This window comes from Tunturibacter empetritectus, assembly GCF_040358985.1.
Classification (GTDB): domain Bacteria; phylum Acidobacteriota; class Terriglobia; order Terriglobales; family Acidobacteriaceae; genus Edaphobacter; species Edaphobacter empetritectus.
In genome coordinates this window covers 629654-743868 of sequence record NZ_CP132932.1, presented here as the reverse complement: position 1 = coordinate 743868, position 114215 = coordinate 629654, and the positions used below count along the sequence as shown (strand labels likewise).

Below are 114215 nucleotides of genomic sequence, written 5' to 3'. Positions count from 1 at the left end.
TTGCAGATGAGAGCGGATGTGCTGCTAGAATCTAGGCACGAGCTTAATTTGCGCGGCGGATTTAGACGGTGAATTTAGACGTGGGTTTTACACGTAACTAAGGGAGATTTTTGAGATGGCTTATGTGATTGCGGAACCGTGCATCGGGACGAAGGATTCGGCTTGCGTGGATGCCTGCCCGGTGGACTGTATCCATCCGAAGAAGGATGAAAACGGGTATAGCGACGCGGTGCAGCTGTTTATCGATCCGGTGGAGTGCATTGATTGCGGCGCGTGCGTGCCGGTTTGCCCGGTGTCGGCGATCTATGCGGGGGATGACCTGCCGGAGAAGTGGGCGGAGTATCAGACGAAGAATGCGGCTCACTTCGGGCGGTAGATTCGTTTAGGGATTTCAAAAGAGACGCGTGGCCTATGAGGTGCGCGTCTCTTTTTGCGTACTGGCTCGTTTCCGCTGGCTCGGTTCAGTTGAGATCAGGTTGCCCGTTCATCTTGAGATGGTGTCGATGACGATGCCGTGCGAGCCGTTTCTTGCGTAGTCCTTTCCGGTGATGGTGACGTGCTCTCCGGCGTAGGGCATTAGTTTTGCGTTCTGTGATGCTGAGGGTGTTGCGCTGTCGATCGGCAGATAGATGGTTCCGTCGTCCTGCAGAATGACGAGAGGGGAGCCGTTTTTGGCGCAGGCTTTTGCGCAGGCTACTCCGATGGGTTTGCTGAGGCCTTTGGTAAATGCACATGCTGAGTCGATGACCCAGCCGGTGACTTTGACGGTTGAGCCAGGTTCTTCTGCCATTGCGATGAGGGAGACTGACATTGCTGCTGCGACAAAGAATCGTTGTGTTTTGTTCACGCTTATCCTCCAGAAGAGTTATTGGCGGGGAGAAGGGTTTGCTCGCCGAACGCAATCCTATACCAGAGGTGCCCGTTTTCGTCTTCTAATTCGCGGTGGATTAGTCTGGTTGGGATGATTGAGCGGCAGGGAGAGGCGATCGTGTTGCGTGTGTGGCCGTTTCAGGAGGCGGACCTGCTGGTGAGCCTGTTTACGCGGGAGCAGGGGCGGGTGAAGGGGGTGGCTCGTCATGCGATGCGGTCGCGGCGGCGGTTTGGCGGGGCGCTGGAGCCGATGACCTATGTGCGGGCGACGTATGCGGAGAGGCCGAAGCAGGAGCTGGTGCGGCTGGATGCGTTTGAGATTTTGAGTTCGCCGCTCTCGCGGCCGATTGACTATGCGCGGACGGCGGCGCTGCAGTTTGTGGCGGAGGTGGTGGAGGAGGCGCTGCCGGAGCAGGCTCCTGAGGATGCGGTGTTTCGGCTGGTGCTGGCGGTGCTCGACCAGATACAGGTGGGGAGGGTGTGGATGCCGGTGACTTACTTTTCGCTGTGGATGAGCCGGTTGATGGGGTGGATGCCGGAGCTGGGGCACTGCGTTGTTTGTGGCCTGGACCTGCGTGGAGGGACGGTTTGGTATTCGGGTACTAGTGACGGGGTGACTTGCGAGGATGATCGGCGGCCGGGGAGTGTGGGGCTGGCGGCGGCTTCGGTGGGGGAGGCGGTGCGGATGTTTCGCGGGACGGTGGGGGAGTTGGCAAAGGAGGATTGGCCCAAGGGGCGGGCGGCGGATCTGCGGAGGTTTGCGGTGGAGACGCTGGAGCGGCATCTGGAGCGGAGGCTGGTGAGTGCGAGGGCGCTGGGGAGAGCTTAGGGCGATAGAGGAGAGCGGTTCGCGCGCGGCGCGAATGCCCATATCTCAGAATCGAGATATGGCGCACCCGGCACCCGGCCTTTGATGAGCGTCAAGGTCTCGGAGATCAAGATGTAGCAGAGGCCGGCTAGTCAACCTTATGGTGGATGTTCAACGGCGGGCGGCGTTGGGTAGACTTGCCCTTCTTATGAGCACAACAAGGGTTTCGGTTTCGACTTCGTCTCGCCGTTCGCTTGAGGTGTCGCTGGCTGCGTTGATTGCTGTTGGCGTATTGCTGACGTTCTGGAGTCAGCAGCGTTATCCTGCGTTGTTGAAGAAGCTGCATGCGGGAACGGCGATCAAGGTGGCGGGACCGATCTCGTTCGATACGCTGTTGAAGGTGACGCCGACGATGCCGGCGCCGACCAGGGTTCTGCGGACGAGCGTGAACTGGCTCTATACGAATCGGTTTGGGATGTACTTTGCGCTGCCGTTTGGCGCTGCAATGATGACGCTGCTGGCGGGGGTTGGAGCGCCTAGACGATTTTCTTCGGCTGCGGGGAATGTGTTGTGTGGCGCGGTGGCCGGCGCTCCGATGGGAGTGTGTACGAACTGCGCGACGCCGGTGGCGCAGAGCTTGCTGGCGAGTGGGGCCAGTACTCGCCTGACCGTAGCTGCATTGATCAGTTCGCCGAGCTTCAATCCTGTTGTGGTGGCGATGGCGTTTGTCTTGTTTCCGCTGCCGCTGGCGGCGATACGTGTGCTGGTGCCGGCGTTGTTGCTGATTGGTCTGCCGCTGCTGGTTCGGGAGAACGAAGTGGTGGTGCGGAGTCTTGGTGTTTCGTTGGAGGCGGAGGGACTGGGTTCTCGGTTGGTTGCGCTTTGCCGAACGTACTTGCGGAATTTGCTGCGACTGACTGTGCTGACTTTGCCGTGGATGCTACTGGCTGCATTGTTTGGGGCGCTGGCTGCTGAGTTGATTCCAGTGTATGGGACGCATGTTCCGGTTTCGGTGGGCGGGGTTGTGCTGGTGGCGATTCTAGGTACGTTGTTGCCGGTTCCGATGGCGCTCGATGTGGCGTTGGCGTATGTGCTGTATCGTGCGTGTGTGCCGACGCCGTATGTGGCGGTGCTGCTATGCACTCTGGGGCCGGTAAGTGTTTATTCGCTGACTGCGCTGGGGAAGCAGTTGGACTGGCGGACGAGCCTGCGGCTTGGTGGAGCGGTGGCACTGCTGGGATATGTTGTTGGGTTTGTCATGATGCGGTTTCCGGTTCTCTGATTGGGTGCGAGGTTATCGTTAGCTGCGCGCGGCGAATGCCCAGCATCTAATCTTTCGTATAACCTGGACACTTTCTGGCGACAACAAGAGGCGAGAAATATTGAAGCAATCAGTGCATCATCTTGAAATTTTGACGCGTGGGCAAAGGCTTTATGAGGTTACGTCGGCTATTGGGGAATGGGTAAGGCAGCAGAGAATGCAGACTGGCCTTCTGACCATCTTCTGCAAACATACGTCAGCCTCGCTTTTGATCCAGGAGAATGCTGATCCTACTGTTCGCAGCGATATCGAAGCTTACTTCGATCGACTTGCGCCTGAGGGTGGGCCGTATAGGCATCACTCCGAAGGGTCAGACGATATGCCTGCGCATCTGAAGACGGCACTAACTCAGGTGCAGCTCTCGATACCGGTGATAAAGGGCGGGCTGGCGCTGGGAACCTGGCAGGGTATCTACCTTTTTGAGCATCGAGTCCGCCCTCATAGACGGGAGATTGTGTTGCACCTGATTGGGGAGTAGTCCGCTTCTCTTTCACATGATGATGCTGCGAAACCATCGGGTGACTGCTCTCTTACTGGGGTCCGGCGGACATGGCGTCGTTGAACTGGGTGAAGAAGGCGGTGTATTTTTCCGGGCCGTTTTGTTCGGCGAAGCGGAGGGGTTTGACTCGTTCGACGAGGATCTCGGTGGCGTCGGGTTGGGTTTTAAGGATTTCGATGGTCTCGTTGATGTAGTCGGCGAGGGGCATGGCGCGGGGGTCTGAGGCTTGATGGGCGCCCGAGAGTTCGGTCTGAACGTAGGGCGGGATGATTTCGATGACCTGAACGTTGGTGGATTTGAGTTGATAGCGCAGGGACTCGGTGTAGGAGTGAAGGGCGGCCTTGGTGGCGTTGTAGGTGGGCGCCATTGCCAGGGGAAGGAAGGCGAGGCCGGAGGTAACAGTGAGGACTGCGGCGTGGGGCTGCTTTTGGAGGTGAGGCAGCAGAGCGGCATTGAGGCGGATGGGGCCGAGGAGATTGGTGGTGATCATGGCCTCGGCGTCGGCGAGATCTTCTGGTTGGGCGAGGAGGTCCTCGGTGCGCGAGATGCCGGCGTTGTGGATGACGGCGTTGAGGGCGGGAAAGCCGGCGATGAGCTTGGCGGCGAAGGCGCGGATGCTGGCGGCGTCTTCGATGTCGAGGACCGCGGAGGAGATGCCGGGGTTGGCGGCGACGGTCTCGTCGAGGACTTGTTTGCGGCGGCCGGCGATGATGACGTGGTTGCCGAGCTTGTGGAAGGCTTCGGCGAGACCGCGGCCGATACCGGAGCCGCCGCCGGTGATGAGGATGGTATTTCCAGTGGTGATCATGGTGGTGATTTCTCCTAAGTTGATAGTAGGATCGGTTGTATATCTTGGAAAGTAGGCACCTAAAAAACCTATACTGACCTAAAAGAGAGTGATGAATTTATGGGCAAAAAAGGCATTGTGGCTCGGAGCGCGGGGAAGAAGGCGGCGAAGCATGTGTCTGAGAGGGCTGCGAAGAAGGTTGTTGCGAAGGGAAGGCCGAGGGATGTGGTGGAGAACGATCCGAAGGTCGAGGCGCTGGTTCGGGAGATTATTGCGCGGGTGGCGGATAAGTGGACCATGCTGGTGTTAGAGGTGCTGGAGGAGCATGGTGTTGTACGGTTTACCCGGCTGGGGGAGCGGGTGGGGGGCGTGAGCCAGAAGATGCTGACCAAGACGGTGCGGCAGATGGAGCGGGACGGGCTGGTGAGGCGGACGGTGCATCCGGTGATTCCGCCGCGGGTGGAGTATGAGTTGACGGCGCTGGGTTCGAGTCTGAGCGAGGCGTTTTGCGGGGTGTGGGTCTGGGCGGAGACGCATGGGGAGGAGATTGAGAGGGCGCGCGTTGCGTTTGAGAGAGATGCGGTGAAGAGGCGGGACTCTACGGAAGGGTAGATGCTGGTGGTAGCTGAGTTCTGGCATACTGCTGCGATGGCGAAGATGAGCGGTTTCGCGTCAGGGTTCGCGTTTGGGTGTGGTGCGGTGGGCCGGGTTGCGGAGGTTTGGGTGTGGACCTTTCTGTTTGCCCTGGGTGTGGCAGCGTGGGGGCGGGGCGTGATGGCGCGGGCGCAGGATGCGGATGTTACGACGCTGCATGTTTATGCGAATACGATCCAGATCCCGGTGCTGGTGCTGGGGGAGGATCGGAAGAAGACGGCAGCGATTGCGCCGAACAGGTTTCAGGTGGGCTTTGATGGAGGGCCGCCGTTTCGCGCCTCGCATGTTCGGCTGGAGGGCGATGATCCGATCTCGCTTGCGATTCTGCTGGACATGAGCGGGCAGGAGGCGGAGTTGTCGTCGAAGCTTGAGAACGCGATTGCGGAGCTTGCGCCGTTGTCTCTGCGTGCCCAGGATCATGTGTCGGTCTACGGGATGGATTGCGCGTTTACACGGTATGCAAATGACATGCCGGCGGATGCGACGCATTTGAGGAGGCTGGTGCATGAGGCGCTGCAGTCGTGGGTTGACCGGAGACACGCGAAGGACAGCTCGAAGTGCGAGGAGCAGGTGCAGCTTTGGGATGCGCTGGCTTTCGTTACCAACCAGCTGTCTACGCTCCCTGGCCGGCGGGTGATTCTTGCGGTGACAGATGGGAAGGACAAAGGAAGTAGAAATCGATGGAACGAGGTGAGGGTGTTTGCGCAGGGCAGCGCGGTTGCTGTATTTGGAATGACGTATGTGCCGTGGCTTGCAGTTGGCGCATCAGGGGTGGGCAACGCGCTGGAGGATCCGTTTGATGCGATCTGTGAGCTGAGTGGCGGGTTGGTGTTTTCGGCGAACAGAGGCGATGTTGAATCAAGGTTGAAGGGGTTTGTGGCGATGGTTCGCGGACGCTATATTGTGGAGTTTCCACGGCCGTACAACTCGACCCGAGGACAGCACCAGCTTATGGTGACTATCGATAAGAGCAGGGCGTTTATTCGGTCGACGGGGATTGCGGTTCCGCTGCAGGATGCAAAGGTGCTGAGCGATCCGACGACGGTGCGCCCGAATAGCACCTCGGCTCCGGAAGAGGGGACGCGTCATATTTTGACGCCGCAGTAGTAGGGGTTTTCCGGGTGAAGAGACGCGAAAAATCCCGCACTCTTTTCAAGGAGTGCGGGATTGAATTTGAGGGATGGCAGCGGTTATTTAGATATTATCTGGCCCTTATCTGGGAGGCGGCTGCTTTGACTCGTTTTTGGGTTGAGGAGGTTGAGGAGCGCGGGCGGCTGGATGGGTGATTGGCTCAGGCTGCTCGTGTGGTCCGGCTGGGCGTCCGTTGCGGAGGTTGTCGACCTGCTGCGGGCCGAGAGGGCGACCGGGATCGGTCTTCTGAATGGCTTGCCGCTGCTGGACGAAGGTCGGTTGCGCGGGTGGGGGCTCGCTCCGGTTGATGAGGGGACGCGGTTGATCCACGGAGCGTGGTTGCGGCTTGGGTTGTGCTGCCTGTACGGGAGGTTCGGGCCTCTGCTGGTTGATAGGCGCTGACTGCTGCGGCCTCTGTTGATTGATAGGCGCTTCCGGTTGTGGCCTTAGCTGATTGACCGGAGCTGTCGGTTGAGGCCGTGGCTGGTTGAACTGAGTTGGCGGCTGTACCGGTTGCGCAGGAGGTTCGGGCCTTGCCTGGTTGATGGGGGCTGTTGGTTGTGGGTGTGGCTGGTTGAACTGGGTTGCTGGTTGCGTGGGTTGTACCGGTTGCGTTGGAACGGGGTGCGCGGATGGGTTTGGAGTTGGGGTGGCTCGTTCTATGGGTGCCTGTCGTGAAACGGGTTGGGTTGCGGCCTGCTGGATAGGTTGTCGCTGGACGGGGGTAGGTGCGGGCTGCTGGATTGGCCGCTGGCCGTTGGGCAGAGGCTGGACTTTGACTGCCTGCTGTTGTTGCGGGCTAAGAGGACGGACGGGGAGAGCTTGCGCTCCGGGTACAGCCTGAGCGAGGCCGGCGTGGGTTTGGAGGACGGGCCGTGCGACGTTGACGGGGACGGCTCGGGCGGGTGCCGGGGCTACGATCGCGCGAGTGGGCGTGATCATGGGATGAGGCATGACCTGAGCCTGGGCGAGCTGCTTCTGGTCGACGTGAACGGCTGCTGAGGCTACCGGGCGTCCCGCGGCGAAGGAGCGTTGGGGGACGACGGTGGTGGCGACAGTGCGGTTGACGTAGGTGATGTTGTTGACGGTGGTGTTGTTGACGTAGATGTTAGTGGTCCGGTTGTTGTAGACGTTGCGGACCTCGGTGACGTTGCGGTTGTAGATGTTAGTTACATTGACGCGGTTCACGTAGCCGGGGCTGGCGTGATACCAGGGAACGTAGGTTTCGCGCGGGCCGAGGGGGAACCATGCGGTAAGGCCTGCTCCATTGCCTGCACCGAAGCCGGCGCTGATGGAGAAGCTGGGGCCGCCGACGAAGGCTACGAGGGCGGGAGAGTAGACGGGGCGGACGATGGTGGGTCCGGGAATCCATCCCCAGCGTCCGTTGAAGCTGGCCCAGCGGCCGTAGTGGAAGGGCGCGAATCCCCAGGGCTCGGCTTCAACCCAGGTCCAGCCCCAGGGGGCGATCCAAGCCCAGTGGCCGTTGTGGTATGGGGTCCATCCCGCGTCGACGTTGCGGGGATACCAGACCTGACCGTAGTCGGATTGGGACGACCACTCGCCGTACTCCTGGAGGTCGCTGTATCCGATCATGTCGGGGTTGACGTACTGCTGCTGGGCAGCGCGGTCGGCCATCTGGCGGCGGTCGCGATCCTGATCGAAGCGGTCGAGGTTGTCGCCTGATGCGAGCTCTACGTATTCGACGTAGATGGGGTTGGAGCCGGTGAGGCGGAGTGCCTGTCCGGGGTTGATGGCCTGAGAGAGATCGGGACCAGTCGCTTCGGCCTGTCCGGAGTTGACGGTGACGACGGTGGTGTCGTCCTGGGGGTAGCTATCGATGCGGACGTCGCCGGGCTGGAGGATGGTGATGGTGCCGTTGGGGGTGTCGATTTCGATGGTGGCGCCGTTTTGAAGGTTCCAGCTTCGGATATTGATGGAGCCCTGGGCGAGGCCGAGCTGGGCGACCTGGTCGGTCATGCTGGTGAGGGTGAGGTCGGCACCGAGGCCCATGCGGATGGCGAGGGCGTCGCTTTGGAGTTCGGCGAAGCTGGAGTTGTCGACGTAGACGCGATCGCCGTTGGTGAGGGGATAGTTTAACTCGGCCTGACTGAACTGATCGACGCCGGCGGGCTGGAGGGAGACGTTGCCTTGAAGGATGCTGAGGCGGGCGACGCGCTCGGGCGGGTCTGCGTCCTGCGAGTAGCTCTGAGCGTGCAGGGGGAGGGTGGTGAGGAGAGTGAGGACAAAGGAGGCGAAGATGCTCTTCTTATAGAAGCCCCTGATAGTCGTACGAGTGAGTGGGGTTTTCATGGTTGTTGCCTCGATACTCGGTTGTATGAACCCGGCTTTTTGTAGATGGTGGCGCCGATGGTTGGAATTGGGTTGTAAAGACACCCGGACATCATAGAGGGAAATGTTGGCGCAGGCATGAATCAGGCGAGGGAAGTTGCCTGGATTGCTACTGGGGAAGACGTTTGCGTTATGGCTGATGGTGCGGTCGGGAAGTGGCCGATTGCATTTAGAATCGAAGGATTACCGTTTTTTGAAGAGAGATGCATGACTGAGAGAGCTGGAAAGAAGCGCGCGCTTACGTTTCAGGAGCTGTTGTTTACCCTGCAGCGCTTTTGGGCGGATCGGGGTTGCGTGTTGCAGCAGCCTTACGATGTTGAGGTGGGTGCGGGGACGATGTCTCCCGATACGTTTCTGCGGGTGCTGGGGCCGAAGCCGGTGCGGATCGCTTATGCGCAGCCCTCCCGTAGACCAGCCGATGGGCGGTATGGGGAGAATCCGAATAGGCTGTTTCGGCATACGCAATTGCAGGTGATTCTGAAGCCGCCACCGGTGCGGATTCAGGAGATGTATCTCGAGTCGCTGGTGGCGATCGGGATCGATTTGAAAGAGCATGACATCAAGTTCGAAGAGGATAACTGGGAGTGGCCAGTGGGCGGCGCGTGGGGCGTGGGCTGGCAGGTGATGCTGGATGGGTTGGAGATTACGCAGTTCACTTACTTTCAGCAGTGCGGTGGGATGGATCTGGACCCGATCTGTGGGGAGATTACGTATGGGCTGGAGCGGATCGCGGGATTTTTGCAGGATGTGGATTCGATCTATGACATTGTGTGGGCGGTGGAGCCCGATACTGGCCGCGAGGTGACGTATGGGGAGATGCGGCTGGCCGAGGAGGAGCAGTTTTCGGCTTATAGCTTCGATTATGCGGATGTGGCTTCATTGTGGAAGCACCTGGAGTTGTATGAGGCGGAGTGCAAGGGGCTTTTGGAGAAGGCTGGATTTCGTGACGACTTCAAGGACTTCGCGAAGATGGATGAGCTAACGCTGAAGCGGTTTCCGGTTTTGGGGGCTTATGAGCTGGCGTTGAAGTGTTCGCATCTGTTCAATCTGTTGGATGCTCGCGGGGCGATCTCGGTGACAGAGCGCGTCGGCGTGATGGCGCGGATTCGGACGCTGGTGGTGGGAGTGGCGAAGGCTTATGCGGCGCAGGGTGAGGCGTTGGCGGCTCTGGTAAAAGAGGAAGCTGTGGCGGGTTGAGCAGTTTGCGATCCCACCCTTTGCGATGAGACTGCAAAGGATGGGGCACCCGAGCGTTTGGGTTGGTTGAGAGAGTGATTCAGATACGAGATGCGCCTTATGTGGCGGGATTTGAGTTGAGGACGATGGCTGATTTTTTGTTTGAGATTGGGTTGGAAGAGGTTCCGGCGCGGATGATTGCGGGAGCGCAGGCGGAGTTGGAGCAGCGCGTGGTGAAGATGCTGGAGCGTGAGCGGCTGGTGCGGTCAGGTGCGATGGCTAAGAGCTTTGCTACGCCGCGACGGCTGGCGGTGTGGGTGGAAGGCGTTGCGGAGCAGCAGGAGGATGTGGCTGAAGAGCTGGTGGGGCCATCGGTGAAGGTGGCTTATAAGGATGGGGTGGCGACTCCTGCAGCGGTGGCGTTTGCGAAGAAGGCTGGGGTGGAGGTCGCGGCGCTGAAGACGATTACGAACGCCAAGGGAGAGTATCTTGCGGCGACTGCGGTGAAAGCGGGGCGGAGTGCGGCGGAGGTGATTGCTGCGGAGATGCCGAAGGAGCTGGCAGGGATCTACTGGGCGAAGAATATGTATTGGCGTGCGGGGCGGCCGGAGCGGTTTGTGCGGCCGGTGCGGTGGATGGTGGCTATGCTGGGCGAGAAGATTGTGCCGGTGGAATTTGGCGGATATGTAGCTGGAAGTGTTACGTATGGGCATCGGGTGCTGTTTGGAGAACAAGAGATTTCGCTGAAGGCACCTGGTGATTATGAGGACGCGTTGCTGGGCGGCTTTGTGATTGCGGATGCTGAGGTGAGGCGGCAGAGGATTCGGAAGGCTTTGGATAAGGTGACTCGGGCTGGTGATCCTGAGGGGGTAGGGCTGCGGTGGCGTGAGGACCATGAGTTGGTCGATAAGCTGACGCACCTGACTGAGTGGCCTTCGGTGTTGCTGGGTAGGTTTGAGAAGGAGTACCTGGCGCTGCCGGAGGAGGTTCTGGTGACGGTGATGCGGGATCACCAGAACTACTTTGCGGTGGAGGATCGGGACGGGAAGCTTGCTCCGCATTTTCTGGCGGTGCTGAACACTGAGGCCGATGAGGCTGGGGTTGCGGTGATTCGGCATGGCAACGAGCGGGTGCTGAGGGCGCGGTTCAATGATGCACGGTTCTTTTGGGAGTTCGACCAGCGAGTGCCTCTGGTGGAGCGGGTAAAGCTGCTGGAGAATGTGACGTTCCAGAAGGATCTGGGGAGCTATGCGGCTAAGACGGAGCGGGTGCGCAAGTTAGTGTCCGAGCTAGCTGGATTGGCTGCTGCGCGTGGAGTTGCGGTGGACACTCTAGCTCTTGATACTGCGGCGTTGCTAGCGAAGACGGACCTGACAGCCGAACTCGTCAAGGAGTTTACGGAACTGCAGGGCGTGGTGGGCGGTCTATATGCGCGGGCTCAGAAGTTTCCTACAGTGGTGGGAGATGCGATCTATGACCAGTACAAGCCAGCTTCCGCTAAAGACAATATTCCTCGCTCGCTTGAAGGTTCTTTGTTAGGACTTGCTGATCGAATGGACACAATTGTTGGGATGTTTTCTCACGGACTCGAACCCACAGGTTCAAAAGATCCATTCGCATTAAGGCGTTCTGGAAATGCCGTTGTGCGAATCCTTTCTGAGTCGGGCCTTCCCTTGACGCTCGATCATTTGTTAGCAATAAGCAATGCATCTTTTGACGAGACAGCGAAACTCGAGCAATTTTTCAAGGAACGCATCGCGTTCTATCTTCGTGAGGTGCGAGGACATGCCTATGACGTAGTTGAAGCCGTGATGCTGCCCGGCCCAGAAGGACTGCGTGATGTAGTTGTCCGTGCGGAGGCGGTTACGGCTGTTCGCGGGTCGGGGGATTTTGTTGCGGTGTCTTCGGCTTTCAAGCGGATGAAGAACATTCTTACGCAGGCCAGAGAAAAGGGGATTGCGGCGGCGGGCGGTGTGGATGCTTCGCTGCTGAAGGAGCCTGCGGAGAAGGCGCTGGCGGAGAAGTCGGCGGAGTTGGCGGCGAAGGTGAAGGGGCTGCGGGCGGAGAAGAGCTACAAGGCGGCGTTGGAGGAGATTGCTACGCTGCGGCCGCAGGTGGATGCGTTCTTCGAGGCGGTGATGGTGATGGCGCCCGAGGAGGCAGTGCGGGCGAACCGGTTGGCGCTGCTCGAGAAGGTGCTCGGGGATTTCTCCGGGATCGCGGATTTTTCGGAGATCGTGATCGCGGGCTAGTGCGTGAGGAGCATGACGCAGAGCATAAAGAGAAATACCGCGAAGAGGGAGCCGAGCGGGACGAGAACACCTTCGCGGAGGCCACGCCAGCTGCTGCTGTCGAGCTGACCGTCTTCAGCGCGAATGTTGGATTGAAAGGTTGGGGCTATTTCTTTCGATTCGATGTAGTTCATCTTGATTTCCTGTGCGAAGGATCGCTGGCATCCGGCAAAGCGTTCAGGGGAGCGACTGCTTTTGTCCCTGCTTCTTATGAAGCGATGTTGGATGCGGGATGCGGAGAAGGCATTGTGAGTTGACCTTCTTCGCAGGCCATTACGTTGTTCGCCATCATGCATGACGAAAACTATTGACGGCAAGGGTAACGCGTAGGGGTGGTGCCTTGAATGACACTTCCTGGGGATGCGCTCAGAGCTGGAGTTGCACGAACTCGGAGCGTAGCCGGGGCAGGAAGAGGTCATTGTCCGGCATATCTCGGGAGGCGGGAAGCTCGCCTAGAGCCATAGCGGTCTCGTCGCAGGTGTTGCGGCGCCCGCAGTGTTGGCAGTCTTTCGACACTTTTTCACGGAAGATTTGGCGGTCGGCGACTTCGAAGTGGAAGTGGTCGAAGAAGCCGGGGATGCGGGTGAAGAGGCAGACGCACTGGATGCCGCGGGCGTTGGCCTGGCGCAGGAGTTCGTGGACGAGCTGGCCGCCGGCTCCGCAGCCCTTGATGTTAGGACGAACGACGATTGAGCGAATCTCGGCGAGGTGCGGGCCGTAGATGTGGAGGGCAGCACAACCGAGGAACTGGTGGGTGTGGGTTTCGACGATGGTGAAGGTGCGGATGTTGGCGCAGATCTCAGCGTAGGAGCGGGGAAGGAGGGTGCCGTCGTGGGAGAAGCTGTCGATCAGTTGATGGATGGCGCGGGCGTCTTGTATCTGCGCTTTGCGGGTTCGCAGAAAGATAGTTTTGGGGTCGCAGCGGAGGGTGGTGGTTGGTGGGAAGGGGACCGGGGAGGTCGGAGGTTCCAGTACAGGGGACAATGCCATAGGACACTGCGCTTTTCTCATTTGGATCGTGGGCCGGGGCCGGTTGGTGATTTCGGGTTGGAATTTGGACTTCTGACGGGAGCGCCGTTAGCTGCCGTAGTGGCGGCCTTCGCTTGAGGACTCCCATGCGATGGGGGCGAAGGTGCGCTGGAAGAAGGTGTTGTCGACGATGTAGCGCTCGCGGTTTTCGCCTTCGATGATCCAGTCGCCGGGATAGGCTTTGCGCTGGCCGGAGTCGGTGAGGATGAGGGTGGGGTGGAGGCACTGGGTGGCATTTACCAGGAGCGGTCTGCGGGTACGAAACGTGTTCATCTAGCTCTCCTGTCGGTTGTTGCTTCGGCCGACTTCTATATTTCAGCACTGCGTTCGTAAAGAAGGCATAAGGGATTTCGATGAAGTTCGTAAAGACTCTTCGTCTTTATTTTCTGCGTTTGCTGGTGCTTTCGGATGGCTCTAAAAGGCGGTCTGGAATCTTCGGCAGGGCTGAAGCGGATCTCGTGTTCAGGACGTCTGTTCTCAGTAGTCGAGAGGGGTTTTAGTGCTGGTCCATACGAAGCGAATCGCGACTCCGTTGCTGGTGGCTTTGTAGCCTATGCTGAAGATGCGCTTTTTCCAGCGAGGGGATTACCAGTGACGCTCTGTAGTACAAAGACGCAGAGGAGGCCGGAGCTGGATGCGCTGCGGGGGCTGTTCCTGGTGTGGATGACGTTCACGCACATGCCGACGCACTTCAGCGACTTTGTGAATCAGCCGGTTGGATTTGTGTCGTCGGCGGAGGGATTTGTGTTTCTTTCGGCGATGCTGGTGGGCACGGTGTATCTGCGAGACGCTTTAGAGGATGTGTCTGGGGTGATTGCGAGGCTTTGGCGACGAACGCTGAAGATCTACGGGTATCACCTGCTGATGCTGGCATTCGCGTTTACGATTGCGGCTTTATTTGCGGCTAAGACCCATCGGCCGGCGATCTACAACCTGATCAACTTTTACCTGGCTCATCCGAAGGTGGCGATCCTGGGCGGAGTGCTGCTGATCTACTGCCCTCCGCTGCTGGATATTCTGCCGATGTATGTGATCTTCATGTTTCTGACGCCGATTGCGCTGGCGGTGGGTGTGCGTTATGGGTGGAGATGGGTGCTGGGGGGGAGCGCGGCGCTGTGGGTTTGGGCGCAGTTTGGACTACGGGAGCTGATGCATGATTGGACGGTGCGGGTGACTCATCTGCAGATTCCTCTGCAGGAGACGGGCGCGTTCAACTTGTTTGCGTGGCAGGGGGTTTGGATTGCGGGGCTATGGCTGGGGGCCAAGAGCGCTGAGGGCGAGATGCCGCTGAAGCGGATTCCAGGATATGTCGTGGCGGGGTGCGGCGCGGTTTGCCTCTTCTTTCTTGGAGTGCGGCATCACTGGTTGGGACCTGTGTTGACGCAGGAGTCGCTGGGGATTGGGCTGGATAAGTGGCAGATCGGGCCGATGCGGGTGGTGAATCTGGCGGCGTTTCTAATCGTCTGTTACTGGATGCGGCGGTTTCTGGTGAAGCTGATTTCGGTTGAGCCGTTTCTGACGCTGGGAAAGGCTTCGCTGCAGGTGTTTTGCGCGCATGTGTTCTTTGTGTTCGTCGGACTGACGCTGTTGTATGAAGATACTCCGCAGCTGCATGGTGCTCGGGCCTATGGGGTGCTGTCGCTAACCTTTGCGGGGCTGATGCTGGTGGCGATGAGGGAGTCGCGATTGCGGAGAGAGGCGAGGGCTGCTGCGGCTGCTGCAAAGGCTGCGGGTCAAGGTGAGACGGCTGTGGCTGAGAGCGCTAGTTGACGCGCTGGAGGCGGTCGATGAGTTTCTGAGCGAGGGGTTCCCCGGACTCGGTCCAGAGGAGACGGCTGCTGATGCCACAGTTTTTTTCGACCGAGAGGGTGAAGGCCAAGAGCATCTCTACGTTTTGCTGGATGTGTTTGGTGGCGGCTGCGTCGAGCTGTTCGTCTTCGAGGGTCTCGGCGAGCCAGGGGGTATCGAGTCCGAAGTCGACGCGGATGTGGCCGTTCTGGTCGAAGCTGGCATCGTCGAATTTGGGGCCGAAGCCGAGTATACGGACGGTGGAGGGCTGAAGCTTCCAGAGGGGATCGAGAGCGGTGGACTGGTACTCGGGGTCGATGTCGGAGTCCGGGTCAATGTCTGGGTTGGGGTAGTTGGGATCGATCTCGGGGGACCAGAGCTTCCAGCGCATCTCGAACTCGTAGGCCATGTCGTCGTGGAGCTGCTCGGTGGCTTCGGCTACCGCGTTTTCGATGATGGAGCCGGAGGTGTCCTGATTTTCTTCGGCGCGGTCGTCGTTGACGTAGATGCGCTGGTAAGTGGGGGCTTCGGTGAAGCTGATGGGATAGACGCTGGCTGCCGCTACGCGCTTTTCTCCACTGATGAGCGCGAACTGGCGCATGACCGAGACCATGGTGGCGGGGAGGGTGTCGAAGCGGAAGTTGGGGAACCAGAGACTGAGGTAGAGCTGATCGGCCATTGGCTTAGTTTAGACCTTTGTCCTGCCGGACGGGCCCACTGCGCTAGGCCACCCCACAAACGAAGACCTGTTTGTGGGGGCCCCGGTTGGTGCGGGCGTTCGCACGCCTTTTTAGAGCTTCGCGTGGTCCTCCCGTTGGTCGGAGGAAGATGATGCCGACCAACGGGAGGACCTGCGCTGCTCGTCTTGTCAAGACCGGTATACGCGTCACGAAGTGACCGCTCCACGCGTAGTGGGCCCGTCCGGCGGGACACGTCGGGATGAGAAGATAGAAGATGAATGAACGTTTCGGTAGAACGGCTGCGGGTCTGGTTGCTGGCAGGTGCAGGCCTGCTGGTGATCGTGATCGCCTCTTTTCTGGGATATGCCCACTACCGGGCACACCGGTTTCTGACGAATCTGCCGAAGAAGCTGGGGGTGAACGTTCGACGGGAGACCAACGGGTTTACCTACTCTCAGTCGGTGCAAGGTCGGACGGTCTATACGATACATGCGGCGAAGGCGGTGGAACGCGCGGACGGCAAGGTGACGCTGCACGATGTGGGGATCGTGCTGTATGGGCGGAAGGAGGATCGCGCGGACAGAATCTACGGAAAAGAGTTTGAGTATGACCAGAAGAACGAGGTGATCCGAGCGGAGGGAGAGGTGCATATCGATCTGCAGGCACCGGAGACGGCGGATGCGAACGCGAAGATGGACTATGCGGCAGGGAAGGATCTGCATGGTTCGGAAGCGGCTGAGAAAAAGGATGTACGGCTGATCCATGTAACGACCAGCGGGCTGGTTTTTTTACAGAAGCTGGGTGTGGCGGCGACGGACAATGAGATTGAGTTCGAGTCGGGTGGGCTGACTGGCCATGCGGTCGGCGCGGACTACAACTCGGATACGGGAGTGGTGGTGCTGCACTCGGCAGTGAGGGTGAATGGACTGGAGCGCGACAGACCGGTGGTGTTGACGGCATCGCGGGCGGAACTGGACCGGCAGAACGAAAGAGCTGTGTTGACGCAGGCGAAGTATACAGCGGTGGGCGGCAAGGGAAATGCAGGGGAGACCGCGCAGGCGAGGAATGTTGTCGCGCATCTGCGGCCGGATGGAACGGTGGAGCGGATTGAGGCGGAGGGAGAGGTGACGCTCACGGATGGAACGGGCGGGATGGTGATGGCTCCGCGAGGCGAGATGATGTTGAGTGCGCAGAGTCAGCCGCAGTCGGCGGTGATGTCGGGTGGGGTGAAGTATTCGGTGGATGAACCGCTGCGGCAGGCCAAGGGAGAGGCGGGGCACGGACAGGCGGCGTTCGATAAGGCGGGCAGGCCGGAGCATGTGGTGATGACAGGCGCGGTGCATCTGAACGAGTGGGTTCGGACGGATGCGTCCAGTGACGCATGGGGTGAGCGTGAGTTGAACGCGAGGCAGATAGAGTTAGCGTTATTTGCAGGCGTCAATGGGAAGGCCGAGTTGCGGGATGCGAAGGCTACGGGTGACGCGCGGTTGAAGGTGATGAATCCGGCTGGCATCCATGGCGGGGGCGGTGGGCCGACCAGTAGCGCGTTGGCCGGGGATGTCTTGACGGCGCACTTTGTGCGTGTGGGGAGTGCAGACCATCTTGCGGAGGTGCATGGTGATGGGCACACGTCGATGCGTCGAGTGAATGGGAAGGGTGTCGTCGATACGAGTTCGGGTGATTCTCTGGTGGCGCACTTTCGGCCTGGGAGCGCGGGAGTGTCGCGCAGGGCAAGTGCTACTGGGAAGGGGCAGAGTGCTGATGAAGTTACAAACGCGATTGAACAAGGGCATGTGGTGATGACAGAGTTGCCGGTGAAGAAACCGGGAGATTCTGCGGCTCCGGTAGAGGAGAGAGTAACGGCGGAAAAGGCTATTTACGACGGGGAACTGGAACGGACGACGTTGACGGGCAATGTGCAGGTGAGCAATGGGACGAGCGTGTTGTGGGCGGATCGAGTAGTGGCGGAGCAGCAGACGGGCGATGCTGCGGCGGATGGTTCGGTGAAGGCGAGTTTCAGCCAGGTGGGGAGTGAGGCGGAGCCGGTGCACGTGCTGGCATCGCGTGCGGAGATGAAGCATGATTCGCAGGTGGCGAAGTTTTACGGGGCGGGATCGAATGGTAAGCCGGCGCGGTTGTGGCATGGTGCTTCGCAGGTGGACGCTCCGGTGATTGAGTTTGAACAGAAGCAGAAGCGGCTGCTGGCGCACGGTGAGGGACAGGGCGCGCCTGGTGCAGTGCATACTGTGTTGGTGAGTGCCGGGACTGGTGTCAAAGCGGATTCAGCCAAGGCCGATAACAAGACCGGTAAGCAGATGGGCGGCGGTAAGACCAGCGTGGTTCGCGTGGTTAGCCGGGATCTGGTTTATTCGGAGGAGGCGCGCAAGGCGGACTTTACGGGCGGGGTTCAGGTGGATAGCTCGGATGGAAGTATGCGGGGACAGCAGGCGGTGGTGTATCTGCAGGCAGCTCCGGCTAATGGCGTGAAGAAGGCTGATGGTGCGGCGGGTGGTGGGTTCATGGGTGGGAGTGTGGAGAGAGTTGTGGCGAGTGGCCGTATTGAGATGCAGCAGCCTGGCCGGCGCGCGAGCGGTGAGCAGCTTGTGTATACGGCGAGCGACGGCGTGTTTGTTTTGACCGGGACACCTGCTGCGTTGCCGAAGGTTGTGGACGATCAGCGGGGGACCGTGACAGGTACGTCTTTGCGATTCCACAGCGGGGATGAGAACGTCGTGGTTTCTAATGAAGGAGAGAGTAGCGCGGGGCAACGGGTGCGCACGGAGACGCGGGTGAAGAACAAGGAATGAAGACCTTATCGACGGAGGAGATCGGCAAGTCGTACGGCGGCCGCCAAGTGGTGAAGGGGGTCAGCCTCGAGATCGAACAGGGCGAGGTAGTTGGTCTGCTTGGGCCGAACGGCGCGGGGAAGACGACGAGTTTTTACATGATCGTTGGGCTGGTGCGTCCGGATTCGGGGCGCGTGCTTGCGGATGGGCACGACATCAGCCGGCTGCCGATGTATCTGCGGGCGAGGAACTATGGGATTAGTTATCTGCCGCAGGAGCCTTCAGTGTTTCGCAAGCTGACGGTGCAGGACAATATTCTGGCGGTGCTGGAGGCGCAGCAGTTGAGCTGGGAGAGCCGGCGGACGCGCACGGAGAAGCTGATTGAGCAGCTGAATCTGGGACATGTGCGCAAGACGCGGGGCTATGCCTTGAGCGGGGGAGAGCGCAGGAGGGTGGAGATTGCGCGGTGTCTTGCGATCGAGCCGGCGTTCATTTTGCTGGATGAGCCGTTTTCAGGTATCGATCCGATTGCGGTGCTGGATCTGCAAGAGATCATCTTCGGGTTGAAGAAGAGCGGGATTGGGGTGCTGATTACGGACCACAATGTGCGGGAGACATTGTCCGTGACCGATAGGGCCTACATCATTGCCGAAGGGAAGATTTTTAAGGCTGGAACGCCGGGCGAATTAGGGCGCGATCCCGAGGTGCGGCGGATCTATCTGGGCGAAAACTTCTCGATGGATTGAGGCGTCGCAACGTTACAACTTCTGTTGTAAGGCAGAGATGCTATCGGTGCAGGGTGCGCAGGCTTTGACAGCGTTAGACTTACAGCGAGATCAAGCAAGGCGTATAAACTGTGCTCAAGCCCGGGGATAGCGCTTTGGTTGAAATTAATTGCACAATGAGCACGAGACTTGCCAAACGGCGTCTCAACCGCAAAGTTAAAGTAATCAGGTCGTGAGGGAATAACGTGTTGCTGCAACCGAAGCTGAACTTGAAAGTCTCGCAACGACAGGTGTTGACCCCTGGTCTGGTGCAGATGGTCAGCGTGCTGGCGCTGAACAAGCTCGAGCTGAGAGAGATGATCAACACCGAGATGGTGGAGAATCCGGTGCTGGAGGAGTTGGAAGAGTCGGTTGCCACGCTGGATGAGAGAGCAGGGCTTGAAGGGGATCGGGAGCGCTCGGCGGAGGATGTGGCCGCGGAGAGCGAGCGGGTAGAAAAAGACCCGTTCGATGAGATCGACTTTGGCAGCTACTTCCAGGATTATCTTGACCCTGGTTTTCGGACTGCGTCAAACTTCGAGGAGTACGACAAGCCTTCGTTCGAGAACTTTCTTTCGCAGCCGAGCACATTGAGCGACCATCTCGCATGGCAGCTTGGTTCGCTGACTTTGAGCCCTGAGGTGCGTGCTGCCGCAGAGTTGGTGGTGGGAAACCTGAATGAGAATGGTTATCTGACGGCAACGGATGAGGAACTGGTGGAGGCTCTGATGCAGATGCAGGAGCCGGAACGTTCTGAGCCGATTCCATTTGATCGTGCGGCCAGAGGCAGATCGGCGAGGGTTTGGGACTTCCCGGAGACGAGGGGAGAGGACGACAGCTCCGGACAGGATGAGTCGCTGGATTTAGCGGCTGCGTCCGACGAGACCGTTGGAGTGTTTTTGGCGGCGGTCCGCGAGGCACGGAAGGTGGTTAATTTCCTCGATCCGGTAGGGGTCGGGTCGAGAGATTTGCGGGAGTGTCTGCTGATTCAGATATGCGCTCAGCAGGGTGAGGCGGCGATTGTGCTTCGACGCCAGCAGGCGCACGCGGCAGATAAGGCTGCGAGAAATGGTGCAGCTGGCGCCAGCGATGAAGACTATGGCGCGATCGAAGTGGTTGCGGCCTCGGATAGTCCAGGGCGTGAGGATATCTTCAGTATCGCGACGCACGTTGTGACAAACTGTCTGCCGCTGTTACAGAAAAAAGATATGCGCGAGCTGACACGGAGCTGCGGGCGGACGGCGGATGAGGTGAACGCGGCGGTGGAGTTTATCCGCACGTTGGATCCGCGGCCGGGACAGCGATATAACCACAGCGAAACGCGGCTGATTGAGCCGGATGTGGCGTTTGTGAAGCGCGATGATGTCTACGTCGTGTTGATGAACGAAGAGGATATGCCTACGCTTCGGTTGAACCAGGGCTATCGCAAGATGCTGCAGCAAAAGCAGACGGAGAAGGAAGTCAAAGAGTATGTGAAGGAGCGGTACAAGTCGGCGATTCAGCTGCTACGAAACATCGAGCAGAGGAAGAATACGATTGTGCGCACCTGTGAGGTGATCGTCAGGCGGCAGCAGGAGTTTCTCGAGCATGGGGTCAATGCTCTGAAGCCGATGATGATTAAAGAGGTTGCGGAGGAGATCGGGGTTCATCCTTCGACGGTTAGTCGCGCGGTGGCGAATAAGTATGTGCATACCTCACAGGGCGTGTTCGAGCTGCGCTTTTTCTTCTCTGAGGGCGTGAACGGGCCGGAGGGCGGGGATCTGCCACTGGTGCTGTTGAAGCGCAAGGTAAAGAAGCTGATTGAGGAAGAGGACGAGCGGAAGCCGTTGACGGACGATCAGCTGGCGGCTGAGTTGCAGCGGCAGGGGATTCAGGTGACCCGAAGGACGGTCGCGAAGTACCGGGAAGACATGCAGATTCCAAGCACGCACCAGCGTCGTGTACGCTGATCGTCTGCGAAAGATCCGAACCGATCGCGGGGACGAGGTGAACGTATGGACGTGGAGTACACCGGCAGACAGACGACTATTACAAAAAGGCTGAAGTCACAGGCAGAAGAAGGCGTGGAGGCGATTGCGAAGATCGTCGGCAACTCCGGCAGTGTGCATGTGATTTTGTCTACGGACAAGTATCGGCAGATCGCCGAGGTGACGGTGCAGACCAGGCATCAAAAGCTGGTGGCGCGGTGTGAGGCTACGGACATGATTGTTGCGTTGCACGATGCGCTGGCGAAGATTGAGCAACAGGCGATTCGGCATAAGAAGAGATTCGGGACGATCAAGCGGCATCCGAAGTCGGATTTGAAGGGAGCTGCGGCTGAGGTGGTGGCACCTGTTGCGCGGAAGACTGCGGTGGTGAAGGTGGCGACGAAGAACAGTGTTGGCCGTAAGGCAGTGCCGATGCTGGTGCACTCTTTTCCGTCGCACTCGCCGCTTGCAGAGCCACATGTGGTGCGCTCGAATGATTCGGTTGCGTTGCGGCCGATGTCGATCGAGGAGGCAGTGAAGGAGGCTGCGTTTCGCGACCGCGAGGTGTTTGTGTTTCGCGACCATGGCGGGCAGGCGATGGTGCTCTATCGTAAGCGTGACGGAAAGATGGAGCTGATTGAAGTTCCTTAGAGCAAGGTTGCTGGAGCAAGGTTCCTTAGCCTGGGGTGCTAGGATTTCTGCATGACGAGCAAGCGGGTCGCGAAGAGTTCCGTGAAGTCATCCACTGGAACACGCAGGAAAAAAGTCGCAGAGGCTGCGCTTCCGGAACACCGGGGCGAACTGGTTATTCTGACAGGGCTTTCGGGATCGGGGAAGTTGTCGGCGCTGAAGGCGTTTGAAGATCTGGGGTATTACTCGGTCGATAATCTGCCGCTAGAGCTGGTGCCGAGCTTTGCGGATCTTGTGCGACAGTCCGCGGAGATCGAGCGCGCTGCGCTGGTGGTCGATGTACGGGAGGGAATGCGACTGGATCAGTTCCCGTCGATTCTGAAAAAAGTATTAAAGATACTGCCTACGCGAGTCGTCTTTTTGGAGGCTAGTGAAGACGCGTTGATTCGGCGATTCTCCGAGACGCGGCGGCCTCATCCGATGGGAGGCAGCGATACCGTGGTGAAGTCGATTCGGGCGGAGCGCAAGCGGCTGGACCCGGTTCGCAATGTCGCCGACATCGTTTTGGATACGACAAAGTTCAACGTGCATGAACTTCGGGCGCATATCAACTCACAATTTGCACGCGAAGAGAGCGGACGCGCTCTGATGATCTCGTCGAACAGCTTCGGTTTCAAGAACGGCGTGCCTGCGGAGGCGGACCTGGTGTTTGACGTGCGGTTTTTGCCGAATCCTCACTTTGTGCCGGAGTTTCTGAAACTGACTGGCAAGCATCCCAAGGTCGCGAAGTATGTAATGCAGTTTCCGCAGACGAAGGAGTTTTTGGATAAGACCGCCGAGATGTTGAAGTTTCTTCTGCCCCACTACATCAAGGAAGGGAAGAGCTACCTGACGGTGGCGTTTGGATGCACCGGGGGGCAGCATCGGTCCGTCTTTATCGCGGAAGAGATGAAGAAGCGGCTGGCGGCTGAGGGGTATCGAGTGAAGACTGCTCATCGGGATATGCCAAAGTAGCTACTGCGCACGGCGGCACACAGAAGAATAGACGCGCAATAGAATAGTGAGATGCGCAATGCAATGGCGACAATCAGGAGAGTGACGGCTTGAGGCGCATCTGGCGATTGCTGCTGTATGTCCGGCCATACGCCCTTTACTCGGTGGCGTCAGTGGGATTGATGGCAGTCGTAGGCGCGATGGCGGCGTTTCGCGTGCTGCTGGTAAAGCCAATCTTCGACAATGTGTTGAGTCCGGATGCTTACACACACGATGTGCTGGTGTTCCCTCATGTGCCTCTTCTTGGAAGGCCGTTGAACCTGCACTTTCTGGTTCCGAGTCCACTGCATAATGCGTGGACAGTCGTGGCATATGCGCTGGTGGTCTCCGCACTGGTGAAGTCGGTGTGTGACTATGTGGGGACTTACCTGGTGAACTATGCGGGCTTCGGGATGATTACCGACCTGCGCAACGATCTGTACAACGCTGTGCTGCGACGTTCGGTGGGTTTTTTTCAGAAGCACACAACGGGCACTTTGTTATCTACCCTGATCAACGATATCGAGCGCGTGCAGACGGCGATGTCGAGCGTGCTGGGGGAGTTTCTGCAGCAGATCTTTACGCTGATCTTTATGATTGGCGTGGCGATTTTCTACGGTGGGAAGCTGGCCTGGGTACTGTTGTTGTTCGTTCCTGTGGTGATCTCTTCGGCACGGCGTATCGGGCGGCGGGTGCGGCAGACGACGCGCAAGGGGCAGGACAAGCTGGCAGAGATACAGAACATACTTCACGAGACGATTACGGGCAATCGTATCGTGAAGGCGTTCGGCATGGAGTTGTGGGAGATGAACCGCTTCCGGCGCGCGGCGAAGAGGCTGTTCAGCGCCAATCTGCGGTCAGTGAGTGTGCAGGCGATTAGTTCTCCCTTGATGGATGGGCTTGGTTCAGTTGCGATTGCACTGCTGTTGCTCCTTGGCCGCGACCGCATCAAGAGCGGCTCGATGACGATCGGGTCGTTTATCTCTTTCTTGATCGCGGTGTTTACGCTGTACGACCCGGTGCGGAAGTTTGCGTTGTTTTATAACAGCTTTCAGCAGGCGCTGGGGGCAAGTGAAGAGATCTTCAAGTTTATGGATGCGCAGGACGATGTGCAGGAGAAGAAGCGCGCGTTTGTGTTGAAGGAGTTTAAGGAGGAGATCCGGTTTGAAGATGTTGGCTTCGCTTATGAGAGCGAAGGAGAGGTGAAGCAGGTGCTGCAAGGGATCAACTTGAATGTGCGGCCGGGTGAGGTTATAGCGTTTGTTGGTCCGAGTGGAGCGGGCAAGTCCTCGCTGGTGAATCTGATTCCTCGTTTCTTCGATGTGAATGAAGGAAGGATTCTGTTGGATGGGCACGATCTGCGCGATGTGACGATCGCTTCGCTGCGACAGCAGATTGGGAAGGTGACGCAAGAGACGGTGCTGTTCAACGACACAGTGCGAAATAACATCGCTTACGGTCAACCGGATGTTCCGATGAGCAAGGTGGAAGAGGCGGCGCGGATGGCGCTGGCGCATGAGTTCATTCTCAACATGCCTGACGGGTACAACACGATGGTTGGCGAGAAGGGGACACGGCTGAGCGGGGGAGAACGCCAAAGACTCGCGATTGCGCGGGCAATTTTGAAGAATGCCCCGATCCTGATTTTGGATGAGGCGACTTCGGCTCTCGACATGGAGAGTGAACAGTATGTGCAGGCGGCATTGGCGAATCTGATGCAGGGGCGGACGGTGTTTGTGATTGCCCATCGCCTGTCAACGGTGCGACGGGCCTCTCGTATTGCGGTGATTGAAGGGGGACGGATTACAGAGATTGGCACGCATGATGAGCTGATGCAGCACTCGGGGACCTACCGGCGGCTTTATGACATGCAGTTTAGTGAGAATGATGCTGCGCCAGCCGGGAACGGTGAGGGTGTGCTGACGGTCGGGCTGGAGGGGATTGCGTGACAGATATCTATTCGATGACTGGGTACGCGAGTATGCGCGGTGCGGTGCGAGATAGCCTTGCCTTCACTTTGAGTATGAAGAGCGTGAACCATCGGTTTCTTGATCTTCATCTCCGGTTACCTTCTTTCTGTGATGGTCTCGAGGTGCAGATGCGAAGGATGTTGAAGGAGAGTCTGCGTCGGGGGCATATCGAGGTGACGCTGCAGATCGAGCGCAGGGCAAACGTTGAGATCCAGCTGAATGAGGGCTTGCTTGAGGCTTACGTGCAGGCGTTTCGCGAGGCTGCTGGGACGCATGGCGTGTCTGCGGAGCCGGACCTGAATGCGATGCTGCGCATACCGGGTGTGATGAGTACTGAGGGCGTTGCTGGTGCGGCGGAGATTGAGGGGCTTGACGCGGCGGTGCTCTCGCTGGTCGTTCCGCTGGTTGGGAAGCTCAATGAGGGGCGAGCTCAGGAGGGTGCTTCGCTGGCGGCTGAGCTGAAGGCTTCGATGCTGCGTCTGCAGGCTTTCGGGGAAGAGATGGCTGGGCTGAGGAACGGAGTGCGCGAGATGCAGTTCGAGCGGTTACGGAGTCGGCTGATGGAGCTGACGCAGGGCGTTCCTGTGAGCGAGGAGCGGCTGCTGGCTGAGGCTGCGGTGCTGGCGGAGAAGAGCGATATTGAGGAGGAGATCGTTCGGTTGCGGACGCATGTGGAGCGCTTTGTGGCGATGCTGGAGGAGGGCGGAGAGTTAGGCAAGCGTCTGGACTTTCTGCTTCAGGAGCTGAACCGCGAGGCGAATACGATGCTGTCGAAGACCAGTGGAGCAGCGGGCGAGAATAGCCTGCGGATTACGGAGCTGGGACTCGAGATGAAGGCCGAGATTGAGAAGGCGCGGGAGCAGGTTCAGAACTTGGAGTAGATATGGGAGTAATTCATGTGAGTTCGGTTGTTAGACTGGCAGAGACAAATTGATTGGGTGATTGAGGCGCATGGCGGGAATTCTTTTTATCATTTCGGCGCCGTCGGGTTCGGGGAAGTCGACGCTGGTGAGTCAGCTGCGGACGTTGGTGGAGGGGCTGGACTTTTCGATTTCGTATACGACGCGGGCGCCTCGGGGGTCGGAGACGGATGGGCGGGAGTATCACTTCACGACCCGGGAGGAGTTCGAGCGGATGATTGCGGCGGGAGACTTCCTGGAATGGGCAGAGGTCTTCGGCAACTACTACGGGACGGCGATGTCGGCGCTGGGGCATGCGAAGGATGCAGGGAAGGATCTGCTGCTCGACATCGATGTACAGGGTGCGGTGCAGGTGATGAAGAAGACGCCCGCTGCGGTGTCAATCTTCATCTTGCCGCCTAGCCCGCAGGTGCTGGAGATGCGGCTGCGAAACCGGAGCGAGGCCGAACATGTGACCTCTGAGAAGGTGATTCAGAGCCGGTTGGCGGAGGCTCGGACTGAGTTGAAGCAGATGTGGGACTACAAGTATGCGCTGGTGAATGATGTGCTTGACCAGGCTGTGGCAGAGCTGAGGGCGATTGTTTTGTGTGAGCGCGGCGAGCGCGATGGGGTGCAGGCGCTGGCTTCGAGTTGCAGGACCGATGCTGCTTCGCCTCGCTTACAGAAGGCATTGAGGACCTTTCACGGTTAGAGACGTGTTATCCACTACGAATTGTGTATGGGTTTTCATCGGGGTGAGTTATAACTTCTGCATCGGGGTGAAACGCATGACGATTGAGAATGCATTCCACAATAAGTACAGTCTGGTAAAAGGTGCGGCGCGTCGGGCGCGGCAGCTACAGTCTGGCGCCTCTCCTCTGATCGTGGCCAAGTCGATGAAGGCTTGTCGCGTGGCGCAGGATGAGATCAAACAGGGACACGTCAAATTTGTTCTGCCGGAGAAGGTCGTAGAACCTGTGCTCGACATTCCGGTGCACTAAATCTGACGGAGCAGACCGCGATACCATAGAGCCATGGCAGGAGAAGCAGAGCAGCTGCGGGCTTACGTGGACTATCTTCGCGACATGGGCGTCCATGACTTTTATCGTCGGGGCGAGCCGGTGTACGTCGAAGCTGTTGCGGTTCCTGTTCCTGCTGCGGTTGATGCTGTCTCCGTTGTCGAGGAGGTGGCTCAGGCGCGACCGCTGTTTGCGAAGACGACTTTGGTGGAGCAGCCAATTGTTCCTGTTGCCGTTCCGGTTCGACCTCAATTTCTGGAGCCTCCCATCGCGAAGCTTGTGAGTTTCGATGATCTAGTTCCCCTGCCTGCTGTGCGGGTGGATGCTGCGCATAAGGCTGACGCGCTGGTTGGAATCAAAACTGAGATTGGCGATTGCACTCGCTGCCCGCTGGCGTATGCGGGCAGGCGGACGATCGTGTTCGGCGATGGCGATGCCAATGCGCGGTTGATGTTTGTCGGCGAGGGGCCGGGGGCGGATGAGGACACCTCGGGGATCCCCTTTGTCGGCAAGGCTGGTCAACTGCTCAACAATATGATCCAGGCGATGGGCCTCAAGCGCGAGGAGGTTTACATCGCCAATATCGTGAAGTGCAGGCCGCCCGCTAACCGGGTTCCTGAGCCGGTGGAGGCGAATACCTGCGACCAGTTTCTGCTACAGCAGATCGATGTGGTGCAGCCCCAGGTGATCGTGGCGCTGGGGGCTACGGCGGCGATGTATCTGTTGGGAGTGAAGCAGTCCCTGAGCTCCTTGCGTGGCAAGTGGCATAGCTGCAGGGGAGCGAAGCTTGCGGTGACCTATCATCCGGCGTTTCTGCTGCGTGACCCGACGATGAAGGGCGAGGCGTGGAAGGATCTGCAGAGGGTGATGAAGGAGATGGGGTTGAAGTCTCCGACCAAGGCGTAGAGCTGTCAGTTTTCTTCCTCGATCTTGCTATATCTATCCCGGAACCCCCTCCTATTTCCGAGGCATAAGCCGCTTACGGTGGGGTGATGCGGACTGCGTTGGCGCGGCAGGAGCGGATGGGGCCGCAGGAGATTGGGTGCGCGGATTTGTCGAGGCAGACCTCGACGGCGGTGAGGTAGTTGTTGCCGCAGCTGATGGCGAGGCTGGCGGCAGGTATGGCCGGGTTCGCGGTCTGGAAGAGGTCGATGAGCTGAGCCGGGGTGAGCGAGATTTGATGGTCGAGCTGGGCGAGTGTGGGCGGGATGGTGACGGCCTGGAAGGCGGTGCGGGCGAGGGCGAAGAAGGCGTCGGGAGAGAGGCCGGAGCAGGTGCCGTGAGTGCGCCACTCGTGACGGAGGAGGCCGGCGTCGGGGTAGATGTCGCTATAGGCGGAGGGGACGCGCGGGCCGTAGTCCGTGGAGCAGTTCTGCGGATAGCCTCCGTTGGTGTTCTGAGGCCAGAGGCCGTGGAGGACGAAGGCGGGGCGCTGGGCGCACTCGGTTGCGTTGGGGTGCGAGTGGCAGAACTCGGGCGACCAGGAGAGATTGAGAAGGTAGTAGTCGAAGGGTTGCTGACTGGCGGCGGCTTGGTCTGAAGATTGGCTTGGGAGCGCGGTGGTGCCGGGGCGGGGTGCGGGCTCAGACGTGGGCTGCGGATGTGGCTCACAGGCGGCGAGGGGGAGAAGAAGGGCCAGTAGGACGGGAAGAGTGATCTTCTTCATGGTGGGAGAAGCATATCAAGATGGTGGAGTATCTAGTGCTGTGTCTGGAGAAGTTCGCAGCCTATTTCATCTGCTAAGCTGCCCACTTGCTTTACCTCAGTGGCGCAGAACCATGGCTACTACGTTTCCGTCGGAGTTGAAGGTTCCGCCTGTTGCTGTGTTTGCCTCGTGCAGCGGATCCTTGGGGGTGATGTAGGCGGCTGCATCCAGTGCTCCTGCGGCTGCGAAGCTTGCCTCGACAAAGTCCCGCTCCTTGTCCACCTCCGGGTCGATGTGATGGGTTACGCCGTTGTTTCTCTGGTCCTTCTCAAGACCGTTGTCGTGGGTCGACGAACCCACCCACACTGGAAGCCCGCCTGCGGTACGGCCCGTGTCCCACACACGCAGATGATGACGGACCATGGCGACGGTGATGGCGTCGCCGCGCGCATAGCTCATGTCCTGCGGGCGGCCGAAGAGAAAGAGCGTGCTCATCGGCACCTCGGTGTAGGCCTTCTTGGACAGAGTGGAGAGAAGGCCGTGCAGGACTGCCGCGTTGTTCGACTGGTCGACCTGCACCCAGCCTGCCGCGGTGAACGCCTTCTCCACGGCGTCCTTGGTTCCTACGATGCAGAAGTTCACCATGTCGCCGGGATTGCCTTGCTCGTCGCCTACGCGCTGCGGTACGCCGTCGAGCAGCGCCGGGGCGAGCAGCGCGGCGTCCTGCTGCATGGTCGCCTGGGAAGTTGGCTTGGCTGCTGTGATCTTCAGCGAGACCTGGTAGGTGCCCTGCGCGCCAACTTCCTTGGGCACGTTGGCGGCAAGGAACAGCTCGCCGTTGGCGGGTACGGTCTGCTCCAACTGGCCGCCGATGGCGAACGGGACCGCCGCATCGGAGCTGCCGATGCGCCCGATTAGAGCACCTGCGCTTGCACTGTCGAGGGGAAACTGCCGGAGCATATCCTTCCATCCTCGGGTAACTCCGGCAGGGGCCGAAGCGCGCGCATCCCACAGGGTGAGTTGCCCTGTGGCGCCATAGCTGACGGTCTCTCCTGCTGCGACGGCGAAGCCCGCATCGGTCCACTCTCCGCTTCCGGGAACGGCGACGCTGTAGCTAGCTTTGCGCGCCGAAGCCTGGGCCGAGGTTATCGCCGGGGGCAGGGCAATCGGCGTAACGGTTCCGGGCACGCTTGCTGCGGCCTTGGAAGCGGCATCCTGCCCGAACGCAACGATGCCACAGGCCAGCCACAGCGCGCACGATAGTTCAAAGGGAGAGCGCTTGATTTTCACGCCTCTATTTTAAGCACGGTCACGCTCGGTTGACATCACTCATTCGACGGGAAACATGCATTCGATCCGGAACTCCTGCGCGGTGATGTCCTGCGGCAGGCCGACGGTCGAGATCATCGAAAAATAAGAAAATCTCTCGTTCCCTCTGACGAAGGTGATCGGCAGGACCGGAGCTTGATCCCTGACGTCTTTGAGGGATCCGCTTAGTTCTCTCACTCCCGAATATTTTTTCAGGTCATCGAGGAGCTCCTTGGTTTTTTTGTCGGTGACGTGTCCAACCGCCTCGCGATAGACACGCTGTAAAAGCCCCGAGGCGACCACATTCCAGTCTTCGACGAACGGCCGCACTCCTTCGGGGTCGAAGAGGAGGTGGAGGAGGTTCCGCGGCTTCGGCCATTTGGATAGATCGACGAAGGAACCGAAGAAGCGCGGCGCGGCTTCGTTGGTCCTGAGGACGTTCCAATATCGATCCATCATGAGTGCGGGGTGAGGCTCGTTCTGCTTCAACATGCGATCGACGACATTGTTGACGACGGCCATCTCCGGAGTGTTCCATGCACTCTCGAGGTGGACGGGGGCGTATCCGGAGGCGAGCAGAAGGATGTTCTGTTCGCGAAGGGGAACGTCGAGCGTCCTGGCCAGACTCAGCAGCAACTCTCTGCTGGGAGTGCTGCGGCCTCTCTCCACAAAGCTGATGTGGCGTTGAGAGACTCCAGAGTCGAGGGAGAGATCGAACTGGCTCTTCCCACGCTGCTGCCGCCAGTAGCGAAGGAAGCTGCCTAGCTCGTGTTCGGTTTGCTGTGTCATTGTTTGAGATGTTAGGTGATGGGTTGAGCATGCACGAGGGTTAGAACTGGACGGGGCCTACCGATCCAACCCAGCTACGGACCTTGGTGGGATCGGCTTCGTCCATGTAGAAGAAGTGTGTCATGACGGGCTTCACGGTCGGCTTGGTGGAGTCGTCAGGCTTCATGGTTACGATGCCGCGGAAGATCTTCAGCGGGCCGCTGTCCCAGTATTCGGTGACGTCGTGATGCGCGGTGAAGCCTGTGTCGATGAAGGCGCGAAGGTTTTCGCGGATCTGCTCGCGTCCGTTCCACTCTGCGATACCGAGGCGGCAGGTTGCATCCTCGACGAAGCAGTCGAAGCCTTTGCCGAAGGTTTTGTCGTCAATCTCTTTCCAGAAATCGAGGAGCCACTGGGGCGGTGCGGTTTTTGTGATGGTCAGGGTGTTCATAGCATTCTCCGGGTTGATATTGATCTGCTGCTCTTTTACTTGCTTCTTCACTATCAATCGGCTCGAAGCCGCTCGCAATTACCTCTGAGGTAATCGAAGTTCTTCTGCTTCGGTAAGGGATCCACTTTGTGGGGAAGGAAGTTGCCTGATTTCAGGCGTTCGCGGGGATAAGAGAGTGTCGTGCGGGTGGAGAGGTTAAGCTGGAGAGATGCCGCAGTTTTGTGATGTTGCTTTGCCGGTGCCGTTGGACCAGGTGTTTACCTATTCGGTGAATGGGTCTATGTCTGGAAATGGGCCGGTGGTGGGGGCTCGGGTGCTGGTGCCGTTCAGTGGGCAGAGGCTGATGGGCGTGGTGGTTCGGGTGCATGAGGACGCCCCGGCGGAAGACTTCGAGATCAAGCCGGTGCAGCAGGTGTTGGATGAGGCCGCGCTGCTTCCAGCAGAGTTGATGAAGTTGGCGGCGTGGATTGCTTCGTACTATGTGGCTCCGCTGGGCGAGGTGCTGCGTGGGATGCTGCCGCTGGCGGCGGAGGTGAAGCGGCACTTCTCTTATCGCATCGCTGAGGCTGGGCGAAAGGTGCTGTATGAGGGGGCGATGAAAGGATCGTCGCGGCGATCGAAGCTGACGGTGGAGGAGCAGAATCGCGAGTACTCCGTGCTGAACTATCTGGAAGGGGGAGAGTCGGCGAAGATGTCAGCACTGCGGTCGGCGACTGGTGCAAATAAAGGGCTGCTGGAGGGGATGGTTCGGAAGAAGTGGCTGGTGCGCGAGGCGGGGGCGGAGGAGCGGGATGCGCGCCGGCTCGAGAAGGTGGCGGTGTTGGTGACGGAGGCTCGGCTGCCGAAGCTGAATGAAAATCAGACGGCGATACTGGCGGAACTTGCGGCGGTGGGCGGGCGGATGCGGGTGCGGGATCTGCGGATTAGTCTGACGCGCGCAGGAGTGCCGGAGTCTACGCTGGGGACGCTGGTGAAGCGCGGGCTGGTGGGCATTGAAGAGATTGCGGAGGAGTTTCATCTGGGCGGCGTGGGCGCGCAGGGAAAGAAGCATGCGCACGAACATGCCTTGAATGAAGCACAGATGGAGGCGCTGGGGACGATTGCGGCCGCGATGGAGAAGGGTGGGTTCAGGCCGCATCTGCTGTATGGAATTACGGGGAGCGGGAAGACCTCGGTTTATTTTGCTGCCATGCGCCGAGCTTTAGACGCGGGGAAGAGCGCGTTGCTGCTGGTGCCGGAGATTGGGTTGACGCCGGCGATGGCGGGGCAGATGGTAGCGGCGTTTGGCGGCGAGGTAGCGCTCTTACACTCTCAACTGACGCCGGATGAGCGGGCGGAGCAGTGGCACAGGATTCGGCGGGGCGAGGCGAGGATCGTGGTTGGGACACGGTCGGCGGTCTTTGCCCCGATGGTGGATCTGGGCCTGATCATCGTGGATGAGGAGCATGACTTGAGCTACAAGCAGGAGGAGACGCCGCGGTATCACGGGCGCGATGTGGCGGTGATGCGGGCGAAGTTCAACGAAGCGGTGGTAGTGCTGGGGTCGGCGACGCCATCGCTCGAAAGCTGGGCGAATGCGGAGAAGGGACGCTATGCGCTGGTGGAGATGCGCGCGCGGGTTGCGGACAGACCGCTGCCTCTGGTCGAGCTGGTAGATATGCGGGAGGAGTTTCGCGAGACGGGGCAGGAGCAGATCTTTTCGCGAAGGCTGATAGAGGAGACGCAAGCTACGCTCGATCGGGACTCGAAAGACGGAGGCGAGCAGGTGATTCTGCTACTGAATCGGCGGGGGTACTCGTCGACGGTGCTGTGCCGGAGCTGCGGGGAGAAGATTGAGTGCGAGAACTGTGCAGTGTCGATGACCTATCACAAACCGGTGAGTGGGAACGATGCGATTGCGCAGCCGGGGCAGAGGCTGGAGTGCCACTACTGCGGTTCGCGGCGGTCGGTGCCGTCAAAGTGCCCGAAGTGCGAGAGCGAGCATCTTTATTTTCTTGGAGTGGGTTCGCAGCAGGGGGAGGAGAGGTTGCAGGAGCTTTTTCCGACGGCGAGGATTGGGCGGATGGATCGCGATACCGTACGCGGGAGGAGTGACATGGAGCGGCTGTTGGCGAGGCTGCACGGGGGCGAGATCAATCTGCTGGTGGGGACGCAGATGATCGCCAAGGGGCATGACATTCATGGTGTGACGCTGGTCGGAGTAGTGGGGGCGGACTTTCAACTTGGGCTGCCGGACTTTCGTGCAGCGGAGCGGGTGTTTCAGCTGCTGACGCAGGTCTCGGGGAGGGCGGGGCGTGGGGATCTGATAGGCAAGGTGTTGGTGCAGACGTATCACCCCGATCACTATGCAATTCAGTTTGCAGCGAAGCATGACTATCCGGGGTTTGTGGCGAAGGAGATGCAGTATCGGAGGTGGATGCACTACCCGCCGTTTGCTGTGCTCGCGAATGTGGTGATTCAGAGCGAAAAGCTGGAGGAGGCTACGGGATGGGCCGGGACGCTGGGGCGATGGTTCCAGAAGGCCCGGCTGGATAAGGTGCGGGTGCTGGGGCCGGCGGCCGCTCCGATTGTGCGGCTGAAGCGGATCTATCGATACCACTTTGTCTTGAAGGCGGAGCGGCGGCAGGCGCTGGGAGAGACCTTGCGGGCGATGTTAGCCTATGCGGAGACGCAGGGGATTGCGCGCCGGAACCTGGTGGTCGACGTGGATGCGGTGCATCTGATGTGACGCATCGCTTCAGAAAAATTTTGGGGAGGTTATCGCAAACGAGCCCCGACTGCTGGTGCGCCGAGACTTAGATCGGATGCGTTAGTCGAGCAGATGAAGCTCTTTGCCAGGCTTGAAGCGGACTGCTTTGCCTGGGGCGATGGTGACCTCGGCGCCGGTCCTTGGGTTGCGACCGATTCCGGTTTTGCGCGGCTTGACGGTAAAGACACCAAATCCGCGGAGTTCAATGCGGTCTCCCGCGATGAGAGTCGCCTTCATGCTTTCGAAGATCGCATCGACAGCCGACTCTGCTTTTGTCCTTGGAAGGCCGGTTCTTTCTACCACCCTCTGTATGAGATCCTGCTTAATCATCTGGGCCGCCGTCCTTGGGCTGTATTTTTTAGAAAACTGGTGCTGACCTGGTAGTACGGTGATGGTAGAAACTCGGACTCCGATTGTCAACGATAGAACGCTACCGTAAGATGAAGAATCTAATGATGCAATGGGGCCTGGGAACTACCGCACCCAATTTACACCCTTCTGCGACAATTAGGGATATCTACCTTCTGCGAGAATGGAAGAAATTTCAAAAGCAGAGACCGAAGGGGCACCAGAGTGGCAATTAAAAGCGACCGTTGGATTCGCCAGCAGGCGAACGAACACGGAATGATCTCTCCATTCAGCGAAAAACAGGTTCGAGAGGGCGTTATTTCGTATGGACTTTCTTCGTATGGATACGATCTGCGGGTCTCCGACGAGTTCAAGATCTTTACCAACGTCAATAGCGCGATCATCGATCCGAAGGCGTTCGACGAACGCTCGTTTGTGACCGTACAGGCCGAGAGCGTGATCGTTCCGCCGAACTCGTTTGCGCTGGCGCGGTCGATCGAGTACTTCAAGATTCCACGCGATGTGCTGACGATCTGCGTCGGCAAATCGACCTATGCGCGCTGTGGAATCATCGTGAACGTGACGCCGTTTGAGCCGGAGTGGGAGGGCTATGTAACACTCGAGATCTCGAACACCACCCCGCTGCCCGCTCGGATATACGCGAACGAGGGCCTCTGCCAGATTTTGTTCTTCCAGTCCGATGAGGTGTGTGAGATCAGCTACGCGGATCGTAAAGGGAAGTATCAGAATCAGCAGGGAATCGTGCTGCCTAAGCTGTAGAACTGCGGATCACGATTTTTTCTGAAGCGCTGAAGTCGGCCTACTAAATGCACGATGCTGAGTAAAGGGGCTGCGCAGGCGATGAAGGATACCAAACACAAGAAGGCGAAGAAGGCCAAGGGATCGCTGCGCGTCGGCCTGGTGGCTGCCGACCCGCTGCGGATCCTGGGGTTGCAGACAATCTTTCCCGATGGCGGACCGGTGGAGGTGGTTCCCCTGTCGGTGCCAGGCGCGCTGGACGCCTCGGGGGTGTCGTTGATCCTGATCGATTCGGCATGTACGGATCACATCTTCGAGCTGCTGGCTACGTTTCGCAGGACGCGTCCGCGCTTTCGGCTGATCGTGCTCGGGCTGGAGGAGGATCACGATCACATCCAGCGCATCATCGGTGCCGGAGCCAAGGGCTATCTGGCCCATTCGGCGAAGGAGAGCGAGATCCGGATGGCGATCGATGTGGTGCAGGATGGGTCGGTATGGGCACCGCGGAAGGTGCTGGCGCGGTTGCTCGAGTCGACTTCAGCTGGAGCCGAGACGCCGGCTGGCCCGGCGAAGGCGCCGAAGTTCACCCAGAGAGAGCTGGAGGTCCTCCGCCTTCTGGCCGCGGGACACCCGAATCCGGCGATTGGAAGAGAGCTTGGCATCGATGTGGCTACGGTGAAGAAACACGTAGGGAATCTGATGCGGAAGGTTGGGGTCGATAACCGCATTGCCTTATCGGTTCAGGCCGTCAATCAGAAGATGTTTTTAGGGCGGTAACCCTGGCTTTTGTTGCAGAATATTGACGATTACGACGCAAGTTTTCCACACTCTGACCGGAAGTCTACTTCTGTCTTTAGTTGCTGGAGCTTTTTGCACCCAGATTTTGTTAACTACTAAGTTAACAAAATTCGCTCAAAGGTATACCCACCTTCGTACCGTTGTGAGCGAAGGTAATGTGGGGCAAAGTACTACTAAGCAACACAGACCTGGGAGAGGGGTTGTAGAGATAGCGTCGGAGTTCTACCGACATTATCTCTACAACCCCCATTTTTTTTGCGTGTGTGTAGCTCTCTCGGCGTATGCTGGTGCCGTCATGCTGACTTTTTGACGGGACAACTTGGACCGGTCTTTATCCATCTTATATATTGTTGGAAATAAGCAGTTTGTTGAGCCCCGTTGAAGATCAGAAAAATTCAGAACGAGAGTGAGAAGGAAAACGATGCTAAAAAAGATTTCAGTGGCTTTGTGTGGTTTGGCGATGATCGCCGGTTCTCTGTCTGCCCAGGCGGAGGGTGATAAGGCGAAGGTTGCGGAGCGTCTCAATGCCGCTAGCCAGGTGATTCGCGAGATTATGGCGACACCGGATAAGGCTATACCCGGCGGCATTCTTGCGGGTGCGCAGTGCGTGGTAGTGATCCCGAGCTACAAAAAGGGTGCCTTCGTTGTGGGCGCGCAGTATGGTCAGGGTGTTGCGACCTGTCGTACACCCAGCGGAAAGTGGAGTGCGCCGGTTTGCGTTCAGTTGGCTGGCGGAAGCTTTGGGTTCCAGATCGGTGGACAAGCAACTGACTTGGTATTGGTCGCGATGAACCAAGAGGGTCTGCAGGATATGCTGAAGAATAAGTTCAAACTTGGTGCGGATGCCGCTGCTGCTGCCGGCCCGGTTGGCCGCAACGCTCAGGCTGGAACGGACTGGAAGCTGAATGCGCAGTTCCTGAGCTACTCGCGTGCCAAAGGGCTCTTTGCGGGAATCAACCTGGATGGCACGGTGCTGTCGCAGAATCAGGACGACACTCGTGCGCTGTACGGAACGGACATTGGATTCGATCAGATCCTCGGCGGCAAGCAGGTCACGCCGGTTGAGGCTCGTCCGTTTGTGCGCACAGTGGCCAAGTACTTCGTGGTTGCCAAGAACCAGTAATGCATCTGTTGTTTGATTGTTCTTCGATTGCAGAGGGGCGGCTTATTCAGCCGCCCTTTCTGTTTTTCGAGCGGCGTGGGTTGGAATCGGTAGACTAGAGGCTTGAGCAAAGTTCCACAAAAAGAGGGAATTGACGCGCAGGTGAGCTTCCGTGAACGGGTGGAGTTTGCCGTGGTGTGGCTGGCGGTTCACGGAATGCGGTTGCTTCCGCGAGGACCGGCCAGGGCCGTTGGCGCGGGGATTGCGGCCATTGCCTATCACGTGTTGGGGCGACTGCGCGGAGTGGGTGTACGGAACCTGAAGCTTGCGTTTCCCGAGATGCCGGAGCCTGAACAGGAGAGGACTCTACGCTTGTTGTATCGGCGTCTTGGTTGGCTGCTGGCGGAGTTCTGCCTGATGCCGGGATACACGCAGGAGAGTGCCAGCTGGTTTATTCGCTACGAGGGATTGGAGAACTACCTGACGGCTCGTGAGCGCGGGAAGGGCGTGCTGGTTTTGACGGGCCACTTGGGGGCGTGGGAGCTGTCGAGTTTTTATCACTCGCTGATGGGCATGCCGATGGGGATGGTGATTCGGCGGCTGGATAACCCGCTTGTCGATGAGTTTGTAAATCGAGTTCGGTGCCTGCATGGAAATCGCGTCATTCACAAAGACGACTTTGCGCGAGGGTTGATTGCGTCGATGCGTGCGGGAGAGACGGTGGGGATTTTGATGGATACGAATATGACTCCGCCGCAGGGTGTGTTTGTGCCGTTCTTTGGCGTGCAGGCGTGTACGGCCTCGGGGATGGCGCGCATCGCCGGGAAGACGGGAGCCGCAGTGGTGCCGGGGTTTCTGCTGTGGGAGGAGAGCGAGCAGAAGTACGTGCTGCGCTTTGGCAAAGAACTTGAAGTGGCGCATATAGGCGATTCTGAAACTGATGCGGTTACAAATACAGCGGCCTTCACGGCAGCGATTGAGGCGATGATTCGGCAGTATCCTGATCAATGGCTGTGGATGCATCGGCGGTGGAAGACGCGGCCTCCGGGAGAAGAGGGGATCTACTGATGGCGAGGATCTACTGATGACAACGATGAGCAAGATCGCAGACTGGGTTGGTGTGAGCGCGCCGCTGCTGGAGGTTGAGATTACGGCGGTCTCGAGCATCGAGGATGCTGACGAGAGCTCGGTTGTGTTTGCGGTTGAAGCCGATGCGTTGGGCCGGGCGCTGCAATCGAAGGCTGGTGTGATCCTGGCGAGCAGGAAGTTGGAGTCGGCGGAGCTGCCGCCCTATCGGTCGCCGGATCCCAGGGTGTTGTGGGTGGCGGATGCGAAATATGCGTTTGCGCAGGTGGCGCGAAGGTTGAGCGTCAACGGAGTTCAGACAGGTGTGCATGCTTCGGCTGTGGTGGGGCAGGGCGTGGCGATTGGCGTAGGAACGGCGGTTGGGCCGGGTGCTGTGCTGGGCGATGGTGCGGTGATTGGAAGTGAATGCGAGATTGGTGCGCGCGTGACGATCTATGCGGGGACCGTGTTGGGGGATCGCGTGGTGGTACAGGCGGGTGCTGTGCTTGGATCTACCGGCTTTGGTTATGTGCGGAGCGCGGAGACGGGAGAGTATCTGATCTTTCCGCAGCAGGGGCGGCTGGTGGTGGAGGACGATGTCGAGATTGGCGCGAATACGACGATCGATCGTGGTGCGCTTGGGGAGACGAGGATCGGGCGCGGGACGAAGATCGACAACCTCGTGCATATCGGACATAACTGCGTGATTGGGAAGAACGTCATTATCGCGGCGCAGACGGGGATCTCGGGCTCGAGTGTAGTGGAGGATGGCGCGATTCTGGGTGGGCAGGTGGGGATTGGGGAGCATGCCACGGTAGGGGCCGGCGTGATTCTTGGCGGCGGAGCGGGGGTGCTGAGTGGGAAGAAGATGCGTGGGCCGGGCGAGGTGTTCTGGGGGCGCCCGGCGCGACCTTTGAAGGAGTATCTGCGGGATCTTGCGCGGTTGAAGCGGCGTTGAAGCTGTCCTGCCGGACGGGCCTCCTGCGCGGAGCGCGGCCACTTCGTGGCGTATATACCCCTTCGGTTGGCGCTCCCGTTGGTCGCGAAGGAAGATTGATTCCGACCAACGGGAGGACCACGCAAAGCTCTAAAAAGGCGTGCGAACGCCCGCTGCCCGCGCAGGGCGCCCGTCCGGAAGGACTAAAATCAGCAGAAGCGCGGTGAATAATGGCGACTGTAGTGGTTGGCGGACATACAAGAAACATTGGAAAGACCAGCGTGGTAGCAGGGCTGATCGAAGCGATGCCCGAGATGCATTGGACTGCCTTCAAGATCACGCAGTTCGGGCATGGAATGTGTTCAGCCAATGGTGAGCCCTGTGACTGCGAGACCGCCGAACACACAGTTGCAGTCAGTGAGGAGCGCCCGGGGGGAGATGCCACGACAGATTCGGGACGCTATCTGGCGGCGGGTGCGGTGCGGTCATTCTGGGTGAGGACTCGGGCAGGCGATCTGTCCGAGGCGATGCCGCGCATTCGTAAGGAGATGGAGCGCGCGGAGAATGTGGTGATCGAGTCGAACAGCATCCTGCGGTTTCTGCGGCCCGATCTTTATCTAAGCGTGCTCGATCCGGAGACGGCGGACTTCAAAGATTCTGCGAAGTACTTTCTGGATCGCGCCGATGCGGTGCTGGTGCCGGAAGGCGTACTCGGAAGGCCCGAGTGGAAGGGTGTTTCGCTGAAGCTGGTAGAGGGAACGCCGGTGCTGCCGATACTGCCGCCGGTCTATGTGACGGATGAGGTGGTGGAGTTTGTGAGAGAACGGCTGCGAGTGCGAGTGATTGTTTGAACTGATCTTGAAGAAGGTCTTTGAACAGGACAAAAAGAGCCGCAGCTTGGAGGGCCGCGGCTCTTTTGTTGGTTTCAGAGTACGAGCTATGCGATGAGACCGTTAAGGCCATTGGGGAAGAAGACTCCCTGATGGACCGTGTCGGTCGGTTTGGTGCCGGTGACGATTGCGAGGATCTGGGAGGTGGAGCGAGCCCAGCCCAGGGAGTTCTGATCGCAATCAACGATGGTTGAGGCAGTGATGTTCGCCGTGGAGGTGTTGAGCGCGACCTGGGTTGTGGAGACTCCGATGTCGTCTGCCGCTGAGCCTGTGAAGGTGACAAACGGAGTGGTGATCGGTTTGGTGGGATCCGGATTCGCCAGCGAAGAACGAGCTGCCGAGATCATCTGCGTCAGCGTGCTGAGCGGACCGGTTCCACCGCCGCCATCGAGACCGTTGATGGTAGTGCGGATGAGACCGGCGTGATAGGCCTCGACCGCGTGAATACCAACCGCTGCCGGGAGGATGTTGACCTTGTCGCTAATCAGAGGAGCCGCTCCATGATAGGCGGAGACTCCCACATCCTCGAAGATATAAGCGCCGATCAGGAAGTTGGCGTCGCTTGCGAAGGGGTCGAAGCTTGGACCGATCATCGCTGCCGCGGCAAGGGTGTTGAAAGAAGTGAACAGATCGATGTTGGGCATCGAGACGGCCTTGGTGCTGAGCGCGCTCTGGAGGAAGAGGACGTGCTTACCTTCTTCCGTTGCGGTCTCCGTGGCATAGGCCTGTACGTAGGATAGTGAGAATGGAACCTTGGCGAAGGTCGGGCTTAGCGCGACCGTGCCGCCGGTGGTGCCGTTGACGCTGATGGGAATCGGCGTCGACAGTTTGTCGATGGTTACTCCGTAGACCGCGAGGTTGTAGAACTGCGCCTCGAGATACTCCAGGTTGAGAGCGAAGTTGAGGATGTCCGAGTCGCCGATGGCAGCCGACTGGGCCTCTGCTTTTTTAGGGGTTGCGGCTGCTCCGAAGGCAAGAGCGGCCAGCGCGGCGCCTCCCTTGGTGAGCATCTTTCGCCGGGTGCTGACGATAATTTCATCGAGCTGCTGTGTCTCTAAAGTTGCCATGATGTCTCCGTCCTTAGGAAGCTGTTACTGAGATCGAGCCGTTGAGTCCATTGGGGAAGAAGCCGCCCTTGGAGAGGCCTGCTCCGCCCGCCGCGCCGTACACAATGTGCAGAACCTGATCGGTTGTGCGGTGGAAGGCGATGGCGTTGGTGGGATCGGCAGCGACGATGCTGCTGACGCTGAGGGCAGTCTCATTACCTCCGCCGAGTGTGGCGCGGAGAGCGGATACCTGGTTGGCAATGGTGGTGTAGGTCTGATTTCCGGCTGCGCCATCTACGGCAGTGATCAGAGTGCGAATCTCGGCGGCGTGGTAGGCTTCGACTGCCTGGATGCCGGCAGCAGCGTTCAGGATATTGTTGTTGGCCAGCAGAGGAGCAGCGCCACTGTAGGCCGTAACGCCGACGTCTTCAAAGACAAAGGCTCCGATAAGGAAGTCGTTATTGCCGTCGAAGGGATTGAAGGTGGGAGTCGCGGTGATCTTGGCTGCGACAGCCAGCGGACCGAAGAAGGTGAGGTCGAGGGCAGGGCGGGAAACTGGGGTCCCCTTGTTTCCGGTGATGGCTGCCTGGAGGAAGCGAACGTGATTTAGCTCATCCTGGGCGATCTCGGCCGCGTACTGGGCGAAGATCGGACTAGTCCATGGCACTGCCTTGATGCCGGGGGGAACGATCGTGGTGCCCGCCCCACTGAGTGCATCGGCGGTGGAGAGACCGGAGCCAGTCGCGGCATAGAGGTAGAACTCGGCCTCAAGATACTCCAGGTTGAGGGCGAAGTTCAGAATGTCATTGTCGGGGATGTCGAGCGGGGTTGGTGTCGGGGTTGGTGTAGTGGTTGGTGCTGGTGTGCTGTTGTTGCAACCGATCATCATTGCGCCGGCAGCGGCCGTCCCTGCTCCCGCCAAAAACTTCCGGCGGGATAGAGCCTTATCTACTAAATCATTAAGCTTTTTTTCCACGATGGACCTCTCCTGAGTGCCCGTTCCTAGCTGCACCTTCGTTGTGATGACGAAATGTGCCCTGAAACGGATTGCGGAGATAATAACATTCGCGGTTAGATTGATTGGACTGGAAGAATCATGATGTCATCAACAAGACATACTTCTTTCTGAATAAAGGGCTCGGCGTAGCGGACTCCGGCCAGCAAACCGTAGTGGCGCGCTGTGGCGAAAGTTCGCTCGCGGATCTCCTCTTCGGGGACGAAGAGGCCACTGCCTTCAGGCTGCGCGCCGTACTGCGAGTGGTAGGCCAGCAGAGACTGTAGGCGCTGCTCGGCAAACGGTGTGATGTCGACGACGAATGTGGGACGCACGTCGGCATAGAGGCTTGCATAGAGGATCTTGTACGGCCGATGTGGCGGGTGGAGTTCGCCGGGCGTTACGACCTTAGCGAGGCCGCTGACGAAGCAGGCCTCGTAGCCTAGCGTGGCTGTGGTGTAGTGGTCGGGATGGCGGCCCTGCCAGTAGGGAAGGATTACAACGCGGGGGCGCAGGCGGCGCAGGACGGCTGCCAGCTTGAGACGATTGACCAGGGTGTTCTCGACGTTGCCATCGGGAAGGTCGAGCGCCTCACGATGAGCGACGTTGAGGATGCGCGCGGCAGCGTTGGCCTCAGACTCGCGATCGGCGGCGGTGCCGCGGGTGCCGGACTCGCCCTGGGTGAGATCGAGGATCCCCGTCGTCCAGCCGCGGGCGTGCATGGCCATCAGAGTGCCGCCGCAGGTCTGTTCGACGTCGTCGCGATGGGCTGCAATGGCCAGGATGTCGAGTTGTGCGGGCGAGGACATAGGGCTCAGAAACAAAACTCAGAGCTCAGGCGCAGGACAGAGTCTTCCTTTGACCTGAACCCTGTGTCTGAGCCTGCATTAGTTGGCTGCGTCGGTCACGGCGTCCAGGTAGGCAACATCGAGCGCGGTGCCCTGAACGGTAATGTTGGCGTTGTTGATCTCGGAGCCGTCTGTTGTATTGAAGGCATGCACCTGCCCCCCGTAGGCGGTGTAAACCTTGTGGAAGCCCTGAACCCAGCAGAGGCCAGTCAAGTCGCCATAGTAATACTGGTTCTGGTTCGTGTTCGGGTAAGGGACGACGACGGGCGACGTTGCACTCTGCGTGACTGCAGGAACGATGGAGGCGCTGGCCGCGGTGGAACCCGACGGCAGAACCACGCGCGTGAGACAGTTGTAGTTCGCGCTCTGGTCGGTGGCCTGGCCGGCTGCGATCTGCTGGGCTGCACGGGCTGCGCGCTCTCCAGTGGCACAGAGCTGGGAGCCGATCCACAGAGTGTTGTCGTCAGCGAAGAGGATCTTGTTGTGAGAGCCGTCGGAGATGGAGACCGTGCTGGTGACGGCGTTGGTCGCGAGGCTGATGATGGACAGATTGCCGGCAAAGAGCCCGTCCGGCTGCCGCTGCTGACCGGCGACGTAAAGATTATTCCCATCAGAGACTGCCGTCGTGACCCCGCCTGGGACCGGGAGATTGGAGGAGAAGGCGTTGGGGTTCTGCTGTGCCGGCACAGTGCTGTTGGTGTAGCTGTTGACCTGAAGCGCGCCCGGCAGGAGGTAGGTGATGCTGGAAGTGGTTCCACCGCACTCAGCGCCGCAGTTGAGAACGTAGACCGTGTTGCCGTCAAGGGAGAAGTAGGCTCCGGCAGGCCGGTCGAAGGCGGTCGTGTTGCCTCCGACATTTACCGGGATAACGCAGTAGATGGGAAGGTTGAAGGGCTGGCAGTCCACCGCACCGATTGCGGCAATGGCAGCGGTCGAGGTGAGGTACTGATTGGCGTTCAGCTTGATGACGCGGTACACCGAGTTGGAGTTGCGGACCATCGCCAGGATGACCGTGTCGCCCTGGTTGACGACCACCCGGTAGACATTCGGCAGGTTGAGCTCGTAAGTCCCTCCGGTGATCTTGTCGATGATCCCAAGCAAGCCAGCGTTCTCCTGGGCGGCATACACGTGGCCGAAGGTCGGAGGAACAGCGATGCTCGTGGAGCCGGGGAAGCTGCCCGCATTACTGCTGGCGGACTCGGTGCCGTAGTTGATGATCTGAACGTCGCCCAGCGTATTCGAGTAGACGTAACCGGCGATCTCAGAGGGGAAGTTGAGAATGAGATTGGGATAGCCGGACGAGTATCCGCTGATGGAGAACGAGGGCTTCGTGTTCTCTACGTTGTTGCGCAGATCGCGCTTCGCATCGACGATCTGTAAGCTGCCGCTGGTGCCGCCGTTGGCCGTCACGCCAATCATCACGCGTTGGGCAAGCTTACTGGGTGGAATCGGGCGGTTGGCGAAGGGATACTGGGGGAATTTGTAGTAGTACGGGCCGCAGGCTGTGAGTCCCAGCGTGAAGGCGGCGATCAGCAGGCCGCAGAAGATCTGGGCACGGAGAGACTGGGTAAAGAGACTTCGATTCGTCAACGGTAACTAACTCCAACCTGAGCGCTGAGGCATAATCTGGCGGCCGCGGCTATCTGCCGAGTATAACAAAAGACGCGCCAGACCATGGTTTGGGAGCAATCCGCAAAGGCTTGCATTTTATTGGTTTGGAGCGGGTCCGCCGCGTGGCTTAAGATGGTAGGAACACATTGGAGACGGCTATGGCGGATGAGGTACGGAGTGCGGAGTTGGCGTCTGTTGCAGGCTATGCTGCGGCCGGCCGGTTGTTTGACGGCGCAACAGTACTGTGCGACGGAGCCATGGGCACGATGCTCTACGCGCGCGGCGTCTTCATCAACCGCTGTTACGACGAGCTGAACCTCTCGCAGCCGGACCTCGTGCGCGAGATCCACAACGAATACCTCCAGGCGGGGGCCGAGGTCGTCGAGACCAACACCTTTGGCGGCAACCGGTTTCGCCTGGGACAGCACGGGCTGCAGGATCAAGTGCGCGCGATCAACGTAGCTGGCGTCAAGCTGGCGCGGGAGTGCGTCAACCAGATCCGGGAGAAGCAGGCCTGCGAGGCGTTTGTGGCGGGCTCCATTGGCCCGCTGGGCGTAAGGCTGGAGCCGCTGGGCAAGGTTGGCCTCGAGGAGGCGCAGGATGCCTTTGCCGAGCAGATCCGTGCGATGGTCGAAGGCGGGCCTGGCGTGGGCGTAGACCTGCTGATTGTGGAGACGATGACCTCGCTGACCGAGGCGGAGCAGGCGATCCTGGCAGCGCGTCGCGTCGCTCCCGGCGTTCGCGTCGTGGTGATGATGACTGTCGATGAAGACGGCAACTGCCTGGATGGGGCCTCGGCCGAGACCGCCGCCATCAAACTGACCGAGTGGGGCGCCGATGCGGTGGGATGCAACTGCAGCGCAGGGCCGGCGACCGTATTGAGTGTAATTGAGCGCATCCGGCCCCTTACCACGCTGCCGCTGGCAGCAATGCCGAATGCGGGAATTCCACGGGCCTTCGAGGGGCGCACGATCTATCTCACCTCGCCTGAATACATGGCCAGCTTCACCCGCAAGCTGGTGAAGGCGGGCGCGAGCATCGTTGGCGGATGCTGCGGAACCACGCCAAGCTACACCCGGGCCATGAAGAGTTCGCTGCGTGCGCTCGACGCGATGGAGAGCGGCGTCGAGGTGATGCAGCGCGACGCAACCGGCAACGCCACCACCATCAAGGAGAGCAAAGTTGCGCCGCCACCGCTGGCCGAACGGTCGAAGATCGGCTCGATGGTAGCGGCGGGCGACTTTGTCACGATGGTCGAGATCGTGCCCCCAAAGGGCATTGACTGCAGCAAGGAGCTGGACGGAGCGATGCAGATGCACCGGCTGGGCGTCGATGCGATCAACGTGCCCGACTCGCCCCGGGCCAGCGCAAGGATGAGCGCGCAGAGCCTGTGCGTACAGATCCAGCAGCACGTCGGCATCGAGACGATTCTGCACTACACCTGCCGCGACCGCAATGTGCTGAGCATTCAGAGTGATCTGCTGGGCGCGTCCTCGATCGGGCTGAAGAATATTCTCTGCCTCACCGGCGATCCGCCGAAGCTGGGCAACTATCCTAATGCGACCGCGGTCTTCGATGTCGATGCAATCGGCCTGGTGAATGTAGTGAAGAACCTGAACTACGGACTCGACATCGGCAACAACTCGATTGGCGAGTCCACCGGCTTCTCCATCGCGGTAGCAGCGAACCCCGGCGTGCAGGATATGGATCAGGAGGTCCGCAGATTTGCTTTCAAGGTAGAGGCCGGTGCGGAGTACGCCATCACCCAGCCGGTCTTCGACCTGCGCGTACTCGAAGAGTTTCTGCGCAGAATCGAAAGCTTCCGCATCCCGGTAATCGCAGGCATCTGGCCGTTGACCAGCCTGCGCAACGCGGAGTTTATGAAGAACGATCTGCGCGTCAGCATGCCGGATGAGATCATGGCGCGGATGGCGAAGGCGTTAACGCCCGAGGCAGGCAGGCTCGAGGGCGTCAAGATCGCGCAGGAGATGCTCGCCGAGGCGAAGCCCATGGTGCAGGGCGTTCAGGTCAGTGCGCCCTTCGGACGATACGGCGTCGCAGCCGACGTGCTCGGTCTAGCCGCGGTTGAGGTTGCATAATGGCAAACTTTGAAGAGCAGTTAACAGCGTTGGAGAGTGTAGTCGAAAAGCTGGAGCGAGGAGACCTCTCGCTCGACGACTCGGTGCATCTGTTCGAGGAGGGCCTGAAGCTCTCGAACGCCTGCAAGAAGGAGCTGGAGGCCGCAGAGGGCAGAATCCAGGTGCTCGTCGAGCAGGGCAGAAATGCAATGCGGGTCATAGATCTGGATGAAGAGAAAGATGCTAAAGCAGTGTGAAGACGAGGAGTAGGATTTCCATATGAAACGAGATATCGACAAGCTGGCAGATCGGCTCGTGGAACGCGGAAGAGAGGGTATCGCCGCGGAGAAGAAGATGCTCGAATGGAAGATCGCGGAGGGGAAACAACAGCCCGCGAGTAAGACGAAAGCCAGTTAATTTGCCAACTGTGACGATTGTTGCCGGACCAAAAATAAACACGGTAAATTGTGTTTCTAAATGAAGCCGAGGTAGCCCTGCGGTTGAGAACTAAAAGTCTGAGGAGAAGGTTGGAGGGCAGGCATTGTCAGCCTAATCCTTCGAATTCTGCCTGAGAGACTAATCCGGGTGTCGTTGGTGATTTGCTTCTCAGCCATCTTGCCCAGTGAAACCCTGAGTAGCCAAAACCTGCACATAACGCCGCCATCGCCAAGCCCCATAGTGCGAATCGGTAGTGAACTTGAGTGTTGAGAAGGAGCCAGAATCCCAGGCACCAGCCCCAAACAGTGCCGATTCCGCCTGCAACACCTCCTGCATAGATGCGAAAGAGCGCAAAAGTCATTTGGCGTATGGCCTTTTGATGAACCCAGGCAACAACTGTGGCTGTGAAAAGAGACCCGATCAATCCGAACACGATATACCCTGTTCCGATCCCCTTCGGCAACTCCGGCAAGTGGATGCTTCGCGTTTGCGTTGCCTGCATCAGTATCCCACTTGCCACAAGCGCGAGACCGGCTCCAACTGTCCATACCACCGAACACGGCCCCAACGTTGCACACCATAGAGCAGCGCTTAGGCTGTACTTGCGCAGCGGGGGTGCTGTCGCGCACAGGACAAATACAAACGCCCCCATTGCGAGGAATGCAAAGAGCATCATCAGGATGAGCAAAGGAAGCATGGCGCGATTCTGACGTCCAGTCTTCTGCGTGTCAATCGAATTGCGTTTGTTTTGATAGCGACTCTACTGGTCGCGGCTGGTGACGAAGCCGGGGACCCACAGCAGGGCGCGCTTGGCTTCGGAGTGGGGTCTTGCTCGACATTCGGAAAACCTCTATGCTTGAATCGCGGCTTGCCGTACATTAGCGCAGGAGATAGTCGCAGGGTTCTCTTCGAACGATCTTAGCCATATAAGCTGGGAATGGAGGCAAACGAATTGGACCCCGCGTTGCTGCAGACTTTGCGCGCAGATCTCTACCGCTATCGTGGCAAAGCAGACAGGCGCTCCTTCCTCGCTGCCTATCTTCATGATCCGGGCTTTCGCTACACCTATTACCTTCGCAAGGTAGCCTTTTACCGTAAGAGAAGGCGGTCCCTTGCGATATTTGCCTATGCCTGGAACCGGATTCTGCTGAATCGTTACCGCTTCAAATACGGCTTTGACATCTCTCCGACGACAAGCATTGGCAGTGGATTCTATCTGGGCCACTTTGGTGGCGTTGTGATTAGTCCTGACGCGGTCCTGGGAGACAATATCAATATCGCGCCGGGCGTCACGATCGGCGCAGCCAGCCGGGGGCCGCGCACAGGAGCGCCTACGTTGGAAGACCGTGTCTGGGTAGGGACGAACGCGATCATCGTCGGCAATGTGACCATTGGACGCGAGGCGCTCATCGCGCCTGGAGCGTACGTCAACTTCGACGTTCCGCCGAATGCAGTTGTGTTAGGAAACCCGGGCAAGGTGGTGTCCGATAAGGGTTCAGGGGGCTACGTCAATCAAACGATGGATGAGTCAGGCGAGCCGATGCTTAGCGGTCGCGGCTGGTGACGAAGCCAGGAACCCACAGCAAGGCGCGCTTGGCTTCTGAGTCGGGCAGGTCGGCGATGGTGAGGCGGGCGGCTTCGGCATAGGCGCAGGCGGTGTCCATGGCGTAGTCGAGTGAGCCGTGGCGCTGCAGAATCTCAAGGATCTGCGGGTGGGAGACGCGGGCGAAGCTGCGGTCGGCGAGCACTGTTCGGATAGCCTCGCGGTCGGCCCCGGTGCCGCGCTCGAGCGCGTGAATGACGGCGAGTGTGGCTTTGCCTTCGCGCAGGTCCGAGGCGACGGGCTTGCCGAGGACATCTTCCGCGGCGGTCAGATCGAGGACGTCGTCGACGATCTGGAAGGCGAGGCCCAGGTTGCGGCCGTACTCCCCCAGCTGAGCCTCAAGCTCCTCCGGATCGCCGAAGCCGTGAGCCGGCGTAATCGCTGCGCCAAGCTGCATCGACACCTTGAAGAGGCAAGCCGTCTTACGGAAGATGAGGTCGAAGTACTCCTCTTCGTTGATCAGGTGACCGAGCTTTTCGATCTGAAGCAGCTCGCCCTCGACCATCTGCTGGGTCAGCGAGATCAGCAGCTCAAGAACACGAAAGTTCCGCTCCTCGAGCGCCGCCGAGAAGGACTGCATATAGAGCCAGTCGCCCGCGAGAACGCATTTCGCATTGCCCCAGGTGGTGTTCGAAGAGGGTCGCCCACGGCGTGTGTCGGCCTCGTCGATGATGTCGTCGTGAACTAGGGTCGCGGTGTGAAGCATCTCGACGACCGCGCCCAGCCGTATGCGGCTCTCGCTGGTGCAGCCCAGAGCCTTAGCCGAGAGCAGCAGCAGCAGCGGCCGAATACGCTTGCCACCACCCGCGATAAGGTACCGCGCAATGTCGGTGACAACCTCGACGTCGGAGGTGGATTGACGGGAGAACTCCTGCTCAATGGCGGCTAGATCGTCACGGAGGAGGTCGAACACCTCGGCTGCGGTCGCGATGGAGAGCGTGCTCACTTACTAGTCAGAGTATCAGGATGTGGATTTGGCTTCAGGTCCGGCTCGAAAAAGTAACTCAGAATTTTGATAGTGGCAACTCCACTGGCGAGACGCAGCGGCGAACCAGTCCTCGCCGCCCAGCGGATTCACATCCCAGGTTAGATTCCAAGTCAGTTGGAGCGGAAGTTGGTGAACTGCAGCTCGACGCCGATATCTTTGCCCTTCAACAGCGCCATCACCTCCTGCAGAACATCCCGGTCCTTGCTCACCACCCGCACGGTGTCGCCCTGAATGCTCGCCTGCGCCTTCTTCTTAGAGTCTTTGATCGCCGCAACGATGATCTTCGCCTTCTCCGACGGAATCCCCTGCACCAGCTTGATCTTCTGCCGTACGCTCGAGTTTGCTGCCGGCTCAATCTTCTCGAACTCCAGGTTCTTCAGCGACACGCCGCGCTTCACCAGCTTCTGCGACAGAATCTCCGTCACCGCCTGCAGCTTGTACTCATCCTGCGAGGCGAGCTGAATCGTGTCCGTCCCCTCAAGCTCGATCTTCGACTTCGAATCCTTGAGGTCGAACCGCGCATGAACCTCCTTCGAGGCCTGATCGATCGCGTTCTTCACTTCCTGAAGCTCTACCTTGCTCACTACGTCAAAGCTGTTATCGGATGCCATGGCTATATTCCTTCGTCTGTAACTTGGTCGCTATCTATTATGTCAGCGCTCGACAGTTTAGCGCGTCGTGGGAAAGAGATTTTTGAAGTTCGCCGTCGTCACCGCAGCCAACTCCTCTTGTGAGATGCCGCGAAGCTCCGCCAGGGCTGCCGCGGTATGGACGACCAGGGCAGGTTCGTTGCGCTGGCCACGCAGCGGGATCGGCGCAAGAAACGGCGCATCCGTCTCCACCAGAATCCGGTCCGCAAGAGCAGCAACAGCGGCATCGCGAATCCCCTGCGCCTTCGGGTAGGTCAGGTTCCCCGCAAAAGAGAGATGAAAACCCGCAGCAAGCGACCGTTCCGCCTGGTCGACCGTCCCCGAAAAGCAGTGCATGATCCCCCTTAGTCCATACGGTGCCCAATGCTCGCCGATCAGCGCCAGCACATCCTCCCAGGCATCAGCCCTGCCATACTTTTCCTTGGCCTGCGGAGTCGCCAGCTCGCTCGTCCGGCAGTGGATCAGGATCGGCTTGCGCAGCTCCGCCGCCACCCGCATCTGGGCGACAAAAGCCTCCTTCTGCGTGGCAATATCAGGATTATCAAAGTGGTAGTAGTCGAGCCCGATCTCCCCAACGGCGATACATCTCTCCTGCGCACCCAGGGCAGCCAGCTTGTCGAGCGCCTCCGAAGTAGCATGCGCCGCCTCCTGCGGATGAATCCCCGCGCTGGCATAAATCTGTGGATAGATCTGGGGATAGCCCTGCCAAAGCCCATCCCCCGCCTTCGAACTCGCAATCTCAAGCGCCTGATGCATCGTCGCCGGACCATCGCCGATGCCGATCGCAAGTATGGTATGGACCCCTGCAGCGTAGGCGCGCCGCAGCACCTCATCGCGCTCCGTCGGAGTCTCGTTGTAGAAGTCAAGGTGGGCGTGGGAGTCAATCAGAGCCATCTCTTTCAGGGTATCGCATACGTGCGATCCAACGAGACCGCCGGCACGCCGAAAGAGGCGGATGACGGGTATAGTTCGGACCGCGTAGTATGTCGGCATGGAAAATCTAACCCGGCGTGATCTTTGTGTCGCTCTCTCGGCCTTTGCGGCGATGGGCGGTGTCGTGGCGGAAGGCCAAGGCAACGCCTCTCGTGAAGCCCCAGCCAGCAGCACCGGCGCCGCAGAGCCAGTGCTGACCCACTCAGAGATCTTCGCCTTCGACAAGCTGCCCATCCACGCCTCGGCGAACGGCGGCCAAAGCCGTGCGGTCATCCAGGGGCGGCTGGCCACGGGCGAGTTCGTCGAGGTGCACGAAACCGCCCTGCCACCGGGCCAGATGCCGCACCCCCCGCATCGCCACACCCACTCCGAGTTCCTGCTCATCCGCGAAGGAAGACTCGAAGCCACCAGCGACGGCAAGACCGGCATCGTCGAACCCGGAGGCATCATCTTCACCGCGTCTGGCGTGCTGCACAGTCTGAAGAACGTCGGCGACGTGATGGCAAACTACTTCGTCGTCGCCATCGGCGTGCAGAAGGCGATCGTCTAGGTGGGAGACCTATCCAGCGACCAACGGGAGCATCACGCGAAGCGGTATACAGGTCACGAAGTGACCGCTCCACGCGTAGTGGGCCCGTCCGGCAGGACAGGTTCTGCGACTACTTCAGTCGAGAGCCAGCGCAATCTTGTCCTCAAACGCGTCTCTTCCGGGTACGCGCAAACTCGATCAGGCCGACGATACCGGTTCCGAACAGAGCTAGCGTCGAAGGCTCAGGCGTCGGCGCAGTCGTCTCCGGTGTAATCGTCAGCGTGTAATCGACCACGCCGCCCTTGGGTGGGAATGCATCCAGATCGAAGGTTCCGGTCAAAAAAGTAGGATTGGCGGCGTCCGGCAGGAAGAGCTGGGGTCCGAATAATCTTCCAGGATTCGACCCAAGACTCAAGCCCCCGTTAAACCGAAACGTCGGGAACGCAAGGCTTTCCACGCTGGTCACGCCATTCGTCGTGACGAGAGTAGAGAGGTAGAAGGCAGTCTCAGATCCCGGCAGGCAGGAGGGGCTGAAGGGGGGACAGGTCATCTCATTGCCTGGCGGCGAGGCTGGCAGAGAGAAGGTGATGTCGAGGCCGTTGCCGGTAAGGACAAAGTCGTCGATAGCGTCGGCGCGGGCGGTTAAGGGCTGAACGAAGGCAGAGGCAAGCAGAACAAGTGGGAAGACAAGCTTTCGCATGGGTACGAGCTTCCTTCTGTGGAGGTGGCCGAATTTACGCCACCAGCATGCGTCCGCACGAAGCAGGTGTCAAGCAGATTCGCAGGCAGCAAGTGAAAGGTCGTCGGCGACCAACGGGAGCGCCAAGCGAAGCGGTATACACGTCACGAAGTGACCGCGGCCCGCGCAGGGCGCCCGTCCGGCAGGACAGTCCTAGCACTTATTTCAGCCGAGAGCCCAACGCGATCTCTTCGCCAAACGTCGCCAGCACAGGCTTACCGTCTTCGCCATGCGAAGCAGCCAGCAGCATGCCGTGCGACTCCAGGCCGCGCATCTTGCGAGGAGCAAGGTTCGCAATCACAACAATCTTCTTACCAATCAGTTCCTCAGGCGCATACCACTCGGCGATGCCGGAGAGAATCTGGCGCTTCTCATAGCCAAGATCGACCTCAAGGCGGAGCAGCTTGTCGGCCTTGGGGATGCGCTCAGCCACGACGATCTGCGCAACGCGAAGATCGATCTTCACAAAGTCATCGATGGCGATCTGCGGCGTGTCGGGGATGTTGGAATGAGCCGCCGAGTTGGCGAAGATACCCGAGGCAGGCGCTTCGCTGTGCGAGGGCGTGCCGGTGCGCTCCGTGCTGATTGCGAGGCTGCCTGCCACGGTGGTGCCGGGCGCGACATCAGCAAAGCCCGACGTACGTGGGGGCGCACCGGGATGCGTGGGGTCGGTCGGGACGGGAGCGGTGTGCGTCGTCGTCTCATCGACGAAACGAGAGGGCGTGGGCTGTTCTGGCTTCGGTGCGTTCGGGTTTTCCATATCAATCATGATCTGCGCAAGTCCTTTGTCTGCTCGAGGAAAGATGGGGGCCAGCGGGCCAAGTTTTGTGCCAGGTTTCAGGCCGCCCCATTCAAGATTTTTCAGTTCGCCGTTAAGCGCAGCTTCTTCAATGTCGCCAAGCCCAAGCTGCGCCCACACCCGTGCTGTAGAGAAGGGAAGGACCGGATAAAGAAGCGCGGTGATGATTCGAATGGATTGAGCGGCAGTGTAAAGTATGCACTCAAGACGAACGATGTCATTTCGCAGATTATCCTCGAACTCTTTCTGCCTTGCTGCATCTGGGTAGGTTGTTGCGGACGACGTTTTGAGGTAGGTGGCTAGCTTCCACGGCTTTTGCTCAGTCATGAAAACGTCGACTTTTTGTATGAAGTCGGAAATCCGCTGAAGTTTCGATCCAAAAGCGTACTCATTTTCCGTCTGATAGAGACCCACCAGAGTATCCGCGTGTGCACGTAGATCAATGCTGTAAATGAACGCGAGTGTATCGTTTCCTTTAGTGAGAGGAGGGACCCGCGCAATACCACTCGGCGAACCTCCGATCTCCCCAGAGCTAAAGTTCTGAACTATTAGCCCGAGTGTGCGGCTGACTAAATTGCCGTAGCCGTTGGCGAGGTCCGCGTTGTAGCGGGTGATCATAGCGTCAAAGCTGAAGCTACCGTCGGCTCCGAACGGAATCTCCCGAAGGAGGAAGTAACGCAGAACGTCTGCACCAAAAAGATCTTGTTCCTTCTTCGTGCTGTCGGGAAACTGCTTCTTGTAGACTTCGGTGCCGAAGGCGTCAAGGATTGTCTCAGTGCGGACGACGTTGCCCTTCGACTTCGACATCTTGCTGTCGTCGAAGAGAAGCCAGCCGTTGGCGACGACGGACTTCGGCGTGGGAATTTCCGCAGCAAGCAGGAAGGCGGGCCAGTAAACGCAGTGGAAGCGTGTGATCTCCTTGCCTACGAGATGCAGGTCAGCAGGCCAGTAGCGGTTGAACTTCTCCTGCAGCGCCGGGTCGTCCGAGCCGTAGCCGATAGCCGTCATGTAGTTGGCCAGCGCATCGAGCCACACATAGATGACATGCTTCTCGTTGCCGGGCACAGGAATGCCCCACTTGAAGCTGGTGCGCGAGATGGAAAGATCTTTGAGCGCCCCGGGAACATAGGCCTTGCCGCTGGCCGACACCTCGAGAACTTCGCCGCGTTCCGTCGCCTCCGCGACGTTGCCACGTAGAAAACTGAGCACCTCGTTCCGGCTCGACTCGGGCTGAATTAGCAGACGCTTCTCAGGATCGTCGCTCTCGATCAGGTCGATGAGTGGGAGCTGATACTCCGAGAGCCGGAAGAAGTAGTTCTCTTCAGTGACAGTCTCGGTAGGCTTGCCGTCGGGGCCGATGGTGCCGGGAGGTCCATCAACGAACATCTCCTCGCCGATCGAGTACTGGCCGGTGTAGCTGCTGAGATAGATCTTGTCGCGGTCGAGCAGGAGCTGAAAGAGCTTCTGGACCGCTGAGATGTGGCGCGGCTCCGTGGTGCGGATGTAGTCGTCGTAGGTGATGCCCATCCGGTCCCACAGGGCGCGAAAGGAGGCCGACACCTCGTCGGCAAACTGCAGCGGCGGAATACCGGCTGCGGCGGCGGAGCGTTCCACCTTCTGGCCATGCTCGTCGGTCCCGGTCAGGAAGAAGGTGTCGTCGCCCAGCAGGCGGTGGCGACGCGCGATGACGTCGACCGCAATGGTCGAGTACGCATGGCCGATGTGCGGGCGTGCGTTGACATAGTAGATAGGGGTAGTGAGATAGAACTTTTGCTCGGGCATGGGCCAGAGCCCAGTTTAGCAGGGTAGCGACAGGCCTTTTACCGCGACGGAACGATCCGGGCAGCCACCCCAAAATAAATCTCAAAATGTTGGCGCATCTTTTGCCGCCCAAAAAGTGACTGCTAAAACACCACATCTACCACGCAAGCCACCACAGTTACACCAGCAAAAAACCACGATCAAAACGCGGTTTTCTGCCAAAACCCCTGCAAAAACGCCTCCCACCATGCCAAATAAAAAAGTGCAAAAGCTACCGGCTCAGATGCGTCTCATCCTCGGGAGGTGGCGGGACCTCCCCTGCGACCTCAACGACCGGCGCGGCAACCTCGGCCTCCGACTCCTGGGCGATCCGGGCCAGCTCGAGGTGCTGCTCCATCGCGCGCCGGGCCTGCGCAGGATGATGCGACCGGATGGCGCGATAGATCTCGCGGTGCATCTCGGAGGACTCCTTCAAATCAACCGCGTTCTGAATCGTTTTGCTGCGCCGCTCATAGAGATTGGCGATGATCGTCTCCATCACCGCGGCCAGGATGGGGTTGGCCGCAGCCCGCGCAATGGCGCGATGAAAGCGAACATCGTGAATCAGGTACTCATGAGGATCGTCAAGCGCGGCGTACATCTCGGCAACCTCTTCCGCAAGCTCCGTAATCTGCTCTTCGGTGGCGCGCTCCGCAGCGAGAGCGGCCAGATTTGACTCAATGACGGTGCGGGCTTCAAACATCTGCCCAGGAAGAAATCCATGCAGCGCACCGAGCACGGAGAAGGAGCTAGAGTCGAACGAGGGAGGACCGGACGCGACGAAGGTGCCGGCCCCGTGGCGGCTTTTGAGGACTCCCATGGCCGCAAGAAAACCAATGCCGGAGCGCAGACTGGAGCGGCTGATCTTGAGCTGGCGAGCGAGATCGCGTTCAGGCGGGAGGCGGTCACCGGGGCGCACCTCGCCCGAAATGATGAGCAGGCGAATGTGTTCGACGACCTGCATGGTGAGCTGGCTGTGGCTGGAGACCTCGTCGAACTGCTCTTTGACCTCTTTTTTCACGCTGAACAACACTCCTTTTGCGCCTGATTTGATGAAGGGTAACACGGTGGTGAGGCCTATGTTGGCGCCGGATCACCGAAGGCGCGCGGGCAGGCCACGCAGTGCGTGACTCAGCCTACGGTTGCGATGGGAAGACTGGGTTTAAGCTGTCTGCCGTCCGCCAAGACGTGGGACCAGGAGCTGAAAGATCATCAGGGCAGTAACGTAGGCGAGACCTGCCATCATGAAGATCAGCAAGGGGTGGAGCGAGAAGTAGTGAGAGACAAGCCAAGTGAAGCACGCGCCACCGAGGGCTCCAGTGGCCCCGCCTATGCCGACGACGGTGCTGACACCGGTTGAAGGGAACATATCGGTTGGGGTGGAGAAGAGGTTGGCGGACCAACCCTGATGCGCGGCGGTTGCCAGACAAAAGAGTCCAATTGCTGGCCACGCATTGCTGGGGAAGAGCGTGTGCATATGCGGGACAAGCATGATGGGAGTGACGCACAGGGCGCAGAGGAGAAGCGCGAACTTGCGTCCGGAGTTGACGCTGTGGCCGCGTTTCATCCGGAAGCCGGAGAGCCACCCCCCGGCGATGGAGCCGATGCTCGCGGCGGTGTAGATGACGATGAGGGGATACTTTACGTGGCTCAGGTTGAGGCCGTAGTTATCGTTGAGGAACTTGGGAAGATAAAAGAGATAGAACCACCAGATGGGGTCGGTCATTCCTTTGGCGATGCAGAAGGCCCAGAACCCGCGGTGGCGAAGGAGGATGGAATAGATGGAGCCGCCCTGGGTGACGGGAGCGAGGTTGGCCTGGGTCTGGGTCGTGCCACGGCGCAGCTTGTTATAGGGGAAGATGAGCCAGAGGATCGCCCAGATGAGCCCCATGGAACCGGTGCAGATAAAGGCTGCATGCCATCCCCAACGGGCGGCGACGGCAGCGATGAGGACTGGTGCGATGAAGGCGGAAGCGTTGGTGCCCGAGTTGAAAAGGCCGGTGGCAAGGGCGCGCTCCTCAGAGGGGAACCATTCCGTGACGGCTTTGATTGCGGCAGGGAAGTTACCGGCCTCCCCGAGGCCCAGGAAGACACGCGCCACACAAAAGCCAGCAACACTGGAGACGATGGAGTGACTCATTGAAGCGCATGCCCAGACCACGATGGCGACGGTGTAACCGACTTTGGTTCCTAGCTTATCGATGACTCGGCCGGCGAAGAGGAGACCGATGCCATAGGCAATCTGAAAGCAGATCAGGACGCGGCCGAAGTTCAGGTTGTAGGTGGTTTGATGGGCGGCGTCGAGGCCGGGAATCCAGCCCATGAAGTCGAGGTGGAGGAGGGGCTCGATGAGGGAGAAGACCGAGCGGTCCATGTAGTTGATGGTGGTAGCGAGGAAAAGAAGACCGCAGACGAGCCAGCGGATGTTGGATTTCTCCGGGGCGGCGGTGGTGAAGCCCGAATCAGGCAGGCTGGCAGTGTTGATCGACATTAGTTGCAACTCCAGCGTAAATGGAAGTCTGACGGGCCCCCGATTGCGGCCGATTCGGAGCAAAGGGTGTCGAGGTTGAGGATAGTCTGTGTTGGGCAGTAGGTGTCAAGCGGGATTCTGACGATGGGAAAAGATCATTTTTGATTACAAATCGCGATGTTTAGGGTTGGAAGGATGAATGCTCACAAACAAACGCGAACTTGGCTGGTGGGAGCTGAAGCCGGATTGGATCAGGGATGGGAGGAGCACGATATCATCGCTGACGTGGCTAAAGATTTCAGGATGAACGGGAGTGATATTGCGCAGATGATGGCTCGTATGCGGGCGGGGAACGTTCGTGCCCTGGCCCGGGCTGTATCTCTGGTGGAGGATGGTGGGGGATCGGAGTTGCTGGAGGCCTGCCGCGAGTTTGCTGGGGGATCGCTGCGGGTGGGCGTGACGGGGCCTCCCGGGGCAGGGAAGAGCACGCTGGTGGACCAGATGGTGAGGTGGCTGCGTCAGGAGGGGCAAAGTGTCGGGGTGGTCGCGGTCGATCCGTCGAGCCCCTATACGGGTGGAGCGCTGCTGGGAGACAGGATTCGGATGCAGGGCTTTGCCGGGGATGATGGCGTGTTTATTCGTAGTATGGCCTCGCGCGGAGCGATGGGTGGGGTGGCGCGCGCGGCTGCGAATGTTTGCTTGGTGATGGGGGCGGCAGGACGGAAGACGATTGTGATTGAGACGGTGGGTGTGGGGCAGGATGAGGTCGATGTGATCGGCCTGGCGGATGTTACGGTTCTAGTTCTGGTCCCGGGGATGGGGGATGAGGTGCAGAGTCTGAAGGCCGGCGTGATGGAGGTCGCGGATGTGTTTGTGGTGAACAAGAGCGACCGTGGCGGCGCGGAGCTGGTGGAGCAGGAGATTGTTGCGATGCAGGGCTTAGCGATGGGACGCGGCGAGTGGGTGCCTCCAGTTGTGCGGACGGTGGCGACAACAGGGGAGGGTGTTGAGGAGTTGATGGAGACGGTAAGACGATGTGCTGTGGAGAAGGGCGCGCGAAGAGTAAGGATCGAGGATGCTGCCGGGTCGAGGGTGCTCGACCGGAACGATTTGGGCGGCTTGCGGCTGGACCATCTGGGTGTTGCGGTGAAAAGTATTGCAGGGGCGCGTGGATTTTATGAGGCGCTGGGGCTGGTGGTAAGTCATGAAGAGACGGTAGAGCACGAACAGGTGAAGACGGCGATGTTGCCGCTGGGCGAAAGCCGGATTGAGTTGCTGGAGGCGACTGAGGCAGACTCCACGATTGGGAGATTTTTGGCGAAGCGGGGTGAAGGGCTGCACCATATCGCCGTGCATGTGGATGGGATTGATGGGATGTTTGCGCGGCTGATGAAGCAGGGTGTCAGGTTGGCGAGCGATGCGGTGAGGGTAGGGGCTGGCGGCCATCGGTATTTCTTTGTGCATCCCGCCAGCACCGGGGGGGTGCTGTTAGAGATTGTCGGAGATGCAATTGAGTCACATGAAGGTAGGGCATGATGCGGTTTTTGATGATTCATACGGCGGGTGCTGAGGGGAGTGTTGCGTTGGGGGATACCGAAGAGGCGCAGGCGGCCATAGCGACGGAGGTGTTGCCTGGAAGGAGTTCATCGGAGCGTCTGGTCCCGGCAGTGCGGCGGCTAATGACGGCTAAAAAATGGCGAATCAACGAGCTGACGGCTGTGGTTGTGGTGCATGGGCCGGGATCTTTTACTGGGGTGCGGGTGGGTGTGAGTGCGGCTAAGGGGCTGAGCGAGGCAGGAGCGGTGCCGCTGATTGCGGTGTCGCGGCTGGCGTTGCTGGCTGCTTCTGTCAATGGCGGGGAGCAGAGGGTACATGCGGTTCTGGATGCTGGTCGCGGGGAGTTTTACTATGGCGAGTATGTGGGGAGGAGATGCGTGCGGGAGGTTTTGATGGGTGCGCACGATGTGATGGTGGCGGCTTCGGGTTGTCTGGTGGTGGTGTGTGAGTTGAAGGTGGCGGAGGCTTTGGCCGAGTTACGCTGGAAGCTAGTGGATGAGCCATTGGCGGGGGATGCTCTGCCGTTTGCGGTGGAGAGGGTGGCGTTAGGGCGATTCGAGGATGCGGCTACGCTCGATGCAAATTATCTGAGGCGAATCGATATGGAGATATTTGCCAAGCCTGTTGCGCGAGCCGCACGATGAGCATTGCCGGTTGTCAGATTCGAGCGGGCAACAGAGGAGATCTGGCTGCTGTGATTCAGCTTGAAAAGGCCACTCCCGAGGCTCCGCATTGGGCGGAGATGGAGTACGGGGCGACTGTGAGTCCAGATGAGTCTCAAGCTGCAATGAAACGATGTCTGTTCATTGCGGAGGCAGAGTCGGGGCTACTGGGATTTGCTGTGGGAAAGGTTCTTGTTTCAGAGACTTTCATGCTGGCGGAGCTAGAGAGCGTGGCGGTAAGTGCGTCGGCGCGACGAGTGGGTGTCGGAAGAGCGCTGTGCGAGGCCGTCCTTGGCTGGTGCCGGGAGCATGGAGCTACTGTGATGGAACTTGAGGTGAGGGCTGGAGGGGTGGGGGCTGTTGCGCTTTATGAAGGGCTGGGATTTGCCGTCGTCGGGCAGCGCAGTGGCTATTATCGAGATCCGACGGAGGACGCCTTGCTGATGCGGTTGAGGTTAGCAGAAGACGAGTAATCCACATTGCGAGTGCCGATTCGGCTGTGATAGCGTGTCGGCCATCAGTGCGATGTTGTTTGTTGCTGGAGGTACTCTCACGTGCAAACTGGCAAGTTCACCGAGCTGCCCCATCCTGCGTCGTTCCCTTCCATTCAACAACTAATGCAAGAACATAGCCTTTACGATCGCAGGCTTGATACGCTGCGGTCCAAGTTATTTCTCACCGACTCGGAGCAGTTGGAGGAGGTAAGACTGAAGAAGCTGAAGCTGAGTTTGAAGGATGAGATGGAACGGCTTCGGCGTCTGGGAGCATCCTAAGGGTTTTGGCGCACGGTTCGTTGGGATTGAGGCGGTAAGCCAGAGTGGGGCTGCGCTCGGGTCTGAGGTGTGCGTGGCCTTATAATCGAGTCACTTATGGTTCGAGACGGTTTTTTCTATGCCTTAGGGCTTGGGGTTGTGGCGGCGGCGCTCTGGTATCTGAATATGCCGATTGCGCTAGTGGCGCTACCGGTGGTGCTGGCGATCTTCTTTTTGTGGTTTTTTCGAGATCCTAACCGGACAATTCCGCAGGCTCCAGGCCAGATTGTGTCTCCTGGCGACGGCGTCGTGACAGAAGCGGAGTGGATTGAGACGATTAGCGGGAGCCGGTTACGGCTCAGCATCTTTCTGAATGTCTTTGATGTGCATGTGAACCGGTCGCCGGTCGGCGGAGTCGTGAAGGTCTGCGAGTTTCGCAAGGGCGAATTTATGAATGCGATGAAGCCCGAGTCGGTGCTGAACAATGAGCAGACTCTGATCACAATCGATGCTGGTGGATACGAGGTCAGTTTCAAACAGATTGCAGGGCTGTTGGCGCGACGCATCGTTTGCAATCTGAAGGTCGGCGACCGGGTGGAGCGGGGACAGAGAATCGGACTTATTAAATTTGGATCGCGCGTTGATGTGCTGATGCCTGCTGCTGCGAATCTGAAGGTAAAGACGGGAGCTCGAGTGAAGGGCGGCTCGACCGTGCTGGCTGTGCTTCCCGAGCAATCACTAAATAACGCAACAGTGGTGGCTTGATGGAGGACGCGCAGATCGGGACCGATGGGAAGATGCGGCGTCAACCCAGCCGCGGGATGTATGTGCTGCCGTCGCTGTTTACAGCGGGCAATATGGCTGCTGGATACTACGCAATTACGCAGAGTATTCAGGGGTCGGTGGCAGACCAGAGTTACTTTGATCGAGCTGCGTTGGCGCTTGGGATTGCCGTTTTATTCGACGGGCTCGACGGCATCATTGCACGGATGACGAACACGACGAGCGACTTTGGGAAAGAGCTTGACTCGCTGGCGGATGTGATTACGTTTGGCGTGGCACCCAGTCTGCTGGCTTATATATGGGGTTTCCGTATGTTGCCTCTGATGGCGCATCCGGAGGCGCGGCAGCAGATAGTGCATATCGGAGTATTCGTCTGCTTTATCTTTTTGATCTGCGGTGCCAGCCGTTTAGCGAGATTTAACATCAGCATCAATCCTCAGCCTCGTAATCCTGGACGGCCGGGCAAGAAGTATTTTGTGGGCATGCCGATCCCAGCGGGTGCGGGCGTGATTAGCTCGGTGATTCACTTTCAACGCGGTTCGCCGATTGATAATCCGTGGATCTCCGTAGTTTGGCTATGTCTGCTGCTGTTCACAAGCTTTTTGATGGTGAGCAATTGGCGGTTCTGGAGCGCAAAGGAGATCACAGTTGGAGCGCGGCATCCTTACCGATTGTTCGCGCTTATTGCGGTGGTCGGTGCGTCGATTGTCCTGTTTCATCAATACATGCTAATCATTATCGCGATGGCCTACCTGGTGTCGGGCGTGGTGGCGAGGCTCGCTTATTCATGGGGCAGACGACGACGGCACTCCGCCGTGTAATGCGAGAATGTGCGAAGGGTAGATAAGAGAATATAGTCTGGCGGTGTGGGACTTAGATCGCGGCGACGTTTTAGGACATTATGGCGGAGCAAATATATCGAATCGGAATCGTCGGTGCATCTTCGCTTGCTGGTAAGGAGCTGAGCGAAGAGTTGGGCGAGTCGTTGCTGGGAGCATCGGACTTTGTGTTGCTTGACGAAGAAGAGGCCGTGGGCCAAGTAACTGCCGCGGGCGATGAGGTTGCATTCATACAGCGGCTCGAAGCTACTTCTTTCGAACGCATGGATTTTGTTTTTTTTGCTGGCGATGCAGCAGTAACAAAGAAGAATTGGCAGATGGCGCGGCGAGCCGGGGCGAGTATTGTTGACCTGACCTATGCGTTGGACGGCGAGAAAGATGTTCTGGTTCGAGCGCCGTGGGTAACTGAAGTGCTTGCAGACACAGCAGCGCTTGCAAGTCCGGAGCCGGATTTGAATACGCCTGCTCTGGTTGCGGCCCATCCCGGCGCTGTGATGCTTGCCCTGGTTGCTGGAAGATTGCACACGAAGCTGGCTTTGAAGAGCGTCGCTGCGACCGTGATGGAGCCTGCATCGGAGTATGGCCGTGCCGCTATGGATGAGTTACACCAGCAGACGGTCACACTCCTCTCGTTTCAGACGCTGCCGCGGGAACAGTATGATGCGCAGGTGGCATTCAATCTGTTGCCTTCGCTGGGTGAGGCTGCAAAGGTGAAGTTGAGTGCTACGGAAGAGCGTATTCGAAGACACTATGCGGGACTTGCTGATTCGCTGCTGCCTCAGCTGGCACTGCAGCTAGTTCAGGCACCGGTGTTTCACGGATATGTCGTTTCGATGCTGGTGGAGTTTTCGACAGAAGCGACAAAGGAAGAGATAGAGGCAGCGCTTGGCGGGGAACATATCGACGTAATCAGTGAGGAATCCGATCCGCCGAGCAATCTGAGTGCGGCGGGGCAGGAAGACATTATGGTGCGAGTGAGCGGAGACTCTGGTGAAGGCGAGCGGGGAAGACGCTTCTGGCTTTGGCTTTCTGCGGACAACCTGAAGCTAGCGGCGTTGAATGCGATTGCGTGTGGTGCGGAGTTGCGCAGGTTGCGCCCTCGCGGCAAGGTGCAGTAGGTTCGTTACGTCCACTTTTTTGAACGGCAAGTGAAGGGATTGGACTCAATGGCAGAGATCGGGATGCGCATCGGGATTGATCTTGGTGGGACAAAAATCGAGGCGCTCGCCATCGATGAGCACGGGATAGAGCTGGCTCGGCATCGTGTCGATACGCCTCGAGATGACTATGAGGCAACGATCAAAGCGATTGTTGCGCTGGTTCACCGGATGGAAGCAGAGACCGGAAAGACTGGTACGGTGGGAGCCGGAATTCCAGGGACTATCTCGAGAGTTACAGGGCTGGTCAAGAATGCTAATTCAACGTGGTTGAATGGCCGGCCATTCCATAGAGACTTGATCGCTACGCTGGGTCGCGAGGTGCGGGTCGCTAACGATGCAAATTGCCTTGCCGTGTCAGAGGCGACGGATGGTGCCGCTGCGGGGGTGCGCTTTGTGTATGGCGTGATTTTGGGGACTGGGTGCGGAGGCGGAGTTGCCCTGGAAGGATGCGTCCACGACGGTCCGAACGGAGTTGCAGGCGAATGGGGACACAACCCACTGCCGTGGCCGAAGCCGGAAGAATCTCCTGGACCGCTTTGTTACTGCGGGAAGAGAGGGTGCATGGAGATGTGGGTCTCGGGTACTGGGATCGCGCTGGACTATAAAAACGTTACCGGCAGAGCGCGGACTACGCGGGAGATCGTTGCCGACTTCGCTGCAGGCGATCCGGCAGCGGCAGAGACCGTGGAGCGGTTTGAGGATCGTCTGGCGCGCGGCTTGTCCAATGTGATCAACATACTGGATCCGGATGTCATCGTGGTGGGTGGGGGTGTATCGAGGATTGAGCATATCTACGCGGCATTACCTAAATTGCTGCCGAAATATGTGTTTGGGGGGGAGGCATCAACCCCCGTAGTGCAGGCAAAGTATGGAGATTCCAGCGGGGTTCGTGGCGCGGCATGGCTTTGGCCTAACAAACGAGTTTGAGAAGATGCAGATCAGCAGATGCTATGCGATACTTAAGGAAAGAGCCACTGACTCGGAGACTGAATTCAGCATGTGCCGGTTTCTCTGACGAAGAATTACCGGCGATTTGACTAGCACTGCTTGAGCAAGGCAAAGGCCGGGATGGCGGAACTGGCAGACGCAGCGGACTCAAAATCCGCCGAGGGCAACCTCGTGGGGGTTCGACCCCCCCTCCCGGCACCAACAAAACAAGAGACTTACCTCATCGTCGGTTCCAAGCCTGGAGTCGACTTTGTCTATTCTTTGTCCAAACCTGAAATCTCCCACTTCTACTCGCACAGATTGACCGGCATCACCTCGCAAAGTTCAGCAGAGCCCCTTCTTCCTCACATCCAGTGCGGTTGGACTCAGTCGAGTCAAGACCCTCCAAATCCACCGCCTCGCCTCCTCTTTCGAATCCCTTCGGCGGAGCCTGCTGATTCAAGAAAAAGCGTGAGTGCCTTCTGCCCCGGGCATTGGAGCGTAATCATCCGTTTCGTCAATTTGCAAAGCCCATTCCGAAGGATTTGACGGAATTCGAATGTCTCCATGATCCCCACTCGACTGGCTTCTTTGTCGAAGCTGACGCATGAGGGCGGGATGCCTAATGCGAGGAGACCTTGCCATGACCGTAGTGCCAATGTTTGAAAAGGCTATTGCGTACCAAGCAGGATGCCATCTATCTCTCCATGAGCGAGTGGAAGCTGAGGCGCGCCGGTCCGCGGGCAAAACGAGCGGCACGCCGACGCGGATGCGAAGCGTGGCCGTCGGATCGGGCGCAGTTGCTTTGCCGGAAGAGGCAATCGCCTGGCTGGCGCTCTCCGTGAGCTGGCCACAGCGGTAGAGGCTGTCGGCATCGACCGTCTTCGACCATGGATCGGAGTTCCAGGAAAAGTAGTCGATGCCCACGAGACGTAGCCCAGCTGATGGGCTACGCTCATCCACGACCTCTCGATTGATCTGCCTATGGCTTCTATTCTGCAACCTTCGATGAGTTGAATTGAGCGAAGTATCCCTGCAGTACGGCTGCTCTATTTCAGGTAAGCGCGCACCAGCTCAATCATGTCTTCGGCTAGTTCGTGAGGGGGAGCTGAACTTCTTTCAGGGGAAAGCAAATGATGCCGTATATGATCCTCAAGTACCTCGGCCATAAGACTGTTGATACCGCCACGGATGTTCGCAAGAAGCATGAGAACGTCCGCGCAATCATCCTCCTCGGTTAGCGAGCGTTCGATGGAGTCCACCTGTCCGCGGATGCGTTTTATACGAGCAACGAGCCTCTGTTTTTCTTTGTTGATGTGAGACATAATTTCCTTGTATATCCTAGGGGGGTATGGTAAACAATGAAAGACGAGAGCTTTCGTTCTCGCAGGAGAAACCGAACACCCTATGAGCATAAATTCCGCACAAGAGCCTCCAAGTACCCCGAGAGCTTTCCTGTGTTGCGATGAGCGCTCTGGAACCCGCCTCTAGCTTCCGCTACCGGCGAATTCTCACCGCTCATCCCAGCATACGACCTGAGATTTGAGCGCGTGAGACTGTGGCCCAAAAAGCCGACCTCACACCTCCCGAAACCGACGATCCGAAAGAGCGTTCTATGGCTGCGCTGCCGAGCGGCCATCGCCGGCTCTTGCTTGAATCGCGCAAGGAGGAATCATGAATAAGATCCAGAACAACAATATTGCTGTCCGCAGACCGGGCCCTCTCGTCCGTGTGTGGCGTTCCACCGGTGATCCCGGAATGCCCTTGATAGGGATCTGGATGCAGGCTGATACCGCAAAGCTGCGTTCAAGTCCCGCCGACCCATCAAGCGACGAAATGGGGGGATTACGCCTATGCGCGTGATGGAACCAGAGGATGCCGTGACTACTTCCGCAGCGGGAGTCGTGGTCCGAAGTGCGTGGCAGCGGCGCATTGTGACCTTCCTGATGGTCTTTGGGCCCGGCCTGATCGTCATGGAAGCGGACAATGACGCTGGGGCTGTTTCCACCTATATGCAGGCCGGTGGTCAGTACGGCCTGCATCTGCTTTGGCTGCTGGTCGTGCTGTTGCCCATCTGCTACTTCATTCAGGAGATGGTTGCCCGGCTAGGCATTGCGACAGGCAAGGGCCATGCCGCGATGATCTACGAGCGGTTTGGCAAGTGGTGGGGACGTTTCTCGCTGCTTGACCTGCTCGCAGTCAACTTCCTCACACTGATCACGGAGTTCGCCGCCATCTCGCTCGCTCTGAGCGCACTCGGCGTCAGTCCTTACATCTCTGTGCCTGTGTCAGCCGTTGGCTTGACTCTGATGGTTGTGACGGGAAGCTATCTGCGTTGGGAGCGGATCGTCGTAGGACTGTGCCTGATGGATTTGACCTGGTTCGTCCTTGCTTCCATAGTGCATCCGCATTGGGCGACTGTTGCCCACAACTCCATCGTACCAACGATGCCGACAGGAGGCATTACCAGCAGTCTTGTGTTCCTTGTAATAGCCATCGTTGGTACGACCATCGCGCCCTGGCAGCTCTTCTTCCAGCAGAGTTGTGTGGCCGAGAAGCGGCTCCGCTTCGCCGATCTGAAATGGGCACGGCTGGACACGCTCATTGGCGCAACCTTCACCGTCTGTGTTGCCGGCGCGATGATGTTGGTTGGGAACTACGGCTTTGAACACAAGGTTGTTTTCCAGGACCCGGCACAGCTCGCCCTGGCACTCGGCCCGATTGCAGGCAACTTCGTTCGCAATGGCGTTCTGCTATTGATGGTCAACGCTGCCGTGCTTGGAACGACGGCCATCTCGCTCGCCAGCGCTTGGGCCTATGGCGAGGTGAGGGGCTGGGAGCATTCGCTGCACAAGAAGCTCTGGGAAGCTCCCGGCTTCTATGCAACCTATATCACCTGTGTCGGAGCGGCAGCGGCCATTGTGCTGATTCCGCATGTGCCGCTGCAGTTGGTCATCATCAGTGTGCAGGTGTTCGCCGGCCTCATCCTGCCCTCCGCCATCATCTTCCTTCAACTTCTGCTCAATGACCGCGAACTGCTCGGCGACCGCTGGGTCAACCGGCCATGGAACAACTACATTAACTGGACGATCATCGTCGTTCTCTTTGCCCTGTCGCTGCTGCTCGCAGCCCAGGTAATGCTTCCGAATCTGTTTCAGTAGAGAGGTGAGTCATGGCAACGACGGGAGTATCCCCTGATAAGAATGGATTCCGCGTCATTCATCCGTTGGATGATGTCCCGGAACAGAAGTGTTCGACGGCTGGTCTTGGCAAGATTCGGATGACGCGGGCGGCGCGTCTCTCGCTCGGAATCCTGCGGGCCTACTTGATCCTGATGACGCTTATGCTCAGCTACCACGTCCTCGATCTCTCCGGTCTTCTGCACAAGATTCGTTAGGCGATTTCAACACTAATGGAGGAACAGGAACAATGGACGACCCAGTTTCGAGTGAGCCTCCGCATCGCCGGAGGCTGGCGGCAATCCCTCGCTGAGCACGACATCGCATGATGCTCTCCGCTCGCAGCAAGGGGTTCTCCGCCCACTGCGAGAGCTTCTTGAACAAGCTCCTAACAACTGAGTGCCTGCGTAACAGACAGACGCAAGCGAACGACTCACTGGCGAGCCGGACAGCGGCTCCGCCCAGAACACTCGACGTGTGCCCCAAAACGTCGCGGAGATTCCATCATGTCGACTTTCAGCAAACTGCTCGCCGCCCTCAAGGAACTGCAGAACTTTCCACAGCCATTCCGTCGCAATGCTCTGATCGTTTTCCTCTTCACGTTTGCGATCTCACCGCAGTTCCTCGCGGCACAAACTGGAGGCCGCATAGCGGGCGCTGTCAAAGATGCCACTGGCGCATTGATCCCAGAGGGCCAGGTCGTGCTTGTCAATACAGAAACCGGCGTAAAGCAGACCGCGGTGACCGGCAGCGATGGTGTGTTTACTTTTGCCGCAGTGCCCGTTGGACATTATGCGCTCGATGTGACTATGGACGGTTTCAACCCCTACCGTCAGACCGCCAATTTAAAGATCGACGTAAATACCGCCCTGACGATCGACGTGGTGCTGAAGGTCGCCGATAGCAGCCAAACCATCAACGTAATCGAGAATACCGCTGAGGTCCACACCACTGATACGCAGATCGGGCAGACCATCGAAAGTAAGCAGGTGGTCGATATTCCTCTCAATGGTCGAAGCTACACAGACCTGCTCGCGGTTCAGGCGGGTGTCTCTCCGATCACGACCAGCGGTGCCGGCAACACCATCTCCGGCGGCGGCTTCGGCACGGTGCCTGCCGCAGGCCAAGCCAACACGGGCCAGTTCTCGATTCATGGTCAGCGCGAGTCCGACAACGCCTACGACCTCAACGGCGCAAGCGTTCAGGAGACCATCGGCCAGCAGGCCGGGATCATTCCGAACCTAGACTCGATTGCGGAGTTCCGTATTCTGTCGAGCAACGTGGATGCCGAGTACGGCAGTTTCACCGGCGGTATCATCAACGTCGTCACCAAGTCCGGCACCAACAATTTTCACGGTAATCTCTTCGAGTTCTTCCGTAACACCCACCTGGACGCGCGGAACTACTTCTCTCCTGAGCGTGCAGCCTTCCATCAGAACCAGTATGGGGGCACCTTCGGTGGTCCCATACGCAAAGAGAAAATCTTCTTCTTCACCGATTACCAGGGGCAGCGCTACATTCAGGGAATCGAGACTGGGTTCGTCAGTGTGCCTTCAATGGCAAATCGAAATGGAGACTTCGGCTCGGCCTCGGCCTTCACCGGAACGGTGAACGGTCCGTACCTCGCGAAGATTCTCTCCCAGCGTCTCGGTCAGCAGGTGACTCAAGGCGAGTCCTTCGCCCAGGTATTTCCGAACGGAGTCATTCCTCGCAGCGCATGGGGCGCGGCGCCTACGCGCCTGCTTCAGTACATTCCGGAACCGAACGGCGGCGTGAACCAATTCTCCACCGGCGCTTATAAACGACGGATCAACGACGACAAGACGGCTGGGAGGGTGGACTTCAACTCATCGCGCTTCGGTACGTCTTCGATCTACTACTTCAACGACCGCTACAACCTCGATGACCCATACCCGAGCGGGCTGGGCGGTGCCACACTTCCCGGCAACGGCTTTGCTTACGACGCCGCATCCTTCGGTCTGGACCAGACGCTCGTCTTCAGCAACATCCATACATTTGGAGCGAAGACGGTCAATGAAGCCCGCTTCGGCATCACGTGCAGGTGCAGAACAATGGCGTCAATGCCACTAGCATCGACATGCCCAACTACGATGGCACCGGCTACAAGCTTAACCATAATCCGCGCAACGGCAGGCCCCATTTCAATATCACTGCTTTCACGCCGAATGCTCTAGGGGTGCAAGGCAACTCCAAACGGCGCATGTTTTTACGGCCCTGGCATCGACAACTACGATATGGTTCTTCACAAAGTGACCAGCTTTACTGAAGGCCGTTCGCTTGAGCTTTGGCTTGAAATAAGTCGATGATGCTGGAACGATGAGTTTGTCGCTTCACGAAGAGGTAAGATCGTTCTGCTTGCTAAACTACACGGACTATGTATCTTACTCGGATGAAGATGCGGCACTTTTGGTGCAAGCGGAATAAGGGGTTATGAAATACCTTAGGAAAACGATCCTGCTAGGGGTTCTAATATGCGAGTTTTTGATGAGCCCACTCATGGTGGCACAGGAGACCGGCAAGCTCAGTCCCGGCTCGACTCAGGACCAGGCAACCCCAACTGCTCCGCGTGGTGGGTCCGCGACAGCGGGTGTGTTTTCAGCGGTGAAAGATTCAGAGCTGCGCCCAATTACCGCTGGAGGGTTTGTTAAGGAAGGTCCAGTGATCTTCAAAGATATTGCGAAACAAGCTGGTCTGACAGTCTGGCATCATGTGATGGGCACGCCGGAAAAGAAGTACATCCTGGAAGCCCCCGGATCAGGGGTCGCCTTATTGGACTATGACAATGACGGCTGGCTCGATATCTACTTGGTGAATGGGTCTACTTATGATGCGTTGAAGGGTACCGCGGACCCGCCTCACGCAGCCCTGTTTCACAATAACCACGATGGCACATTTACCGACGTCTCCGCCAAGGCCGGAGTCACGAACGATCGTTGGGGGTATGGTGTTGCCGTTGGAGACTATGACAACGACGGCTGGCCGGATATTTATGTCTCCAACTTTGGCAAGAATCGGCTCTATCACAATAACCACGACGGAACCTTTACTGACGTAGCAGAGAAGGCTGGCGTCACTTTGGGAAACTGGTCTACAGGTGCCACCTTTGGAGACTATGACGGAGACGGCCGACTCGACCTCTTCGTTCCCGGGTATGTTCACTATGATGTAACCTATCCGCCCGATCCCGGCTCCGAAGCGGTCGGACTAGTCTACTGCCAGTTTCGCGGTGCCAATACCATGTGCGGCCCGCGCGGACTTCAGGGAGAGGCTGATCATCTCTTTCACAACAACGGGGATGGTACTTTTACCGACGTCAGTGAAAAAGCAGGGGTCTCGGATAAGGCGCATTACTACGGCTTCACCGCGGTGTTCGTCGATATCAACAACGACGGCAAGGTTGACCTGGTGGTTACGAACGATTCCTCGCCGAACTATCTCTACATGAACAACGGCGATGGAACCTTTGAAGATGCCAGCTATTACTCAGGTTTCGCGCTAAATCAGCAGGGACGGGACCAGGCTGGGATGGGGTTGGCAGTGGGCGACTATCTCAACAATGGATTGGTCGACCTTTACACCGGCACATTCTCCGATGACTATAAACCGCTCTTTAGAAATGGAGGGGATCAGGGGTTTACCGAGATCAGTCCAGAGATGGGCATTGCGGAGGTCACCTATCCTTTTCTCACCTGGGCAACCGAGTTTATCGATTATGACAACGACGGCTGGAAAGATATTTTTCTAGTTAATGGACATGTGTATCCTCAGGTGGACAAGTATGACTGGGGTACCTCCTACGCTCAGCGTCCCCTGCTATTCCATAACGTAGACAAGGGAAAAAGGTTTGAGGTAATGCCCGCGGTGATTGGAAGTGGCTTGGCGGAGGTGATCCCGGGAAGAGGAGCCGCCTTCGGGGACCTGTTCAACGACGGTAAGACCGATGTCGTCATTAACTCGATGGATCACGTCCCTTCGCTGATGCGGGATATTAGCCTCGATCATCATCATTGGGTTGGGTTGAAGCTCATTGGAGGTCCAAAGAGTCCTCGGGATGCTGTGGGTGCCACCGTCTATCTGACGGCGAACGGCTTTCGTCAGCGCGCGGATGTACTTAGCGGCGGTAGCTATGAGTCATCCAACGATCAGCGGCCTCACTTCGGGATCGGCGACGCAACCGTCGTAGATTCGGTTGAAATCCATTGGCCCAGTGGTTCGGTGGAACATATAACAATCCCGGCGGTCGACCGTTTTTTTACGATTCAGGAGGGAAAGGGTGTTGTGCCAGGTGTTCTTGATGAACCGGCAAGGGCGAAATCGGACGCAGAAATCAGAAGACAAAAGATGCATTAGGTGAGTAAAATTCCGATCAACCTCTCGTAGCCCTTTGATCAGTAATTTGCGAAAGAAGAGGTAGGGTTGACGCTGATGTTTTCCAAGTGGGCCAAAATGCAGGTGACGCGTGTCGTCAGCAATCGACGGAGCCTGGCTACCGTAAGGGTGGCGTACGTCAGTCTGGTTGGAGTGCTCTTCTTGGGAAGTGTCTTTGCATTTATACCTCGAATTCAAGCACACTCGGATCTAAGTCAGACACAACAGAAAGTCACCGACGAAGCTAAAGTTCGCAAAGAATATGCTGACAGGGTTAGCAAAACCTACAATTTTGCCTTTGGAAAAGGAAACATTTCAACGCCGGGAAATGCGGCAGTACAGGGAGACAACTTCCTGGAGCCAGACGCGTTTCCCACGGCCGACTACTGCGGCCACTGTCACAAAGAGGCGTATCACCAATGGCGACAGTCTCTGCATTCCAATTCATTTCGAACGCCCTTTTATCGCACCAGCGTCAATATTCTCATTAGAACCAAGGGAATTGAGTTCTCACGCCACTGCGATAGCTGCCACAATCCGATCGCAGTGCTAGGCGGAGGGCTGACGCAAAACTCGATCGTCGACCGCAAATTTGATCAGGATGGGTTGACCTGTACGACGTGTCACTCTGTGCAGAAGCTGCAATCCACGCTCGGCAATGGCGGCTACGTCATGGGAGTACCCGCTGTTCTGGTTGACGAAAAGGGAGACCGTATTCCGGGACTGGTGCCGGATTCAGAGATATTGGCTCACCTTGATCGGCATTCGAAGGCGGTGATGCAAACCTTCTATCGTACACCGGAGTTCTGCTCTGCTTGCCACAAGGCCAACTTGCCAAATCCATTAAACGATTACAAGTTTATTCGCGCATTCACTGCATATGATGAGTGGCAAAACTCGAAGTTCTCCCAGAGAAATCCTCTAACGTTTTATCAAGCTGATTTCACGACCTGTCAGGGCTGCCACATGAAGCGCGCGTCAAATGCTCTACCCGAGCCTGGAGCGAAAAACGGCACGTTCGCCTCTCACCGCTGGACCGCGGGCAATACCGCCGTCCCTTTCTACTATGGGTTTAGTGAACAGTTGGAGAAGACTGTCGAATTCCTAAAAACAGGCAACTACCTAAATGTCGATCTATTTGCGATTCGCAAGGCAAATGACGACAAGCTTATCGCGCCCCTGGGCTCGACCCCGTTCACTCTCGCTCCGGGTGATGCGGTGCAGGTGATGACCGTTATTCAAAACAAAAATATCGGCCACTCCCTGATCCCCGAAGTTCGCGACCTGTATGAGGCATGGGTAGAGTTTGTCGTCACCGACTCGAACGGGAAGGAGATCTATCACAGCGGCTTCATCAAACCAGATGGAATGCTCGACGAGCGGGCGCATAGCTTTACCAACCGTCCCGTCAACACGGACGGGGTGTTCGTCGACAATCATAAGGTATGGACCATTCACTCTGTTGCTTATGACAACACCGTTCAGGCAGGTAGGTCATCGCTCATTCGTTACGAGTTTCGCATTCCCCCCGAGGCGAAAGGTGCAGTAACAATAACTGCCAGGGTCAACTATCGACATCTCCGGCAGAGCTACCTCAATAATGTATTCGGGAAGGATCACGTTGCGTATCCAATCGTCGAACTAGCTTCGCGGACACGAACACTGAATCTCGGAGAGAATCCCGCAGGTTCACCTGACTCTCACGATAATGCTGACTGGATGCGCTGGAATAACCTCGGCATCGCCTATCTCGATCAGCTGCAGTACAGTGATGCGATCCAGGCCTTCTCTCAGGTGATCAAGTTGCGTCCTGATTATGCGGACGGCTACAGCAATATTGGGCTGACGAACATCGAATGGGAAAAATACGCCTCGGCTCGCGCAGGTCTTGAAAAAGCACTAGAGCTAAGTCCCAACAATGCGCGTGCGCTCTATTATCTTGCACTGGTAGAACGGCGAGCGGGACATTCTGATGCTGAAGTGGAAGATCTAAAAAAAGTCCTGGCGCAATATCCCCAATCGCGCGATGCTCGTCGCGAGCTTGGGATCTCATACTATCAACAACGCAGACCTGAAGAAGCGATGGAGCAGTTTGAAGAATTGCAAGCGATCGATCCAGACGACCTGACCGCGCACTACAACCTTGCACTGCTCTATCGTCGCGCCGGGATGAAGGATAAAGCCAAGGACCAATCTGCGAAGTTTGTCACGAAGAAGGTCGACCCCGGCGCTCCCACCTACTCCTTGGATTTTCTGCGCAAACATCCAGAGATTTCAATTGAAAGCGTGCCGTGGCACGTACATAAGGATGTAACGCATCCCGAAGTAGTGAGTGCTGGCGGAGAGCACTAGATCAAGCCGTGTGTCATCTTCTCAGCGTTCGGCATGCTCGACGACAACCTTCAGCGAGATACTTTCTCTGCCGAAAAGACTTACGTTAAGAGGAAACCTTGAACAGAAGAAGTTTAGTTGCACTTGTGTTTTTGGCAGCCGCTGGCTTATTCATTAGCCCTGTGCGATGCAGCGCGCAAACTCAATGTCCATGGCTAAATGCAGCGACGGCCGCCGGCGTTCTGGGCGGTGAAGTTCAGGCGAACGCAACCGCCCTCACGCCACAAGGTGATACCACCTGCGACTTCAAGCGCGCTCAGCAAGCCTCCGTCTTCGAGCTAAAGATCGCTGTGCACACGATGGCTCTACCATCAAAAGACTTCGCCGCGTATCTCGCGCAATGTTCCGGCACTCCAGTCCCTCTAAAGGCAATCGGCAATGAAGCATTTCAGTGTGTCCCGAGTAAGAAATCTGATAACGGAGCGGAACAGATCATCGGTCGAGTACGGGACCGGGCTTTCATCATTGACATCAGGAGTAGCTCTACCCGGCAGCCAACGTCGACTCAGAGCGGCTTAAGTGAAGAAGCGAGGAACGTCGCAGAACAAGTAGCGGGGGCGCTCTTCTAGATATGTTCCTTATCGCCCGCTCTCTTCGCAGGCACCTTGGGTTTTGCTTTGTTTGCTGCGTAGGGTTATCCATGCCCCCCTATGTGAAAGCCCAGCATGACCCCGGCTCCGGAGCATCCGCTTCAACTGATTCAGCCCAGTATAACCTGAGTCCAACGGAAGAAGTACAGCGCTTAATCTCTCGTGGACAGTTAAGCGAAGCCGAGACGCGCTTGAACTCTTTGGCAGCTCAACAGCCGGAGCCGGCGGGACTTGAGCGCATGCGCGGAATGATTCACTACCAGCGCAATAACTTCGCCGCGGCGAACTTAGCCTTCGAAAAAGCCATACTTCAGGATGGCAACGATCTGCTCGCGACACAGATGCGCGGTGTGACTTTATATCGTATGGGGCAGCCGGCCGCAGCGATTCCTTTCCTCGAACGAGCGAACAGTCCAATCGCTAGCGTGAATGCCGATGGAACGTATGTTTTGGCGGTCTGTTATCTCGACGTGCATCGATACGATGATGCGCGTCGCATCTTCGCCCAGCAGTACAAGATCTCAGCGGATTCAGCGGCATCTTACTTATTCATGGGACGCATGCTGCTTCGCCGGGACCACCCCGCCGAGTCCGAGCAAATGGCCCGCAAAGCGCTCCAAATTGAACCAGGATTACCTTTGGCTCATCTACTCCTGGGGCAGCTTGCCCTCTCCCGCTCGAACGCCGCAGCAGCCGTCGCCGAATTTGAAGCCGAACGGACAATCAATCCAATGAATGGAGAGGTATATGAGCGTCTGGGCGACGCTTACCTGCGAGCTCTGCGATACGAAGACGCGCAGCAGTCGTTGAACTGTGCGCTTCTACTTGAGCCAAATTCGACAGGACCTTATATTCTTCTCGGTCAAGTTTTGTTGAAGCGCGATGACGCCTTGACCGCGCTTAACTATCTATTGCGCGCAGAACGTATGGATTCCAGCAATCATCTCATCCACTTGCTGCTGGGGCAGGCTTTCCGCGCTCTGGGCCGCAAGGAAGACGCAACGCGCGAGTACAAGATGGCAGAGAGTATTCAAAACGCTGGCGAAAATCAAAAGTAATTTTGAGCGCTGCGCTTAATGACCAGCTAATGGCCGTACACTCCGCTATCTACTTAGTCGAATCGCGAACTGCACAACACGAGGATCTGTTGTAGTCGATGTGATGGTGCCGAATGCAGCAGAACCGAAGCTGCCATTGGGCTGTGAGAACTCCGGCGTGTTAGTCACGTTGAACATCTCGGCGCGGAACTCAAGGTCAGCTTTTTCAACCATCCGGGTTCGTTTGATAAGAGAGATATCAAGGTCGCGATACGCGGGCCCACGCACCGGGTTGCGAGATGCGGTGCCGATAGTGAACTGAGGAGCGGTCGCAAATGCCGCAGTGTTGAAGTAATGGGCGGGAGATCGCTGGTTGCCTGAGAGCTTAGGATTGCCGACGATGTTGGGGCGCTGAAGAGAAAAGCCGGCGAAAGAGTTGTTATTGGTAGCCTGCGTAACGGTGACCGGCATCCCTGATTGTAGCGACAGGATAGTATTCAAGCTCCAGCCTCCGAGCAGTGCATTACCCACACCTGTCGAGGCGAAGCGGTGGTTGCGTCCGGCCGGCAGATCGTAGATGCCGCTGAATGAGGTTACATTCGGCATATCGCCGCTCGAGGAGTCACGTTCCAGATAAGGGCGAAAGGTGTCCGCTGCGATAAGAGAGCTTGTGTTGGGTGAAGAGAGAACCGTAGAGGAGAAGACAGAAGACGCATCGTCAATGAGTTTGGAGTGAGTATAGGCAAAGAGGAAGGAGAGGCCGCGAGAGAGACGCTGTTCGGCCTTAACCTCAATCGCGTTGTAGTTGGTCGTTCCCGAGTTATGGCGGTAGGTGGCAACGTTTTGAAATCGAGGGTAAGGTTTGATGAGCTGCGCGGCGGCTATGTTCTTCGTGTTAAGAGAGCTTGATGGGGGAAGTTGGCCGAAGTAAGGATTTGTGACAGGGGTTAGGAGTGAAGGACCCTGCGCCAACTGATCGGCCGTGAGCTGATTTAGATTTGAGTCGGGTATACCGACATGAATAATGTTTGATCCAACATAGGCAACTTCAACGGATAGATTGTTGGTCACTGCGCGCTGCACAGCGAGGTTCCATTGCTGGACGTAGCCCGACCCGGCGGTACGATCGGCAGTGTACACGCTTTGGCCAAGACCGGCGTTAGGAGTGAGCGGAATGGGGGCCACGGAAGGTCCATGCGAGAGCGCAAAAGCAGCGTTTACGCTGTCCTGTGTCTTTTGTGTAACGCTCTGGATGAAAGGGAACTGAGGAACCGTGAATGGAGTTGTGATTCCGGATTGGTCAATAAATACGATTCCGAAGCCAGAGCGGATGACGGTCTTCTCGGTCGCGAGGTAGGTAAACCCGACACGTGGAGCGACATTGTCATAGTGGAGTTCTCTGGCGCTTCGCGAATTTCCATCAACGCCGACATAGTCAAGCTGTTGAGTCGCAAGATTGAAGATAGCTCCCTGATTGTTTTTTTCAGTAGAAGGATGATGAAGAGTCCAGCGCGCTCCAATATTGAGTGTGAGGCGGTTAGAGGCCTTCCAATCATCCTGTAAAAAAAATTCTTCAATATAGTCCCGAGGGCGAATTTTGGCCTGTTGAAGATCAATCTGGAAGGTATCAACCTGGCCGAGTAAAAAGCTGGCGATGGAGTTGCCGCTGTTTGTTACGCCTTGTTGATTGGTTCCAGTAGTGGTGAAGGCGAATGACCCCGTCGGGTTAGGCGGTGAGACGGTGTTGAGCTGATACCAGCGGAAGTCGATGCCGGCTTTAATAGCATGGGCGCCGCGAGTGTAGACAGCCGTGTCGACTACCTGCCATACCGCAGTTTGGAAGTTCGCGAAGGTGCTCGCAGAGGTACCAAGCTGCTGGAAGCCAGTGAAGGTAAACAACGGAAGGGCATTATTGAATGCTGCATTGGAGGGGATACCGGGAATGCCGAGCGCGGCTGATGCAGTGTCACTGAGGTCAGGACCGATGATGTTGTTGCTCCGACGAGTGTAGCCACCAGTGAGGTTGTTGACCAGCCGGGACGAAAAGATGTGGGTTTCGCTGGCAACGGCTTGCTGCCCTCGAACATTTGAAAGTCCTGGCACACCTCCCGTTCCGAGTGCTGCTCCACTGATCAAGCCACTCCCATCAGGCAAAGGGGTAACGGGCTGCTCGACTTCGTTGTAATACGTGTAGCGGCCAAAGGCGTGGTCGCGAGATCCGTAGGCTCCATCGACGCGAACGTCGAACTGATTCTGATGGTCCGCATCGTTTGCCGTACGGCTGTAGTTGTTGGCCGCATTTTTGTTGGTGGGGATTGGGAAGCGCGCAAGAAGAGCCTCCGCGGCGGGATCGAGCGGTATGTTGATTACGTCGCCAGGAAACTCCTGCCGAACGTTCTTTCCGTTGACAATGGTAGTCGTAGCTGGGTTGTAGATCTTCGAGACGCCAGTGAAGATACCTTTGCGCTCATTGTTGGTAGGAATTGTGGAGGTGAGCGTGCGGCCGATGAGCTGCTTCACTCCCTGATAGTCGCCAAAGAAAAAGAGGCGGTCGTGAAGAATGGGCGCCCCGAGTGTGGCACCGTAAAGGTTTCGACGATACTCAGGTTTGCGTCCCACAGGCGCGAAGTAGTTTCGAGCATTAAGATCTTCATTGCGGAGATATTCAAACAGACTGCCATGTATTTCGTTGGAGCCTGACCGCGTCGCAACATTCACCACGCCGCCGTTGAAGCGGCCAAACTCCGCAGGCACGTTGTTGGCTTCGATCGTGAACTCCGCAACGTCATCGAGAATAGGGAAGAACGCAACCTGGCCCGGCTCAGGCTGCAGAGCGGAGATGCCGTCGTAGATGTATTCATTGGTCCGCGGCCGGCCCCCATTGATGCGGGGAAGCAATGTGCCAGGGGGCAATGCGACGCCGGGTGCCAATGTCGTCAGTTGAATGAAATTTCTCGTATTGAGCGGAACTGCGGCAACAAAAGCGCCAGAGATATTGGTCTGAATGTTGCTGGTCTCCGCCTGTAGAAGAGCAGCATCGCTGTTGACTGTTACACTCTGTGGATCGCCTCCAGGACTCAGCGTCAGATCAAGGCTCACCGTCTGTCCGACAATGACAGTGACACCCTCGCGATTCAGACCCTTGAATCCGGGTGCTTTTACCTCCACGCGGTAAGAGCCCGGATTGAGGTGGATGAAAAGATAATCCCCTGAACTGGAAGTCGTCGTGGACCGATGCAGGTTTGTCGAAGACTCGACGAGTTCAACTGGCGCATTTGCGATCGCGGCGCCAGAGGGATCGAAGACGCGGCCCTTCAGATCAGCTGCGATTTGAGCGGAGGCTACTGCTCCATCGATTAGGACAAGAAGGAAAAGAGCACAAGAAAGACGATGAAGCTTCATGAAATCCGCTCCTGAGAACGCAGCTTTTGGGGTGCGTCCGGGGGCCTGAGGATTAGCGTGAACAGCCGAGCTGAGCCTGGTCTTCCCGCACGTGTTTTGCTCGAATATATTACGAAGTTAGTCGATTCAAATCGTATAGTCAAACGATTCGCCTGCATTGACAGGCGCCGGTTGCGTTTTACAAGGGATCGTCGAGGCGCTCAATCATCACGTCAGTCGACTTGATGAGAGCAGCCGCAAGATCTCCTTTTTTCAGCTGAAGCTCATTAACCGCGTTCGCCGTGATGATCGCAGTCAAGTGTGCGTCTCCTACAGAGAGGACAACCTCGGCGAGAAGACCTTCTACGTGGATGCTCACAACTTTGCCTGCAAGTTGATTTCTACCGCTGACCCGTCGATAGCGTTGACGGGATTCGGTCGCGGGCTTCATCTGGTCTTTGACCAAAAAAGGCTTCAAAGCAGCCTCTGACAGCCGATGATGCCCACCGGGCGTTTGAACGGTCTTTAGCTTTCCGCTCAAGATCCATTGTTTGATCGTCGGGTAGCTCACCCCTAGAATGCGGGATGCTTCTCGAGGCGTCAGCAACTGGCGTGTAGTCATGGCTTATAGTTTTAGCATTTTTCAGAGCTGGAGACACCCTCAATGGCATTCATCGGAGCGGCGTCATCGATTGAAGCATCGTAGGAATAAGCTCCGAAACCGTTGGATGAATGTGGACCGCGCGCGAGAGGGTTGTATACGGAGCGCCTGCGTACATCGTGCTCAAGATGCAATGAATAGCCTCGTCACCGCCAGTGCCCAAAATGGAAGCTCCCAGAATCTTCTTGCTCTCTGCGTCCACCAGCACCTTCATGAAACCCTGCGACTCTCCTTTTTCCACGGCCCGGCCAATCTTCGTCATCGGACGAGTTCCAATCAATGCCGCGCGCCTACTCGCTCGCACCTGCTTTTCAGTAAGGCCAACCTGCGCCAAGGGAGGGTCAATGTAAAGGGCACTCACAGGGATACGATCACTTACGCGGCGCGAGCCATTCTCGAGAAGATTATCCGCGACGATCTCAAAGTCGTTGTACGAGGTGTGAGTAAAAGCTCCTCTACCATTACAATCTCCAAGCGCCCAGATTCCCACAACAGAAGTTCGCAGTTGATCGTCTACTGTGATGTAGCCGCGTTCATCGGTCCGCACGCCAGCAGCTGATAATCCGAGATCGTCGGTATTTGGTTGCCTTCCAACCGCAAGAAGTATGCGCGACCCTACCACCTTAGGTTGGCCCTCAAGACAATCAAGCCCAACCGCTACTTCTTCGCCATCGTTTTCGAGCCGAATACAGTTCGCGTCAAGGCGAAGCTGAATCCCCTCGGACTCCAGGATCTCCTGAACGCCGGAAGAGATGTCTTCATCCTCACTGGGCACAAGCCGCGGCTTGCGCTCGACTACCGTTACCTCAGCGCCGAAGCGGCGATACATCTGCGCAAACTCCAACCCGACATAGCTCCCTCCAACGACGATAAGATGTTGCGGCAGTTCATCAAGGTCGAGGATGGTCGTGCTGGTTAGAAAGGGAACCTTGCCAATGCCGGGCATATCCGGCACTGCTGACCTTCCGCCCACGTTCAGAAAAATACTTTTAGCATGAAGCACTTCCTCGCCAACCCGAATCTCATTCGGAGACTCGAAGCGCGCTGTTCCTGTAAAGACAGTGCACCGCTCCATGCCTCGCAGCCAGCCTTCAACGCTCGTCCGTGACTTCATTACAATCGCATTCTTGCGAGCCAGGACTTTTTTCATATCCACGCGAACCGGCTCATCACGCACAACTCCGAAGTCGCCTCCTCTGCGTGCGATGTGCGCCGCATGGGCACTTGCGACCATAGCTTTGGTCGGTGTGCATCCAACATTAACGCAGGTACCCCCGAACAACTTGCGCTCGACGAAGGCGACCTTCCAGCCAGCTTGCGTAAGTCGGCCTGCCAGCGATGGTCCTGCCTGTCCGGCACCGATAATAATTGCGTCGAAGTCTTGTCTCATGCGAGTCTCATGACAACCACAACAGCAAGTATGATCGCAATTGCGTCCTCAAGCAAAGCAGCAGGAAGGCTTCTTCCAAAGATCTCAGAATTTAATGCGTACAGCATCACCCTGCTGAGCAGAGTTCATCGAATTTAGAGTCTAGAGACCAAGCTCCGTAAGCCCCGGGTGGTCGTCGGGGCGCCGGCCCAGAGGCCAATGAAAAAGACGCTCACTCTCCCTGATGGGCAGATCGTTGATGCAAGCGTAGCGATGATGCATCACTCCGTCTTTGTCGAACTCCCAGTTCTCGTTGCCGTAAGAGCGGTACCACTGCCTAGCTGCGTCATGCGACTCGTAAGCGAAACGGACTGCGATGCGGAAGCCCCCAAAGGTCCATAGCTCCTTGATGAGCCGATAATCCAGCTCTTTTTGCCACTTGCGCGTGAGAAACTGAACGATCTGCTCTCGTCCTCTGACGAACTCGGAGCGATTGCGCCATTTGCTGTCGACGGTATAGGCGAGGCAAACTTTTTCAGGATCGTGCGAGTTCCAGCCGTCCTCGGCCTTGCGAACTTTAAGGATTGCCGTCTCCTGCGTGAACGGAGGGACAAGTGTGACTGTCGATTCACTGCTCATGCTCATGCTCATGCTCCTTCAAGCTACGCTAATTTTTCGAGGGGTCGCGAAATAACACACTTAATTCCAATCAATTATCTCTTCTTCTCTAGAGGCTGGAAGTCGCGTGGATTGAAAACTTTCAATGGTCGATCAGTAGACTCGACCTGTGAGACGAGACTAGCAAGGGTGGACCCTTGGAAGTATGGAATATGAACGGTGTGCCTTCCAGGCTCCAACAGTATGAACTTCTTTAATGTGGTGATTTTATCTGCCGAAAACTGTTGATAGCCCACAGTCTTCTCGGAGATGTTGAAAGGGCAAACCCGTAATCACGCTGAGTCCGTGATGCATGATCCGCTGTAGAAGCCAATTCAAGCGAACGGGGAGGCTGTCGAGCCAATATCGCAGAGCGGAACTGATGTGTGTTCGGCTTGTAGTGACGAGAACCATGTAGCATCCACTGGCCCAGTCTCGAATATGTAACGTCAACTGGTAGTGAATCGTCGGAAGGATTTCACAGAGCCTACCCAGAGACAACGCATAATGTTCCTAGTGTACTGTAGTAAACTCGTTGCTGTTTGGACTCCATAATCCATGACCAAGAAAGACTTAATGAACAAGCCAATAGAACGTTTAAAGATTTACTTAGGTTTTGAATCTACAACGGGACTACTTTCGGCATCGTCATTTATTTTACTCACTGCAATCATATCTCTTCTATGGTCACATGCTGAGCTTCTGTGGAGTGACGAGTTTGGGATCCTGATGACCGATAGCGTGGGGTCCATATCCAGGATGCTTTATGTGCAACGGAACTACCCTATATGTCTGGATCCAGCCGTCTACCATTTGGTAGACCACGGGTTTATTTACTGGTTTGGCCCTTGTGCCATGGCTATCCGTATACCCTCTCTCATTGGCTATATTGTCATGCAAGTTTGCTTATTTATCTTTGTTCGTCGAGGGGTAAATGAAAGGGCTGCACTTTTCGCAATTGCGCTATCTTCTATGACAGGCACCTTGTGGTATGCAGGACAAGGCAGACCTTACGGATTGCTGCTCGGGTTTCTCGGTCTAATGATGCTAAGTTGGCAGTCCGCAACAAAACAAGAAAGTAGCCGCCTCATTCCTCTCTTATGTCTCAGTTTATCTACCGCATTGGCCCTCAACACACACTATTATGCTGTCCTACTACTTGCCCCCTTATGTGGGGCCGAGTTGTTTCGGGAGATAGAGAATCGTAAGCCGGACTGGGAAATGTGTTCAGCTATTGTCGCGGGTGTGCTGGGTGTTGTATTTCTCCTGCCTTTCCTAAAGGCTGCGTCAGAGTACAGCGGCTACTACTACATCAAGTCAGTTAGTGGTCATATTGTGTCCCATTCGTATATGTGGATGTTAATAGGTGATCTCAACATCAGCAAAAGTATAAAAAATGATGTACAGCTTCTTCTTATTTTTGTGGTTGGCCTGCTTATTGGTACAGTCATTTATCAAACGATTAGGGGTAAGTGCGAGTTACCCAACGCGGAATTAGTATTTCTCATACTGATCTCAGCGGTGCCTTTGTTTGGGTACGTTCTTGCCGTGCTGGTGACACATGTCTTAGAGACACGGTTTGTTTTGGGAGCAGTTGTTGGGCTCCTGTCACTTTTGGCAATTGGAATGTCGATCGTATTCAAAGCCGACTGATTGTAAATGCAGTAATGGTTGCGCTATTTGTTACTTCACTGGTCTCAGGAGCTGCCAAAATCAAGGGTCAACGTGCAACTACTAGAAAGGTTTTGGAATGGTTGGTACTACCCAATGAGACCAAAGATGCACTCCATGCTAGGCAAGGCCAACCTGTTTATCTAGCAAATTGGGATGTTTTTGCGTCAATCAACTACTACACCCGTGATCCCGAAATCCGGAAACAATTCGCCATGTTTTACTCTATGAGTCTTGAGAAATCTTGCTGTGGGACCGGATACGATACTATGACGCGAACTATGTTGAATACACAGAATATTACCCATACGATCGTTCAATCGTATGAGGATTTAATCAAGGAGCCAGGCGAGCATCTTGTTTACCTTCCGAAATCTGAAGGGGATTGGGAGTGGACGAGGAAAGCGCTGTTTGCTTCACACGCTCAGATGAGGACATTGGGGCCCATGTTAGATGGGGATCTGGTATCGGTGATATCGCCCAGCGGTACACAGTAGAGCATCAGGAGTTTATTGAATTCAACAATGCTCAGTCTTTACCTCGATGATATTAAGGTTCTATGCAAAGCAAGAGATTGAACTATGGAGCACCGACCGGGATTTGAACCCGGGAATACTGGTTTTGCAGACCAGCGCGTTAACCACTTCGCCATCGGTGCCCTTGCCCGCTACAAAACAGAAGTGCAGCGGAGATCTTGTCCAACTCTACTCCGGTTGTGCCACCGTACGGAGATAGGGCTTCACTGTCTTGTAGCCAGGGAAGATCTTATCGGCATCCTCATTCGACACTGCTCCAGTGATGATGACCTCCTCGCCCTGTTTCCAGTTCGCCGGCGTCGCCACCTTATGCTTCGACGTCAGCTGCATCGAGTCGAGCACGCGAATAATCTCATCGAAGTTGCGGCCCGTCGTCATCGGATACGCAAGCGTCAGCTTGATCCTTTTATCAGGCCCAATCACAAACACGGTGCGCACCGGCGCATTGTTCGCTGGAGTTCGCCCCTCTGAGGTCTCGCCCGCATCCGCCGCAAGCATGTCATAGAGCTTCGCAATCTTCAACTCCGTGTCGCCGATCAAGGGATAGTTAACCTTCGCGCCTCCAACCTCCTCAATATCCGCAGCCCATCTCTCGTGGTTGTCGACCGGGTCCACACTGAGTCCGATCACCTTGGCGCCACGCTTGGCGAAGTCGCCCTCTAGATTCGCCACCGCGCCGAGTTCGGTGGTACACACAGGGGTAAAGTCCTTCGGGTGCGAGAAGAGAACGGCCCAATTGTCACCAATCCATTCATGGAAATGAATCGTGCCCTGGGTAGTTTCGGCAGTGAAATCGGGAGCAATATCGTTGATGCGAAGTGACATATCGATTCGCCTTCTTTGGGGGTCACCCAATCCTTCAATTCCTGATAAACTTCGCGCCAAAGTGAACTAATCTGCTGAGCCCAACGCAAAACCCACCCGGCTTATTCGCTTTGGGTGGGGTCTATGTGCTGCTCGAAGATGTTCTGCTTCGATTAGCTCATCAACGCACCCTCGCTGGGATACAGCAACAGCAGCAGAGTGTGAACATCGAGTTGAGCATCATCGTCATCGCTGTATGTTTTGTACCGCAGCCAGCTAAGCTAGCATGAGGCCGGTTCGCCCTATCGCGGTCTTTTCAAAGATACTTCCGAGGAGCACCCATGTCAAATCAGAGCCCCGCTGTTACATCCACAGCAGCACTCCCCTCGACCTCTCGCACCTTCGACTTTGCCCAGGTTGACGTCTTCGCCGAACGCCCCCTCGAAGGCAACGCGCTCTCCATCTTTACCGACGCTCGCGGTCTCACCCTCGACGAGATGCAGGCCCTGGCCCGCGAGACCAACCTCAGTGAAACCACCTTCATCCTGCCCCGAGCACCGGAGATCGAACGCGAACGCGGCGTCCAGGTCCGCATCTTCCTCACCACCGAAGAGGTTCCCTTCGCCGGCCACCCAACCCTTGGCACGGCCAGCTGGCTCTATTGGAATCATCCAACCTTTCGCGGCGCAGATCAGATCACTCTTGATCTTGGAATCGGTCCAATCCCTGTTCGTTTCCAGGCTCCGCAGCCACAAGAGATCGGAGCCTTCGGAACGATGCGACAGAACGATCCAACCTTTGGCAAAGTTCTCAACACTCCCGACGACCGTGCAGCCTTGGCCGCCGCACTCAGTCTCTCCATTGAAGACTTGGATCCGCATCTCCCCGCGCAGGTCATCTCCACCGGCATGGCGTTCTGCGTCGTCCCCTTGCGATCGCTCGAGGTCGCCGGCCGCCTCCATATCCTCCTCTCGCAAAGCTCTCGTCAATTTCTTGACCGCATCGGCGCAAAGTTCTTCCACTGCATTACTCCCGCTAATGAGAACTCAACAGCACATTGGCACGCACGCATGCAGTTCGACTCCGGCGAAGATCCTGCGACCGGCTCTGCCTCCGGATGCACCATCGCCTACCTCGTCCGTCATGGCCTCGCCGCCAGCGGACAACAACTCGTCATCGAACAGGGAATCGAGATGCTTCGTCCCAGCCGCATCCATGTCAGCGCAGCAATCGAGGACGGCATCGTCACGAAAGTGTTTGTCGGTGGCCGCACCATTCCTGTTGCAACGGGACGCTTTTTCCTGCCGTGATGCACTCGATTTCAACAGGGACCCATCATGAATCGCCAATGAATACAGCCCCTTCCGAGCATCGGTGGATGTGCAAGCTCTAATATTGCGAGTCTTCGCCCAAACTTCGCCGCTTGCCAACTCCCCCACTCATTCGTACTGTTGGAAAGCGTTGACGACGGCGTTGCCTGAAAGAGGAAGCGTCGTTGGAGATGATTTGCTTTCGCCTGTTTTCTGACAATTTGAGTTGAGAGAAGCTCGACTGCCCCGCAGTCGCGGCTCCCCAGCGCAATCTTACTGTCTGCACGCGCAGTGAGGTCGATGCCAGTATCTCCGGCATCGACACCCACTGTATCCGCAGCAGAGGGACTCCCTGCGCTCTCGGAGCCGCGTGGCAACCTGCGTCGGCCTACAGCCTCTCTCGCACCCCGCGGTTCGGCAGCTTCGCTCGCTGGACAGATGGGCCTGATCCCTCGTGGAGCAGACTGGAGAGCTTTGCTCATTCCGTCTTCTCCACTTCGGGAGCGGTGGACCCACTACGCGCTGAGAGGCCGCATCTGGCCGAACCACGGGGAAGTTTTGAACACCACCAGACCGGCCCGTCTGCAAACCAGCAGACGCGTCAGACTGGCCCATCGGCCGCGAGCCACCATAAGGTGGTGTCCGGCAGAAGAGAGACTGCATGCGCCCCAAGAAGACGATTCTCTGCGTAGATGACAACGAACAAATTCTTTCCGTCCGCACCTTCCTCCTCGAAACTCGTGGCTATCGCGTCGTCGCTGCCCACAGCGCGCAGGAGGCGCTCGCCGTCCTTGATCAATATCTTCCCGGCACGCTCGATCTCATCCTCTGCGATCTCATCATGCCGCAGATGGACGGCAACGAACTCGTCCGCCGCGCCAAGCAACTCCATCCCGGCTTGCCCGCGATGATCGTCTCCGGCACTGTCAATGCCTTCGATCGAGCCGTTCACGCCGATGTCTTCCTCCCGAAAGGCGCTTCGTCCCCCGCGGAGATGATCGAACGTATCAGGGTCCTCGTCGCACGTAAGCGGGGCCCAAAGAAGACCGTCGTCGCGTCGACCTCGCAGTCGCCACAGCTTGGTTCCTTCACCCACGCCACAGCAAGCTAGAGCCACTGGATCAAGTAGCAGTTTGCGTAGAACCTGTATTTTTTTTTGCTTGTCATTCCCGAAGGGAATCTGCGGTTGCCTTCCTCTACACCGGCAGCAATCCGTTCTAGCGGTCTCCAAACCTGCAGGGAACGTCCAAAGAATTAGGCTTCCACTAACCCGTACTTTCTCTGCCACTGCATCTTCAGTCGCGCCCACACTGCGTCCTTCTCTTCACTCAAAACGGATGGATCAGGCTCCGACGCAAAGCGCCCAGCCTCCGTCTTCGCCAACTCCAGCAGCTCTCGGTCGCGTATCAGATTTGCAACCCTGAACTCCGGCATACCAGCCTGGCGCGTTCCAAAAAACTCTCCAGGCCCGCGTTGCTGCAGATCAAGCTCGGCTAGTTCAAAACCATTCTGCGTACGTACCATCGCATCCAGCCTGGCCTCAGCCTGCTCGCTCACCCTTCCGCCTGTCATCAACACGCAGAAGCTCTTCGCCGCTCCACGCCCAACACGGCCGCGCAGCTGATGCATCTGCGCCAACCCAAACCGTTCGGCATGTTCGATCACCATCACCGAAGCGTTCGGGACATCGACGCCCACTTCGATCACAGTCGTCGCAATCAGCACGTCAAGATCTCCCCGCTGGAACCGCCGCATCGTCACATCCTTGTCGTCCGCGCTCAACCGCCCATGCAGCAGCCCCAGCCGCAGCCCGCTCAGAGGCCCCTGCCGAAGCTCCTCATACATATCCGTCGCTGCTCGAAGCGCCCTCTTCGGCTCAAATAACTTCTCCATCTTCACAGAAGACCTCGTGCGCTTGACCTTTGCACTTCCTCCCTTTACGTCCGTCGTCTTCTTCCTCGCCGTTGTTTCTTTGTTGTTATTCCGCAACGCAGCGGAGGAATCCGCTTTTGCTTTTACGCTTGCGTTCGCCTCGTCCGGTTCAATATCCTGCGGAAAATCCAACTCCGGTTGGTCATCCTTCGCACCTTCAATCACTGGATACACGATGTAGGCCTGCCGTCCCGCCTCTACCTGCTTGCGCACAAAAGCCCACACGTCCTCCGCACGTTCCTCCGTCGTTCGTCTGGTTACAATCGGCGTTCGCCCCGGCGGTAGCTCATCGATCACACTTGCATCAAGATCGCCGTATAACGTCAGAGCAAGCGTTCGAGGAATTGGCGTAGCCGTCATCACCAGCACATCCGGATCTAACGCGCCAGGCTTCTTCATCAACCGAAATCGTTGCTGCACGCCGAACCTGTGCTGCTCATCGACGATCACGAGGCCCAGATTTTCGAAGTCGACTTTATCTTCGATCAGCGCATGAGTCCCAATCGCCAGATCGGTCTCGCCGCGAAAGATTCTCCCGCGCGCCTCCCGTTTCGTCGCCTCATCGAGCGAACCCGTCAAAAGGGTCACCCGATAAGGCTTTCCCGTGCGTGGAGACAGCACATCCCCCAGCAGCTTTCTCGCGGAGAGATAATGCTGCGTCGCCAGAATCTCCGTCGGTGCCATCAGAGCCGTCTGGTAGCCGTTCTCAATCGCAACCAGCGCAGCCTGCATCGCGACGATCGTCTTGCCTGATCCCACATCGCCCTGCAGCAATCTCCGCATCGGCTGCGGCCTGCGCATATCGCTCGCAATCTCGCCCAGCACGCGCTTCTGCGCCGCCGTCGGATGGAAGGGAAGCACCTGCTTGATCGCCTCCCGCACCTTCACATTCGTCACAAACGCAGTGCCTTCGCGCTCCCTCATGCGCCGCCGCTTCAACTCCAGTCCCAGCTCAAGATAGAAAAACTCTTCGAAGATCAACCGGCGATGTCCAGGCGTTGTCGCCGACATCAGCTCCACCATCGGCGTCCCGGCTTCAGGAAAATGCACAGCCTTCAGAGCCTTCAGCCGCTCAGGAAACGAGAGCCGCTTAAGCATCGCCCCTGGCAAGGTCTCAACCACTCCGTTCTCTCGCGGCCCACGCAGCCCGGGTGCCCCATCCATCGCAGTCTCACCGTGATGGGTGGGATGTACACTGCTCGCACCCGCCACCTGTTGCCTTTGCTTTTGTTGTTGTTTTTGCTCTTGTTCCTGGTGTAGTTCGTTCTTTTGCTTGTCATTCCGCAGCGCAGCGGAGGAATCTGCTTTAAGCTTCTCCCCGCCCTCCAACTCCTCAAAGAGGGCCCAGATCACCCGCCTGAGCCACTTCGATCCCAGCTTCGCGCCCCACGCCGTAGTGCCCCCAAGCGACTCATACACCGGCACAATCCGCCCAACCTCGAGCATGGAAAACTCAGCATCCGCACCAGCCCCCGAAGGCAGAATCTCAAACTGCGGCTGAATCATCTTGAACTTTCCCGCGCTGCTACGGGAAGGTTCAAGCTTGCCATACAGCGCCACCATCTGCCCCACGTGAAACTTGTCCCTCAAATAGGTCCCGCGAAACCACATGCACTTCACCGTGCTGAGTCCCTGTCCCACCGTCATCTCAAACAACGGCATGTTCCGCGTCTGCAGCAGCACCGTCCCACGCACCTCGCCGATCACCGACGCCATCGTCCCTGCCTTCAGCTCACTCATCGGCACTGGGTTCAGGCGATCTTCGTAGCGAAAGGGCAGGTGATACAGCAGATCCTCGACCGTCTCGACGCCGCGCTTGGCAAGCTCGACTGCAATCCGCTCCCCCACGAGCTTCACAAACTTGATAGGTGTAGAAAGTTCCAGCACAGACCGATGCTACCAAGAACCAGCCATGGGCCAACTCCTGCACTTCCACAACAGCCTTTCAGTATTGACAGAAGATATGTTGCAATAAAAGAATGCCTGCCTCCGAAGCAAGCTCAGAACTGACCGCCGAGCGCAAAAACATCCTGCTGCACACGCCGCTGATGGCGCTTGCGGTAGCAGCCTTCGGCATCGGCACCTCCGAGTTCATCATCATGGGCCTGCTGCCCAACCTCGCCGACGACTTCCGCGTCAGCATCCCCAAAGCCGGCGTCCTCGTCACCGGTTACGCGCTCTCCGTCACCATCGGCGCGCCAATCGTAGCCATCGCCACCGCCCGCCTCGAACGCAAACTCGCCCTCCTTCTGCTCATGGGAGTCTTCACCCTCGGCAATCTGGCATGCGCCATAGCCCCAACTTACAATCTCCTCTTCGCCGCCCGCGTCCTTACCGCCCTCTGCCACGGAGCCTTCTTCGGCATCGGCAGTGTAGTCGCTGCCAACCTCGTCCCGCGCAACCAGCGTGCCCAGGCGATTGCGCTCATGTTCTCCGGTCTCACCCTGGCCAACGTCCTAGGCGTCCCAGCCGGAACTGCACTTGGCCAGGCTTACGGCTGGAGATTCGCCTTCTGGGCCATCGTCCCCATAGGCCTCCTCGCCGCCACTGCTGTCTTCTTCCTCGTCCCCAAACAAGCAGCAGGCTCCGGCAGCCTCCTCCACGAGTTCCGCGTCCTCCGCAAGCCACAAGTCCTGCTCGTCCTCGCCATGAGCGTCCTCACCTCGGCCTCGCTCTTCTGCGTCTTCACCTACATCGCCCCCACCCTAGAGGCCGTCACGCTCGTCTCTCCCCACGCCGTCACCCTCACGCTTCTTCTCTTCGGCGTCGGCATCACCGTCGGCAACTTCCTTGGCGGCACTCTCAGCGACTGGCGCCCCATGGCCTTCCTCATCGGCGCACTCCTCACCCTCCTTGCCTCGCTCCTCGCCCTCTACTACGCCGAACCCCACGTCATCCCCGCCATCGCCATGATCCTCATCTGGGGAGCGATCCAGTTCGCCGCCGGAGCACCCCTCCAGTCCCGCATCGTCGACCAGGCCGCCGCCGCACCCAACCTCGCCTCCACCCTCAACCAGGGAGCCTTCAACTTCGGCAACGCCACCGGAGCCTCTCTCGGCGGCATGATGCTCACCGCCGGCTACACCTACCGCCAGCTCCCTCTCGCCAGCATCATCGTAACCCTCGTTACTTTGCTCCTCGCGATCCTCTCTGCCAGACTAGATCGCAAACACCGCCACGCCCGCATCGTCGAAAAGCTATCCATCCTCTAACCGCTCAGCCATTCCTCCGTATTGCCTCCTTCACATGCTCCACCGCCTCCTCTTTGAAGTGCGTCAGATTATGAACCTCCGCTGCATGCTGTTCGATAACAGGCAGCATCTCTTCTTCACTATCGCCCTCAAGCTGCCAGTCGCACGCATACCCGACATCTTTGCAGTGAAAGTGCTTCTTCCCATTACTCTGTTCCATAATCCACCTCGAAAAGTCAGATGCGCGTCAACGAAGCTCATTCCAGACAAACTCCCTCCCTATTGACCTCAGTGCACAACTGAGTAGATTTTCCAATCTCATCGAACCTCGCCGGAACCTACAACTCACCCTGATAAACTGGCCCTGACACACAACACGAGAACCCATGCCCATCGTAGAACTGCAACATGTCCGCAAGGCCTACGACACCAAGATCGCCGTAGCAGACCTCAGCTTCACCATCGAACCAGGCAGCATGTTCGGCCTCCTCGGCCCCAACGGCTCCGGCAAAACCTCCTCCATCCGCATGATGATCGGCATCACGGTCCCCGACTCCGGCACCGTCAGCCTCTTCGGCCAACCCTTCAACCGCAACCTCCTCAAGCGCGTCGGCTATCTCCCCGAAGAGCGCGGCCTCTACAAAAAGATGAAGGTCATGGACCAACTCATCTTTCTTGGTCAACTCCGCGGTCTCGACGCCACCACCGCGTCAAAGCGCGCACACGACTGGTGCGACCGCCTCGGCATCACCCCATCCATCGACAAGAAGACCGAAGAACTCTCCAAGGGGATGCAGCAGAAGATCCAGTTCATCTCCACCCTCCTCCACGAGCCCGAACTCATCATCATGGACGAGCCCTTCAGCGGCCTTGATCCCGTCAACGCAGTCCTTCTCATGGACACCCTCGTCGACCTCCGCAAACAAGGCCGCACCATTCTCTTCTCCACCCACCGCATGGACCAGGTCGAAAAGATCTGCGACAACATCTGCCTCATCCACAACAGCCATCTCGTTCTCTCCGGCTCCATGCGCGAGATCAAGTCCCGCTACCCCGTCAACCGCGTCCTCATCAACTTCACAGGCGACGACTCCTTCCTCAATCACCCCGCCATCCACTCCTCAAAAAACTACGGAGGCCACGCCGAGATCCGCCTTCGCAGCTCAGGAGCCGAAGGAGCCGACGCCCAGACCCTCCTCGCCGAAGCCATCCGCACCGGCGCCCGCGTCACCCGCTTCGAAGTTATGGAGCCGACACTCGAAGAGATCTTCATCGAAAAGGTCACCGAAGATTCGACCGGCATCCCCGCTGGAGAAAAAGTCAATGCATAACATCTGGCTCATCGCCAAACGCGAGTACCTCGAGCGCATCCGCACCAAAGCCTTCCTCATCGCCACCATTCTCATTCCGCTCTTCATGGGAGCCTTCGTCTTCGGCAGCGGCTATCTCGCCTCTCGCACAAAATCCTCGGCCCATATCGCCATCGTCGCGTCCGACACGTCCTTCTCCGCCGATCTCAAACACGAACTTCAGACTGGAAAAAACAGTGGCATGACCGTCGAAGTCCTGACACCAGACTCGCCCTCCAACAGCGACGAGATTCGCGTCAACCTCGACCGCAATCTGCAAAGTAAATCCGGAGAACTCACGGGCTATCTCGTCGTTACGCCTGCAGCACAGACCAACGCACGCCCCACCTTCACCTATGTTCCCCGCTCAGCCGGAGACATCAGCACCGAAGACACACTCTCCACCGCCATCCAAAACGTACTCACCCGCGAAGGTCTCACGCATCAAGGTATGGGATCGTCCGACATCGCAGCCCTCATGGCCCCCGTCGCCATCGACACCAGCAAAACAGGCAGCAGCCGCGCCGCCTTCGGAGCCGCTTATCTCCTCTTCTTCCTCATGTACATGGTCATCATGCTCTACGGTATGAACACCGCACGCTCCATCATAGAAGAAAAAAGCAGCCGCGTCTTCGAGGTCATGCTCTCCGCCATCAAGCCTGACGAGATGCTCGCCGGTAAGATCCTTGGCGTCGGCGCAGTAGGCATCTCGCAAGTAGGCGTCTGGATGATTGCCGCCGCCGCCCTCGGTTCCACATCCCTCGCAACCAGCCTCATCGGCAGCGGTCACGCGCTCATCAGCGCCACGCAGATCATCTTCTTCGTCGCCTACTTCATCTTCGGCTTCCTGCTCTACTCCAGTATCGCCGCCGCTCTCGGCGCCATGACAAACTCCGAGCAGGAACTCCAGCAGCTCAACATGTTCCTCGTCATCCCGCTAGCCTTCTGCTTCCTCATGATCTTCGTCATCGTGCGCGCGCCAAACTCCACCCTCGCGCAGGTCGTCTCGCTCATCCCCTTTTGCAGCCCCCTGCTGATGAACTTCCGCATCTCCCTCACCACCGTCCCACCCTGGCAGATCGGCCTCTCATTCATCCTCATGAGCATGACCATCCTCGCCATCCTATGGGTTGCAAGCCGCATATATCGTGTAGGCATTCTCATGTACGGCAAAAAACCCAACCTCCCCGAGATCCTCCGCTGGCTCAAATACAGCTAGTTGGTCAGCTATCGGCTGGACAGGACAAACTGATTTCCATCGGCGTCTGCAAAGATCGCCGACGTTCCCCAATCTTCCTTTCGAGGAGCCTGGACAAAGGTCACGCCACGCGACTCCAGGCTCTTGGCCGTTGCGAAGACGTCATCGCACCAGAAGCTGATGGACTGAAACGTCCCGACACGGTCTTCGTGCCCCTCCGGAGTAAATAACGCAATACCGGTCTCCGTCCCAGGGAAGGCAAGCTCAATCCATCGCTGTCCTGGACCCATCTCCTGGTCCGTCGAAATCTTGCATCCCACCATCTCTGTCCAGAACCGTAACGCCTCATCCTGATTGCGAACTGGAACGCCAACAAATTTAATGCCTCGAATCATCGCCGTTCTCCTTGTCCTGCAGACTAAAGCGACATGAAGCGCCAATGCAATTGCCTCCGTAAAACTATAGTATTGGCTGATACAGCCATGATCGAGATCGATCCGTATATCATCGACGTTCTTATGCGCGACCTCGTCGGACACGATCGCCGCCCAGCCAGCTTCCTGGTCTATCTTTGGCTCGCAACCGAAGCCGAACAGCGAGGCTCCGAGGTACAGATCGGCTACCGGGAGTTGGCCGAAAACGTCGGCATCAGTAAAAGTGCGGCACAAAGCGCAGTGCGTTGGCTGATCAAGCGCCGCCTTCTCTCCGCTAAAAAAAACAACGCAACGGCTCTACCCACCTACAAGACACTCTCTCCATGGAAGGGGCGAGCCCAACGCTGATCTACTCTCCCGTCAACACTGCAGTTACCAAGCTCCCTGCTTCCCACCAACCCACCAAACCATCCCCACAGTCAGCGTAGGCTGACTCGAAGACAGCATCCCAGGCTTGTTCGTCAAAAAGTACGGCACGTTGCTCCAGTCTCGTCGATACTCAACACGCGTCAAAAACCCATCGCCAAACTTGTACTCATAGGTCCCGGTAAACTCCTTCAGCGCCTGCGTCGTCCCGCTGAAGAGTCCTCCACGATCCGACAGATACTCGGTCCGCCCACCGAGCGCCATCTTCGGCGTCAGCTGATACCGCGCATAAACCGCCCCGCCATCCACATGCGAAGGAGCGGAAGACTCACCAGGAGCCGCATTAGCCCACTCCCGCGAGATCAAATAATCCCCCTCCAGCGACAACGCCAGCTTCGGCGTGGCGTTCCAAGTCACGTAGCTGTCGAAGATATGCTGCTTGCCATCCGGAGCAGGAGTAATCGCCTGCAAACACAGCCCAGGCTGCACCGGAGCAGTGCAGTTCGTAGCCGGCGCGGCATCCGGATGGTCCTGTCCAAGGTAGTAGTTGAAGTTCCAAAGAACACTCTTCGCAGGCTGCGCCGTAAAGCCAAACAGCTCGTCCTTGAACGAGTTCGTAGGCTCCGACTGGTCTGTTCCATTCACCAGCCAGTAGTTCACCGCCAGCTTGTCATTCACCTTGTAGCTGGTCCGGACGCCGGCGTGATAGAACGGCAGATAGTTGAAGAAGAACGATCGCGAGTAGTTCACCTGGTCCTTCGTATAGTTGCCTTCAATCCCCAGCGAGCTCGCCCACTTGCCCACGTCCACTGTCAGTCCTTTTCCCAGAGGAACGACGTATGTTCCATACACTTGGAAGATATTCCGGTAGATATCCGGTCGAGGCTCGTTCTGCGGACTGCCCTGCAGCGTCTCTGTCGCCTGCCCAAACTGCAGATCCAGCCGGACCCCATAACGCCTGCCCGCCGCAACATCCGGGTCGAGCGCAAGCACGACATCAGCCTGGTTGATGCTGAACGCATTGCTCAGCACATCGTAGGCCCGCAGATACTGCACCCGTCCAATCGGATGATTGAAGTCGTAGTCGTAGTAACCATCAAAGGTGTAGTTCAGCGTAGCTCCGCCGGGCAGTTGTGTCGGAAGGACCGAAGCGACGGGAGAGATTGGTGCTGGAGTGCTCTGCGTATTCACTGTTGTGGACGACGGTATAGTTGCTGCTACGCTGCTGCTCGACACACTCTCCACGCTGCTGCGAACATCCGCAGCAGGGCCAACCAGCACAGCCGGCCTCAGCGTCGCCACTTCCGTCGTTGTCACCCGTTGCTCCTTGTGCAACTCCGCCTCCAGCGCGCTCACACGCTGCGCCAGATCGCGCACTGTCTGCCTCAATTCTTGAACGTCGGCATTTGTAGGCGCAGTCGTCGTTGTCTGCGCGGCTGCTTCAAATCCCGAGAAGACAACAAGAAAAAGAGAAAAAAGGATAAGTCGATTGAAGCAACGCATAGGCACGCCTCTCGCAAACGCGTTAAGCAAAACACGTTTGCAGTAAATTGATCGTAAAGGGCATCACTTCTTCTCGAGTCTTTTTCTGAGACTATGTCCTGCCGGATGGGCTCCCTGCGCGGGAGGCGGTCACTTCGTGACTTGTATACCGCTTCGCCTGGCGCTCCCGTTGGTCGCGAGGATGATGATTCCGACCAACGGGAAGACCACGCGAAGCTTTAAAAAAGCGTGCGAACGCCCGCCTTCCGCGCAGGAGGCCTGTCCGGCAGGACAGATGCCTTGCATCGCATCTCATAGGTAAACTGAACGAAGTGGCCTCCACCTACACCCTCAAGCAACGCCTCGCCCTCGCCCTCGTCCCCCGCCTCGCGAGCGCGACCATACACGTCCTCGGCATGACCCTTCGCTTCGAAGACGTCCGCGACCCTGGCGCACCCCTTGGCTTCGACGCCCCCCCCCCAGCCGTCTACGCCTTCTGGCACCGCTGCCTGCTTACCAGCGCTTGGCACTTCCGCAACCACGACATCGCCATTCTCATCAGCCCCAGCTTCGATGGCGAACTCATCGCCCGCACCGTCGAGCGCCTCGGCTACATGGCCATTCGAGGTTCCAGCTCGCGGTCAGGCTCCCTAGGCCTGCGCAACATGCACAAGGCTTATCTCGACGGTCACTACTGCGCCATCACGGCCGACGGCCCCCGCGGCCCCGCCATGATCGCCAAACCGGGCGTCACCCAGCTCGCCCAGCTCGTCGAAAGTCCGGTCGGAACCTTTTACGTCCTCCCCGAGCGAGCCTGGCAGCTTCGCTCCTGGGACCGCTTCCTCATCCCCAAACCATTCTCAAGAGTCTTCATAGGCTGGCCCCTGCTGACGACCGCCAACGAGGAAGCCGTTCAGGCCGCTCTTGATCGCGCGGTCGAGCTGGCCAAATCCCGAATCAGCAATCCCCTAAAATAAAGTTGAAAAGTTGGCGTATTTTCGTCGTCAAAATTCACCATGCAAAACACCACGTTGTCATCACGTTTCACCACACAACTCACCACGTTTTCACCACAAAAATCGACATAGATTTGCTCGTATCCGACTTCAATTTCGACCTGCCCGAAGAGCTGATAGCCCAGTCCCCACCGGCGATTCGCGGCTCCAGCCGCATGCTCCTCTTCGACCGGATCACCGGCCAGTACCACGACAATTTTTTTCGCAATCTACCCCAAATTCTCCAACCCGGCGACCTCCTTATCCTCAATGACAGCCGTGTTTTACCGGGCCGCCTCTACGCCACCCGCGCCCGCAGCCAACAAACCCAACACAGCTCCCCCGATCCCACAGGTCGCATCGAAGTCCTTCTAACCCAGCAACTTGCCGCCAACGATTGGATCGCCCTCGTCCGCCCGAGCCGCAAGATTCAGCTTGGCGAACGCCTCCTCTTCCACGCCCCCAACGAAGCGAAACCCTTGCTGGAAGCGGAGATCATCTCCGCCTCCGAATTCGGCGAACGTACCCTCCGTTTCTCTCCCACGCCTGACTTCAACGCCATCCTCAACAAAATAGGCCACATGCCGCTCCCCCCGTACATACACCGCGAGGACAGCGATGCCGATCGCGACCGCTACCAGACAGTCTTCTCCCAAGAATCAGGCAGCGCTGCCGCCCCTACCGCCGGCCTCCACTTCACCCCGGAAATCCTGGCCCAACTCAAGCAAAACGGCATCCAGATCGAGACCATCACCCTGCACGTGGGATTGGGAACGTTTCAGCCAGTTCGTGCTGAAAACATTGAGGATATCCGCCTCCACGCCGAACACTACACGCTGCCTGCGACGACCGCGGAGGCCATCAACTCCGCAGTTAGTGAAGGCCGTCGCATCATCGCGGCTGGCACCACCACAACCCGTACGCTTGAACATTGCGCCCAGATGTCTGCAGGAAGTTTTCTTGAACCTCACTCGGGCCAGACGAGCATCTTCATCAGTCCTGGCTATAAGTTCAAGATTGTGAGCGGTCTGCTGACAAACTTCCATCTTCCACAATCTACGTTGCTTATGCTGGTTAGCGCCTTTGCGGGCGCTGCTGGCGGAAGGGAAGCGGTACTCGCAGCTTATGCTCACGCCGTCGAGCAGAGGTACCGCTTTTTCAGTTATGGCGACTGCATGCTTCTTCTTTAGGTTGCCTGCATTAAGACTGGTTTTATTCTAAGAAAAATTGAGTGTGGTTTTCTGGGCCCTAAAGTGGTTTTTGCAGGGGGTTTTTGGAAAAAGTGGTGTGCACGACGTGGTTTTTTGCATGGTAGAACGTGGTGAAGTGCGTGGTAGAACGTGGTGAGAAACCGCACTTAAATCAGGGTCGAAAAACATGCCACGATATTCAACTTTATTTTTTTGAGAACTGAGGCGGCGGCCCATCTTGGGCGGTCACATGTCCAGCTGCAACGCGCTACCATCAGACAGCATGGCAAAGACACCCGACACCAAAGCATCTTCCGAGCAGAAGCCCCCGATCTACCTTCTGGACAGCATGGCTTTTATCTTCCGCGCATACCACGCGATGCAACGTCAGCGCCCTATGTCCACCCGGAGCGGCATTCCCACGGCGGCGACCTATGTCTTCGTGAATATGATCAACAAGCTTCGCAAAGACTTTTCTCCTCACTATCTTGCTGCCGTCTACGACCTGTCCGGTCCGGTCTTCCGCGACGAGCGTGCTCGCGAGATGAAGTCGGTGAAGAAGTTCAATATCAAGACCCAGCAGTTTGAAGAGATCGATTATCTTGGCTACAAAGCCAACCGAACAGAGATGCCAGCGGACCTTGCACAACAGCTTCCCTTCATTCGCCGTGCCCTTGAAGCCTTTCGCATCCCAATTCTTAGTTACGAGGGATTCGAGGCGGACGACGTAATAGGAACACTGTCTTGCAAGCTCTCTGCTCTGGGCCACAAGGTCTACGTAGTCTCGTCCGATAAGGATATGATGCAGCTCGTCAATGAAGACGTGTTGATTCTCAATCCAACGAAGGACAACCTCATTCTCGACAGTGCGGGTGTTGAGGCTGCGCTTGGTGTCCTGCCAGAACGTGTCATTGATGTGATGGCTCTGCGCGGCGACTCTATCGATAACATTCCTGGGGCGCCGGGCATCGGCGATAAAGGCTCGGTCGAGCTAATTCAGCAGTTCGGCACCGTCGAGGCCGCACTTGATCGCGCGGATGAAGTAAAGCGAAAGACGTATCGGGAATCACTGCAAAACAATCGCGACAATATTCTCCTCTCCAAGGAACTCGTGACGATTCACACTGGCGTGCCTATCGAATATGAACTGGACGATATGCTTACCCAGGCGCCAGACAATGCTGCATGCCGCGAACTTTTCTCGGAACTCGAGTTCACAACTTTGCTGAAGGAGCTTGCTCCTTCTACGTCCAACGCTCCCCTTACCTACAATCTGCAACCTACACCGGAGCAGATAGCGGCGCTACTTGCTGATGCTCGTTCCATTGATCTTTCCGGAAGAGTCAATGGTTTGACTGTGGCTGTTTTTGAGGATGCCCGGGCTCTTGCAGAAGAGGTCGCCACGGATTTGTCCACAGAGCAAGAGACTGAGCCCGAGCCGCCCCCATCGCAATCCATGTCACTCTTTGAAACTCCGGAGCCAAAGAGTCCGGAGCCTAAGGTTTCGACAGGTGCATCAGTTTTCCAGATTGGTTTAACGACATCTGCTGATTTCGCCATAGTCGTCTCTCTTCACGCGCCTGGTTTGAGAGAGGCGCTGGAAGATCCGACCCTTCCGAAGCACGCCCACGACCTCAAAGCGGTCCTTCGGGCGCTCGAGCCTCACAGGATCGACCTGGCCGGAGTTCGCGATGACGTCATGCTTTACAGCTACCTCGTCAACCCGACGCATGGCTCTCACACTCTTCCAGACGTTACGGCCCGGTTTACCGATCGCGCCCTAAGCCCTGCCTCAAAGACGCCGACTGAGAGCGAGATTGCCAACCTGCTGCCCGAAGCGGCCAATGCGATCCATCGCCTCTCCGGCACGCTTCGCAGTCAAATTGAATCCGCGCATCTGACGCATATCTACGAGACGATGGATCTGCCGCTGGTTTCTGTTCTGTTGCGGATGGAGCAGGCTGGTGTCCGGATTGACTCCGCGGTTCTTGGTGAGATGTCCTCTCGGCTTGCTGTTGATATCGATAATCTTGCCGAGCGCATTTATGCGGATTCCGGCCATCGTTTCAATATCAACTCGCCCAAACAACTCGGCGAGGTTCTCTTTAACAAGATGCTTCTTCCCAAGCCGATGAAGTATGGCAAGGGCAAAGTCGTCTCTACGGCTCAGGATGTTTTGGAGGAGCTTGCGGAACATCATGCCGTTCCAGCTCTTGTGCTCGAGTATCGTCAACTCGCGAAGCTCAAATCGACCTATATCGACTCGCTTCCACAGCTTACCGATTCGTTGGGACGTGTTCATACCACCTTCAATCAAGTCGGTACGGCGACTGGCCGCCTCTCCAGCACGAATCCAAACCTGCAGAACATTCCTGTTCGCACTGCTCTAGGCCGCGAGATTCGCGCTGCCTTTATTCCTGCTCCGGGAAATGTGCTGATGTCGGCAGACTATTCGCAGATCGAACTGCGCCTGATGGCCCACTTCTCACAGGACCCTTTGTTGCTTGATGCCTATCGAACCGGCAAGGATATTCATACTCTGACCGCGAGCGAGGTGTTTGGCGTTGACGCAGCGACGATGGATAAGGAGACACGCGCTCGTGCCAAGGCTGTCAATTTTGGGATCGTGTATGGCATTAGTCCGTTTGGACTTGCGGCGCAGTTAAACATCGATCAGAAGACTGCCAAGACCTACATTGAGACGTATTTTGACCGGTACAAAGGCGTGCAGCGCTTCATTGAAGAGACACTCGAGACAGTGCGTCGAGATCAATCGGTGAAGACGCACTTTGGCCGAATTCGACCGATCCCGGATATTCAATCTCGCAACCCGAACATGCGTGGATTCGCTGAGCGGACTGCGATTAATACGCCGCTCCAAGGCACTGCTGCTGACCTCATCAAACTAGCAATGCTCAAGATTGATCAGATTATTCGGGATCGCAGGTTGAAATCACAGATGACGCTGCAGGTTCATGACGAGCTGCTCTTTGACGTAGTACCGGAAGAGGTCCAAGAACTTCAGGAACTGGTGAAGCAGGAGATGGAGCATGTTGCCGAGTTCTCCATTCCGATTGTTGCCGATGTGGGCGTTGGGCCTAACTGGCGCGACATAAAATAGCACTCTTTTGTCTCTGCATAAGCATCAACACGCTGTGCTGATCGCGTCGTGCGGGTAAGTGACAGCGAGGCGAGTTTTCCTAGGCAGTTGGCGGTAGCATGGCTAGACAAGCCATGACTGACGCAAGCGTTCTCCCTCCCCAGATTTTGCTGCATATTGCCCAAACTCTCAACCTCCCGATGCATGGTCTGGTAGCGGTGATTACGCTTCTAGATGAGGGAGGGACTGTTCCTTTTATTGCGCGGTATCGCAAGGAGGCTACTGGCAATCTCGATGAGGTGCAGATTCGCGATATCGAGGAGAAGCTCGCTTACTTCCGCGATCTAGCTGCGCGGCGAGCTACGATACTGGCTTCGATTACGGAGCAGGGCAAGCTGAACGATGAGTTAAAAGTGCGGATCGAGGCGACTCTTGATAAGAGCGAGTTGGAGGATCTGTATCTTCCGTATCGACCCAAGCGAAGGACGAAGGCGGCGATCGCTCGAGAGAAGGGGTTGGAGCCGCTTGCGCTCTATCTGTGGGAGCAGACGATTGCGGATGAGCCGCTGAGCTTGATGGCTCCGCGATTCGTCGATGGCGAGAAGGGTGTGGCTTCGGTCGAGGAGGCCCTCGAGGGCGCGAGACATATCGTCGCTGAGATGATCAGCGAGAGTGCAGACTTGCGAAAGGCCGTTCGTGCGCTGATGTTTGATGAAGGCGTCGTTGTGAGTCGTAAGGCGATGGACGCGGTGGATGAGCAGGAGAAGTTCAAGATGTACTACGAGTATCGCGAGGCGGTGAAGACGATTCCGTCACATCGGATGCTTGCGATTCGTCGAGGTGAGAGCGAGAACGTTCTTTATTTTTTGATTGAGTTGGAGTCGGCACGAGCGTTGAATGTGCTGCGCCATGGGGTGTTGCGAGGGCAGGGGGATTGGACGCCGCAGCTGGAGCTGGCCGTTGAGGATTGCTGGTCGCGGCTGCTGAACTCGTCGATTCAAGGGGAGTTGCGGCTGGAGTTGAAGAAGCGCTCGGATCTGGATGCGATCCAGGTGTTCCGAGAAAATTTGCACCATCTGTTGCTGGCACCGCCGGCGGGGCCGATCTCGGTGCTGGGGATTGACCCGGGGCAGAGGACCGGGTGCAAGATTGCGGTGGTGGATGAGACGGGGAAGTTCCTCGCCAATGATGTGCTGTATCTGCATACGTCGAAGGGCGCAGCCGAGGCGGCGGGGAAGACGCTTGAGGCTCTGGTGGTGAAGCACCAGGTGAGGGCGATTGCGATTGGGAATGGGACGGCTTCGCGGGAGACGGATGCGTTTGTGCGGGAGTTTCTGCGGGAGCGCGGGCTGGAGAATATCTTCTCGGTGACGGTGAGCGAGTCGGGCGCGAGCATCTATTCGGCTTCGGATGTGGCGCGGCAGGAGTTTCCGGATCTCGACCTGACGGTGCGCGGGGCGATCTCAATCGCGCGGCGATTGCAGGATCCTCTTTCGGAGCTGGTGAAGGTCGATCCGAAGTCGATTGGCGTTGGGCAGTATCAGCATGATGTGGATCAGAGGCAGTTGCAGCAGTCGCTGGAGACGGTGATTGAGAGCTGCGTGAATCGGGTTGGGGTTGACCTGAATACCTCGTCGTGGACTTTGCTGCGGTATGTTTCGGGCGTGACGGAGCGGACGGCGCTGAATATCGTGAGTTACCGGAACGAGCATGGACGGTTTCGTTCGCGGACGCAGTTGATGAAGGTCCCTGGAATCGGGGCGAAGACGTTTGAGCAGGCTGCGGGATTTCTGCGGATTCGTGATGGAGAGAATCCGCTGGATATGACTGCGGTTCATCCGGAGTCTTATGCGGTTGTAGAGCAGATTGCGGCTTCGTTGAAGTCTCCGGTGGAGGAGCTGATCAAAAGTCCGCAGCTGCTGGAGAAGGTGGATAAGAGCGCGGTTTCGGCGGGGAGTTTTACGCTGAACGACATTCTGGAGGAGTTGAAGAAGCCGGGGCGCGATCCTCGAGATAAATTTGTTGCGCCTAGCTTTAACGAGAGTGTGCGGGAGCTGTCGGATGTGATGGCTGAGATGGTGCTGGAAGGCGTGGTGACGAATGTGACCAAGTTTGGCGCGTTCGTCGATATCGGGGTGCACCAAGATGGGCTGGTGCATATCAGTGAGCTGTCGGTGAAGTTCATCAAGGATCCCTCTGAGGCGGTGAAGGCTGGACAGATTGTGAAGGTGAAGGTGCTGTCCGTCGATGCGAAGACGAAGCGGATTGCGCTCTCGATCAAGGCACTGCATGAGAGGGGGCCGAGGGGTGTTCGTCCTGCGGACGGTGGTGCTCGTGGTGGCTCGTCGTCGAAGGAGCAGGGGCTGAAGGGACAGGGAAGACCTACGGTGAAGACCCAGGTTCAGGTGAACGCTCGTGCTGTTGCTCCGGCGAAGGCTCCGATCTCTTTCGACGACAAGCTGGCCATGCTTTCTTCCAAGTGGAAGGGGTAATAGTATCGTTTCTTATCGGCTGGAGAGTACCCCCTCCCCCTTCCCCTATTACCCGCGTGTAAGTTATTTGTAGTCAGGTGCTTGCGGGCTGTGCATGTCTAAGTGGTGATTTGGGTAGTGCGGGCGTGCCAGATGTCTAGCAGGGTGGAGGCGATGGTGAAGATGACGGGGCCGAGGATGATTCCGAGGGGACCGAAGACTGCGATGCCTCCGAGGATGGTGATGAGGATGATGGCAGTGTGGGAGCGCAGGTGGCTGCCGATGAGGGTGGGATAGAGGATGTTGTCGATGGTGCTGACGATGAGTCCACCCCAGATGGCGAGCAGGGCGGCCTTGCCCCAGTGGCCGTTGAGGCCGAGGTAGATGGCGATGGGTCCCCAGACGAGGAAGGCTCCGAAGGCCGGAATCATGGCGAAGGCGGTGAGGGTGATGGACCAGAGGATGACGCCGGGAACGCCGAGAGTCCAAAAGGCGAGGCCGGCGAGGACTCCCTGTACGAGTGCGATGGCTAGGCGGCCAAGGAAGGTGGCGTAGATGGTGTCGTCGATGCGCTCGAGCAGTTCGCTGGACTCGTCATCGCGGAGGGGGATGAGGGAGCGCAGGGCGGTGAGGGCAAGCTGGCGGTCGCGAAAGAGGAAGAAGAGGAGGAAGAGCATGACGACCATCTCGGTGATGAGGTGGACGGAGTTGCCGAGGATCATGGCCGCCTTGCTGCCGACGTAGGCTGCGGTGGTGCGGGCGGCGTTGTTGACGTCGATGGAGGCGGAGAAGGCTTCGATGCGATTGGCGAGTGCGGGGTGATTGCCGATGTAGTCGGTGACAAGGTTCTGGGTGTTGGGATTGCGGAGGGAGACGATGGCGCGGAGGGCTTGTTCGCCTAGCTCCTGTGCGAGGAAGAATGCTGGGACGATGACGGCGAGGATGACGAGGAGGAGAGCGACGGTGGCGCAGGTGGTGCGGTGGGGGATGCGGGTGGAGAGCCAGTTGTAGGGAATCTCGGTAACGACCGCGAGCACGATGGCTCCGACGATGGCAGAGAAGAAGGGCTGGAGGATGAAGGCGCAGAGGATGAGGACCGCGAGGGTGAGAAGGTAGAGGGTGATCTGTCTCCAAGGCGGGGATTCTCTGCCTTCTTGCATGAGGTAAACGCTCCAGTGGTTGGATTAGATGCGAATGTAACTGGTATGGGCTGAGATTAGAATACGTGGTCTGTTGACGAATTTAGGAATGTTCGGGGAGGTTGGCGGATGGCGCATCTTGAACCCTGGCTTGCAGTGGGCGTGTTGCTGTCGACGGCGGCAACCGACGCTGTCTACGTGATGTTCAACGCGGCGGTTTCGTCGCAGCGACGATTGCCGGCGGCTACATGGAGCAGCGTGTGGTATTTGTTGTCGGCGTTTGCGGTGATCAGTTATACGAAGAACTGGGTTTATGTCTGCTTTGCGGCGGTGGGGTCGTGGATCGGGGCTTATGTGTCGATGACGGTGTTGCGGCAGGCGAAGGGGCCTCGGGGGCCGGAGGCGGTTTAGGGTTGAAGGTGGGGCGATGCGATTGAGGACGGTCGTCCTTCTCCACCCCCACGAGCAGAAGCGCTCGTCGGGGACCCCGGTTCGGACGATGCCCACATCTCAAAATCGAGATATGGGGCACCCGATTGGTCGGGATTGTCAGCGTTTTTTGAGGGCTTCGAGTTCGTCGAGGGTTCGGGGCCAGTCTTTGCCGAGGAGGCGCGAGAGGCTGCGGTCGGCGAGGACTTTGCCGTCGGTCTGGCATTGGGCGCAGTAGTTGGTCTCGTTGTCGGCGTAGCGGATGCGCTGGATGGGCTGGCCGCAGGTGGGGCAGGGTTGGCCGAAGCGCCCGTGAACGGCCATGTCTTTGCGGAAGGCGGTGACTTTTTCGGGGAATGCCTCGGCCCCTTCGGCGTTGAGGCGAGCTATCCAGAGTTGCATGGTGCTGCGGGTGGCGTTGTAGAGGCGCTGCCACTGGTCTGGAGTGAGCTTTGCGGTTTGCAGGATAGGAGACAACTGAGCGGCGTGGAGGATCTCGTCGGAGTAGGCGTTGCCGATGCCGGAGAGGATGCGGGGATCGGTGAGGGCTCGCTTGAGAGTACGGTTTTCGGTCGTGAGGGCAGTGCGGAAGTCTTCGAGGTTGGGGCTGAAGGTGTCGCGTTGGAAGAGCTCGAGGCCGCCGGGGTCGATCTCTTGCGCGGCGGCCTGGTTGGCGAAGAGGTGGAGGGAGGCTCGGCGTTTGGAGCCGGCTTCAGTGAGGACTAGGGAGCCGTTGGGGAAGTCGAAGGCGGCGAGGTTGTTGCGGCCGCCGAGTTTTGCGCCAAGGGGACGCCAGTGGAGACGGCCGGCGATCATGAGGTGAAGGACTAACCAGATGCCGTTGTCGAACTCGAAGACGATGCGTTTGCCGATGCGGTGGAGTGCTCGGATTGTGTGACTTTCGACTTCTTCGATGCGAGGTTGGACGGTACGGAGAAGGAAGGGGCTTGCAATGCGGAGTTGGGTGAGTGGCTGGCCGAGGATGCGGGACTCAAGCGCGTTGAGATAGGCGGTGATGTCGGGTAGCTCTGGCATGGCAACCGGTTCGGATGAATGGTTAGATGGTTTTTTCGATGACGGAGTCGGGTTGCTGGGCGTACTCGGCCCAGGAGCCGTCGTAGAGGCTTACGTGTTTTGCGCCGGCTAGTTCGAGGCCGAGGGAGATGACGGCGGCAGTGACTCCGGAGCCGCAGGTGGTGGTGATGGGTTGGTGGAGGTCTACTTTTTTTCCGGCAAAGTATTCGCGGAGTTTGTCGGCGGGTTTTAGGCGGCCGTCTTCTACGAGGTCGGTGAAGGGGACGCTGATGGCTCCGGGCATGTGGCCGGAGGAGAGGTTGGGGCGCGGCTCGGGTGCGGTGCCGTTGAAGCGGGCGGCGGAGCGGGCGTCGAGGATTTGTTTTTGGCTGTTGAGTTCGGCTTTGAGTTGGGCGAGGTCCTTTACGGCTTCGTGTTTGAGCTTAGCGTGGAAGCTGGCGGGGGCGTGGTGGACGGGGCCGGTTTCGGTGGGGAGGTTGGCTTCGGTCCAGGCGAGGAGGCCGCCGTCGAGGATATGGACATCCTTCGCGCCCATCGTGCGGAGCATCCACCAGGCTCGGGGGGCGGAGAAGACGCCTTGCTGCTCGTAGATGACGATGGTCGCGTTGTCGGCGACGCCAAGGGTGGACATGCTGCGGGCGAAGGCGTCGGCGGTGGGCAGCATGTGGGGGAGTGAGGTGGTGTGGTCAGAGAGGTCTTCGATGTCGAAGAAGATGGCGCCGGGGATGTGGTTGGCAAGATAGCGGGCGTGGGTGTCGATGGGTGGGGTGACGCCTACGGGAGGGAGGGTGGCGTCGAGGATGATGGTGCCGGGGTCTTCGAGGTGGGCGGCCAGCCATGCGGCGGTGACGAGGGGGTTCATGGAGATTAGATTACTGCGTACGCGGGGTGGAGTGAGTGCGGTGGTCCTTCTCCACCCCCACGAGCAGAAGCGCTCGTCGGGGACCCCGGTTCGGACGATGCCCAAACATCAGAATCGATGTATGGGGCACCCGGCACCCGGCGCCGAAAGGATTGCCGCAGTCTACGCCTAGCGGGAAAGTGATCTGGGTATAAGATTCTCGATCAAAGGAGAAAACTTATGATACGTCGACTCTTTCTGTCACGGTTTGCTCAGTTGGCGGCTTTGCCTCTTGCTTTGGGTGGTGGTTCTCTTGTGGGGCAAACTCAGCATAAGACACTGAAGATCATGATGAAGAGCGCGTGGGGCTCTGACGATCCGACCAAGGCGGCGTTCCCCTTTCTGCATGGGCTGGCGCTCGCGGAAGCTGGACACGAGGTGCAGTTTTTCCTGCTGGGAGAGGCAGTTGGATTGATGCGAAAGACGCTTGCGAATGCGGTTACGCCAGTCGGATGGCCGCCTGTGGGTGAGACGCTGGATAAGCTCGCCGCGAAGCATATTACGATCTACGCCTGTGGGACGTGCTCCCGTGCGAGAGGAGTGACTGAGGCGGATTTGAATAACTATGGGGCGAAGTTTGGTAACCCGACGATCTTTGTGTCGCTGGTGGAGTGGGCGGATCGGGTGATCACGGAGTAGGGAGTCGGGGTTGGAGTGCGGTCCTTCGGACGATGCCCATACATCAGAATCGATGTATGGGGCACCCGGTCAATCTATGACTGTCTCAAAGGAGAGTTGAATCCAAACATTTCATTAAGGAGTACTAGAAGCCGAAGTCCGCTCCAAACTGTCTTTACAAATTCATCTGGATCAACTTTGGTTTTGCTTGAGATAACTTGTAACGGGTGAACGGCGTTTCGGAAGCCTCTAAGTTGATGCATTAGCTCATGATTTCTTTTGGCATCCCAAGTATTCTCTTTAACTTGTCTCGTCATGCGATCGCGATTTTCTCCTCTCAAAAAAGGAAAAACATCTTCGAGAATTAGGAGATCTATCTTTTGTTGGAGGCCTGATGTGCGAAATAGCTTTAGGTTGTCAGTAATTTCGATTAGTTCTGAGAAGTAAAGTATAGGGATATCTACACTGATTCTTTCTGCTTTTCGTGACTGATCCTTCTCTGCTTTTTCCCAAACTTTCGATTTTCGTGCATTACTCGAGTGTTCGAGTACGAGCGCTAACAAAAGGGACTCTAAAATGGACCCAAGAAGGATATTGGTACTTAGTGGACAAGCATATTTCCGAACTTTATTGAGTTCGTCCATGTAGCTTAGAGTTACTCTGAACAATTTCTTACGATCTTCAAGATAATCACCCTCAAAACCACGCATGTTTCTAATTCCTGCGTACAAAGCGTTCAGCTCTGCTTCAAAAGCGTCCTCGGCAGTTTTCGATCGGTCCATTTTTTTGCTGCGCATCTATCCCTCGATTTGCAACCTCACGAATAACATTCATAGTTCCATGGCGAATTGGTGGGTGGGGTCGTAGAGGGTGGGTTTGGGTTCGGTGGAGAGGTCGAGGATGAGGCGCTCTAGGACTAAGAGTTTGTTGGCGGGGGAGCTGCGGAGTTCGAGGTCGGCGCGGGCTACGAGGCGGATGGCGCGGGTGAGTTCGCGGCGTGATTTGTAGCGGCGGGCTTGTTTGATGAGGTCTTCGGCGGCGAAGGGGGGCATGCGGAAGCCCTGCCAGAGGACCTGCCAGATGGCGCGAGGGTCGCGCACGTTTTTCTCCGAGATGATGAGCATCTGGCGGAAGGTGCGGGCGAGCATGTAGAGATGGCCGATGGCGGCGTCTTCGCCACCGTCGGAGGCGTTGAGGAGGCCGTGGAGGAGCAGGAGGGCGCGGGGGCGGTCCTTGGCGGAGATGGCGTCGGTGAGCTCGTAGAGGGAGCGCTGCTTGGCGGCGAGGACCATGGTTTCGACGTCGCCGAGGGTGACGCGGTTCTTTCCTTCGACGTAGAGGAGGAGCTTTTCGAACTCGCTGGCGATGAGCATCATGTCGGCGCCGAGGGAGTCGACGAGCTCGCGGGCGGCGTCGGGGTCGAACTTTATGTTGCGGGATTCGGCGGTGGTGGTGACCCATTTGATGGCGTCGTTTTCGTCGACGCGGGCTAGCTCTACCGTGCTGCACCAGTCGCCTAAGGTCTCGCGGATTTTCTCGTAGCGATCCTTGTCCTGATAGTCCATCTTGCGGAGGTCGGTGGGGATGCGGAGGTGGTCGGCGACGAAGAGGAGGAGGGCTGAAGGGTTGGGCGAGCGGAAGTAGGCGTCGATTGCCGCAAACTCTTCTTTTTTGCTGCCGCGGCCGTAGAGGTTTTTGAGGTTGCGGACGAAGAGGACCTGGAAGGGCGCCATGAGGGAGGGGGTCTGGGCGCGGTCGAGTACCTCGAAGATGCTGGTGTCGGCGAGGTCGAGGTCGTGGAGGCAGAAGTCGCGGGTGTCTTCGGGGGCCAGGGTGGCGAGGACGGCTTTGCGGCAGCGGTCGTAGAGGAAGACCTCGTCGCCGAGGAGGACGTAGGCGGGACGGAGGGTAGCTTGGGAGGCGATCTCTGTGACAAAGCGATCGACGCTGGCGAAGGATTTGAGAGAGGCCATTAGAAGGACTCCAGCATATCGCTTACGACGGCCTGGGCGAAGTCTTTTGCGACGCGGTTGACGGCGTGGTTATCTTCCTGGATGAAGCCGGAGAGGTCCTGGGTGGATTGGTACTGCTCGCGGTAGACGAAGGCGTCGTTGCGGTAGAGGGTGTGGCCGTCGTGGGCGGTGAGGAGGACTTTGGCGGTGATGGTGATGAGGTAGCTGGAGGATTGTCCGGTGGCTCCGTCGTAGGTGAGGGGGGAGATGGTCTGGGTGAGGATGGTGCCGTGGAGGGTGGCGTCGGCGGAGTCTGAATCGGAGGTGAGGATGCGGTATTTGGTGCGGGTGTTGAGCTCGCGGATGGTGGCTTGGGTGAAGGCCATCTCGGTGTGGAAGGCCTGGGCGTTGGTGACGAAGACGGGGACGGCGAGAGTGCGGACGCTGGCGGGGAGGTGGGTCGCGGAGCCGGCCTGGTGGTAGCCGCAGCCGGTGAGCGTGAGGAGAAGGATCGGGGTGAGGAGGCGCATGCGTCTGTTTCTATTGTCGCATTGGTCCGGTGGCGGGTTTTTTTTGCGGAAAAAGTTGAATGGTGGAAAAGGGTGGTTTTATTGAGGGTTTTTGAAAAAGAGGTGTTTGGACGTGGTGTTTTGGTGGTGGGAACGTGGTGGGATGTGTGGTGGACGTGGTGTTTTGGATGGTGAATTTTCGACGCTGAAAATGTGACACAATTTTGAACTTTATTTTCAGGGGATGTGCTGGAGGTGGGTGTCTTTGAAGAAGGTGGGGTATTTGAGGCCGAAGCCGAGGAGGCGGTCCATTGCGATGTGCGCGATCCAGATAAGGGCGATGGCTGGGGCCGCTTGCCAATGCAGGAGATAGCCTGCGAAGAGAAGGGCGAGGGGAAGCCAGAGGGTGTGGACGAGGTTGTAGGTTGCTGCGCCGAGTCTGACGTTGACTGCGTAGCCGAGCATGAAGAGGTCGGGAGCAAGGAAGAGGATGGCGAAGAGAAGCCAGCTGTAGTGGAGGCGTTGGTAGGCGAATAGGGCGGCGGCGAGAAGGAAGGCTTCTTCGATGCGGAGGAGTATGGATGGCCGGGTGAGCATGTGATGTTTATACGTGGTTCCTGGGGGATGATTAGGGGTTCGGCGTGACAAAAAGCAAACGCAGATCCCCTTCGGGGATGACAACTAGAAAAGCAAAGACTGAAACTTGTTGGTTGAAAAGATCCGCAAGGTTGTAGTTGGTAGGCTTCTTCGGGATCCTTCACTGCGTTCAGGATGACGGCAAGAACTTGCAACGGCGAAGGACAACGACAACGGCAAGAACAAGGACAACGGCACGGCGTGCTGCGCGCACGGCGCGATCTGCCATCGAGGCTGACGCGCCTTCGGCGCCTTTCTTGCCGGGGAAAAAGGAAATGGCAGCCTTTGCGGCTGCCATTGGCTTGTTATGCTTTGCTGACTTGCTGACTTGCTGACTTGCTGATTTGCTGATTTGCTGACTTGCTGCTTAGGCGGGGCTGGGTTGGCTTTCGCCGAAGCCGGGCTTGCGGCCGCCCTCGGGCTTGAGGATCTTCTGGGTTTCTCCGCCGGGGCCTGGGTCTACGCCGGAGAGCGCGGATTTGGCGGCGGGGAGTTCCTTGCCTTCGATGATCAGCTTGATCTCGGCGGCGTCCAGGGTCTCGCGCTCCAACAGGGCGGCTGCCATGCGGTGCATGATGTCCTGGTTGGACTCGAGGATGGTGTAAGCAGACTTGTAGCCGGTGTCTACGAAGGAACGGACTTCCGCGTCGATCTGCTTGGCGGTGTCGTCGGAGAAGTCGCGGGACTGGCCGATCTCGCGACCGAGGAAGACCTCCTGCTCCTTCTTGCCGAAGGTCATGGGACCCAGCTTCGACATACCGAACTCGCAGACCATCTTGCGGGCGAGGTCGGTGGCGCGCTCGATGTCGTTGCCGGCACCGGTGGTCATCTGCTTGAGGAAGATCTCTTCGGCGCAGCGTCCGCCCATGAGGGTGGCCATGCGGGTTTCGAGATAGTCCTTGGTCACGGTGTGCTGGTCTTCCTCTGGGAGGTAGACGGTGACGCCGAGGGCCATGCCGCGGGGGATGATGGTGACCTTGTGGAGGGGGTCAGAGTGCTCGCGGAGGGCGGAGACGAGGGTGTGACCTGCCTCGTGATAGGCGGTGACCTTCTTCTCTTCGTCGGTCAGGAGCATTGATTTGCGCTCGGCGCCCATCATGACCTTGTCCTTGGCGACTTCGAAGTCATACATGTGGACAGCCTTACGGTTGAAGCGGGCGGCGGTGAGGGCTGCCTCGTTGACCATGTTAGCGAGGTCGGCGCCGGAGAAGCCCGGGGTTCCACGAGCGAGGATGTTGAGGTTCACATCCTCGGCCATGGGGACCTTCTTAGAGTGGACCTTGAGGACTTCCTCGCGGCCACGGATGTCGGGACGATCGACGATGACGCGACGATCGAAGCGGCCGGGGCGGAGGAGAGCGGGATCGAGAACGTCGGGGCGGTTGGTCGCGGCGACGAGGATGACACCGTCGTTGGACTCGAAGCCGTCCATCTCGACGAGGAGTTGGTTGAGGGTCTGCTCACGCTCATCGTGTCCGCCTCCGAGGCCTGCGCCACGGTGACGGCCTACTGCGTCGATCTCGTCGATGAAGATGATGCAGGGTGCGTTCTTCTTGCCCTGCTCGAAGAGGTCGCGGACGCGGGATGCGCCGACGCCTACGAACATCTCAACGAAGTCCGAACCGGAGATGGAGAAGAAGGGGACGTTGGCTTCGCCGGCTACTGCGCGGGCCAAAAGGGTCTTGCCGGTTCCCGGAGGTCCGACGAGCAAGACGCCCTTGGGGATGCGGCCACCGAGGCGCTGGAACTTCTGCGCTTCGCGAAGGAACTCGATGATCTCCTTGAGCTCTTCCTTGGCTTCATCGACACCGGCCACATCCTTGAAGGTGATCTTCTTCTGCTGCATGGAAAGCAGACGGGCGCGCGACTTGCCGAAGCTCATGGCCTTGTTGCCGCCGGACTGCATCTGGCGGAGGAGGAAGAACCAGAGGCCGAGGAGGAGGGCGAAGGGCGCGATCGAGATCAACAGGCTGAGCCACTGGTTGGGGCTCTGGTCCTTGATGGTGATGTTGACGCCGTGATCGCGGAGCGTCTTGTACATGTCGGGGTAGTTGCCCGGGATGGTGGTGTGGAACTGATTCTTATCGTCACGGTAGTGGCCGGTGACTTCAGCGCCGTTGACCACGACGTCCTGGATCTTGCCCTGGTCGGCGTCGTTGAGCAACTGGGTCAGGCTGATGTTCTTCTCTTGGGTGCCGCCAGTTGTTTTGACGACAACCTGCCAGAGGAAGACTAAGCAGGTGATCATGAAGACCCAGATCAGAATTTGTTTGACGGTCGAGTTCAATCGAATTTCCTCATTTTTCTAGTCTGCAGCGGCCTCGAAATCGATTGGCGCTTGTCAGACCCAGTCCTCGCAAGCGAAGACGTACAACGGTTAGACGACGACGGTGAGGGAAGGTTCTGTGCTGTGGGATGACCCTGATGTTCAGCAAAAAGCCCTGCCTCGGTCAAGTAGTTAGATTCTACTCTTGGTCTGGGGATTCGTGGGTTTGGAGCAGGAAATAAAAGATGTGACTTTAGGGTGATGGAAGGTGGGGTGGTTTGGGGGTGTTCTTGCCTGATTGTGGACATGCTGATTGTGATGAGTTGCGCTACAGGGGGCTGCAACTGTTTGGAAGATTTGGGGATAGGACTCCTTTCTATCCCGTGTCGCTCTCTAAAAACTAATAACGATATGAAACCGGCAACGACGAAATGCGGGGATCCTTCACTGCGTTCAGGATGACGATGTAAAACGAGCAATGGGGAAGAGGTAAAGCAGGCAACGACAAAGGCGAAATGCGGGGGTCTCCACTCCGCCGTGCGACAAGGCCGCACGGCTTCGGTCGAGATGACGCCTTGTTAGCGTTGAAGATGATGCATTGATAGCGTTTCTGACAGGTTCTTATGCCGGTAGAGGCAACGGGATGTGACTGCTACTGCTGGCGGTAGAGGCGGAGTTCGCGGGGGGAGCGGTCGGCGCGGAGGCCGCTGGGCAGGTGGAGGGCGGAGCCGGTGCGGGCGGCTACGGTGGGGTCATAACGAAAGCCGCAGAGGGCGAGGAGGCGGGCGGTCTCGTCGAAGGTGAGGCGTGCTCCCAGCTGGCGGGCAGCGGCGCGGAGGACTCGGCGGCGGAGGGCGGGGTCGAGGGTGCGGAGGCGGTCAAGCTCTATGGAGACGGCAGATTGGGATTGGCCGGGAGTGGTGCTGACGGCGCGGCCTCCGCCACGGACGGGTTTGCCGGGGAGGAGGAGCTGGGGGAGGAGACGGTTGAGTTCTGTTTGCCAGCGGGTCTCTTCTTCGCGGGCCAGCTCGGCCATGTTGGCGAGGGTCTGGTCCAGATTTGGGTTGTAGGTGCGGAGTTGGGGGAGGAGTTCGTGGCGGATTTTGTTGCGGGTGTAGGCGGTGTCGGCGTTGGTGGAGTCGGTGCGCCAGGGTTGGTTGACGGATCTCAGGAAGGACTCGATTTCGGCGCGGCGGGTTTGGAGGAAGGGGCGGAGGATCTTTCCTTTTGCGAGGGTGATTACGGGATGGATGGCGCTTAGGCCCTCGGTCCAGGCTCCGCGGAGGATCTTCATCAGGACGGTTTCGGATTGGTCGTCGAGGGTGTGGGCGGTGAGGACTGCGTCGGCGTGGCCTGAGGCTAAGAGGTTGGTGAAGATCTCGTAGCGGAGGTTGCGGGCGGCCTCTTCGATGGTCTCGTGGGTTTGAGCGACACGGTTGGGGACGCTGGCTTGATGGAGATGGAGCGGGATGTCGTGGGCGATGCAGAGGTCTTCGACGAAGCGTTGGTCGGCGTCGGCTTCAGCGCCGCGGAGGCCGTGGTGGATGTGGACGGCGGAGAGGCCGATGCCG

The 114215-nt window shown here is 57.8% G+C and carries 103 protein-coding genes and 2 tRNA genes (1 of these 105 cut by a window edge); 61 read left to right on the top strand and 44 right to left on the bottom strand.

Features of this window, described 5'->3' with window-relative positions; genetic code table 11:
- Positions 1–115 precede the first annotated feature (115 nt).
- The gene (locus tag RBB75_RS03035; RefSeq protein WP_158943206.1) at positions 116–376 is read left to right on the top strand and encodes a 4Fe-4S dicluster domain-containing protein; all 261 of its coding nucleotides are present in this window, start codon (positions 116–118) and stop codon (positions 374–376) included.
- Positions 377–484: 108 nt separating this feature from the next.
- On the opposite strand, the gene RBB75_RS03030 is transcribed toward RBB75_RS03035, so the two are convergent.
- Positions 485–847 (bottom strand): hypothetical protein, encoded by a 363-nt coding sequence (locus tag RBB75_RS03030; protein WP_353069462.1) that lies wholly within the window; start codon positions 845–847, stop codon positions 485–487.
- 114 nt (positions 848–961) lie between these two features.
- Here RBB75_RS03030 and recO point away from each other — a divergent pair, with 114 nt between their 5' ends.
- From recO to RBB75_RS03015, 3 genes are all read left to right on the top strand, one after another.
- Complete coding sequence (gene recO / locus RBB75_RS03025) at positions 962–1699, top strand: DNA repair protein RecO (RefSeq protein ID WP_179639287.1); 738 nt, start codon at positions 962–964, stop codon at positions 1697–1699.
- Positions 1700–1886: 187 nt separating this feature from the next.
- Positions 1887–2960, top strand: coding sequence for a hypothetical protein (locus RBB75_RS03020; RefSeq protein WP_353069461.1), 1074 nt, complete (start codon positions 1887–1889; stop codon positions 2958–2960).
- A 112-nt stretch (positions 2961–3072) separates the two neighbouring features.
- Entirely contained in the window at positions 3073–3477 is a 405-nt protein-coding gene (locus tag RBB75_RS03015) for a secondary thiamine-phosphate synthase enzyme YjbQ (protein WP_353069460.1), read from the top strand.
- Positions 3478–3529: 52 nt separating this feature from the next.
- On the opposite strand, the gene RBB75_RS03010 is transcribed toward RBB75_RS03015, so the two are convergent.
- On the bottom strand, positions 3530–4306 hold the full coding sequence (locus RBB75_RS03010; protein WP_353069459.1) for an SDR family oxidoreductase: 777 nt from the start codon (positions 4304–4306) through the stop codon (positions 3530–3532).
- 99 nt (positions 4307–4405) lie between these two features.
- Here RBB75_RS03010 and RBB75_RS03005 point away from each other — a divergent pair, with 99 nt between their 5' ends.
- On the top strand, positions 4406–4897 hold the full coding sequence (locus RBB75_RS03005; RefSeq protein ID WP_353069458.1) for a winged helix-turn-helix transcriptional regulator: 492 nt from the start codon (positions 4406–4408) through the stop codon (positions 4895–4897).
- Positions 4898–6046, top strand: a complete 1149-nt coding sequence (locus RBB75_RS03000; protein ID WP_353069457.1) for a hypothetical protein — start codon at positions 4898–4900, stop codon at positions 6044–6046.
- 105 nt (positions 6047–6151) lie between these two features.
- Here RBB75_RS03000 and RBB75_RS02995 read toward each other — a convergent pair whose 3' ends face one another.
- Positions 6152–8380: a DUF6600 domain-containing protein gene (locus tag RBB75_RS02995; RefSeq protein WP_353069456.1), complete on the bottom strand. Its 2229-nt coding sequence runs from the start codon at positions 8378–8380 to the stop codon at positions 6152–6154.
- A 246-nt stretch (positions 8381–8626) separates the two neighbouring features.
- Here RBB75_RS02995 and RBB75_RS02990 point away from each other — a divergent pair, with 246 nt between their 5' ends.
- Positions 8627–9616 (top strand): glycine--tRNA ligase subunit alpha, encoded by a 990-nt coding sequence (locus RBB75_RS02990; protein WP_353069455.1) that lies wholly within the window; start codon positions 8627–8629, stop codon positions 9614–9616.
- A gap of 125 nt (positions 9617–9741) precedes the next feature.
- On the top strand, positions 9742–11847 hold the full coding sequence (gene glyS / locus RBB75_RS02985; protein WP_353070348.1) for a glycine--tRNA ligase subunit beta: 2106 nt from the start codon (positions 9742–9744) through the stop codon (positions 11845–11847).
- Here the strand turns inward: glyS and RBB75_RS02980 are convergent.
- The 3 genes from RBB75_RS02980 to RBB75_RS02970 all read right to left on the bottom strand — a co-directional run bounded on the left by RBB75_RS02980 (position 11844) and on the right by RBB75_RS02970 (position 13188).
- Complete coding sequence (locus RBB75_RS02980) at positions 11844–12020, bottom strand: hypothetical protein (protein ID WP_179639279.1); 177 nt, start codon at positions 12018–12020, stop codon at positions 11844–11846. The two genes, glyS and RBB75_RS02980, sit on opposite strands and share 4 nt — an antisense overlap.
- A gap of 232 nt (positions 12021–12252) precedes the next feature.
- Positions 12253–12876: a GNAT family N-acetyltransferase gene (locus RBB75_RS02975; RefSeq protein ID WP_353069454.1), complete on the bottom strand. Its 624-nt coding sequence runs from the start codon at positions 12874–12876 to the stop codon at positions 12253–12255.
- An 87-nt stretch (positions 12877–12963) separates the two neighbouring features.
- Positions 12964–13188 carry a hypothetical protein gene (locus tag RBB75_RS02970; protein ID WP_179639277.1) on the bottom strand — a complete coding sequence of 75 codons (225 nt, stop codon included), beginning with the start codon at positions 13186–13188 and terminating at the stop codon, positions 12964–12966.
- Between the two features lie 318 nt (positions 13189–13506).
- Here RBB75_RS02970 and opgC point away from each other — a divergent pair, with 318 nt between their 5' ends.
- Positions 13507–14685, top strand: a complete 1179-nt coding sequence (gene opgC, locus RBB75_RS02965; protein WP_179639276.1) for an OpgC domain-containing protein — start codon at positions 13507–13509, stop codon at positions 14683–14685.
- On the opposite strand, the gene RBB75_RS02960 is transcribed toward opgC, so the two are convergent.
- Complete coding sequence (locus tag RBB75_RS02960; protein ID WP_353069453.1) at positions 14678–15382, bottom strand: hypothetical protein; 705 nt, start codon at positions 15380–15382, stop codon at positions 14678–14680. The two genes, opgC and RBB75_RS02960, sit on opposite strands and share 8 nt — an antisense overlap.
- Before the next feature lie 279 nt (positions 15383–15661).
- Between RBB75_RS02960 and RBB75_RS02955 the strand changes: the two genes are divergently transcribed.
- From RBB75_RS02955 to RBB75_RS02910, 10 genes are all read left to right on the top strand, one after another.
- On the top strand, positions 15662–18190 hold the full coding sequence (locus tag RBB75_RS02955; RefSeq protein ID WP_353069452.1) for an LptA/OstA family protein: 2529 nt from the start codon (positions 15662–15664) through the stop codon (positions 18188–18190).
- Positions 18187–18915 (top strand): LPS export ABC transporter ATP-binding protein, encoded by a 729-nt coding sequence (gene lptB / locus RBB75_RS02950; RefSeq protein ID WP_353069451.1) that lies wholly within the window; start codon positions 18187–18189, stop codon positions 18913–18915. The genes RBB75_RS02955 and lptB overlap by 4 nt, the downstream gene beginning before the upstream one ends.
- A gap of 224 nt (positions 18916–19139) precedes the next feature.
- On the top strand, positions 19140–20882 hold the full coding sequence (gene rpoN / locus RBB75_RS02945) for an RNA polymerase factor sigma-54 (protein ID WP_353069450.1): 1743 nt from the start codon (positions 19140–19142) through the stop codon (positions 20880–20882).
- Between the two features lie 45 nt (positions 20883–20927).
- Positions 20928–21551 carry a ribosome hibernation-promoting factor, HPF/YfiA family gene (hpf, locus tag RBB75_RS02940; RefSeq protein WP_353069449.1) on the top strand — a complete coding sequence of 208 codons (624 nt, stop codon included), beginning with the start codon at positions 20928–20930 and terminating at the stop codon, positions 21549–21551.
- Between the two features lie 51 nt (positions 21552–21602).
- Positions 21603–22544, top strand: a complete 942-nt coding sequence (gene rapZ, locus RBB75_RS02935; RefSeq protein ID WP_179639270.1) for an RNase adapter RapZ — start codon at positions 21603–21605, stop codon at positions 22542–22544.
- An 89-nt stretch (positions 22545–22633) separates the two neighbouring features.
- Complete coding sequence (locus tag RBB75_RS02930) at positions 22634–24511, top strand: ABC transporter ATP-binding protein (protein WP_179639269.1); 1878 nt, start codon at positions 22634–22636, stop codon at positions 24509–24511.
- Positions 24508–25413: a YicC/YloC family endoribonuclease gene (locus RBB75_RS02925; RefSeq protein WP_353069448.1), complete on the top strand. Its 906-nt coding sequence runs from the start codon at positions 24508–24510 to the stop codon at positions 25411–25413. The genes RBB75_RS02930 and RBB75_RS02925 overlap by 4 nt, the downstream gene beginning before the upstream one ends.
- A gap of 70 nt (positions 25414–25483) precedes the next feature.
- A complete protein-coding gene (gmk, locus tag RBB75_RS02920) occupies positions 25484–26143 on the top strand; it encodes a guanylate kinase (protein WP_353069447.1) in 660 nt (219 codons plus the stop codon).
- 76 nt (positions 26144–26219) lie between these two features.
- On the top strand, positions 26220–26432 hold the full coding sequence (gene rpoZ, locus RBB75_RS02915) for a DNA-directed RNA polymerase subunit omega (RefSeq protein ID WP_179639266.1): 213 nt from the start codon (positions 26220–26222) through the stop codon (positions 26430–26432).
- Positions 26433–26465: 33 nt separating this feature from the next.
- On the top strand, positions 26466–27356 hold the full coding sequence (locus tag RBB75_RS02910; RefSeq protein ID WP_353069446.1) for a uracil-DNA glycosylase: 891 nt from the start codon (positions 26466–26468) through the stop codon (positions 27354–27356).
- Between the two features lie 73 nt (positions 27357–27429).
- On the opposite strand, the gene RBB75_RS02905 is transcribed toward RBB75_RS02910, so the two are convergent.
- From RBB75_RS02905 to RBB75_RS02890, 4 genes are all read right to left on the bottom strand, one after another.
- Complete coding sequence (locus RBB75_RS02905; protein ID WP_353069445.1) at positions 27430–28116, bottom strand: ribonuclease T2; 687 nt, start codon at positions 28114–28116, stop codon at positions 27430–27432.
- 96 nt (positions 28117–28212) lie between these two features.
- Entirely contained in the window at positions 28213–29385 is a 1173-nt protein-coding gene (locus RBB75_RS02900; protein ID WP_179639263.1) for an LssY C-terminal domain-containing protein, read from the bottom strand.
- A 39-nt stretch (positions 29386–29424) separates the two neighbouring features.
- Positions 29425–30192 carry a helix-turn-helix domain-containing protein gene (locus tag RBB75_RS02895; protein ID WP_179639262.1) on the bottom strand — a complete coding sequence of 256 codons (768 nt, stop codon included), beginning with the start codon at positions 30190–30192 and terminating at the stop codon, positions 29425–29427.
- Between the two features lie 40 nt (positions 30193–30232).
- Complete coding sequence (locus tag RBB75_RS02890) at positions 30233–30673, bottom strand: nuclear transport factor 2 family protein (RefSeq protein WP_353069444.1); 441 nt, start codon at positions 30671–30673, stop codon at positions 30233–30235.
- Between the two features lie 157 nt (positions 30674–30830).
- On the opposite strand from RBB75_RS02890, the gene priA reads away from it, so the two are divergent.
- A complete protein-coding gene (gene priA, locus RBB75_RS02885; protein ID WP_353069443.1) occupies positions 30831–33350 on the top strand; it encodes a replication restart helicase PriA in 2520 nt (839 codons plus the stop codon).
- 81 nt (positions 33351–33431) lie between these two features.
- On the opposite strand, the gene RBB75_RS02880 is transcribed toward priA, so the two are convergent.
- Positions 33432–33701: an HU family DNA-binding protein gene (locus tag RBB75_RS02880; protein WP_158943184.1), complete on the bottom strand. Its 270-nt coding sequence runs from the start codon at positions 33699–33701 to the stop codon at positions 33432–33434.
- Between the two features lie 243 nt (positions 33702–33944).
- Here RBB75_RS02880 and dcd point away from each other — a divergent pair, with 243 nt between their 5' ends.
- From dcd to RBB75_RS02850, 6 genes are all read left to right on the top strand, one after another.
- A complete protein-coding gene (gene dcd / locus RBB75_RS02875) occupies positions 33945–34499 on the top strand; it encodes a dCTP deaminase (RefSeq protein ID WP_179639260.1) in 555 nt (184 codons plus the stop codon).
- Between the two features lie 54 nt (positions 34500–34553).
- The gene (locus RBB75_RS02870; protein WP_179639259.1) at positions 34554–35255 is read left to right on the top strand and encodes a response regulator transcription factor; all 702 of its coding nucleotides are present in this window, start codon (positions 34554–34556) and stop codon (positions 35253–35255) included.
- Positions 35256–35697: 442 nt separating this feature from the next.
- Positions 35698–36399: a lipid-binding SYLF domain-containing protein gene (locus tag RBB75_RS02865; RefSeq protein WP_179639258.1), complete on the top strand. Its 702-nt coding sequence runs from the start codon at positions 35698–35700 to the stop codon at positions 36397–36399.
- Positions 36400–36501: 102 nt separating this feature from the next.
- Positions 36502–37446, top strand: a complete 945-nt coding sequence (locus RBB75_RS02860) for a lysophospholipid acyltransferase family protein (protein WP_257031128.1) — start codon at positions 36502–36504, stop codon at positions 37444–37446.
- A 25-nt stretch (positions 37447–37471) separates the two neighbouring features.
- Positions 37472–38401, top strand: a complete 930-nt coding sequence (lpxD, locus tag RBB75_RS02855; protein WP_257031127.1) for a UDP-3-O-(3-hydroxymyristoyl)glucosamine N-acyltransferase — start codon at positions 37472–37474, stop codon at positions 38399–38401.
- 209 nt (positions 38402–38610) lie between these two features.
- On the top strand, positions 38611–39231 hold the full coding sequence (locus RBB75_RS02850) for a hypothetical protein (RefSeq protein WP_179639256.1): 621 nt from the start codon (positions 38611–38613) through the stop codon (positions 39229–39231).
- Positions 39232–39317: 86 nt separating this feature from the next.
- Here RBB75_RS02850 and RBB75_RS02845 read toward each other — a convergent pair whose 3' ends face one another.
- The 4 genes from RBB75_RS02845 to RBB75_RS02830 all read right to left on the bottom strand — a co-directional run bounded on the left by RBB75_RS02845 (position 39318) and on the right by RBB75_RS02830 (position 43748).
- The gene (locus tag RBB75_RS02845; RefSeq protein ID WP_179639255.1) at positions 39318–40337 is read right to left on the bottom strand and encodes a ferritin-like domain-containing protein; all 1020 of its coding nucleotides are present in this window, start codon (positions 40335–40337) and stop codon (positions 39318–39320) included.
- Between the two features lie 13 nt (positions 40338–40350).
- Positions 40351–41292, bottom strand: coding sequence for a ferritin-like domain-containing protein (locus RBB75_RS02840; RefSeq protein WP_218884707.1), 942 nt, complete (start codon positions 41290–41292; stop codon positions 40351–40353).
- A gap of 95 nt (positions 41293–41387) precedes the next feature.
- On the bottom strand, positions 41388–42119 hold the full coding sequence (gene bshB1, locus RBB75_RS02835; RefSeq protein ID WP_179639254.1) for a bacillithiol biosynthesis deacetylase BshB1: 732 nt from the start codon (positions 42117–42119) through the stop codon (positions 41388–41390).
- A gap of 78 nt (positions 42120–42197) precedes the next feature.
- Positions 42198–43748 (bottom strand): hypothetical protein, encoded by a 1551-nt coding sequence (locus RBB75_RS02830; RefSeq protein ID WP_179639253.1) that lies wholly within the window; start codon positions 43746–43748, stop codon positions 42198–42200.
- 179 nt (positions 43749–43927) lie between these two features.
- On the opposite strand from RBB75_RS02830, the gene RBB75_RS02825 reads away from it, so the two are divergent.
- The 3 genes from RBB75_RS02825 to RBB75_RS02815 are packed head-to-tail and all read left to right on the top strand — an operon-like array spanning position 43928 to position 46264.
- Entirely contained in the window at positions 43928–45868 is a 1941-nt protein-coding gene (locus RBB75_RS02825; RefSeq protein ID WP_353069440.1) for a bifunctional homocysteine S-methyltransferase/methylenetetrahydrofolate reductase, read from the top strand.
- Positions 45868–46104: an exodeoxyribonuclease VII small subunit gene (gene xseB / locus RBB75_RS02820; protein ID WP_353069439.1), complete on the top strand. Its 237-nt coding sequence runs from the start codon at positions 45868–45870 to the stop codon at positions 46102–46104. Before RBB75_RS02825 ends, xseB begins: the two co-directional genes overlap by 1 nt.
- Positions 46105–46126: 22 nt before the next feature.
- Positions 46127–46264 carry a hypothetical protein gene (locus tag RBB75_RS02815; protein ID WP_179639250.1) on the top strand — a complete coding sequence of 46 codons (138 nt, stop codon included), beginning with the start codon at positions 46127–46129 and terminating at the stop codon, positions 46262–46264.
- Positions 46265–46391: 127 nt separating this feature from the next.
- Here RBB75_RS02815 and RBB75_RS02810 read toward each other — a convergent pair whose 3' ends face one another.
- On the bottom strand, positions 46392–46982 hold the full coding sequence (locus RBB75_RS02810) for a hypothetical protein (protein ID WP_353069438.1): 591 nt from the start codon (positions 46980–46982) through the stop codon (positions 46392–46394).
- A 240-nt stretch (positions 46983–47222) separates the two neighbouring features.
- Here RBB75_RS02810 and RBB75_RS02805 point away from each other — a divergent pair, with 240 nt between their 5' ends.
- Positions 47223–47849 carry a serine O-acetyltransferase gene (locus tag RBB75_RS02805; RefSeq protein ID WP_179639248.1) on the top strand — a complete coding sequence of 209 codons (627 nt, stop codon included), beginning with the start codon at positions 47223–47225 and terminating at the stop codon, positions 47847–47849.
- Here RBB75_RS02805 and RBB75_RS02800 read toward each other — a convergent pair.
- The 3 genes from RBB75_RS02800 to RBB75_RS02790 form a co-directional block, all read right to left on the bottom strand.
- Entirely contained in the window at positions 47830–48834 is a 1005-nt protein-coding gene (locus RBB75_RS02800; protein WP_353069437.1) for a polyprenyl synthetase family protein, read from the bottom strand. The two genes, RBB75_RS02805 and RBB75_RS02800, sit on opposite strands and share 20 nt — an antisense overlap.
- Positions 48835–48986: 152 nt before the next feature.
- Positions 48987–49487 carry a YajQ family cyclic di-GMP-binding protein gene (locus RBB75_RS02795; RefSeq protein WP_158943172.1) on the bottom strand — a complete coding sequence of 167 codons (501 nt, stop codon included), beginning with the start codon at positions 49485–49487 and terminating at the stop codon, positions 48987–48989.
- 57 nt (positions 49488–49544) lie between these two features.
- Positions 49545–50420, bottom strand: coding sequence for a TatD family hydrolase (locus RBB75_RS02790; protein WP_353070347.1), 876 nt, complete (start codon positions 50418–50420; stop codon positions 49545–49547).
- A gap of 97 nt (positions 50421–50517) precedes the next feature.
- On the opposite strand from RBB75_RS02790, the gene RBB75_RS02785 reads away from it, so the two are divergent.
- A complete protein-coding gene (locus RBB75_RS02785) occupies positions 50518–51009 on the top strand; it encodes a cupin domain-containing protein (protein ID WP_353069436.1) in 492 nt (163 codons plus the stop codon).
- A gap of 142 nt (positions 51010–51151) precedes the next feature.
- Here the strand turns inward: RBB75_RS02785 and RBB75_RS02780 are convergent, their stop codons facing one another.
- The 4 genes from RBB75_RS02780 to RBB75_RS02765 all read right to left on the bottom strand — a co-directional run bounded on the left by RBB75_RS02780 (position 51152) and on the right by RBB75_RS02765 (position 56817).
- On the bottom strand, positions 51152–51688 hold the full coding sequence (locus tag RBB75_RS02780; RefSeq protein ID WP_353069435.1) for a PEP-CTERM sorting domain-containing protein: 537 nt from the start codon (positions 51686–51688) through the stop codon (positions 51152–51154).
- A 199-nt stretch (positions 51689–51887) separates the two neighbouring features.
- Positions 51888–54308, bottom strand: a complete 2421-nt coding sequence (metG, locus tag RBB75_RS02775) for a methionine--tRNA ligase subunit beta (protein WP_353069434.1) — start codon at positions 54306–54308, stop codon at positions 51888–51890.
- Between the two features lie 250 nt (positions 54309–54558).
- Positions 54559–55347, bottom strand: a complete 789-nt coding sequence (locus tag RBB75_RS02770) for a FadR/GntR family transcriptional regulator (protein ID WP_353069433.1) — start codon at positions 55345–55347, stop codon at positions 54559–54561.
- Between the two features lie 141 nt (positions 55348–55488).
- Positions 55489–56817 carry an MFS transporter gene (locus RBB75_RS02765; protein ID WP_179639241.1) on the bottom strand — a complete coding sequence of 443 codons (1329 nt, stop codon included), beginning with the start codon at positions 56815–56817 and terminating at the stop codon, positions 55489–55491.
- Positions 56818–56991: 174 nt separating this feature from the next.
- Here RBB75_RS02765 and meaB point away from each other — a divergent pair, with 174 nt between their 5' ends.
- From meaB to RBB75_RS02715, 10 genes are all read left to right on the top strand, one after another.
- Complete coding sequence (gene meaB, locus RBB75_RS02760) at positions 56992–58332, top strand: methylmalonyl Co-A mutase-associated GTPase MeaB (RefSeq protein WP_257031126.1); 1341 nt, start codon at positions 56992–56994, stop codon at positions 58330–58332.
- Positions 58329–58997 carry a tRNA (adenosine(37)-N6)-threonylcarbamoyltransferase complex dimerization subunit type 1 TsaB gene (gene tsaB, locus RBB75_RS02755; RefSeq protein WP_179639240.1) on the top strand — a complete coding sequence of 223 codons (669 nt, stop codon included), beginning with the start codon at positions 58329–58331 and terminating at the stop codon, positions 58995–58997. Before meaB ends, tsaB begins: the two co-directional genes overlap by 4 nt.
- A gap of 50 nt (positions 58998–59047) precedes the next feature.
- Complete coding sequence (locus tag RBB75_RS02750; protein ID WP_179639239.1) at positions 59048–59488, top strand: GNAT family N-acetyltransferase; 441 nt, start codon at positions 59048–59050, stop codon at positions 59486–59488.
- An 81-nt stretch (positions 59489–59569) separates the two neighbouring features.
- Positions 59570–59788 carry a DUF465 domain-containing protein gene (locus tag RBB75_RS02745; protein ID WP_218884705.1) on the top strand — a complete coding sequence of 73 codons (219 nt, stop codon included), beginning with the start codon at positions 59570–59572 and terminating at the stop codon, positions 59786–59788.
- Between the two features lie 96 nt (positions 59789–59884).
- Complete coding sequence (locus RBB75_RS02740) at positions 59885–60532, top strand: phosphatidylserine decarboxylase (protein ID WP_179639238.1); 648 nt, start codon at positions 59885–59887, stop codon at positions 60530–60532.
- Entirely contained in the window at positions 60532–61371 is an 840-nt protein-coding gene (pssA, locus tag RBB75_RS02735) for a CDP-diacylglycerol--serine O-phosphatidyltransferase (protein WP_257031125.1), read from the top strand. Before RBB75_RS02740 ends, pssA begins: the two co-directional genes overlap by 1 nt.
- Positions 61372–61451: 80 nt before the next feature.
- Positions 61452–62507, top strand: a complete 1056-nt coding sequence (locus RBB75_RS02730) for an Asd/ArgC dimerization domain-containing protein (RefSeq protein ID WP_353069432.1) — start codon at positions 61452–61454, stop codon at positions 62505–62507.
- Between the two features lie 48 nt (positions 62508–62555).
- Positions 62556–63476, top strand: coding sequence for a fructokinase (mak, locus tag RBB75_RS02725; RefSeq protein ID WP_218884703.1), 921 nt, complete (start codon positions 62556–62558; stop codon positions 63474–63476).
- 135 nt (positions 63477–63611) lie between these two features.
- Positions 63612–63698, top strand: a tRNA-Leu gene (locus RBB75_RS02720).
- Between the two features lie 421 nt (positions 63699–64119).
- Entirely contained in the window at positions 64120–64338 is a 219-nt protein-coding gene (locus RBB75_RS02715) for a hypothetical protein (RefSeq protein WP_179639236.1), read from the top strand.
- A gap of 187 nt (positions 64339–64525) precedes the next feature.
- Here the strand turns inward: RBB75_RS02715 and RBB75_RS02710 are convergent, their stop codons facing one another.
- The gene (locus tag RBB75_RS02710) at positions 64526–64801 is read right to left on the bottom strand and encodes a metal/formaldehyde-sensitive transcriptional repressor (protein ID WP_179639235.1); all 276 of its coding nucleotides are present in this window, start codon (positions 64799–64801) and stop codon (positions 64526–64528) included.
- A 528-nt stretch (positions 64802–65329) separates the two neighbouring features.
- Here RBB75_RS02710 and RBB75_RS02705 point away from each other — a divergent pair.
- The 6 genes from RBB75_RS02705 (at position 65330) to RBB75_RS02680 (ending at position 75083) form a co-directional block, all read left to right on the top strand.
- The gene (locus tag RBB75_RS02705) at positions 65330–66637 is read left to right on the top strand and encodes an Nramp family divalent metal transporter (RefSeq protein ID WP_179639234.1); all 1308 of its coding nucleotides are present in this window, start codon (positions 65330–65332) and stop codon (positions 66635–66637) included.
- 11 nt (positions 66638–66648) lie between these two features.
- On the top strand, positions 66649–66873 hold the full coding sequence (locus RBB75_RS02700; RefSeq protein WP_179639233.1) for a hypothetical protein: 225 nt from the start codon (positions 66649–66651) through the stop codon (positions 66871–66873).
- A 288-nt stretch (positions 66874–67161) separates the two neighbouring features.
- Positions 67162–68850: a TonB-dependent receptor gene (locus tag RBB75_RS02695; RefSeq protein WP_179639232.1), complete on the top strand. Its 1689-nt coding sequence runs from the start codon at positions 67162–67164 to the stop codon at positions 68848–68850.
- Positions 68851–69160: 310 nt separating this feature from the next.
- Positions 69161–71026 (top strand): CRTAC1 family protein, encoded by a 1866-nt coding sequence (locus RBB75_RS02690; RefSeq protein WP_179639231.1) that lies wholly within the window; start codon positions 69161–69163, stop codon positions 71024–71026.
- A gap of 75 nt (positions 71027–71101) precedes the next feature.
- On the top strand, positions 71102–73396 hold the full coding sequence (locus RBB75_RS02685; RefSeq protein WP_257031217.1) for a tetratricopeptide repeat protein: 2295 nt from the start codon (positions 71102–71104) through the stop codon (positions 73394–73396).
- Positions 73397–74075: 679 nt separating this feature from the next.
- Positions 74076–75083 carry a tetratricopeptide repeat protein gene (locus tag RBB75_RS02680; RefSeq protein ID WP_373563195.1) on the top strand — a complete coding sequence of 336 codons (1008 nt, stop codon included), beginning with the start codon at positions 74076–74078 and terminating at the stop codon, positions 75081–75083.
- Between the two features lie 45 nt (positions 75084–75128).
- Here the strand turns inward: RBB75_RS02680 and RBB75_RS02675 are convergent, their stop codons facing one another.
- From RBB75_RS02675 to RBB75_RS02660, 4 genes are all read right to left on the bottom strand, one after another.
- Positions 75129–78464, bottom strand: coding sequence for a carboxypeptidase-like regulatory domain-containing protein (locus RBB75_RS02675; protein WP_353069430.1), 3336 nt, complete (start codon positions 78462–78464; stop codon positions 75129–75131).
- A gap of 178 nt (positions 78465–78642) precedes the next feature.
- The gene (locus tag RBB75_RS02670; RefSeq protein WP_179639228.1) at positions 78643–79065 is read right to left on the bottom strand and encodes a TOBE domain-containing protein; all 423 of its coding nucleotides are present in this window, start codon (positions 79063–79065) and stop codon (positions 78643–78645) included.
- Between the two features lie 49 nt (positions 79066–79114).
- Positions 79115–80494: an FAD-containing oxidoreductase gene (locus RBB75_RS02665; protein WP_179639227.1), complete on the bottom strand. Its 1380-nt coding sequence runs from the start codon at positions 80492–80494 to the stop codon at positions 79115–79117.
- Positions 80495–80635: 141 nt separating this feature from the next.
- Entirely contained in the window at positions 80636–81118 is a 483-nt protein-coding gene (locus tag RBB75_RS02660) for a DUF1348 family protein (protein WP_373563193.1), read from the bottom strand.
- Between the two features lie 570 nt (positions 81119–81688).
- Between RBB75_RS02660 and RBB75_RS02655 the strand changes: the two genes are divergently transcribed.
- Positions 81689–82783 (top strand): glycosyltransferase family 39 protein, encoded by a 1095-nt coding sequence (locus RBB75_RS02655; protein ID WP_353069429.1) that lies wholly within the window; start codon positions 81689–81691, stop codon positions 82781–82783.
- A gap of 600 nt (positions 82784–83383) precedes the next feature.
- Here RBB75_RS02655 and RBB75_RS02650 read toward each other — a convergent pair.
- A tRNA-Cys gene (locus RBB75_RS02650) sits at positions 83384–83459 on the bottom strand.
- A gap of 46 nt (positions 83460–83505) precedes the next feature.
- Complete coding sequence (locus tag RBB75_RS02645; RefSeq protein ID WP_179639225.1) at positions 83506–84162, bottom strand: peroxiredoxin; 657 nt, start codon at positions 84160–84162, stop codon at positions 83506–83508.
- 320 nt (positions 84163–84482) lie between these two features.
- On the opposite strand from RBB75_RS02645, the gene RBB75_RS02640 reads away from it, so the two are divergent.
- Together RBB75_RS02640 and RBB75_RS02635 are read left to right on the top strand one after the other, a co-directional pair.
- Positions 84483–85451 carry a PhzF family phenazine biosynthesis protein gene (locus tag RBB75_RS02640; RefSeq protein WP_353069428.1) on the top strand — a complete coding sequence of 323 codons (969 nt, stop codon included), beginning with the start codon at positions 84483–84485 and terminating at the stop codon, positions 85449–85451.
- Positions 85452–86112: 661 nt separating this feature from the next.
- Positions 86113–86562, top strand: a complete 450-nt coding sequence (locus tag RBB75_RS02635) for a response regulator (RefSeq protein ID WP_179639223.1) — start codon at positions 86113–86115, stop codon at positions 86560–86562.
- A gap of 143 nt (positions 86563–86705) precedes the next feature.
- Here RBB75_RS02635 and RBB75_RS02630 read toward each other — a convergent pair whose 3' ends face one another.
- On the bottom strand, positions 86706–89270 hold the full coding sequence (locus RBB75_RS02630) for an ATP-dependent DNA helicase RecG (protein ID WP_353069427.1): 2565 nt from the start codon (positions 89268–89270) through the stop codon (positions 86706–86708).
- 92 nt (positions 89271–89362) lie between these two features.
- Here RBB75_RS02630 and RBB75_RS02625 point away from each other — a divergent pair, with 92 nt between their 5' ends.
- Positions 89363–90595 carry an MFS transporter gene (locus tag RBB75_RS02625; protein ID WP_353069426.1) on the top strand — a complete coding sequence of 411 codons (1233 nt, stop codon included), beginning with the start codon at positions 89363–89365 and terminating at the stop codon, positions 90593–90595.
- 4 nt (positions 90596–90599) lie between these two features.
- Here RBB75_RS02625 and RBB75_RS02620 read toward each other — a convergent pair whose 3' ends face one another.
- Positions 90600–90794: a DUF1059 domain-containing protein gene (locus tag RBB75_RS02620; RefSeq protein ID WP_179639222.1), complete on the bottom strand. Its 195-nt coding sequence runs from the start codon at positions 90792–90794 to the stop codon at positions 90600–90602.
- Between the two features lie 166 nt (positions 90795–90960).
- Here RBB75_RS02620 and RBB75_RS02615 point away from each other — a divergent pair, with 166 nt between their 5' ends.
- On the top strand, positions 90961–91905 hold the full coding sequence (locus RBB75_RS02615) for an ABC transporter ATP-binding protein (RefSeq protein WP_353069425.1): 945 nt from the start codon (positions 90961–90963) through the stop codon (positions 91903–91905).
- Positions 91898–93142, top strand: a complete 1245-nt coding sequence (locus RBB75_RS02610) for an ABC transporter permease (protein ID WP_353069424.1) — start codon at positions 91898–91900, stop codon at positions 93140–93142. The genes RBB75_RS02615 and RBB75_RS02610 overlap by 8 nt, the downstream gene beginning before the upstream one ends.
- A gap of 8 nt (positions 93143–93150) precedes the next feature.
- On the opposite strand, the gene RBB75_RS02605 is transcribed toward RBB75_RS02610, so the two are convergent.
- The gene (locus tag RBB75_RS02605; RefSeq protein WP_179639219.1) at positions 93151–93516 is read right to left on the bottom strand and encodes a VOC family protein; all 366 of its coding nucleotides are present in this window, start codon (positions 93514–93516) and stop codon (positions 93151–93153) included.
- Between the two features lie 87 nt (positions 93517–93603).
- On the opposite strand from RBB75_RS02605, the gene RBB75_RS02600 reads away from it, so the two are divergent.
- Positions 93604–93903 (top strand): helix-turn-helix domain-containing protein, encoded by a 300-nt coding sequence (locus RBB75_RS02600; RefSeq protein WP_353069423.1) that lies wholly within the window; start codon positions 93604–93606, stop codon positions 93901–93903.
- A gap of 24 nt (positions 93904–93927) precedes the next feature.
- Here the strand turns inward: RBB75_RS02600 and RBB75_RS02595 are convergent, their stop codons facing one another.
- Positions 93928–95424 carry a porin gene (locus tag RBB75_RS02595; protein ID WP_353069422.1) on the bottom strand — a complete coding sequence of 499 codons (1497 nt, stop codon included), beginning with the start codon at positions 95422–95424 and terminating at the stop codon, positions 93928–93930.
- Between the two features lie 311 nt (positions 95425–95735).
- On the opposite strand from RBB75_RS02595, the gene RBB75_RS02590 reads away from it, so the two are divergent.
- The 4 genes from RBB75_RS02590 (at position 95736) to RBB75_RS02575 (ending at position 103180) form a co-directional block, all read left to right on the top strand.
- Positions 95736–96380, top strand: coding sequence for a lysophospholipid acyltransferase family protein (locus tag RBB75_RS02590; RefSeq protein ID WP_353069421.1), 645 nt, complete (start codon positions 95736–95738; stop codon positions 96378–96380).
- 113 nt (positions 96381–96493) lie between these two features.
- Entirely contained in the window at positions 96494–97588 is a 1095-nt protein-coding gene (gene queA, locus RBB75_RS02585; RefSeq protein WP_218884700.1) for a tRNA preQ1(34) S-adenosylmethionine ribosyltransferase-isomerase QueA, read from the top strand.
- A gap of 283 nt (positions 97589–97871) precedes the next feature.
- Positions 97872–100709 (top strand): DNA polymerase I, encoded by a 2838-nt coding sequence (gene polA, locus RBB75_RS02580; protein WP_353069420.1) that lies wholly within the window; start codon positions 97872–97874, stop codon positions 100707–100709.
- A gap of 98 nt (positions 100710–100807) precedes the next feature.
- On the top strand, positions 100808–103180 hold the full coding sequence (locus tag RBB75_RS02575; protein ID WP_257031122.1) for a Tex family protein: 2373 nt from the start codon (positions 100808–100810) through the stop codon (positions 103178–103180).
- A gap of 98 nt (positions 103181–103278) precedes the next feature.
- Here RBB75_RS02575 and RBB75_RS02570 read toward each other — a convergent pair whose 3' ends face one another.
- Positions 103279–104319, bottom strand: a complete 1041-nt coding sequence (locus tag RBB75_RS02570; RefSeq protein ID WP_179639215.1) for an AI-2E family transporter — start codon at positions 104317–104319, stop codon at positions 103279–103281.
- A gap of 108 nt (positions 104320–104427) precedes the next feature.
- Here RBB75_RS02570 and RBB75_RS02565 point away from each other — a divergent pair, with 108 nt between their 5' ends.
- A complete protein-coding gene (locus RBB75_RS02565; protein WP_179639214.1) occupies positions 104428–104709 on the top strand; it encodes a hypothetical protein in 282 nt (93 codons plus the stop codon).
- 138 nt (positions 104710–104847) lie between these two features.
- Here the strand turns inward: RBB75_RS02565 and RBB75_RS02560 are convergent, their stop codons facing one another.
- Positions 104848–105762, bottom strand: coding sequence for an Fpg/Nei family DNA glycosylase (locus RBB75_RS02560; protein ID WP_179639213.1), 915 nt, complete (start codon positions 105760–105762; stop codon positions 104848–104850).
- A 22-nt stretch (positions 105763–105784) separates the two neighbouring features.
- Positions 105785–106624 carry a 3-mercaptopyruvate sulfurtransferase gene (gene sseA / locus RBB75_RS02555; protein ID WP_179639212.1) on the bottom strand — a complete coding sequence of 280 codons (840 nt, stop codon included), beginning with the start codon at positions 106622–106624 and terminating at the stop codon, positions 105785–105787.
- Between sseA and RBB75_RS02550 the strand changes: the two genes are divergently transcribed.
- A complete protein-coding gene (locus RBB75_RS02550) occupies positions 106623–106796 on the top strand; it encodes a hypothetical protein (protein ID WP_179639211.1) in 174 nt (57 codons plus the stop codon). The two genes, sseA and RBB75_RS02550, sit on opposite strands and share 2 nt — an antisense overlap.
- A gap of 47 nt (positions 106797–106843) precedes the next feature.
- Positions 106844–107302: a DsrE family protein gene (locus RBB75_RS02545; RefSeq protein WP_179639210.1), complete on the top strand. Its 459-nt coding sequence runs from the start codon at positions 106844–106846 to the stop codon at positions 107300–107302.
- A gap of 74 nt (positions 107303–107376) precedes the next feature.
- Here the strand turns inward: RBB75_RS02545 and RBB75_RS02540 are convergent, their stop codons facing one another.
- From RBB75_RS02540 to tilS, 6 genes are all read right to left on the bottom strand, one after another.
- Positions 107377–108078, bottom strand: a complete 702-nt coding sequence (locus tag RBB75_RS02540) for a hypothetical protein (RefSeq protein WP_353069419.1) — start codon at positions 108076–108078, stop codon at positions 107377–107379.
- 33 nt (positions 108079–108111) lie between these two features.
- Positions 108112–109254 carry a DNA polymerase III subunit delta gene (holA, locus tag RBB75_RS02535; protein WP_179639208.1) on the bottom strand — a complete coding sequence of 381 codons (1143 nt, stop codon included), beginning with the start codon at positions 109252–109254 and terminating at the stop codon, positions 108112–108114.
- The gene (gene lptE / locus RBB75_RS02530) at positions 109254–109763 is read right to left on the bottom strand and encodes an LPS assembly lipoprotein LptE (RefSeq protein WP_179639207.1); all 510 of its coding nucleotides are present in this window, start codon (positions 109761–109763) and stop codon (positions 109254–109256) included. Before lptE ends, holA begins: the two co-directional genes overlap by 1 nt.
- Positions 109764–109979: 216 nt before the next feature.
- On the bottom strand, positions 109980–110339 hold the full coding sequence (locus RBB75_RS02525) for a DUF4260 domain-containing protein (protein WP_179639206.1): 360 nt from the start codon (positions 110337–110339) through the stop codon (positions 109980–109982).
- Positions 110340–110745: 406 nt separating this feature from the next.
- Positions 110746–112665 (bottom strand): ATP-dependent zinc metalloprotease FtsH, encoded by a 1920-nt coding sequence (gene ftsH, locus RBB75_RS02520; RefSeq protein ID WP_179639205.1) that lies wholly within the window; start codon positions 112663–112665, stop codon positions 110746–110748.
- A gap of 631 nt (positions 112666–113296) precedes the next feature.
- Positions 113297–114215, bottom strand: the 3' portion of a protein-coding gene (tilS, locus tag RBB75_RS02515) for a tRNA lysidine(34) synthetase TilS (protein ID WP_353069418.1). Its footprint extends 131 nt past the window's final position; only the last 919 of its 1050 coding nucleotides appear in the window; the start codon falls outside the window, past its right edge; it ends in the stop codon at positions 113297–113299.

Excerpts from the sequence above, each read along its gene's own strand:
- RBB75_RS03035 (WP_158943206.1), top strand. The coding sequence starts at position 116 with ATGGCTTATGTGATTGCGGAACCGTGCATCGGGACGAAGGATTCGGCT.
- recO (WP_179639287.1), top strand. The coding sequence starts at position 962 with ATGATTGAGCGGCAGGGAGAGGCGATCGTGTTGCGTGTGTGGCCGTTT.
- RBB75_RS03020 (WP_353069461.1), top strand. The coding sequence starts at position 1,887 with ATGAGCACAACAAGGGTTTCGGTTTCGACTTCGTCTCGCCGTTCGCTT.
- RBB75_RS03010 (WP_353069459.1), bottom strand. The coding sequence starts at position 4,306 with ATGATCACCACTGGAAATACCATCCTCATCACCGGCGGCGGCTCCGGT.
- RBB75_RS03005 (WP_353069458.1), top strand. The coding sequence starts at position 4,406 with ATGGGCAAAAAAGGCATTGTGGCTCGGAGCGCGGGGAAGAAGGCGGCG.
- RBB75_RS03000 (WP_353069457.1), top strand. The coding sequence starts at position 4,898 with ATGCTGGTGGTAGCTGAGTTCTGGCATACTGCTGCGATGGCGAAGATG.
- RBB75_RS02995 (WP_353069456.1), bottom strand. The coding sequence starts at position 8,380 with ATGAAAACCCCACTCACTCGTACGACTATCAGGGGCTTCTATAAGAAG.
- RBB75_RS02990 (WP_353069455.1), top strand. The coding sequence starts at position 8,627 with ATGACTGAGAGAGCTGGAAAGAAGCGCGCGCTTACGTTTCAGGAGCTG.
- glyS (WP_353070348.1), top strand. The coding sequence starts at position 9,742 with ATGGCTGATTTTTTGTTTGAGATTGGGTTGGAAGAGGTTCCGGCGCGG.
- RBB75_RS02980 (WP_179639279.1), bottom strand. The coding sequence starts at position 12,020 with ATGAACTACATCGAATCGAAAGAAATAGCCCCAACCTTTCAATCCAAC.
- RBB75_RS02975 (WP_353069454.1), bottom strand. The coding sequence starts at position 12,876 with ATGGCATTGTCCCCTGTACTGGAACCTCCGACCTCCCCGGTCCCCTTC.
- RBB75_RS02970 (WP_179639277.1), bottom strand. The coding sequence starts at position 13,188 with ATGAACACGTTTCGTACCCGCAGACCGCTCCTGGTAAATGCCACCCAG.
- RBB75_RS02960 (WP_353069453.1), bottom strand. The coding sequence starts at position 15,382 with ATGGCCGATCAGCTCTACCTCAGTCTCTGGTTCCCCAACTTCCGCTTC.
- RBB75_RS02955 (WP_353069452.1), top strand. The coding sequence starts at position 15,662 with ATGAACGTTTCGGTAGAACGGCTGCGGGTCTGGTTGCTGGCAGGTGCA.
- lptB (WP_353069451.1), top strand. The coding sequence starts at position 18,187 with ATGAAGACCTTATCGACGGAGGAGATCGGCAAGTCGTACGGCGGCCGC.
- hpf (WP_353069449.1), top strand. The coding sequence starts at position 20,928 with ATGGACGTGGAGTACACCGGCAGACAGACGACTATTACAAAAAGGCTG.
- rapZ (WP_179639270.1), top strand. The coding sequence starts at position 21,603 with ATGACGAGCAAGCGGGTCGCGAAGAGTTCCGTGAAGTCATCCACTGGA.
- gmk (WP_353069447.1), top strand. The coding sequence starts at position 25,484 with ATGGCGGGAATTCTTTTTATCATTTCGGCGCCGTCGGGTTCGGGGAAG.
- rpoZ (WP_179639266.1), top strand. The coding sequence starts at position 26,220 with ATGACGATTGAGAATGCATTCCACAATAAGTACAGTCTGGTAAAAGGT.
- RBB75_RS02910 (WP_353069446.1), top strand. The coding sequence starts at position 26,466 with ATGGCAGGAGAAGCAGAGCAGCTGCGGGCTTACGTGGACTATCTTCGC.
- RBB75_RS02905 (WP_353069445.1), bottom strand. The coding sequence starts at position 28,116 with ATGAAGAAGATCACTCTTCCCGTCCTACTGGCCCTTCTTCTCCCCCTC.
- RBB75_RS02895 (WP_179639262.1), bottom strand. The coding sequence starts at position 30,192 with ATGACACAGCAAACCGAACACGAGCTAGGCAGCTTCCTTCGCTACTGG.
- priA (WP_353069443.1), top strand. The coding sequence starts at position 30,831 with ATGCCGCAGTTTTGTGATGTTGCTTTGCCGGTGCCGTTGGACCAGGTG.
- RBB75_RS02880 (WP_158943184.1), bottom strand. The coding sequence starts at position 33,701 with ATGATTAAGCAGGATCTCATACAGAGGGTGGTAGAAAGAACCGGCCTT.
- RBB75_RS02870 (WP_179639259.1), top strand. The coding sequence starts at position 34,554 with ATGCTGAGTAAAGGGGCTGCGCAGGCGATGAAGGATACCAAACACAAG.
- RBB75_RS02865 (WP_179639258.1), top strand. The coding sequence starts at position 35,698 with ATGCTAAAAAAGATTTCAGTGGCTTTGTGTGGTTTGGCGATGATCGCC.
- lpxD (WP_257031127.1), top strand. The coding sequence starts at position 37,472 with ATGAGCAAGATCGCAGACTGGGTTGGTGTGAGCGCGCCGCTGCTGGAG.
- RBB75_RS02850 (WP_179639256.1), top strand. The coding sequence starts at position 38,611 with ATGGCGACTGTAGTGGTTGGCGGACATACAAGAAACATTGGAAAGACC.
- RBB75_RS02845 (WP_179639255.1), bottom strand. The coding sequence starts at position 40,337 with ATGGCAACTTTAGAGACACAGCAGCTCGATGAAATTATCGTCAGCACC.
- bshB1 (WP_179639254.1), bottom strand. The coding sequence starts at position 42,119 with ATGTCCTCGCCCGCACAACTCGACATCCTGGCCATTGCAGCCCATCGC.
- RBB75_RS02825 (WP_353069440.1), top strand. The coding sequence starts at position 43,928 with ATGGCGGATGAGGTACGGAGTGCGGAGTTGGCGTCTGTTGCAGGCTAT.
- xseB (WP_353069439.1), top strand. The coding sequence starts at position 45,868 with ATGGCAAACTTTGAAGAGCAGTTAACAGCGTTGGAGAGTGTAGTCGAA.
- RBB75_RS02815 (WP_179639250.1), top strand. The coding sequence starts at position 46,127 with ATGAAACGAGATATCGACAAGCTGGCAGATCGGCTCGTGGAACGCGGA.
- RBB75_RS02810 (WP_353069438.1), bottom strand. The coding sequence starts at position 46,982 with ATGCTTCCTTTGCTCATCCTGATGATGCTCTTTGCATTCCTCGCAATG.
- RBB75_RS02805 (WP_179639248.1), top strand. The coding sequence starts at position 47,223 with ATGGAGGCAAACGAATTGGACCCCGCGTTGCTGCAGACTTTGCGCGCA.
- RBB75_RS02795 (WP_158943172.1), bottom strand. The coding sequence starts at position 49,487 with ATGGCATCCGATAACAGCTTTGACGTAGTGAGCAAGGTAGAGCTTCAG.
- RBB75_RS02790 (WP_353070347.1), bottom strand. The coding sequence starts at position 50,420 with ATGGCTCTGATTGACTCCCACGCCCACCTTGACTTCTACAACGAGACT.
- RBB75_RS02785 (WP_353069436.1), top strand. The coding sequence starts at position 50,518 with ATGGAAAATCTAACCCGGCGTGATCTTTGTGTCGCTCTCTCGGCCTTT.
- RBB75_RS02780 (WP_353069435.1), bottom strand. The coding sequence starts at position 51,688 with ATGCGAAAGCTTGTCTTCCCACTTGTTCTGCTTGCCTCTGCCTTCGTT.
- metG (WP_353069434.1), bottom strand. The coding sequence starts at position 54,308 with ATGCCCGAGCAAAAGTTCTATCTCACTACCCCTATCTACTATGTCAAC.
- RBB75_RS02765 (WP_179639241.1), bottom strand. The coding sequence starts at position 56,817 with ATGTCGATCAACACTGCCAGCCTGCCTGATTCGGGCTTCACCACCGCC.
- meaB (WP_257031126.1), top strand. The coding sequence starts at position 56,992 with ATGAATGCTCACAAACAAACGCGAACTTGGCTGGTGGGAGCTGAAGCC.
- tsaB (WP_179639240.1), top strand. The coding sequence starts at position 58,329 with ATGATGCGGTTTTTGATGATTCATACGGCGGGTGCTGAGGGGAGTGTT.
- RBB75_RS02740 (WP_179639238.1), top strand. The coding sequence starts at position 59,885 with ATGGTTCGAGACGGTTTTTTCTATGCCTTAGGGCTTGGGGTTGTGGCG.
- pssA (WP_257031125.1), top strand. The coding sequence starts at position 60,532 with ATGGAGGACGCGCAGATCGGGACCGATGGGAAGATGCGGCGTCAACCC.
- RBB75_RS02730 (WP_353069432.1), top strand. The coding sequence starts at position 61,452 with ATGGCGGAGCAAATATATCGAATCGGAATCGTCGGTGCATCTTCGCTT.
- mak (WP_218884703.1), top strand. The coding sequence starts at position 62,556 with ATGGCAGAGATCGGGATGCGCATCGGGATTGATCTTGGTGGGACAAAA.
- RBB75_RS02715 (WP_179639236.1), top strand. The coding sequence starts at position 64,120 with ATGACCGTAGTGCCAATGTTTGAAAAGGCTATTGCGTACCAAGCAGGA.
- RBB75_RS02710 (WP_179639235.1), bottom strand. The coding sequence starts at position 64,801 with ATGTCTCACATCAACAAAGAAAAACAGAGGCTCGTTGCTCGTATAAAA.
- RBB75_RS02705 (WP_179639234.1), top strand. The coding sequence starts at position 65,330 with ATGCGCGTGATGGAACCAGAGGATGCCGTGACTACTTCCGCAGCGGGA.
- RBB75_RS02700 (WP_179639233.1), top strand. The coding sequence starts at position 66,649 with ATGGCAACGACGGGAGTATCCCCTGATAAGAATGGATTCCGCGTCATT.
- RBB75_RS02695 (WP_179639232.1), top strand. The coding sequence starts at position 67,162 with ATGTCGACTTTCAGCAAACTGCTCGCCGCCCTCAAGGAACTGCAGAAC.
- RBB75_RS02690 (WP_179639231.1), top strand. The coding sequence starts at position 69,161 with ATGAGCCCACTCATGGTGGCACAGGAGACCGGCAAGCTCAGTCCCGGC.
- RBB75_RS02685 (WP_257031217.1), top strand. The coding sequence starts at position 71,102 with ATGTTTTCCAAGTGGGCCAAAATGCAGGTGACGCGTGTCGTCAGCAAT.
- RBB75_RS02680 (WP_373563195.1), top strand. The coding sequence starts at position 74,076 with ATGCCCCCCTATGTGAAAGCCCAGCATGACCCCGGCTCCGGAGCATCC.
- RBB75_RS02675 (WP_353069430.1), bottom strand. The coding sequence starts at position 78,464 with ATGAAGCTTCATCGTCTTTCTTGTGCTCTTTTCCTTCTTGTCCTAATC.
- RBB75_RS02670 (WP_179639228.1), bottom strand. The coding sequence starts at position 79,065 with ATGACTACACGCCAGTTGCTGACGCCTCGAGAAGCATCCCGCATTCTA.
- RBB75_RS02665 (WP_179639227.1), bottom strand. The coding sequence starts at position 80,494 with ATGAGACAAGACTTCGACGCAATTATTATCGGTGCCGGACAGGCAGGA.
- RBB75_RS02660 (WP_373563193.1), bottom strand. The coding sequence starts at position 81,118 with ATGAGCATGAGCAGTGAATCGACAGTCACACTTGTCCCTCCGTTCACG.
- RBB75_RS02655 (WP_353069429.1), top strand. The coding sequence starts at position 81,689 with ATGACCAAGAAAGACTTAATGAACAAGCCAATAGAACGTTTAAAGATT.
- RBB75_RS02645 (WP_179639225.1), bottom strand. The coding sequence starts at position 84,162 with ATGTCACTTCGCATCAACGATATTGCTCCCGATTTCACTGCCGAAACT.
- RBB75_RS02640 (WP_353069428.1), top strand. The coding sequence starts at position 84,483 with ATGTCAAATCAGAGCCCCGCTGTTACATCCACAGCAGCACTCCCCTCG.
- RBB75_RS02635 (WP_179639223.1), top strand. The coding sequence starts at position 86,113 with ATGCGCCCCAAGAAGACGATTCTCTGCGTAGATGACAACGAACAAATT.
- RBB75_RS02625 (WP_353069426.1), top strand. The coding sequence starts at position 89,363 with ATGCCTGCCTCCGAAGCAAGCTCAGAACTGACCGCCGAGCGCAAAAAC.
- RBB75_RS02620 (WP_179639222.1), bottom strand. The coding sequence starts at position 90,794 with ATGGAACAGAGTAATGGGAAGAAGCACTTTCACTGCAAAGATGTCGGG.
- RBB75_RS02615 (WP_353069425.1), top strand. The coding sequence starts at position 90,961 with ATGCCCATCGTAGAACTGCAACATGTCCGCAAGGCCTACGACACCAAG.
- RBB75_RS02610 (WP_353069424.1), top strand. The coding sequence starts at position 91,898 with ATGCATAACATCTGGCTCATCGCCAAACGCGAGTACCTCGAGCGCATC.
- RBB75_RS02605 (WP_179639219.1), bottom strand. The coding sequence starts at position 93,516 with ATGATTCGAGGCATTAAATTTGTTGGCGTTCCAGTTCGCAATCAGGAT.
- RBB75_RS02600 (WP_353069423.1), top strand. The coding sequence starts at position 93,604 with ATGATCGAGATCGATCCGTATATCATCGACGTTCTTATGCGCGACCTC.
- RBB75_RS02595 (WP_353069422.1), bottom strand. The coding sequence starts at position 95,424 with ATGCGTTGCTTCAATCGACTTATCCTTTTTTCTCTTTTTCTTGTTGTC.
- polA (WP_353069420.1), top strand. The coding sequence starts at position 97,872 with ATGGCAAAGACACCCGACACCAAAGCATCTTCCGAGCAGAAGCCCCCG.
- RBB75_RS02575 (WP_257031122.1), top strand. The coding sequence starts at position 100,808 with ATGGCTAGACAAGCCATGACTGACGCAAGCGTTCTCCCTCCCCAGATT.
- RBB75_RS02570 (WP_179639215.1), bottom strand. The coding sequence starts at position 104,319 with ATGCAAGAAGGCAGAGAATCCCCGCCTTGGAGACAGATCACCCTCTAC.
- RBB75_RS02565 (WP_179639214.1), top strand. The coding sequence starts at position 104,428 with ATGGCGCATCTTGAACCCTGGCTTGCAGTGGGCGTGTTGCTGTCGACG.
- RBB75_RS02560 (WP_179639213.1), bottom strand. The coding sequence starts at position 105,762 with ATGCCAGAGCTACCCGACATCACCGCCTATCTCAACGCGCTTGAGTCC.
- RBB75_RS02550 (WP_179639211.1), top strand. The coding sequence starts at position 106,623 with ATGGAGATTAGATTACTGCGTACGCGGGGTGGAGTGAGTGCGGTGGTC.
- sseA (WP_179639212.1), bottom strand. The coding sequence starts at position 106,624 with ATGAACCCCCTCGTCACCGCCGCATGGCTGGCCGCCCACCTCGAAGAC.
- RBB75_RS02545 (WP_179639210.1), top strand. The coding sequence starts at position 106,844 with ATGATACGTCGACTCTTTCTGTCACGGTTTGCTCAGTTGGCGGCTTTG.
- RBB75_RS02540 (WP_353069419.1), bottom strand. The coding sequence starts at position 108,078 with ATGCGCAGCAAAAAAATGGACCGATCGAAAACTGCCGAGGACGCTTTT.
- holA (WP_179639208.1), bottom strand. The coding sequence starts at position 109,254 with ATGGCCTCTCTCAAATCCTTCGCCAGCGTCGATCGCTTTGTCACAGAG.
- lptE (WP_179639207.1), bottom strand. The coding sequence starts at position 109,763 with ATGCGCCTCCTCACCCCGATCCTTCTCCTCACGCTCACCGGCTGCGGC.
- RBB75_RS02525 (WP_179639206.1), bottom strand. The coding sequence starts at position 110,339 with ATGCTCACCCGGCCATCCATACTCCTCCGCATCGAAGAAGCCTTCCTT.